This is a genomic window from Solibacillus palustris, from assembly GCF_022549215.1.
Taxonomy (GTDB): Bacteria; Bacillota; Bacilli; order Bacillales_A; family Planococcaceae; genus Solibacillus; species Solibacillus daqui.
In genome coordinates, this window is record NZ_JAKZFC010000001.1 from 980,413 (window position 1) to 1,095,755 (window position 115,343).

Consider the following 115,343-nt stretch of genomic DNA (forward strand, 5'->3'; position numbering starts at 1 on the left):
ATTACGCCTGAAACGCCAGATGGAGAAACAAGCTTTGTAGCGATACAGCAAACGCTTGAGCCGGATGGGGAAAATATGTACAAAATGAAGTTTTCGAATGTAGAAATGCGTAATATGTCGGGCTTAATGGTTCGCCATGATAAAACAATACCGATGTTATTTGTGGGGGGTATTATTTTCATGATTGGTGTAGCGATTGGTTCATATTGGAATCACCGTCGTATTTGGATAGAGCAGTTTGAAGATGGAACGATCCGTTTAGCTGCACATACAAATAAAAACTGGTTTGGCATCAAAAAGGATTTAGATGCGCTAACGAGCCATGCACATTTACCACAATATATTGACCAACATGAACTAGACAATATTGAAAAGGCTGAAACAGAAAAGGAAGGTAAAACCTCATGAGTTTAATCGATTTAAGCGGTAACTTGTTGTACGTTGCGTTCATTTGCTATTTAATCGGGACATTTGCATTTGCGGGTTCGATTAAAGAAAAAAATGATACTGCGGCAAGTCGTGCAGACAAGTATGGTAAATTTGCAATCGTCCTAACAATCATTGGTTTTGTAGCGCAATTAGGTTATTTCATTACACGTTGGATATATACAGGACATGCCCCTGTAAGTAATATGTTTGAGTTTACAACGGCATTTGGTATGTTTATTGTTCTGTCGTTTATTATAATTTACTTTATGTATAAAGTTTCTGTACTAGGGGTTGTTGCGCTTCCGATTGCTTTGTTAATCATTGGGTATGCGGCGATGTTCCCAAGTGAAGTAAGTCCACTTGTACCGTCACTACAAAGTCATTGGTTAACGATTCACGTAATTACGGCAGCATTTGGACAATCGATTTTCGCGATTAGTGCAGTTGCTGGGTTAGCATACTTACTAAAAAATGTAGACATGTCGAAAAAATCAAGAGAGAGCTTTTGGTTAGAAACGGTGATGTTCTGCTGTGTGCTTGTAGTAGGTTTTATCGTTGCGACGATTACATTTACAGCTATGGATTACAAAGCGGAATTTGAATACGTTGATACTTTAGATAATGTAAGTACAACAACCTATAATATGCCAGCATTATTTGGGATGAACGAATATAAAGAGCTGACAGAAAATAAAATGACACCCCTTGTAGAATTACCTGCATTAATTGATGCGCGTAAATTAACATCAGTAGTTTGGTCTGTTCTTTTTGGTACGATTTTATACGGATTAATTCGTTTAATCTTCCGTAAAAAAGTAGCAACCATGCTACAACCATTAGTGAGACGTGTGAATTCTACTTTATTAGACGAAATTGCCTATCGCGCGATTTTAATTGCTTTCCCGATATTTACACTTGGTGCACTGATTTTCGCAATGATTTGGGCACAAAAAGCTTGGGGGCGTTTCTGGGGTTGGGACCCAAAAGAAGTATGGGCGCTTATTACGTGGTTATTCTATGCAGCCTTCTTACACCTACGTCTTTCAAAGGGTTGGGAAGGAAAAAAGACAGCTTGGTTAACAGTAATTGGGTTCGTAATTATTATCTTTAACTTAGTTGTTGTAAACTTAGTAATTGCTGGTTTACACTCTTACGCATAAATTTAACAAAATATCGTATTTTTAGAAAAGTTCTTCCTTGTTTGGTTGAGCTTTTCTTTTCAATTGCTATTTGAACAGGTACAATAGAAAAGAGAAACAGAGTTTTGAAAGGGGTAACACCAGTGTCTGAAAATATATCTGTATTAATCGTTGATGATGAAGATCGTATTCGTCGCTTATTAAAAATGTATTTAGAGCGTGAAGGATATTTAGTAGAAGAGGCCGAAAATGGAGAACAAGCTCTTGAAATGGCTATGGAAAAAGATTATCACTGTATACTATTAGATATTATGATGCCTGAAAAAGATGGGCTAGAAGTATGCGCAGAGTTACGTGAAAAGAAAACGACGCCAATTATTTTACTTACAGCAAAAGGTGAAGAAGCAAACCGTGTACAAGGGTTCGAACTTGGAGCGGATGATTATATTGTAAAGCCATTTAGTCCCCGGGAGGTTGTACTGCGTTTGAAAGCAATTTTACGTCGCTCAGCAGTGTTCTCACCGGTAAATAATTCATCGTCATCAAAAGATTTAGTTGTGTTTCCACATTTAACAATCGACCATGATGCGCACCGTGTAACAGCTGACGGTACAGAAGTAAACTTAACACCAAAAGAGTATGAGTTGCTTTACTTCTTAGCAAAATCTCCTGACAAAGTATTTGACCGTGAGCAATTATTAAAAGAAGTATGGCATTATGACTTCTTTGGTGACTTACGTACGGTAGATACACATGTAAAACGTTTACGTGAAAAGTTAAATCGTGTTTCTGAAAATGCGGCGAAAATGATCGTAACGGTTTGGGGAGTTGGCTACAAGTTTGAGGTCGTAAATGATTAGAATAGCAACAAGTATCGTCGGGAAGCTATGGGGAACCATTTTGCTTCTCGTTTCGTTTGTCCTGTTCATTTTCACGTTATTTATGTTAGAGCTATTAGAGAAATATAATAATGAACAATCCGAAATGTCATTGCGTCAAACGGCGGCAGCGATTGTGAGCATTGTTGATCATGATGAATTAGACGATAAACAATTTGCCATTATTTCCGAATTATTAACCGAAACAACGAATGTACTGATTGCAAAAAATTCGGATGAAGTGCTTTATTCTGTACAAGAGGGCGTTAATAAAGAGGAAATTCAAGAAAAAATTATTTCAAGTAAGGTATTTGAAAAGGTATATGCTACCGACGAGCCGATTGTTAAAGAACTAACACTGCCATCGAACACCAAAGAAAATAAAAATAGCAATTACATTGTGCTTGGATTCCCATTAAAGAGCGAAGCGGAAACGCATGGCGCTGTCTTTATGTATAAAAATCCAGAGGCATTGCACCAAACGAGTAAGGAAACGACAAAAATTGTCTTTATCGCAGCAGCCATTGCTTTTGTATTAACTACGATTTTTGCCTTTTTCTTATCTTCTAAAATTACATTACCGCTTCGGAAAATGCGTGAACATGCCTTTGAATTAGCGAAAGGGCGTTTTGATTCGAAATTAGATACGAAGCAAAATGACGAAATTGGTCAGCTGGCTGTTGCATTTAACCAAATGGGACGCCAATTAAAGCACCATTTAGAAGTTATTAATCAGGAAAAAGAACAGTTGTCTAGCGTTTTAACGTCGATGTCAGATGCCGTTATTACGTTTAACCGTGATAAGACGATTTTAGTAAGTAATCCACCTGCTGAACGCATGCTACAAAAATGGTTTGTGACAAGAGGTTTAGATAGCTCGAAACCGATTCCTGTTGAGTTTTATCATATGCTAGATCATGTGTTAAGTTTTGAAGATCAACTTGAAGAAGAGCTAGAAATTGGCAAATCATATTACAGTATATCGATTTCCCCGCTCTACAGTGGCGAGTCAATTCGTGGCGCTGTTGCTGTCATTCGCGATAAAACAGAAGAAACGAAGCTTGAAAAGTTAAAATCAGACTTTATTGCCAATGTTTCACATGAATTACGCACGCCAATCGCAATGCTACAGGGCTACTCTGAAGCGATTTTAGACGGAGTTGTGGAATCTGAGGAAGAACGTAATGACATGATTCGTGTTATTCATGATGAATCTCAGCGTATGAGCCGCTTAGTAACGGATCTATTGGATTTAGCTCGCATGGAAGCGGGTCATATGACGCTCTATAAAGATGATGTACCGCTAGTATCAGTTATTGATCGAATGACACATAAATTCGATCAGCGTGCAAAAGAACATCAGGTGCAATTGAAGTTTGAAACGATGATTTCACAAGAAACGATTATTCCGATTGATGAAGACCGCATTGAACAAGTGTTAACAAATTTAATCGACAACGCGATTCGCCATACGTCACAAAATGGAATCGTTACTGTGTCAATTACAGAAGACAAAGGATATGCAAAAATAGAAGTAAGCGATACAGGGCAAGGGATTCCTCAAGACGATTTACCATACGTGTTTGAACGTTTCTACAAAGCCGATAAAGCCCGCACCCGTTCAAAAGGTGGGACAGGTCTTGGATTAGCAATTACAAAAAATATCGTAGAAGCACACAAAGGCAAAATCACCGTAACAAGTATAGAACAACAAGGCACTACATTTACATTCCATTTGCCGCTTAAATAAATAGGATTGTAGTCTAACAATTGCTACTCTTTAAATTCACCATTTACAACTGAATGGTGAATTTAATTTTTTATAGTACCAAATCTATAAAACTTAATAAAATTACGATAAACTTGATACAACATGTAACTTTTTTTGAATTGAGACGACAAATTATTGAAATGGAGGTGGGATGGGTGCAACAATCCATTTTCCATCGGTTATACGATATGTATCATCACGATGTTTTTAATTTTTTGTTTTATATTGTGAAAAACCGCACAGCTGCTGAAGATCTTTCTCATGAAGTTTATATAAGAGTATTGAATGCCTATGACCGCTTTGAAGGGAAAAGCAGCGAAAAAACCTGGCTATTTTCCATTGCGAAAAATGTTGCAATTGATTACTTCCGAAAAAAGCAGGTTCGGGATAAACATGCATTTACCGCATTTGATTGGGAGACAGAGCAGCTCGTATCACATAGCCCATCACCAGAACAGTTTGTAGAGTTAAGTGATCAGCTGAGGCAATTACTAGAAGCGCTAGAGCAATGTACAGGCGATCAAAAAATGGTCATTATTATGCGCTTTATGCAAGAATTGTCGATTCAGGAGACTGCCGAAATTTTAGGGTGGACTCAAGGGAAAGTAAAAACAACGCAGCACCGGGCATTAAAAAATTTACGTTTAATATTGGAGCAGCAAAATGGAAAGGGGGGCGATTCATTATGAACAAGGAGCAATGGGATGATGAGAATTTAGAAAACCTTTTCAAACAAGCGCCGAAAGTAAATGATCATCGAACGAAAGATGAAGTACTACAGCGTTTAATCGATGAAGGCGCATTTGATGAAAAACCGCCTCAATTACAAAAAGTAGCACAAAAAAGAATTCGCTGGACACCATTAATCGCCTCGATTGCGTCATTATTTATTTTAGTATTAATTGGTTCACAATTTATAGGGAACAACTCGATTTCGATGGAAAACAGTGCGCGTGATGAAGCAGAAATGAAATCAACTAGTGACGCTATGGAAGCAAAAATGGCTGACCAATCCGAGGAATCTTCATTGATGACGACGCGTGCTTTTGTAAATGCGACGACACAACAAACACTTGTATACGAATCGCAATTAGAAGGTGTTACATTATTTGAAATGGGCTTATCAGATGGTACAGAAAGTATTCCAGTAAGTTTTTTAATCCCAAATGAGATCGTTTTAAATAAAGTAGGCACAGATCATCCAACGAATTTGCAATTATATGAAACATTTGCATCGAAAATAGATGAAACAGCTTTAGGCTTTAGTGAGTATCACCCATTTATAGGAACATTTCGTGAACAAGAGGACGGAATAATTCATACATTACCAGATGGACATAATTATGATGCAAGTTCAGCAAACATTTCAAATTATACCGGAGCATTAATCAATACGTTTGGAGATGCTTATAAGGAAGTACAGTTTGAAAATGAACATGGTGAACCTTTATTATTCAATCATTTGGGTAATTTGACAGAGCTAATTCAATTACAAGGTGAACAAAGACAATACAATTATTTTGTCTATCAAAAACAAGATGGCTCATATTATTTAAGCCCAAATTTCCATACGAGCTTTTCAACAGTTGAAGAAGCATTAAACAATATGGGAGTTGAATCCAATGATCTATATCAATCAGCCATTTTACCTGATGTGGCATTTAATACAGAAGTAAAAGATAATATTGTAACGATTACATTCGATCAGCCGCTCGATTTAGAACAATTTGAGCCAACAGCAGCGATGCGTATGATAGAAGGAATGCTATTAACGGCAGCAAGTTTCGATAAACAAATTAAATTTGAACATATTGTTCAAGATAATTGGAGTGGTTTTGACTTCACAAAGCCTTTAGAGAAGCCAATAGCAGCGAATATCGTTTTATACAACTTTTAACTTGATTCAGCAGGGGTTCAATCCCCGGCTGAATTGTGGAACGAAGGCTAAAAGCGTCACGTCCTGTGCCAACGCCTTCGTAATCAACTTCGTGTTGACCTAATGCCCTTGACGGATGTCAAAGATTTTTTAGAGGAATTTTTCAAGCGTGCTTGAAAATAATCTGGATGTAATTCCGCCGGGTCGTAATGTATCTAATCAAATAACTTTACTCGGAATTGTAAGCAAAGGTCTTTACAATTCCGTTTTTTATTTTATAATAGTAATTGTAGTAAAGTTATTCGTACTTTACGAACAAATTTCATATTGATTCATCTTCGGGGCAGGGTGTAATTCCCGACCGGCGGTAATAAAAGTGTCAACTTCTGACCATTTAATTGGAGAACGTTGCGTCAAAGCTTTTTCAGCCCGCGAGCCACAATTTGTGTGCAGGATTTGGTGAGATTCCAAAGCCGACAGTATAGTCTGGATGGGAGAAGATGAAGGTACGGTCGTCATTTTATGAAAATGTCGCTTGTTCGTAGTGCCAATTTTTCCTTATGCAAATAGTGGGATACTTTTTGCATAGACGAAATCGGTCTCATACTACAACAATGCGAATAGACCCTTTATTTAAGTGTGCCTATTTCTCCCTTATGCTTGTTTGTGCATAAGGGTTTTTTCATGGAATGAAGAGAATCGTCCTTTCTTCTTGCGAGACTGAATCAGCAAAGAGGAGAGATTGCAAATGCAAAAAAGAAGTTTAAAATTACGCTCGTTCGTAACGATTGCGATGCTTAGTGGGGTATCATTCGTATTGATGTTATTAAATTTCCCGCTGCCATGGTTCCCGGTGTTTTTACAAATCGATTTCAGTGATGTGCCAGCATTAATTGCGGCTATTACAATGGGGCCGGTTGCCGGTATTATGGTCGAGCTTGTAAAAAACGTACTAGATTGGATTTATACAGGAGCGCCAGAGGGTATACCTGTAGGTCATATGGCGAACTTTGCGACAGGTGTATTATTCATTTTACCAGCGTACTTCATTTATAAAAAATTCCCTTCAGTAAAAGGGTTAATGTCAGGTCTAGTTGTTTCGACAGTAGTAATGTCACTAGGTATGGCGGTATTAAACTATGTAGCATTTTTACCACTTTACACGTATTTACTAGGCTTTGAATATAATATGTATGAAACTGTTGTCTTAGGGATTTTACCGTTTAACATTGTCAAAGGTGTGATGATGTTAGTTGTGGTAACGATGCTCTATCGTACAATGCGTGTGTGGATTGAAAATCAACGTAAACAATATTCACTTTAAATAATTTATGGCAAGCTATAGAGATGCAGTGTTTTGCTGTATTCTATAGCTTTTTGTATTTTTTATTACATAAAAGGGGGATAATATTATAGTATACGCGGTTAAGAATAACTATTCGCTATTGTATTCAACGTAATAGCCTGTTATCATAATGACTATTGTTTTAAAAATCAATATATTTCGTTTATTAGACAACGTAGAAAACATCATGGGAGCGAATGAAATGGAGAAAAAAATACCATTTTCAACATACGCAGTGATCGGAACGATGCTGTTCGGTATGTTTTTTGGGGCGGGTAATTTAATTTTCCCAATCCAAATGGGGCAGTTAGCTGGGACAAACTATTGGTTTGCGCTAACAGGCTTTTTAGTAACGGCGATAGGGTTACCGTTTTTAGGAATATTGGCGATTGGTTTATCGGGTAGTAGTGGGCTACGTGATTTAGGGAGTAAGGTTCATCCGATTTTTGGGCTAGTCTTTGCCTTGGCGTTATATTTAACAATTGGGCCGTTCTTTGCGATTCCGCGTACTGCAACTGTACCGTTTGTAGTAGGGTTTGAGCCGTTTATTGATCCGGCACAAACGAAAATTTGGCTAGCAGTATTTAGTTTTGTGTTCTTTGCTATTGTGTTTTATTTTTCGCTAAATCCGGCGAAAATTATGGACATTATCGGAAAATATTTAACGCCAGCATTTTTAATTTTCCTATTTATTTTAATTGGTATCAGTTTATTTTCACCTATGGGTAGTTTTGTTGAGCCTACGGGTAGCTATATAAACGAAGCGTTTATGACGGGCTTTAAAGAGGGTTACAATACTATGGATGCCCTTGCGTCACTGGCATTTGGGATTATTGTTATCAATGCGATTAAACGGACTGGTATTACAGATAAAAAAGAAATTGCAAAAGCAACGTGGAAGTCAGGAATTTTTGCGATGGCATTAATGATGCTTATTTATGGGCTAATTGCTTATATGGGTGCATCTAGTGTGACATTGATTGGTACGTTTGATAATGGCGGACAAATTTTCGCTGCAGTAGCGGATCATTATTTTGGTTCTTATGGGGCGATTTTATTAGCGGTTATTATTGTGCTAGCATGTTTAAAGACGAGCATCGGGCTAATTACATCTTGTAGTGAGTTTTTCCATGAGGTGTTCCCGAAAATTAGCTATAAAGTATTTGTAATTGTACTATGTGTGGTGTCATTTACAATTGCGAACTTTGGATTAACAAACATTATTACATATGCAATTCCGGTATTATTGTTCTTATATCCATTAGCGATTGTGTTGATTATTTTAGCGTTAGCAGGGCCATTATTTCACTATAAACAGCCGATATTTGCGGTTGCGATGTTATTTACCTTCTTTATTAGTATAATTGATGGTTATAATGCATTAGTGGTGAGTGTGCCTACATTTGAAGTTAGCTTTTTAACGAAATTAGCGAGTGTCTATGCGGATATGTTACCGCTATATTCAATTGGTTTAGGGTGGATTGTACCTGCTGTTATGGGCGCGGTTATCGGCTATATTATTTCACTTATAAAAAAATAAAATGAAGGGGCTGCGCGAAAAGTAAATACTTTTCGCGAAGTGCTTCGTTCGTGTATTAATTATCCGCTGCAGGCGGTGCTTCTGTGGTGGTCGAAATAAGATTTCCACCATCCTCGGCGCAAAGGGGTGTCCCAGAATCACTTCTCGGACACCCCTTTTCTGTATTAAAAAGCCACCCGAAATAATTCGGGTGGCTAAAATTGTTAATGTACGTCGCGTTTTTGGAAGTTACCACCTTTAACTTCAACAACTTCGTAAACCGTTACGAAAGCATTTGGGTCGATTTCACGGATAATTGTCTTCATTTTGCTTTCTTCCATACGGTTAATAACACATGTAATTTCTTTGAATTCTTGGTTTGAATACGCACCTTGTACGGTTGCAAAAGTTGCACTACGGCCTAAACGGTCACGAATTGTTTCGACCATATTGTTTGGCTCGCTTGTAATGATTTTGAAAGTTTTCGATCCACTTAATCCTTCTTCAACAATGTGGATGACTTTAGAAGCGATAAAGTAGGCGATTGCTGAAAGTAACGCCCCTGTAAATCCAAATACTGTAGAGACGATTATGAAAACGAAGAAGTTTAAAAATAGAATTAAATCACTTGTTCCAAATGGTAACTTACGAGAAAGTAATACGGCTAACATATCAAGCCCATCTAAAGCACCACCATTACGAAGTGCAAGACCCATTCCTAAGCCTAAAATGATACCCCCGACAACTGTAATAAGTAATGCATCGCCAGTGATGATTGTAGGCACGTGATGCATTAACATTGTACCCGCTGATAATGAAGCGATCCCGATGACAGAATTAATTGCAAAGCTTTTTCCGATTTGCTTATAGCCTAGGTAAATGAATGGAATGTTAAGTACAGCAATTAGTATCCCTAGTGATACGGGGGTTAGTTGTGATATTACGATACTAATTCCTGTAACTCCTCCATCGGATACATTATTTGGAATTAATACCGCCTCTAAACCGTAAGCGGCTATTAACCCTCCGATAATAATGAATAGCTTTTGTGCGATTGATTTTGTAATATTTTTCTTAGCCATAAATCTCCTCCTAATAAACTACTGCTAATAATTATACATGAATAGTGACTTGAATGCTTTTTGTCGCGCTGAATAATGTGAATTCTCGATTAAAAAATAGAAAACTTGTAAATTATTCTTAGTGATTAGATGCATTTTGAAATAAATGATTTGGATGATCTATGATTTTCTTATTTCGATTAAAGAACTGTACATTTTTAATATTATCTTATATGATATTCCTTCGATAAACTAAAAAGGAAATAATTTAAAGTGAAAAGAGGTGTCCAGAGTGACTGAAGAGAAAACGTTGCAAAATGCAACTTGGAAACGTGATATTACATTATTTTTAAGTAGCCAAACGATTTCGCTGTTTGGTTCTTCGCTTGTGCAATATGCGATGATGTGGTATATCACGCTGTCGACACAATCCGGTATGATGATGACGATTTATATTATTTGTGGTTTTATCCCGACATTTATACTTTCACCTGTAGCGGGAGTATGGGCGGACCGCTTTAATCGTAAAAAGTTGATTGTTTATGCGGATGGTATGATTGCGGTATCGACACTTATTTTAGCGATGTTATTTTTAATGGGATATCAATCGATCTGGTTATTATTCGTCATGGCAGCGATACGGGCGCTTGGCACAGGTATTCAAACACCTGCTGTAGGTGCGATTTTGCCGCAAATTGTACCGGAAGAACATTTGATGCGCATTAATGGTATCAACGGTTCGATTCAAGCGATTATCATGTTTGTTTCGCCGATGGTTAGTGCTGCGTTGTTATCTCTGACTACAATGGAAGTGATATTCTTTGTTGACGTAATTACGGCTGCAATTGCGATTATTGTGTTAGTAACATTATTGAAAATTCCTTTGCATAAAAAGGCGGCGAGTAATGAGCAAGTGGGTTACTTACAAGACTTTAAGTTAGGGATTGACTATATTCATAAGCATCCATTTTTAAAAAGCTTCTTCGTTTTTTTTGCGCTGCTATTTGTCATGATGGCCCCCGCAGCGTTTTTAACCCCGCTACAGGTGACACGAACGTTTGGCGACGATATTTGGCGTTTAACGGCTATTGAAATTGCCTTTTCGGTCGGAATGATGATTGGTGGAGCGGTTATTGCGACATGGGGAGGATTTAATAATCGTGTGTATACAATGATGTTTGCTGGAATTGTCATGAGTATATGTACGATTTTGTTGGGTGTGTTACCGATCTTTACGTTGTACTTAGTTGCAATGGGTATATTCGGTTTATCAATGCCGATTTTCAACACACCAACGATGACGATTATACAGGAAAAAGTTGATCCAGATTATTTAGGTCGTGTATTTGGTGTGTTTGGAATGATTTCAACGTCAATGATGCCGTTGGGAATGTTAGTATTTGGGCCATTAGCGGATGTTGTTTCTGTTGAGCAACTACTAATTTGGACAGGTGTGGCAATGTTCGTTGTTACGGTTTGTATTAAATTAAGCAAGGCGTTAATTGAAGCGGGGAAACCGTCGATTAAAACGGAATAAAAAATAGGGAAAGCCATTTACTACATGAATTTATGTAGTAAATGGCTTTTTTGTATAGAAACCTTACATAAAAAGACTGGATACTTCCGAAAAACATTCGAAAAGTTAGATGAAATCCATCTAAAAAACATATGTTAGTTTTTATGACATAGAATTGACAATGTATCTAACGTTGGTGTAAAGTTAGAAACAAGAAAGGGAGGCGAGCTGATGAGTCGGGAGTTTCGAAGAGCAATGCCGTTATTGCCAATAAGCATGGTTATGCAATTAACAGAATTAACGGCTAGACAAATTCGCTACTACGAAGAACACGAGCTAATCGTCCCTGCCAGATCAGAAGGGAACAGGAGGATGTTTTCCTTAGATGATATCGATGCGTTACTAGAAATTAGAGAATTACTAGAACAAGGCATTAATATGGCAGGCATTAAAAAGGTGTTTGCGATGCGAAATAATAATTATGTTAGAAGTACTGACACGGTACTAATGTCAGATGCAGAATTACGGTCCATATTACGTGAAGAAATGCAACAGGCGCAGGCGTCAAAAAAAACTTCGCTACGACAAGGTGACTTATCGCGTTTCTTTCAATATAAAAATGAGCAGTAACCATTAAAAAGGAGAGTGTTGAAGTATGACAAATCCAGTGGTAAATGGAACAAGAAAGTTAACTAAAGAGGATATCAAAAAAATCGTTGTGGACAAAAATGTTAAGTTTATTCGTCTTCAATTCACAGATATATTAGGTACAATCAAAAACGTTGAAATTCCAGTAAGCCAATTAGAAAAAGCATTAGATAATAAAATGATGTTTGATGGTTCATCAATTGAGGGCTTCGTACGTATCGAAGAATCTGACATGTACTTACGCCCAGACTTAGATACTTTCATGATTTTCCCGTGGACAGCTGAAAAAGGTAAAGTAGCACGCTTGATTTGTGATATCGCTCGTCCAGATGGTACACCATTTGAAGGAGACCCTCGTTCGAACTTAAAACGTATGTTAAAAGAAATGGAGGCCCTAGGTTTCACAGGCTTCAACTTAGGACCAGAGCCGGAATTCTTCTTATTCAAATTAGATGAAAAAGGGGAACCAACTTTAGAGTTAAATGATGACGGTGGATACTTCGATTTAGCGCCAACAGACTTAGGTGAAAACTGCCGTCGTGATATCGTATTAGAGCTTGAAGAAATGGGCTTTGAAATCGAGGCATCTCACCACGAGGTAGCTCCTGGTCAGCACGAAATTGATTTCAAATATGCAAACGCGATAGAAGCATGTGATAACATCCAAACATTTAAATTAGTTGTAAAAACAATTGCACGTAAACACGGACTACATGCGACATTCATGCCAAAACCATTATTCGGTGTAAACGGTTCAGGAATGCACTTCAACTTATCTTTATTCCAAGGTGACAAAAACGCATTCTGGGATGAAGGTGCGGATTTACAATTATCAAAAACAGCGAGACATTTCATGGCGGGCGTATTGAATCACGTACAAGGTTTCACTGCGGTAACAAACCCAACAGTAAATTCTTACAAGCGTTTAGTACCAGGATATGAAGCACCTTGCTACGTGGCATGGTCTGCGCAAAATCGTTCACCATTAATTCGTATTCCAGCTTCACGAGGATTATCAACTCGTATTGAATTACGTTCAGTTGACCCATCTGCAAACCCGTACTTAGCAATGGCTGTAATTTTAGCAGCGGGCTTAGATGGCGTGAAAAACGAAATCGAACCACCAGCACCAGTTGACCGCAACATCTACGTGATGAACGCAGAAGAACGTGCAATAAATGGGATTGATAGCTTACCAGGCTCTTTAGACGCAGCGTTAGCAACATTAGCAAAAGACCAAATAATCATTGATGCTTTAGGTGACCACATCTATGCAAACTTTAAGGAAGCGAAAGAAGTAGAATTCGATATGTTTCGCACAACCGTTACACAGTGGGAACGCGACCAATATATGAAGATGTACTAATAAAAAGCGTTGGAGCTACTGGCTCCAACGCTTTTTTTAACTTATTTCATTTCCGCATGTTTATGCGGAATATGAGTATACGTATTAATGGTAGTAGTAGCAGAGTAATGCCAGGGTCTCTGACAAAAATACAGATATGGTTGATATTAATTGATCTAATCGTTCAGTTGTATTAATCGAAAAAATTTAATTTCAGCCGTTTGAAAAGGTTCTCATCACATAATACATCCTCTAGTCAGTAGTCAAAGAAACGGAGATTGTTTTTTCGCTAGTGAATTGAAGCAAATTGTGTAATATCGTAAGGAGAAAACATCTAAGTCTTTTTAGCTTTTCTTTGTTTGTAAGCAATATAAGTGGTTTTTAAAGATGCGTAACTTCCAATAGCGGCATATCCATAAAACCAGCCCATAAATAAGCCAGCAAGTAAATTACCTCTATGGCTAATGAAAATAGAGATAAGTAAACCGATAATTAAAGCTATTGTCGGAATCCATACAGGCTTAATATGGAGTATCTTTTTTAACATTTGAGTAAGAATCATTACAACTGGGATAGCTATTACGGCATCCCAAAAATTTGTATGTATTGTTGGGAATAATTCCATAGTACACCTCATTACAAAGTACTTTTGTTATATTTTCAACTAATATCAATGCTTTTATACGTTTTAAATGAAATTCAGTCGTAACATAACCAAAATGTACCTTAAATAAAGTAAAATTCCTTTAAATACTTTTACTGTACAATGTGTCAAAATTTAATATTTCTTTAACACGAAAGCGAACGAAATCCTTCTGGAATAGCAAATGGATTTCGGTTTTTACATCAACTGTTAAAGGCGCATCACATATATTGATACAGAATCTTCACAACTGTTACACAATGGGAACGTGACCAAAATATGAAGATGACTTAATAAAAAATCGTTGGAGCGCCTGCTCCAACGATTTTTTTTAACTTATTTCATTGCTTTGACTCAATATGGTTACAAGCGTTTTAGAAAGTTCTTCAGGAGGATATGGTTTTGTAAAGTATTTATCTACTTTATACTTATCAACATATTCTCTAGTTTCATCTAATGCAGATGAAACAAGGATCGGGATATTTTTTGTTTCGTCTCGTTCTTTTAGTTGAGCGATTAAGTCCCAACCATTAATATCATCTCCAAGCATTAAGTCAATGATGATTGCGACAAGTGGTGTTTGAAGGGCTTCTTCAAAGGCTCTTTTAGGATTATCGTGGTAAATAACCGTGAATCCTTTACTTTTTAATTCTTCTGATAAAAGTAAGGCTAAACTTAAATCGTCTTCGATTATCATAACATTTAAACCGGTTTGAATATCAAAGTCATTTTCTTCAAAGCTAGTATTTAACGTGTTTTTTTGATTGAGCGGTAAGTTAAAGATTACGGTAGTACCATTACCTTCTTCTGATTCTAACCAAATGTCCCCGCCATGTTTTTTTATAATTTCTCTACTAATAGATAGTCCTAACCCGGTTCCACCAATTTTTCGTCTGGACGTATTGTCAATACGTTTAAATTTTTGGAACAGTTTTGGAATTTCGAGTTTAGGAATCCCTATTCCTTGATCTTTAATGCTAATTTGTAGCATATGATTGATATTTTCAAGCGTAATTGTTACATCTCCACCAGCAGGAGAGAATTTAATAGCATTACCTATCAAGTTAATAAATAATTGTACAAGTCTTTCTTGATCGCCAAGAATGTTGACGTATTTTGCCTTGTCAATTAAATGGACGTGATGCTTTTGCTCGTGACGGAAACGGTTAACGATGTCTATCGCCAATTCATCTACCGACAGTTGCTGCATCGTATATTGTTGCTTACCGGATTCCATTCTTTGTAAATCTAAGAAATCGTTAATTAAATTAGTTAGGCGAACGGCTTCTTTATGAATTGTTTCAATATATTTTTTTTGTCGCTCTGGTTTTACTTCTTTTGCTAATAAAAGCTCTGTAAACCCAAGAACACTAGATAATGGCGTACGCAACTCATGGCTGACAGTGCTTACTAACTCAGATTTCATTTGATCGATTTCGTATTCTTTTGTAATATCACGATGAACGAACATTGTGCCCATTTTTTCGTCATCTTTATAAACGCACGTTGCGTAGACCTCAATAAATAGCTGTGTGTTTTGAGAAATCGAATAACGGAAAGTTCGTGTATCAGTAAAATCCTCGACAATGGACTCAGTGAAAAACTGTGCTAATTCATCAGGCTGATCACAAATTTCTTGGAGATGCTTCAATGACACATGCTGGGAATCATTTTCATCGTTGTGCGAATCGATAATTGTAGACAGTGCCTTATTATTTAATACGACTTCACCTGCAACTGAAACGAGTTGAATCCCTTCGTTTACCGTATCAATAATATTTTGGTTAAGCTGTCTTGAACGTTCAACTTCTTCATACATATGGATACGTTCAAAAGCAATGGACACGCGATTCATTAAGCCATTTAATTCTACTAGTTCTTGCTTCGTAAATGGATAGCCTTCACGTGTTGCCATTAAGACAGCGACAAGTTGCCCCTCTGAATTAAAAATAGATGAGTAAAGGTCATAGCAACAATAGTGGCTTTGTGCGATTTCTTGAGCATTTACTGGAATTTCACGTGTGATGATAAAGGATTTTTCTTCTTGTAATCGGACTTGCTTATCGATATTAAAATTGCTAACAAGCTGTTCGGCTGTTTGCTCTGATAATCCTTTTGAAACATAAATATGGCTATCGATAAAATACAAAATACTTGTATCAAAGCTATAAATATCTGTTAAGTAGTTATGCAAGTTTTTTAATAACTGCTCTTTATCTAGCGTGAATGTTAGAACATGATTTAATTCGTTATATTTTTGCAATTGATCAAGTGAACGCTGTAATTGCTCTTGATTTCCTTGCAGTTCATCTTGCTGTGCGACTAGCTCTTCATTTTGAGTAGTGAGAACCTCTTCTTTTTCTTGAATCGAGAGGGTCATTTTATAAAAAGAATTTGCTAATATTCCGAGCTCGTCCTCTTTTTTTACAAGATCCCCAAGATCAATAAATCGCCCAGAAGCCAATTCATTTGTGGCATCTGTTAACTGTTCAATTGGCTGAATTAAATTGAAGAGTACTCTGCGCATAATAATAGCGACAAATAATACAATGAGTATGCCTAATAAAATCGAGATTAGTGTAAATTGCTGTGCTTTCTTTACTGCTGTTGAATACAGGTTGTTTAAATTTACTTTTGTGTTCTTATCATATGTATTCGTATAAGAAATAAATTGATTAATGAGATCATTAGCACCGTCATTTGATAATTTTCGTAATGATTCATAGTCATTGTCATCTACGTAGCTTAATGCATTCGGAAGGATAACGGCTTGATAATTTTCATTAAATTTTACTAATTCTCCATATAACTTTTTTTCCTCATCAGTTAAGTGAAGCATTGAAAATTGATTTAAATAGCTTTCAAACGCCGCGATATTTTCGTTCATTAATTCTAGTTCTTGGGGATTTTGAAACGCATAATACCCTCTAGCTCTAAAAATAATTCCGTTATATGATTTGGCTAAGCCATCGACAATTTGTGCTTTTTCACTAACTGATTCAATTTCTTCTTTTAATTGATCATTTGTTGATTTCACATAAAGAACAAAAATAATCATAATGACTGAAAAAATGATTACTAAAGTTACGAGCATTTTAATAAATTGATTGCGAATATTTTTTTCGAGCAATGGAAAAGAATTAGACATCTAATAATTCCTCCACTAAGCTCAACAATTCAATCGGGCTAAATGGTTTGGAAACGAAAAAGTTTGCCCCTTTTTCTAATGCAATTTGACGATCTGACTCTTGCGCTTTCGCAGTAAGCATTAAAATTGGGGTGTTTTCTTTCACCTGTGCTGGAATGCGTTCAATGACTTCAAGTCCTGTCAAGTTAGGCATCATATAATCTAAGATGACGAGATCGTAAGGTTGTTGATTGATTTTATTGAGCGCATCTAATCCGTCCTCGGCTTCGTCAATTTCAAATCCTAAATCTTCTAACGTATCACAAATAAGCATTCTTAAAATCTCTTCATCATCTGCTACTAGTATTTTCTTCATATCGTTACCTCTTTCTAATTTTTACATAAACATTCGGTTAATTAAATTTTGAATTCGATTTGAGACATCTGTAATATTAAAAGGCTTCACAATATAGTCGTTCGCTCCATTTTTTAATGCTTCAACGACGTGCTCATTACCTTTTCTTCCTGTTAACATAGAAACAATAACTTCGTTGGACGTGTGCTCCTCCCTAATTTTCTTCAGCACTTCAATGCCGTCCATATTCGGCATCAGTCCATCAAGTAATACAATGTATTTTGAATTCGGTTCATACCAATTTGAATTAAGGAAACTAAGTCCATTACTAAATTCCATCACTTCAATTTCATAGTTTTCGTTCATCGTCCAATTTTTAAAGTAGTTGGCGACCATGTTTCGAATAATGGATACATCATCAATGACAATAATTTTGATATTTACTTTCTTTGTTACAACGTCGGCTATATTATCAAATATTACCGAGCGATCTCTACCAGATTGCTTCGCTTCATACAGTGCTTGATCGGCCTTTTCTAACATTTTTTTAGGGTGGAGAAGACATGCATTGGCCTCAATTAACCCTGCTGAAAAAGTTACATTGAATTTAACTCCATTCGCCGTGAAATCTTTTTTCACCATTGCTTGACGAATTTTTTCGATTAGGGAATAGGCATCTTGTACGGAAGTTTGAGGCAAGAGCATTACAAACTCTTCGCCACCATAGCGACAGAAGATATCTTGTTCTCGCTTTAATTCCATCACCAATGCGGAGAAGCCTTTTAAAACTTCATCGCCGACTAAATGACCGTATGTATCATTCACTTTTTTAAAGTAATCTAAATCTAAAATTACAACTGAAAAAGGTGTTTGATTGCGATTGTATTGTTGAATTAAATATTCAAATTGTGATTCTAAAAATTTTCGATTATATACTTGTGTTAATTCATCAATGATGATTGAGTGCTCTAATTCTTTTTTAAATGCTAATCGGTTCGTAACATAAGATATTAAAATTTTTTCATCAATTGGCTTTGGAATGAAATCTAATGCCCCTAATTCATATGCTTTTACATGATTTGCCTTACAGTCATTTGCACTAATAATCGTTACAAACATTCTGTCTTTTTTAACCTTTTTCAGCGTTTGTAAAATAGAAAACCCATTGCCATCTGGTAGCATAATGTCTAAAAATACGATAGCAGGCTTTAGTTCGTAAATTAACTCCAAACCACGCTTTTCATTATAAGCGATAATAACGGTATAACCGTTTTTTTCTAAAACTCTTTTCATATACGAAATAAAAATAATATCGTCATCAATGACTAAAATTAATTCCTGATTTAACGTATGGTTTGGAATGGCGAGCTGTGTATCTTCATTCAATGGGTTGGCATTTGTTTGATAAAAATGAATGCCTTCAATGAGTGTGGAAAGAAAAGCCTTCCATTCGGTTTTAATCCACTTATTGTTACTTGTTTCATCTAGTAAATGTAATTTTTCATTCGCAATTTGCGAGAAATCATCTAACCCAATAGTGCCAGCGGTTCCTTTTAAATTGTGAAGAAAACTATAAATTTCTCTTTCGGTAATAAACTCTTGCTCAGACCAAGTTTTAAATTTTTCAAGCATTTGTTTGTAGATTAATTGCTGATATTTTAAAGTATCCATTTACTTTCTCTCCATTAACTATTTTCTATATTACATAGTATAACCTTATGAACAAGAAAACTAGATTAAATTAACCATATTACTGGCGAATTTTTGGAACTATTAAAAATTAGAACTCTCAAAAAAATTGACGAGGATAATACTACGTTACGGTAATTAGATTTTTATTTGATATTTGTAGCATAGCTATCTAACTAAAATTACTTTTGGTCTAATAAAAATGAAAATTCTGTGTTATTTTTAGATATAAGTGAAAAAAAACAAAAGGAAGCTAATAGTATGAAAAGAAGCTCGTGGAATTTTCGTTTTTTTAAATACAATATGATTTTGGCCGTTATTATTATTTTTGTCGTGCTAATTTCAGCTTATTATATGTTAGGTAAAATCGTTGAAAAGGAGATAGGTGAGCGCGCTGTAAATGTAGCAGAGGTTACTGCACTTCATCCTGTAGTGATTGAAGGGCTGAAAAAAGATACGACATCACCCGAAATTCAAGAAATTGCCAAACAGATTCAAAAAAGCGCAGAGGCCGAATATGTTGTAATTGGTGATGAAAACGAAATTCGCTATGCACACCCTGTAAAAGAGAGAATTGGTCAACGAATGGTAGGGGATGATAACGAAGAGGCATTAATTCATGGACAATCCTATATGTCGATTGCAGAAGGGACTTTAGGTGAAGCGCTTCGAGGGAAGGCACCTGTTTTCGATGAAAATCGCAATATCATTGGTGTCGTGTCAGTTGGATATTTATTTGAGGATATATTTTCAATGAATATTAATTATACGAAAAATTTATTGCTTGTTTTGGCAATAGCAATCGTATTATCGGTTCTCTTATCTAGTTATTTGGCAAATAAATTAAAAAAACAACTACTTAATTACGAGCCACAGGAAATCGTCAAAATTTTATCAGAACGAAATGTGATTTTAGAAACAATTCGTGAAGCGATTATCATGGTAGATCGTAACGGCATCATTACATTAAGTAACCAAGCCGCAAATGATATTTTAACTAGTAATAATTCGGTAATTGGTGAGAATATTAAGCAAGTACTACCAAATACGCAATTACTACGTGTAATGGAAACAGGTAAAGAGCAGCTAAATCGTGTGATGACCATTAATGGAACAAAAACGTTGGTTAACCGTATACCACTTGTAAATAATGGAGAGGTTTCGGGTGTAGTAGCAAGTTTTAGACCGTTTGAAGAGATTGATTTAGTCGCAAATGAATTATCACAAGTTAAGCAATTTATTGAATCGCTTCGAGCACAAACTCATGAATATAATAACTTTTTGTACACAATATCGGGTTTGATTCAATTAAATGAATATGAGGAAGCATTGTATTTGATTCATTCGGAGCGTCTAGGGAATCATGCATTAATTGCGTTTATCAATGAGCATATTAAAGATATGTTTATTAATGGTTTAATAATAGGATTTTATAATCGAGCGAAAGAGTTGAAGGTCACGCTTGTATTAGATGAAGATAGTAGTTGTGGAAAGCTTGGTCATCTTATGGAGAAGCATATGTTTATCTCGATATTGGGGAATTTAATGACAAATGCATTTGAGGCAGTAGAACATTTGGAGGAAGAAGAGCGAATCATCCGCATTTATATTTATGAAAGTGAAAAAGAGGTTATATGTGAGATAGAGGATTCAGGGGAAGGTATTCGAGAAGATCAAATGAAAGAAATATTTAAATTGAGGAGCTCCACAAAAGATAAAGATACGAGGGGCTATGGTTTACATATTGTACAGGATAATTTAAAAGCGCTAAACGGCACGATTGCAATCGAAAAAGGCGATTTAGGTGGCGCATTATTTATTGTTTCAATTCCAAAAGAGGGGTGATTGGTTTGAGCAAGCAGATCGAAGTGTTAATTATTGAAGATGATATACGAATCGCGCAAATTCATGAAAAATTTTTAAATCAAATCGAGGGATTTAAAACTATTGGGATGGCACATACAATTGAAGAAGCAAAAATGTGGATAGAAACATTAAAGCCAGATTTGATTTTGTTGGACATTTATTTCCCAGATGGTCTAGGAGTAAGCATTATCGATATGATTGCAGAGCGCAAGATGCAGACGGATATTATATTAATTACGGCTGCAGCAGAGATAGAGATTGTGAAAAAAGCCTATACTAGTGGTGTGACGGATTTTTTATTGAAGCCAATTACTTTGCAAAAATTTACGTATTGTCTAGAGAAATATAAAGAGAAGCATCAAATTTTATCGTCCAATCAACATTTTCAAGCAGAGCAAATCCAAAAACTATGGGATCATTATTCCGTTCCAAAGATTGAGCAAAATAAAAGCCCAAAAGGAATCGATATAATTACCAAAAATAAAATTATTGAATTTGTGATGACCATTGATGGAGGGATTACAGCGGAAAGCTTAGGTGCTGAAATAGGAATAAGTCGTACAACGGCGAGACGATATTTAGAGCACTTAATGGAAGAAAAGATTATTTTTGTCGAACATGTATATGGCTCGGTTGGTAGACCAGAGCGAAGATATTTTAGTACACGCAGCTGATTGATTCGGCTGCTTTTTTTCGTGAACATTATGAACAAAATGAATTTTATGGAATTAAAAGTTAATATTTCACTAATATATAAAATTATCAACTTATCCTTTTTAATAAAGATAGCGCTTACAAAAAGTGCAAAACATTTAGGGGGGATTTCTTTATGTCATTCAAAAAGAAATTAATAGCACTATTTTCTGCAACTACGCTGAGCATAGCATTAGCAGCTTGTAGTGATAGCAGTGATGGGGGAAGCAAATCAACAAGCGATTATCCGAAAAACAATATTACAATTGTTGCGCCATCTGGAGCTGGTGGGGGTTGGGATTTAACGGCTCGTGCAATCGGTAAAACAATGAATGAAACAGGTTTAATTGATAAATCGATTACAATCGAAAACCAACCTGGTGGTGGCGGTGCTGTATTTATGGCATCGTACGCAACGAAAGAAGCGAAAAACGATTATATGTTAATGGTGAAATCACCACCAATTTTAATAAACAATTTAAAAGCGGAAGGGAATAGTCCATATGGCTATAAGGATACAACACCGCTTGCACAATTAACAAAAGACTATGGAGCAATCGTTGTAAAAAATGATTCACCTTACCAATCAATTAAAGATTTACTCGATGCAATTAAAGCAGATCCATCAGCTTTAACTTTAGCAGGCGGCTCTGCTCCTGGCTCTATGGACCATTTAATAACAATTTTACCTGCGTATGAGTATGGAATTGATCCGAAAGCAGTTAAATACGTGTCTTATGACGGCGGTGGGGAAGCAATGGCGGCATTATTAGGTAGCAATGCAGACGCAATCGGTACAGATATCTCGACAGTAACTTCATATGTAAAGAGTGGAGATGTTCGTGTATTAGCCGTAACTTCACCTGAAAAAATAGCAATCGAAGGCTTAGAAGAGGTTCCAACATTATATGATGAAGGCATTGAAACAGAGTTCACAATTTGGCGTGGTATTTTTGGACCGAAAGATATGTCTGAAGGTGCAAAAGATTACTGGATCGAAAAATTAACAGCTTTAAATGATAAAGAAGAGTGGAAATCAGCGTTAGCACGTAATGGTTGGGAACAAGAATTCCGTGTAGGGGATGACTTTACAAAATTCTTAGAAGAACAAGAGGCATCAATTGTAGAAATTTTAACAGCTTTAGGTATGCAGAAGTAATGAAAGAATGCGAGCAATTTAAGCTGCTCGCATTTCCTTTTAGGGGGTAGGGGCATGAATTTAAAATTCGATCAAATTGCGAGTATTGTCTTTTTAGCAATCGGGATTTTGGTAGTAGTAGAATCCCAAAAAATTTCTAGTAGTGCGTATGGCTCTACAATCGGGCCAAGTACATTTCCAATGGGGTTAGGGATATTATTGATTGGTTTAAGTGTGTTGTTATTCATTGAAACGATTCAAAATAAGAAAACCTATAAAATTGTGGAGGAACATGAAGATTTTAAATCGCCTAATTATAAGCGTTTTGTCATCATTTTTTTATCGGCATTAGGTTATGTATTATTGTTGGACGTATTAGGCTATTTAATTACGACATTTGTATTTTTGGTTATCGGATTCCAAGCATTAGAGCGTGGAAAAATACTGACATCTATTATTATAGCGGCAGTGTTTTCGAGTGTTATTTACTTTGGATTCGTCAATGTATTAGGCGGTTCATTACCAGGATTACCATTCTAGAGAGGAGGGATACACGATGGATACATTAGGATATTTATTTGACGGTTTTGCAATTGCATTTCAATGGTACAACATTCTTTTTGCATTATTAGGCGTAATTATTGGAACAGCCGTTGGGGTTTTACCGGGAATTGGGCCAATGTCAGGGGTTGCATTATTAATACCGGTAACTGCTACTTTAACGTCTGGTCTTCCATTAGAAGTAGCTGCGACTAGCTCAATCATCTTACTAGCAGGTGTTTACTATGGGGCAATGTATGGTGGATCTACAACATCTATTTTATTGAATACGCCTGGTGAGTCATCTTCTGTTGTAACAACATTAGATGGTTATCAAATGGCCAAACAAGGACGTGCAGGATCGGCTCTATCGATTGCAGCAATTGGGTCCTTCGTGGCTGGGATTGTATCGTTAATTGGTTTAGTGTTATTAGCACGTCCTCTTTCAAAAGTAGCGATTAACTTTGGCCCAGCGGAGTATTTCTCATTAATGTTATTAGGTTTAGCGGCAGTGAGCGGTTTGGCAGGAAAATCAATTACGAAAGCATTAATTATGACGGTCATTGGCTTATTGTTGGGGACAATTGGGATCGATGTAGTATCGGGTATTGCTCGTTTCACGTATAACCAACCCGTCCTATTCAGTGGTATTGAATTTTTAACAATTGCAGTTGGTTTATTTGCACTTGGTGAAGTGTTTAAAACAATCTTTGAAAAAGACGTTGCAGACGAGCCAGTTGCCAAAATTAATCGGGTATTACCTACGAAGCAAGATTTAAAAGATAGTGCAGCGCCAATTGGTCGTGGTTCGTTATTAGGATTCTTCCTTGGTGTATTACCGGGTGCTGGAGCTACATTAGCATCATTCTTCGCTTATATTGCAGAAAAGAAGATTAGTAAAAATCCAGAATCATTCGGTAAAGGCAATATTGCGGGGGTTGCTTCACCTGAGTCAGCAAATAATGCAGCTTCAGGAGGCGCAATGATTCCATTATTAACGCTAGGTATCCCGGGTTCAGGAACAACGGCGATATTAATGGGTGCATTCATTATGTATAATATTCAACCAGGTCCTCTCCTATTTTCAGAGCATCCCGATGTAGCTTGGGGTTTAATAGCAAGTATGTTTATCGGGAACTTAATGTTGTTAATATTAAATATGCCAATGGTAAAAATCTTTGCGAAGATTATTGAAACACCGAAGAAATATCTATTGCCAATTATTATTGCCATTTCGATTTTTGGGGTATATGCCGTACAATATACAACATTTGATTTATTATTGTTATTAGCTTGTGGTGTACTAGGGTATTTCTTTGCGAAAAATGATTTTCCGGTGGCTCCATTAGTACTAGCACTTGTATTGGGTCCTATGCTTGAAAATAATATGCGTCGCGCTTTAACAATTTCGAATGGTGATTATAATATTTTCTTCTCGAAGCCAATATCGTTAGTGTTCTTAGTTGCTGCTATATTATGGATTATTATCCCAATTATTTTAAAGTTACGTGGTAAAAATGTTATTATAAATGAAGAAGCTTAAGGGAGGAGAAGTCGTCAATTGGCGGCTTTTTTTCGTATGGGCAGGACAATCTGAATAAAGAAAGGTTGGTAGAAAATGAAAATTGTTCAACAATATGTACTTGGTAGTGCAGATGTATTGCAAGTAGAGGAAGTAGCAATACCAACAATTGAGGAGCATGAAGTGTTAATTAAAGGTTACTTTACAAGTGTCAATTTTGCAGATATTAAGGCGCGGACAGGAGTTAAAGGTGAGCCAACATTTCCTTTTACAATCGGGCTTGATTTAGTTGGAGAAATTGTGGAAAGTAATAGCGTGAATTTTAAGGTTGGTCAAAAAGTAATGGCTTTTCCGAAAAATGGCTCATACCGAGAATATGCTGTTGCGTCAGAGCAACTCACATTTTTGCTACCAGATGAAATTGATATAAAACAAGTTGCTGCGATGCCAACTGTCATGATTTTAAGCTATATTTTACTGACGCAAATTGCACAAGTGAAGGAAAAGGATACGATTGTTGTACATAGTGCGAGTGGTGGTGTTGGTTCGAGTTTGATTCAGCTAGCATTAATAATAGGTGTAAAGCAAATTATTGGCACTGTAGGATCGGTTCAAAAGGCGAGCTTTGTAGAAGGTTTAGGCGCGGATGCAGTTTATACGTATGATGATTTTGTTGAAGGGGTGAATGCGATAACGAATGGTAAAGGTGCAGATGTCATTTTTGATTCGGTAGCAGGTGAAGTGACTGCAAAGAGCTTGCATTGTTTGGCAAATTACGGAACACTTGTACAATTTGGGAATAGTAGCGGTCAACCAGGAACGTTTTCAACCAATGATGTACATAATAGTTGCCGTAATGTAAAAGGATTTAGTTTGGGAACAACGAGAAAGGAAGATCCTTCACGATTAAAGCCTGTTGTAGAAAAAATTATTTCGTATATTGAAAAGGGTATGCTACAAGTTCCGATAGAACGTATTTATTCATTAAACGACATACAAGAAGCACATCAATTGATGGAAAGTCGTGCACATCAAGGGAAAATCCTAATTCAATTGAACGATGGTGCGTAAAATATTGCTGGGCTCACAATGGAAAACTATCCGATGTATTACGAGGTCTCATTGACAATTGACTAGCTAAGGTAGCCTCAAATAAAGAAACCTCGTAAACCAATTTGGACTAAAAAAATTATCTTTCTTCCAATGTTAAAAGAATTAATCTGTAAATAATGAATGTCCCAAGGTATGCTCCAGTAACCAAGAAAATGGGCTTTAAAAAGAGGGCATGTATTGTTGTCATAAATACAGTATCATCAACAATTACTTGATAAATGGATGTAGCTGCAATATTACCAAAAATTATTGTCGATAGAACGGCAGCTATATTGAAAAACATGTTGAATTTATTGCTTGACTGTTTCAGGAAAAGCATTAAAACAGGGGCAACTAAGCTTGCCATAACTAATAAGAATTTCAAAGTATCACTCCTTCTAATTTTCCCATTATGTCCTTGCTCATCTGTATATAAACAAAACAAATAACCGTAGCGAGTTCAGGTGCTACGGTTTCTTTTTGCTTAATGAAGTGACAATTATTTATTGCTTAAAGGTAGAATTATATGGAAAAATGCAAACTGAAAAAATATTAGAAGAAATTTAAGTATTGAATAATGGTGGTAATAGTACGCGGCCACCAATTTATTAATATGCTAATTTTGGGTGGGAATCTTCGTATGTTACTTTCTTTCTATAATTCTATTAAGAATATTTGTAAATTACGAATAATTAGATTATTCTAGTATAAGATACTAAATTTTCCAAAAAATGAATAGAAAGGGTGTTGTGTGTGCTTCGAGCGTTGAAGGTTGGGCTGTTGATTGAGCGCACCAATCGTAAAAACTTAGTGGCGATATTAGCTGTTATAGTTGTCATGTTGGGCATGATGTTTTTCATCAAGGCGCAAGAGGTTGGGCAGCAGCTTGATGAAAAGAAGAGCGATTTTTACAATGGACGTGCTGCGTTGTCAAAGTTTCAGGTGAAGGATGCTTCAGAAGATGGAGATGGCAGTGATCTCTTTAAAAATTTGACAAAACAAAATAGGTCGATTGCGCTGCAAATTGCGGCGCTGACGATGGATAACTATCCGATGTATTACGAGGCGTCAATGCACACAGCGGAGCTTCGTAAAGAGGCGTTTGCTATGGAGGACTATGATAAAGTTGCAAATTTATTGCCAACGAAGCTTGAGAATGAGCTCAACTATATATACTTTAAACATTTAGTAGACTCCGAAAAACAAGAAATTAGTGATTTATCGCAGTACATACCGTTTTTACTTTATTTCTTTAGTATTGCGGGCTTTGGCTGGTATATCTTTATTAGCTTTTATACGAGCTCAATTTTGCTGGATGATTTTGAACATACAAGCTTAATGAAGGGCTATCCTGTACGTTTTGACCAATACATCCTATCAAAATGTATTATAGCATTTGGTTATGTCTTAGCCTTTATTGCACTTATATTTATTAGTGCATTACCAACTTTAAGAAATGGCTTTGGAGATCTATCAGAGCCTGTACGTATTTTTTTAGGAGAACCAGCGATTGTTTCAAGTATCTCCTATATTGGACGTGCAGTTTTATACATGATTGTAATTTCGGTTTTTGTTATGCTCCTATCAATTATTTTGAACGTCTTATTAAAAAATATGTATTTAACGCTGTTTATCCACTTTATTTTATTCTTTTTACCAATTTTATTTCCAAGGCTTATTAGTATGCTCCCATTCAATCCTTTTAATTTTATGAGCTTTAATGATATTTTATCAGGTCTTCCGGTTGATTTAGAAAAGTCAACGCTGATTACAATGAATCAAGGATTACTTATTATGATCATTTGTATTGTTATCATGTTGTTCGTGATACAGCGCTTTTTCTCAACAGGAAAAATTAAACGGGCGTAAGGGGGACTAGCTATGTGGGGATATTTTAAATTTGAAATTAAGCAATTTTTTACAAACAAAAAAAATCTTGCGGTATTCGCTTTACTAACATTTGCGGCTATTTTTTATGCGTTTAAGCTAGCACCCGCTTATGATCCAATTGAAAAGGTAGACTATGATGAAATTGAGGCAAGGTATTTAACGCGTGAGGAATTTTTAGATTCGATGTTTGGCAAAAATTTATGGGAATATCATCAGTCTGTCGGATACGCTGTCGATATATTTAAATTCTTAAACCCATATGATAAGCAGCGTTTAGAAGCTCTGGATGAAGGTGATTTACGGAAATATGCAGTAGCAACAAGGGATTGGTACTTTTATACAAATATCAACACATATCGTAATGATTTATTAGCATACAATCCACGCTATTATACGGAAGACAGACGATTTGCTGAAGAAGAAGCCTATTTTGCCTATTTAGAACAATTTCAGCGCTATGATTCGTATAAAAGAGTGTGGTACGAGTTGACAATTGAAATTCTTGAACAACGAACAGCACTTCAAACATTAGAACGCTTATTGAAAGGTCCTTTACCATACATTATTTTAATTGCCACGCTACTACTTACAATCGATATCGTAACCAAAGATCGTCTTCACCCATCCATTTTAAAGGGCTTCCCAATTGCAGATTGGAAGCGGTTATTAGTGAAGGCACTTGTGGGGTTAATTGGTAGTGTACTTCTTTGGATACCGATTTTTGGTGGAATAATCATTATTGGCTTCCAATTTGGTTTTGGTAATTTCGACTTACCTACCCCCGTATATGGCTATGACATGATTGCACAAAATGAAGGTAAATTTGTGTATATGTCAATAGGCATGTTTTTGCTACGCTGCTTTTTATTATTAGCAGCATGGATGTTAGTTATCATTTCAGCAGTACTATTATTTAGTATTTTATTCCGTCAAGAAATGCTCAATATGGTAGTTGTACTATTACTAATTTTTGGTGAACGCTTTTATACAAGTCGATCTATCGGCTATTTCTGGGATGTCCAAAATTACCCTACATCGTATGTACAAGTAGGTAAAATCGTCTCAAAATATCAAAACTTCTATTTTACAACACCGAAATTACATGACATGCTCGGACTAAAATTACTTTTAATTACTGCAGCAATACTAATCGTGCTAACGTTAGTGGTTTCGCTATCAAAGCGCTTTAAGCTAATTAAATAGGAGGGTCAAACATGATCGATATTCAAAATATTACAGTGCAGTTCGGTGACCGGAAAGTACTAAATGATATTGAGATACAGTTCAATCAAGGCGAAATGATTGGCCTAGTTGCACCGAACGGAACCGGTAAATCGACATTAATGAACGTCATTATGAATTATTTAACACCAACAAGCGGCAAGGTAGGGTTTCGTGATGGGCTTGTGTATTCTAGTAAAACGAACGAAGTAAAAATCCATCAATTCGTGTCAATGATGCCGGACCAAAGTGATTTGTACAACCATTTATCAGGTCGTGACCATTTAAAAATGTTTGCAATGATGTGGGGCTCTGACAACAAACTTATTGATGAAACAATTGAAGTGTTAAACATGGGTCATTACGTCAACAAAAAAACAGGTACGTACTCACTTGGTATGCGCCAACGTTTATGCTTTGCGATGCAAATTGTCGCGAATACCGAAATTATGATGATGGACGAAGTAATGAACGGACTTGACCCAAATAATGTCGAAATCATTTCGCGTTTATTGATGAAGAAAAAAGCGGAGGGTAAGCTCATTATTATCGCGTCGCATTTACTCGATAACTTAGAAAAATATGCAGACCGTATTTTCTTATTTAATGAAGGAAAGCTTGTCGATGCGAACGAAATTATTGATGGATTTAGTCATGCCAAAATCAAAACGATTCGCGTGAAAAACTTAGACGAATATATTAAACGTGACTTACAGCAAAGCTACCCATCAATAGAGCAGCAAACATTAATGAATGATATGACGCTGCTACATTTACCACATTCAGAGGCGAGCTTACTTAGTGAGATGACGACGTTTTTAGTTGAAAAAGATGTTACGGACTTTAACTTTGGTAAAGTAACATTAAATGATTTATATGCAATTTATTATCATGAGGTAATATAAAAGGAACCTTCGTCAATATGGAATTGACGAAGGTTTTTGATTTGTACGCTACTTATTTCTATGAATACATTGTTTGGACAACTTAAAATAATACGGTTGACAATATACCTATAGGGGTATATGATGAGGCGAGTAAAAGATTTATCAAAGTTCACGGAAATGAAAAGGGGAATTTGAATGAAGAAAATTGTAATCGTTGGTGGCGTTGCAGGTGGTGCATCTGCAGCAGCACGAATTCGTCGTTTAGATGAAGAAGCACAAATTGTCATGTTTGAAAAAGGTCCCCATGTATCGTTTTCAAATTGTTCGTTACCGTTTTATTTAAGCGGTGTTGTAGCAGATTCGAAAAAATTAGTTATGATGAACCCAAACTCATTTGAAGCAAAATATAATATTGATGCACGTGTAAATAGTGAAGTTATTGCAATTAATCGTGACCAAAAATTAGTAACAGTAAAAAATGTAGTAACAGGTGAAAGCTATGAAGAAACGTATGATTTGTTAATTTTATCACCAGGGGCAAGTCCAATTGTACCAAAGCTTGAAGGTGTTGATTTACCGCATGTATTTACAGTCCGTAATGTTGTAGATATTGAAAAGCTACACAATGCGATTATTGAAAAGAATGCAAAAAGCATTGCTGTTATCGGTGGTGGCTTTATCGGTGTGGAAGTGGCTGAAAACTTACGCTTAGCTAGTCGTAATGTTAGTTTAGTCGAGTTTGCTCCTCAAATTTTAACATCATTTGATGAAGATATGGTCCAAATTTTACATAAAGAAATGATGGATCACGGTGTGGATTTAGTTGTTGGGGATGGTTTAGCGTCAATTAATGAGCAGGCCATTACGCTAAATTCAGGTAAAGTCATTGATGCGGATATCGTGGTCTTAGCGATCGGGGTACGTCCTGAAACAACATTAGCGGTTGAAGCAAATCTTGAAATCGGTGAAACAGGGGCAATCGCAGTTAACCAAAACTATCAAACGAGTGACCGTAATATTTATGCGGTAGGTGATGTGATTGAAGTATATCACCGCCTATTGAACAAAAAAACACGTTTAGCGCTTGCGGGACCGGCACAAAAGCAAGCACGTGCGATTGCAGACCATATTTACGGCATTCCGAACCAAAATCGTGGTGTGATTGGTTCATCAAGCATTCAAGTGTTTGATTTAGCAGCTGCATCAACAGGATTAAATGAGCGCACAGCGAAGCAATTAGGCATACCGACAGAAGCGGTGTATGTTATTGCACCGGATAAAGTAGGTTTAATGCCATCTAGTAATCCGCTACATTTCAAGTTAATTTACGAAGTGCCTACAGGACGTATTCTAGGTGCGCAAGCGATCGGTAAAGGGAATGCTGATAAGCGTGTTGATGTGATTGCGACACTCATTTCAATGGGCGGAACAATCGAAGACTTAAAAGATTTAGAGCTTTCGTATTCACCGATGTTCTCAACAGCAAAGGACGTATCAAATATGGCGGCCCTTGTAGCATCGAACATTATGGCAGGTCGCTTTAAGCAAGTACGAGTTGACGAAGTACGCGGGTTAGTAGAATCAGGTGCTGTCATTATTGATGTTCGTGAGCCAAATGAATTTGCAAACGGTGCATTAAAAGGTGCGGTCAATATCCCACTTGGTGAAATTCGTGCACGCATGAGCGAAATTCCAAAAGATGTACCGGTATACGTACATTGCCGTTCATCTCAACGTAGCTATAATGCAGTAATGGCACTTGAAAACAGTGGTTATGATAATGTTTATAACATTTCAGGTTCGTTTTTAGGGATTAGTTTATACGAATATTTCAACGATCAGCGTTTAGCACGTGAACCGATTGTAACAAGCTATAATTTTAAATAAATTACTCATAATGAGTATTTTTCAATTCAAAATTTGGAACCAAATACATTTATCTAATATAATCCGTTCTGCTACGCTACGGGGGACGCTTTCCTGAGGGCGTGGCTCCAAAGCGTTGACAAACGTTTTGCGACGAGTAACCGCAGGAGTAACTTTGTTTTTTTCCGCGCACGCGCATGTCTCACGAGTTGCCTAACACTGCACCTAATCCAATATTTGTTAGTGAATTTATTCGGTATTGGTAAATTTTATATGGTGGGGATAATAAGTTTTATTTCCACCATAACTTTTCAGTTGACATATACCTAGAGGGGTATTATTATAAGGTTAAGCAAAACGAAGAAAGAGGTGAGCTTATGCAATACGATGCAAAAGTAACAGCACGTATGAAACGAATTGAAGGTCAGCTTCGTGGCGTACTTCGCATGATGGAAGAAGAAAAAGATTGCAAAGAAGTCATCACACAGCTAAGCGCAATTCGTTCTGCAGTTGATCGAACAATCGGTGTTATTGTATCCGACAATTTAGTTGAATGTTTGTCTAAAGAAACTGAAAATGAATTGGACAAAAACGAATTAGTCAAACAAGCAGTAGAATTATTAGTAAAAAGTCGATAAGGCTTTTTATTTTTCAATATTAATATACCTATACGGGTAAGGAGATAATATGGGGAAGAAAAGAACAACAATCGTTTTATTTAGTGGAGATTACGACAAGGCAATGGCAGCTTATATTATTGCAAATGGCGCGGCTGCTTATGATCATGAGGTAACAATCTTCCATACGTTCTGGGGTATCAATGCATTACGTAAAGAAGAACCAGTAGAAGTGAAAAAAGGTTTCCTAGAAAAAATGTTTGCAAAAATGATGCCACGTGGTGCTGAAAATCTAGGATTATCAAAAATGCAAATGCTTGGTATAGGACCAAAGATGATCAAGCATGTAATGGAAAAACATAACGCGCTTACATTAACGCAGCTAATTGAAATGGCGCAAGAGCAAGACATTAAACTTGTAACTTGTACAATGACAATGGATTTATTAGGGCTTCAAAAAGAAGAATTGCTAGACGGCATTGAATATGCAGGGGTTGCCGCATATTTAGCAGATGCTGAAGAAGGTACGGTAAACTTATTTATTTAAGAGGTGCTAAATGGAAACAATCATTATCATTGCAGTTATTGTCGCATTTTTTGTGTGGCGTATGAAACCGGCTAAAGGAGTTCAAACAATTTCTACAGCGAAAGCAAAAGAAATTATCAATGACAAAGATAAAGTGTTTATAGATGTACGAACACCAGCAGAATATAAGGCACGCAACGTTAGACAATTTAAAAATATGCCACTCGGTACGGACTTTTCTAAATTACCGAAAGATAAAGAAATTGTAGTCATTTGTCAGAGTGGTATGCGCTCTATGCAAGCATGTAAGCAGTTAAAAAAATTAGGTTTTGAAAAAGTAACGAATGTCCGTGGCGGCATGAGTGCTTATTAAGGGGAGACTATAAAATGAAAACGATTTTACCACAAGAAGTACAGGGGAAATTACAAGCTGGCGAAGTATTAAATTTAATCGATGTTCGTGAAGTGGATGAAGTAACTGCGGGCCATATCCCTGGTATTACGCATATTCCACTTGGATTATTAGAATTCAAAATGAATGAGCTAGATAAAAAGAAATCATATATAATGGTTTGTCGTTCTGGTGGTCGCAGTGGGCAAGCAACAAACTTTTTAGCTTCACAAGGCTATGATGTAACGAATATGACTGGCGGCATGCTTGAGTGGGCTGGCGACGTAGAATAATATTTTTTTTTGAAATGAAATATACCCTTATAGGTATTATCGGAGGTTTACAATGATTCAATCACATATGCAGTTAGATGCAAAAGGTCTAGCATGTCCAATGCCAATCGTCAGAACGAAAAAGGCAATGGTAGAAGTACAAGAAGGTCAAGTATTAGAAGTACAAGCAACAGATAAAGGCTCAGTTGCCGATTTAGCCGCTTGGTGTAAAACGGTAGGCCATCAATATATCGGTCATCAAGAGCAGAACGGGGTATTTTTCCATTACTTACGTAAGTGCAACCCTGAAACAAGTGATCAAGTTGAAAAAACATTTGAGCAAACAATTTCAATTGAACAAGTAATTCAAGCAGAAGGCACTATTTTAGACGTACGTGAAGCAGCAGAATATGCATTTGGTCATATCCCTGGTGCAAAATCGATTCCAATGGGTGACTTGCAAGATTGTATAGCAGAACTAAATAAAGATGAAACTGTTTACCTCATTTGCCGTACAGGTACACGCTCAGATTTAGCTGCAAAACAATTAACAGAAGCAGGATTTACAAAAGTATATAATGTCTTACCAGGTATGACTGGCTATGAAGGCGAATTAGAGAAAGAGGTTAAATAACATGTCAAACAAAGTAGCGATTATCGCAGCAAACGGTGGTCTTTTCGACGCTTATAAAGTATTCAATATAGCAACAGCGGCAGCAGCATCAGAAAAAGAAGTAGAAATTTTCTTCACATTTGAAGGCTTAAACCTAATTCATAAAGAAGCTATGCATGCTTTAGCAATGCCAGCAGGAAAAGAGCATTTCGCAGAAGGTTTTAAAAACGCACAAGTTCCATCAATTCCACAATTAGTGGAAATGGCGCAAGAGTTAGGAGTAAAATTCATCGCTTGCCAAATGACAATGGATGTAATGGGCTTAACGAAAGAAAACTTCGTGGATGATATAGAAGTTGGTGGCGCTGTAACTTTCTTAGAGTTTGCTAAAGACGCAGCACCAACATTAACATTCTAATGAAATATGATAGGGAGGGCTCGCTCTCTCTATCAAAAAAATTTAAATGAAAATATACCTGTGGGGGTAATTTAGTTATGACAGTAACAACTTGGAAAGCGGCGGATGTTGCGCGCTATGTAATTGACAATAAAGATTTATTTATTTTAGACGTACGTAATGAAGACGCATTTGAAGACTGGAAAATTGATGGCCATAAATTTGAATACTTAAACATTCCATACTTTGAGTTATTAGATGGTGTGGAAGCAATTTTACCAAAAATCCCTACTGATAAAGATGTATTAGTTGTTTGTGCGAAGGAAGGTTCGTCAATTATGGTAGCAGAAATGCTATCAGATGCAGGGCGTAATGTTGGTTATTTAGCAGGCGGTATGAAATTATGGTCAACTTATTTAGAGCCTATTAAAGTAGGGGACTTAAACGGTGGTGGTGAATTATATCAATTCGTTCGTTTAGGTAAAGGCTGTCTTTCTTATATGGCAATTTCTGATGGTGAAGCGGCAATTATTGATGCAGTACGCTTTACAGAAGTATTCACGAAGTTCGCTGAAGAAAAAGGGGTAGAAATTAAGCACGTATTTGACACACACTTACACGCAGATCATATTTCTGGAGGTCGTCACATTGCAGCTGCTACTGATGCAACCTATTATTTACCACCAAAAGATGCAGAAGAAGTCGTGTTTGACTATACAGCTTTAGAAGACGGATTAACAGTGCAATTAGGTTCTTCTCAAATTGAAGTTGGCGCACTTTATTCACCAGGTCATACAATCGGTTCGACATCATTTGTAATCGATGAAAAATATTTATTAACAGGCGATATTTTATTCATCGATTCAATCGGACGTCCTGACTTAGCTGGTTTAGCTGAGGACTGGGTAGGCGATTTACGTGAGACATTATACAAACGTTACCGTGAATTAGCAGAAGATTTAGTTGTATTACCAGCACACTTCATGATTATTGAAGAATTGAATGAAGATGGAACAGTAGCGAAACGTTTAGGTGATTTATTCGCTGAAAACCATGGTCTAAACGTGGAAGATGAAGCAGTATTCCGCAAAATGGTTACTGATGGATTACCACCACAACCTAATGCTTACCAAGAAATTCGTCAAGTGAATATGGGTAAAATCACTCCAGAAGACGAAGAGCAAACAGAGATGGAGATTGGTCCAAATCGTTGCGCTGTGCGCTAACGATTTGGACCAATCAAGGGGAACAAAAGCTAAAAACGCCACGTCGTGTGGCAACGCTTTTGTGACATGCATCGTGCATGCCTCAAACCGTTGCACGGTACGCTAATTAGCCCAAGTAAAACAATTATGAAATGTTACACATACGCTTGCCTCACGCTCAAGAGGCAAGCAACCGTCTTGTACGGTAAAATCGAAAACCGCTTACAAATTATACGAAAAGAGGAACTCAACATGAATATTACAAAAACTTTAGACGCAAAAGGCTTTGCTTGCCCAATGCCAATCGTGCGTACAAAGAAAACAATTGACACAATTAACTCAGGTGAAGTACTGGAAGTATTAGTAACAGACAAAGGTGCTTTAAGTGATTTCCCAGCGTGGTCAAAAGCAAGTGGACACACAATTTTAGAAACAAAAGAAGAAGATGGCGTACATTTCTTCTACATTCAAAAAGCATAACAGTGTTATAGGCGAGTAGGGCATTGTTCTACTCGCTTTAACTTGATTCAGTGGGGTTCAAAGCACGACTGAATAGGGGAACTCAGGCTAAGAACGTCTCGTCGTGCGGCAACGCCTGAGTGACCAATAGCGTGTTGGCCTAAGCCCCGGCGGATGTCACAGATTTTTTAGGAGTTTTAAAGAGGAAGTCAGCCTAAAAACGTCACATCGTGTGACAACGGCTGACTGACCCACGTCCTGTGGCCCCGAACTTGAAAAAAATCTGGACACAATTACGCCGAGGCGTAATTGATTACTTAGAAAGAAGGAAAAAGCAATGCAAATCGATTTATCATTCACTTATATTGGCGTCATTTTTGCGCTTGGATTTGTTGGTTCATTTATCTCGGGTATGCTCGGGGTCGGGGGTTCCATTATTAAATACCCGATGCTGCTGTACATTCCACCATTATTCGGTTTAGCGGCATTTACTGCACACGAAGTATCTGGTATTAGTGCTGTGCAAGTATTTTTCGCGTCAATTGCGGGTGTTTGGGCTTATCGTAAAAGCGGCTTATTAAATAAAGATTTAATCATTTACATGGGAGCATTCATATTAATTGGTAGCTTTATCGGTAGTTATGGGTCAGGCTTTTTATCAGAAGATGCCGTTAATATCGTCTATGGTTTACTCGCAGTTATTGCAGCGGTTATGATGTTTATTCCACGTAAAACCGTAGAGGATGCAAGCGTAATTACCTTTAATAAAGCATTGGCGAGCTCATTAGCATTAATTGTTGGGATTGGATCAGGAATTGTCGGGGCAGCAGGTGGCTTTTTACTTGTACCGATTATGTTAACGGTATTAAAAATACCAACACGTGTGACAATCGCGACGAGTTTAGCGATTACATTTATTTCGTCAATTGGTGGTAGTGTTGGTAAGTTGATGACAGGTCAAGTAGAATACTGGCCAGCCTTTTTAATGATTATTGCAAGTATCATTGCTGCTCCACTCGGCGCAAAAGCTGGGCAAAAAATGAACATCAAAATTTTGCAAGCCTTACTTGCAATCCTAATTGGTGCAACGGCTATTAAAATATGGGTTGATATTTTGTTATAACAAATTGCGAAGGGAGTGTCCGAGAAGTATTTCTGGGACACTTCCTTTGCGCCGAGGATGGTGAGAATTTATTCTGACCACCGCAGAAGCACCGCCTCAAGCGGATTATTATTACACGAGGCTTGCACTGTCCAAAAAGTTGTGACTTTTTGGATAGCCTCAATGAAAAGAAGCGCTACTTCCCAATTTCGAAGTAGCGCTTCTATTATGTGTATATGTTTAATAATGTGTAGCTATGGTAGTGTTGGCTTGAATTTTTTTGTGGATTTGTTGTTCGATTTGAGCTTTTGATTGCTTTAATGTTAGCTCTAAAATATCAAATATGACCATTGAAATTTGCTGTAACATTTGTGCATCTTGTGAAGTGAGTTTCTTTTCTTGTTGTTGTAATTCTTGCTCTTTGCGAAGAATTGTATTCATGAGTTGTGCGATTTCTAAATGATTATTTTTACCCAAAATTTGAGAATGATTGCGTTGGCGATTTGATATGCGTTCGTCCCATTCGCTCGCTTCATTGGAAAAAATGTCGAGAATTTTACTTGCCTCATCGTAGCTAAGTAATTTTTCAAGCTGACTGTTATCGCTATCTACCGGGTGATATAGTGTGACACCCGGTTGCAATTTTGACTGTATAACATAGTACTGCATCGGTGTTCCAGTGAAATTTTGTTCTACAATGCTATCGATTTGGCAAATTCCGTGTGATTTATACAAAGTAAGATCACCAATTTTGTACATGTTTATAGCCCTCCTAAATGTTGTTAATTCTATTATAAGTGAAATAAAATTTTGCGTCAACTAAGTTGACTTTTAACTTGATTCAGAAAATACTTATTTACTATAAGCAATGCATCAGGTATGAAATCCTCCAATCAGCAGAGTTTATAAGCGGGCTGAATAGGGGAACAAAGGCTAAGGGCACCACGTCCTGTGGCAACGCCTTTGCAATCAACATCATGTTGACCTAATGCCCCCGGTGGATGTCACAGATTTTTTAGTGGAGTTAATTTAGGATTTTAGCCTAAGTTCATCGCATTCATGCGATAACGGCTAACTGACCTGCATCATGCTGGCCCAAAAAAATCTAGACGAGAGTTAGCTGGGGTGTAATTGATAATAGTATTTGAAAAAATAAAAAAGGTTTAGTATGATGCTTGAGAAGTTATTGAACGGACAGTTAGGAGTACAACACATGAATGATTTAATAGAATTATTATATCGACAACGTAAGCAGTTACGCCATGTAGCAGAGACGATGTGGAACAGCAAATATGAATTACATTTAACAAGCTCAGAATGGTCTGTATTAAAGAGTATTTCTGAAGGAAAAAGAACCGTCCCAGAGCTTGTTGTTCAGCTTGATATTACAAAGCAGGGTGTACACAAGTTTTTACAATCTTTGCAAGATAAAGAGCTAATTAAAACAGAGCTTGTAAAGGGGACAAAGCTACAAAAAGTCGCTTCATTAACAGACAAGGGTCAGGATGCAATGCAAAAAAGTTTGGCACTAGATTATGAAATTTCGGAAATGGTGCGCGCTTCAATCGGCCACGAGCAATACGAACAGCTTATTTCGATATTAGGAAAACCATTAATTTCTAATTAAAGTGACACATTTTTCCTATATAAAACGTATTACAATAAAAAAGGAGTGGGACACTATTAAAGAAAAAGAATTTATAACGCAAGAGCATGTTGCAACACGCAATAAATTTCGATCTTTAGGGCCGATTGTTTTAGGAGCAGGAATATTATGTGTGGTTATAGCAGGTATTGATTTTTTTACTTTAGATTTCTTTGAATCTCCTAAATATTTTTACCTATTTTTTATTGGCTTACCATTACTTGCAATCGGCTTTAATTTAACTAGTTTAGGATATGGTTCGAAATTGGCTGCCTATCAAAGTCGTGAAATGGCACCAGTCGCAAAGGATACATTTAATTATTTGGCGAATGAAACGACAGGGAGCATTGAGAAAATTGCACAGGCTGCACAGAAGGGGAAAAGTACCGTGGTGGAGGCGAAGCAATGCGGCAATTGTCAGGAATTGAATAAAATCGATGCAAAGTTTTGCAATGAATGTGGCAAGGCGTTGTAATGAAACAAGGAGTGCTCGATTTTCTTTCGATGCACTCCTTTTATGATCTAAAGAATTCCTTTATCAGAAAAAACTGCGTCAATACCCAGTTGTTCCATTTGTTGTGCAATTTTTTTGTTATTAACTGTGTAGGTACGGACAATAATACCTTGCTGAATCATCCGCTGAATAATCGAGCGGATGCCATAATAATACGGAATATGGATGGCCTGACAATCAAAATTTCGTACATATTCATCAAGTTTTGTAATGAGTGAAGCAAATAACAGTGCACAGTTGACGTTTGGCTGAATTTGCTGGAAACGGGCAATTGTATCGTGATTAAACGATGAAACAATAATTCTTTTATTTTGTTGGAATTTTTCAATGGTTTTAGCAACAAGTATTTCAATACCGGGATATTCAAACACATCGGACTTAATTTCGATATTGATTTGGTGTTTGGTATCTTTGAAAATATCAAGAACTTCTTCCAATGTACAAATTTTTTCGCCTGCAAATTTTGCTTCAAACCATGATCCAAAATCATAGGTTTTTAATTCGGCTAATGTTAGGTCTTTTACAAAACCAGTGCCATTTGATGTGCGGTCGATTGATTCGTCATGAATAACGACTAACTGCTGATCCTTCGTTAAATGCACGTCAAATTCTACCCCCCAGCAGGAAAGTTTAGCAGCTTGTTGAAAAGCAATTGCAGTGTTTTCAGGGAAGCTAGCACTAAGTCCACGATGGGCAAGAATTTTCATAATTGACCACCTTTAGCGTTCACATGCAATGCCATCATTGTCACGATCGCTTTTATCATTTTTTGTATATAATTCTGCTGAAACGAAAGGCTTATATTTCGTTTTTCCGCCAATATTTTTAACAGTAGCGCTTTTGGCAATACCACCAGAATAAATGGCATTAATTTCTTTGCAATTTTTGTATTCAACTATTTTTACTTTTGTCGATGCCTCTGCTTCAATTGTAGGAGTGGTAACACTTCCTATTATTGCAACACTCATAAAAATAGGGTAAATGTATTTTTTCAAATCAAAAACCTCCGCAAAATGTATTTTTCAACATTTTACCAAAAAAAGAAACGAATTCACAAGGAGGATGTGAATTCGCTAAAATAACTAACCCATAATATGATAGCCGCTATCGATATAAATCGTTTCGCCAGTAACGCCACGAGATAAATGGCTAAGCATGACAATGGTCATATCTGCTACTTCTTCTTTACTCGTATTACGTTTAAGTGGTGCATTTTCTTCAATTTTATGCAGTATATCATTGAAACTTGGCACACCTTTTGCAGCTAATGTTCGAATTGCACCAGCCGAAATCGCATTGACACGGATATTTTCAGCGCCTATATCAGCAGCTAAATAACGCATCGACGCTTCAAGTGCAGCCTTTGCAACACCCATGACATTGTAGCCTGGTAAGACACGCTCTGCTCCTAAATAAGACATTGTCACGATTGAACCGCCCTCTGTCATATAAGGCTTTGCAGCTTTTGCTACGGCAATCAATGAATACGCACTTGTATCTTGAGCAAATGCATATCCATCACGCGTTGTTTCAACGAAGCGATTGTGTAAGTCCTCGGCGTGCGCAAAAGCAACAGAGTGTACAATTCCATGAATCACACCAAACTGCTCACCAATTTGTGTAAAGGCATTTGCAATACTTGCATCATTGTTAACATCACATTCTACAATAGTAGCTTCTTGACCAGCTAAAATTTTTTCTATTTTACTCTTTGAGCGTTCTTTTCGATATGTGAAAATAACATTTGCTCCTACATCAAATAGTCGCTTTGCAATGCCCCAAGCGATACTACGCTCATTAGCAACACCCATAACGACAACATTTTTACCTTGTAATTGTAGTAAATCCATAAAGACACCCCTGTATAATAGTTATTATTAGTACCAACTACTAATAATAACTATAACATTGCATGCGTAACGTGTAAATCATTTTCTAGGACAAAATAAAAAACGATCTCTCAATTAAAAAAATCAAGAGATCGTTTGAGTTTTATTATTCAAATTTTAATGCGTCGCCGTCGAATGACTCGTCTGAAACTTTGATTGAATCTGTTGGGCAGCCTTCAAATGCATCTTGCATGTCTTCTAGTAGATCCTCTGGAACTTCAGCAGTACCCATGTTATCATCTAAAATAACGATTGCAATTCCTTCATCATCATAATCATAAATGTCAGGTGCAGCAGCGCCACAAGCGCCACAAGCGATACAAGTGTCTTTATCTACGATTGTATATTTTGGCATTGTTACCTCTCCTTTGTCCGTTCGCTTCCATAAAGCTCTTATTTATTCTAAATGTGTTCTTCTTACATTTCAACATAATACTACGAAAATGAGGGATTTGATTTGCTAATTCAACAAATTCTTTTAAAAATCTTACATACATTTCAACAAGAACGTACTGTTTCCGCTGCTTTTCATCTACTAAAGGGTAAACGCTCTGGGCAAACGATTCAAGATGTAGGTCTTTATAAATTGTATCCGTTTTTTGGCCTTTTACCAAAATTACCACGTCTAAAATTTGATCAGCAAATTGATTTACTATTTGCTAAAAATTATATTGATATAGATGAAAATGGCTATTACAAAATGTCTGAAATAGGGAAAGAGCTTGCGTCACAGCCGTTATCGATTACTTTTGATAGTTGGCACTATCGTGGCAATGAACATCTATTTTTCGGGCGGTTATCACTTGTTGTACAGAGTTTGTCACATCAAGAAAATAACCAGAAAGCATTTATCCCAATTGAGCGAAACGATCAAATTCAAGGCTGGGTGCGTCAATTTTTAATCGCAAATCGTTTTCAGCAACATTCACTACAATCTCAACTATATGAAGAAATGACAAGGTGTTTGACAAAATTATCAGTTGAAGAACGAGTGAAAGAAATACTCATCTTCCGATTAACGGGCTACAACGAACCCGGATTTACTTGGCAGCAGTTAGCATTTGGCTATCACATGCAGGAAATGGACGTGCAGCTCTATTATATTAGTGGTTTACACGCCTGGTTAAATGAAATCGAGAAGCAGTCATCCAATTATCCGTTATTATCACAAATTGCGATGGAAATTCGTGTGGAGGCATTGTTAACGTTGTCAGCAAATGAAACAGCCCAGCTCTTTAAAAAAGGGCATTCAATCGACGAAATCAGTCTTATTCGTCGTTTAAAATTAAATACTATTGAAGATCATATTGTTGAAATGGCAATGAATGAACCGAACTTTTCTATCGATGAATTCGTTACAATGGAAGACCAACAGCAAATTTTACAGACCGTTGAAAATTACGAAACAAAGCGTTTAAAAACATTAAAGGAAATTTTGCCGCATGTAAGTTATTTTCAATTGCGTTTAACATTGGCGAAAGGGGCGACAACGCAATGAATCTAGAAGCAACTTTACAGCAATTTTTTGGCTATGAAACCTTTCGACCAGGGCAACGAGAAATTATTGAAGCACTTGTAAACGGGCAAGATGTTGTAGCAATTTTACCGACGGGTATGGGGAAATCATTGTGCTATCAGCTTCCAGGATATTTGTTTTCAAAACCAGTGCTTATCATTTCACCGCTACTTTCCCTTATGCAAGATCAGGTTGACCAGTTAAAGCAGCGTGGGGAAAAGCGCGTCGTGGCACTGAATTCGTTTTTATCACCAGAGCAAAAGCGTTATGCATTGCATTTTTTACATGAATATCGCTTTATTTTTGTATCTCCGGAAATGTTGCTTCAGCCGCAAGTGAAAGCGCGTTTGGAGCAAGTGGAATTGTCTTTAATTGTTGCGGATGAGGCACACTGTATTTCACAGTGGGGGTTTGATTTTCGTCCTGATTATTTGCGAATTGGTGAAGTGTTACCGCAAATAAATCGGCCTCCAATTTTAGCATTATCCGCAACAGCAACCGATTCAGTTATTGAAGATATACAGCATTATTTAATGATGCATGACCCATTTCGTTATATGCATTCGGTCAATCGTGAAAATATTTATTTGGTGAAAAAAGCATTTTCTCATAAAGAAGAAAAAATCAATTGGATTATAGAGCATGTTACTAGCACATCCGGACCGGGTATTATTTATACGCAATCTCGAGCAAAAACAGAGGCACTCAGCTTGCATTTACTTGAAAGAAATATTGCCGCAGCAGCGTACCATGCTGGTAAGGATACGCAGGACCGTCAATTTATTCAGCAGCAATTTTTAACTGGTAAGCTAGAATGGATTGTAGCAACCAATGCGTTTGGTATGGGTGTTCATAAAGACAATGTCCGACAAATCATCCATGAAACAATGCCGTCCACATTATCAAACTATATGCAAGAAATCGGACGTGCTGGGCGAGATGGTCAAGACGCGGTAGCATTCTTACTACATGCGGAGGGTGATGAGCAATATGCAAAATTTATCGGAACTGAGGATTTACCAAAAGAAATACATATTGACCGATTTATGCAAGTAATTGCAAGTGGAGAGCAGCCAAATGTGTTATTGGCTCGCGGAGAATTAACTGAAGTCTCATTTCGTGTTTTAAATTACTGGCTACAGCAAGAGTCGCCAGAACAAGTTAAGAAGCGTATGCAAGAGATGCAATTTAAAAAGTATGCTGAAGTGAATCTTGTGTTAAAGCTAATTGAAAACACGGATTGCATGCGTGAGCAAGTTGTCAATTATTTTGGGCAGAAGCTATTTCAAAAGCAGCAAAACTGTTGTAGCAATTGTGGAATTAATGTTGCACCATTTTTGAAGCCTCGCGAAGAGCGACAGGAAACACAAATGACGACTTGGCAGCAGCGTTTACAGCAAATATTGGTTCGAAACTAGTAATTTTAGCACGAACCGTTTACTTTTTTGTAGATATTCGTCATAATATACGTAAATGTTTTAGTAGTTGGAGGGTTGAGAGACCATGACAAAAGAAGATTACCGTGAGAAGGTAGAGGAGCATCGTCAAGAGATCGACTTACATAATGAGTCTGGTGCTAAATTGTCACGTACTAGCCGTCATCAGAAAAAAGATAAGAAAAAACAATCGAATCCAATTATGACACTTTTAGTTGTTGTCTTAATTTTTATTCCATTGAGCATCTTAGGTTATGTATGGTTATTTTATGAGCCAAGTGCATCAGAAGCTGAAACTGTGGAAGAAAATAAAGATAATGTTGTCTTAGAAATTGTAAAACAGAACGAGGATTCAACAAAGGATACGGCTGATGACAAAGGTGACGAAGAAAAAGCTGATGATAATAAAGATAAATCAACAGATACTGACAAAAAAGCCGAGCAAGAAAAAGAGCGTTTAGCGGCTGAAGAAGCGAAAAAAGCGGAAGAGGCTCAAAAAATTGCAGCCCAAAAAGCAAAAGCGCTAGAAGTTAAGAAAAAAGCAGAAGATGCAGCAAAAGTACAGCAAAAAACGCATACCGTTCAATCTACGGATAATTTATACCGAATCGCCATAAAATATTATGGTGATGGAAGCCCGGCTAATATCGAAAAAATTAAATCGGCAAATAATTTAACAACGGATAGTATTTCAACAGGGCAAGTATTAGTAATAATTCCGTAAAGTGTTCATTATTTATAGCTGTATAGAGGAATAGCAAAAGACGAAACGTGACAAACGCTCGTCTTTTTCTTTTGATTGGAGGTTGATGATATATGGTTGTTATCACCATTATTGTGCTCGCTTTCACTGTAATCATGTTGCAGATGTGGAAACAGGCCAATGAAAATAATGTTCGAATACATGAAGTAACAGCTGTAGGTACTGGTGAGCCAGTGCAACTCTTTTTTATTTCAGACACGCATGCACGAAAAATCAATGACAAAATGATACAGAATATTAAAGGACAGGTAGATGCAGTAATTATAGGTGGCGATTTTGTTGACCGTCGCACAACGAAACAAACACTACTGGAAAATATTCAACTATTAAAAACACTTGGTCCCATTTATTTTGTATGGGGCAATAATGATATAGAATTTGATGCACAAAAACTACAGGCATTATTTTTACAACATGAAGTTACAGTCCTTGAGAACGAAGCGGTGAAAATAGGGAAAGATCAAAACTTTTCTATATGTGGGGTAACGTTTAGCCCGAATTTGGAACAAGTAAAAGAAGCATTGCGTTCTTGCGATTTAAACAAAACAGCGTTTATTGCACATAATCCTGAACTTTTTACAAGTGTACACAAGCATTACAAGCCACTGCTTAGCATTGGAGGACATTTACATGGCGGGCAAATTCGTATTTTTGGTTGGAGCATACAACCACATGGCTATTTTAAACAACAAGGACGCTATTTTGAGCTTGTTAGCAATGGTTATGGCACGTCATTATTTCCAATTCGATTAGGAGCGAAACCAGAGTGTCATGTGATTAAAATAATATTCGAGCAAAATAAAACGTTTACCGTAAATTAGCAGTATAATAAGATGTATGGAACAATTTTAAGGAGATGTTAGTATGCAAAAGGTAGATGCAATCATAGTAGGTGGGGGCCCTTGTGGTTTAGCTGCTGCGATTGAACTACAAAATATTGGTTTAACACCAATTGTGATAGAAAAAGGGAATGTCGTCAATGCGATTTACAATTACCCGACGCATCAAACGTTTTTTAGTACAAGTGAAAAGCTAGCTATAGGTGATGTGCCTTTTATTATTGAACAGCGTAAACCAAAACGAAACCAAGCCCTAGTGTATTATCGTGAAGTGGTAAAGTCGAAAAAAATTCGAGTAAATCGTTTTGAAATGGTGAATCATGTTGAAAAACAAGGGCAAACATTTACTGTAAGAACAGATAAAGAAACGTATGAAACGCCGTATGTAGTTATTGCAACCGGCTATTATGATCACCCGAATTATTTAAATATTGTAGGTGAAACTCTACCGAAAGTGCATCATTATTTCAAAGAGGCACATGAGTTTTTCGATTTAAACGTATTAGTTATTGGTGGTAAAAATTCTGCGATTGATGCAGCATTAGAGTTAAATAAGGCTGGTGCACATGTAACGGTGGTGTACCGCGGAGAAGAATATTCATCAAGCATTAAGCCATGGGTATTACCCGAATTTTTAGGTCTTGTGCGTGACGGAGAAATTTCGATGCAGTTTAACACAATTGTTAAAGAAATCCGTGAACACGAGGTTGTATTAGAAATTGAAGGCAATGAACAAATGATTGCAAACGATACGGTGTTTGCCATGACGGGTTATCATCCGGACCATAGCTTTATTCGTGCAATGGGAGTTGAAATCGACGATGAAACAGGACGCCCTACTTTTGATTTAGACACGATGGAAACAAATGTTGAAAATTTATATATTGCAGGCGTAATTGCAGCAGGAAATAATGCGAATGAAATATTTATTGAAAACGGTCGCTTCCATGGCGGCATGATTGCCCAAAAAATTGCACAGCAAATGAAATAAGAGGTGAATACTTTGAAGAAAAAAGTGGCATTAATTACGACAGGTGGAACGATTGCAAGTACTCGCAATGATAAAAACAAATTAGAGTCAGGCAAGCTGGATGGCAATGCGATTTTAGCGATGTGTCAGCTTGAAAATGAAATCGATATTGAACTTATCGATTTGTTTCAAATTCCATCAATGCATATGACTTTTGAAAATTTAAATCATTTAAATGAAACAATTCAAAAATTATTTCAAGATAAAACAGTGAGTGGTATTGTTATTACACATGGTACAGATAGCTTAGAAGAAACAGCTTATTTTTTGGAGTTAACGATTGATGATGAGCGCCCGATTATTGTGACAGGGTCTCAAAAGGCACCTGGCGATATTGGTACAGATGTTTATTCGAACTTGCGTAACTCATTATTAGTAGCCACTAGTGATGAAGCGAAGAATATCGGAACATGTGTTGTCTTTAATGAAAAAATTATTCATTCTAAATATGTGAAAAAGGTTCATTCTTCAAGCATTAATGGCTTTGGGGCGATTGGTTATGGAATGCTTGGTTTTATAGATAATGATGAAGTCATTATTTATCAAAAGCCTACGCATAAAGAGGCATATACGATTCAAGAAAATTATCCAAAAGTTGAAATCGTACTTGCGTATTTAGGGGCAAGCTCAATAATGTTAGATGCTTTATATAATGCAGAAGTAGAAGGGATTGTCCTTGTTGGGGCAGGGCGTGGACAAATTACTCCAGATATGACAAGTGCGATTGAAAAGCTATGTCAAAAGGGTACGAAAGTCGTGCTCACAACGTCGACAGAAGAAGGACGTGTATTCCCGACATATGACTACTATAGTAGTGCCAACAATTTAAAAGATAAGGGTGTTGTAATGGGCGGAGATTTCGATCCGAAAAAAGCTCGCTTAAAGTTATTATTGATGCTAGCAAACGGCAACTCAAACTTTGATTCATTTATGCATTAATGAAAAAACTCGGCATACAGTTCAACGTAGCCGAGTTTTTTTTACATAAATGAAGTGATAAAATATGACCACATTTTCCCTCGCTGAACTAAATAGTGTTATAATTATAATAGTTGATTTTTGAGGAAAGGAGCCGGCGACATGTTCATAATCTTATCTGCAGCGATTGCGCCGGGTCTGGCTCTGTTAAGTTTTTTTTATTTACGTAACCAAATGGATACCGAACCAAGACGAGCGCTCCTGCATGCTTTTATCTTTGGCGCGATAATTACATTTCCTGTGTTGTTCATACAATTTGTAATAAAAGAAGAGCAAACGTTTAGTAATCCGTTTTTTATTAATGTCATTTTTACGAGTATATTAGAGGAATTGGTGAAGTGGCTTGTTATTTTTGCGGTAATTTTACGCCATGTAGAATTTGATGATCCCTATGATGGTATTTTATTTGGGGCGGCTGTTTCACTTGGATTTGCTACGGTGGAAAATGTTATTTATTTATTGTCATTTGGTTTAGACCAAGCATTTATGCGGGCAATGCTTCCTGTTTCGAGCCATGCGTTATTTGGTGTGGTGATGGGTTATTATTATGGGAAGGGAAAATTTTCGAGCGATGAAATTCAAAAGAAATTTATTTTTCTCGCATTGTTTGCACCATTGGGCTTACATATCATGTATAATTCAATTTTAATGCTAGAGGGTAGTTTTATTTATGCAATGTTGCCGTTCATGTTATTTTTATGGTGGTTTGCATTACGTAAAGTAAAATTAGCGCACGAACATTTAATTGAACATTTGTCGAAAAAATTTTAACAATAATAATAGCTAAGAGGTTATGTGAAGGAAATTTCTCACATAGCCTCTTTTTTGTTGAATAGGAAATAATAAGAACTTCAGATAGCTCACTTCTAAATGCAATTTCGCTTTGCGGTTTTTGAGTATGTATAATCTAAGATTTTTTTTCCATCCTATGTAAAAAAGGAGTGGACGATGTGAAAAAGATTGCGTTATTAGGCATGCTTTTCGTTGTAGTGTTTGCACCAACGAGCTTGGCATTTACAAATCAAGAAATTCAGCGCGGCGCATTTGGAGATGATGTTATCGAATTGCAGGCGAGATTGCAATATATCGGATTTTACCATGGCGAGCTAGATGGCAAGTTTGGTTATGGTACGTACTGGGCGCTACGTAATTTCCAAGAGCAGTACGGATTGCCGATTGATGGAATTGCAGGACAGGCAACAAAGAAAAAACTTGCAAACAATTCTGATTATGATGAGGAATATGTGAAAAAGCAAATACGGTTAGGAAACCGTTTTACGTATTACGGTGGCATCCCTCTAGATCAGCAAGTAAAAGGTGGTGGCGGTGGTGGTGGTTCGAATTCTACGACATCGATGCAGCTACCTCCTGGATATACGGAGCAAGAATTGCAAATATTGGCGAATGCGGTATATGGTGAGGCGCGTGGTGAGCCATATGAGGGTCAAGTAGCTGTTGCAGCAGTTATATTAAATCGCTTAGAGTCACCTGAATTCCCAGATACGATTTCTGAAATTATTTTTCAGCCGTTAGCGTTTACAGCAGTAGCAGACGGGCAAATATGGCTAACACCAAATGAGCGTGCCAAACAAGCGGTATTAGATGCGATTAATGGCTGGGATCCGTCAGAAAACGCACTGTATTACTTCAATCCGAAAACAGCAACGAGTAAATGGATTTGGACAAGGCAACAAATAAAACAAATAGGCGAGCATATCTTTTGCGTGTAAATAGGAGAGAATATGAAAAATTTAACATACTTATTAGGATTGTTTGTCGTTATTTTAGCCTTTGTTGCAGTTGATTTTTACAATCAAAATAAACAGTTAGAGCGTGCAGTATATGCGGCGCAATCTCGTGATTTCTCGGCAGCTACTGAAAAATTATCACTGCTTCATACAGCTGTTGAGCAATCGCTACTGTTTCAAGACGAAAAAACATTAGCAACGGAACTCGATTCGATTTGGCGTCTGAGCAGTGATCTTCGAAAATCTGTAGCGAATCTCCCTTTGCAACCAGACGTTCAAAATGAATGGATGCGTTATTTAGGGAAAATAGGTGATAGTGCCAAGCAAGCGACGAGTAAAGGCACATACGAGGATTGGCAACAAAAAATGACGACAGTCGCATCGAATTTGCATGCATTTGCAGAGGAATGGAATATTGCGACCGTTGCTTTTTATAATAATGATGGAGATATGCAAAAATGGACGAACAATCAAACCCTAGCACTTAGTGACTCTCCATTCGTTAATGCTTCCAAGCAATTGAAATCATATAATGAAACAGATTTTCCTCTAACTGCAAGTGAGTCAGATTATGAAAAAAAGCGAGACTTACAGCATTTGAAGGAACAAAAAATTACAAAAGATCAAGCTGTTGAAACGTTTAAAAAATATTTCCCTAATATTGATGATGCGATTGTGACCATCTCGAAAAGTAAGGACGATGCCCCTTATCCGTTCTATCACATTCAATTTGTGCGTGGTTCACGGATTGGATATGCGGATATCACCGAGAAAGGCGGTCATTTACTATCTTTTTTAATGGAACGCCCTGTCTCAAAAGAACGGAAATCACATGAAGAAATATTAAATACTGCGCAAAACTTTATGCAGAATGTTGGCTACAGTGATGTCACATTAAGTGAGTCTCGTGAAAATCATGAAGCATGGCACTTTGTTTTTACACGTACGCTAGAAGATAATTCACTTGTTTATCCAGATAGCATTCAAGTAAAGGTTGCAAAAGATACGGGTGAAATATTTGGTGTGAACGCAATGGAGTATATTCAGGAAGAAAAGATCCCAACTCAAGGTGAGATTCCAATAAAATGGGATGCCTTCTTTGCAGATAATGTAGTAGTCGAAGAAACGAAGAAAATCTATACGACGAATGCAACACTTGATCTTCGAAAATGCTATGAAGTCATTGCACGTTCGAAAACTGATCAAAATGACACATATCGAATTGTTATAGACACCGAAACACATGATGTAATAAAAATTGAAAAAGTCCATTAAGAATATTGAAAAAACCATTTGTATTCTATGGCTAAAATCCTAATCCCATGAGATAATAGCATTTATTATGTTACAGACGGGGAGGGGCAAATGGAGCTGAAAATTGGAACTCAACTTACATTGGAACCAACATATACTGAACGTGTTGAAAAATTTCGTTGTCGCGTTGTAGAAACAAAAGATAACATCATTTTTATTGATTATCCAATTAATGTTGAAACAAAAAAGACGGCTTTCTTAATTGATGGCGCACAATTTCGAGTTTTATTTAATACAGAAACAAAAGAAAGTTATTCTTTTAATACAGAAGTCTTAGGGCGTAGAGCTGGTAATGTGCATATGATTATGCTTTCGTGCCCACCTAAGGAGGACTTTCTTAAAATTCAACGTCGTGAATATGTTCGTGTTGAAACACCAGTCGATGTTGCGATTGATTTTAAAGGGCGTAAATATCAATTTGTCGCCGAAGATATTAGTGCTGGTGGGATAGCGATTCATCTTAAAACACCAGTTGATTTCAATGAAGGCGACGAAGTTCAAGCATTAGTCGTATTGCCATTTACAAATGGTGATATTCGCTATGTCGAAACGGAGGCGGTCATTGTCCGAATTTTTGAACGTGATGGCTTTCAAATTGCTTCAATCCGCTTTACTGATACCGATGACGTGGATAAGCAGCATATTGTCCGATTCAGTTTTGAACGCCAAGTATTGATTCGTAAAAAAGAATTAAATGAGCTATAAAAAATCTGAAAACGCACTTTGAAGTTCTATTTTCAAAGTGCGTTTTTTCATGAAATAGAACGTAAAAATCGAATATCTATTTCCTATTATGTTACAATATCAACTGAAAGTAGGGATTAATTTATGGCAAAAAAAATTCAAATTGCAATTGATGGTCCAGCAGGGGCAGGGAAAAGCACAATTGCAAAAATTGTAGCAGAAGCACTTCAATTTACGTATATTGACACAGGGGCAATGTATCGAGCGGTAACGTATAAAGCATTGAACGAAAACATACAATTACATGACGCACAAGCAATCGAAACAATGCTAAATCATACAACAATCGCATTACAACCTTCAGAACAAGGGCAATTAGTGTTTGTAGATGGTGAAGACGTTTCGCAGGCAATTCGTTCAAATGATGTAACTTCAAATGTTTCTGAAGTTGCAGCACATGCGAATATTCGTGAAATATTAGTTGCTATGCAGCAAAAATTAGCAGCAAATGGCGGCGTTGTTATGGATGGCCGAGATATTGCAACACATGTGTTAAAAGATGCAGAGCTTAAAATTTTCATGTCAGCTACCGTTGAAGAACGTGCGCGTCGTCGTTTCCTAGACAATGAACGTCGTGGAATTGAGTCGACAATTGAATTGTTACAACAGGAAATAGCATTACGTGATAAGCTGGATAGTGAACGTGAGGCTTCTCCATTAATCCAAGCAGAAGATGCATTATTTTTAGACACAACGAATTTATCAATTGATGAAGCTGCACAAGAAATTTTAAAGTTAGCGCAAGCAAAAATGTAAGATTTTTTTAGGTCAATCCAACACAGGAACATGAAATTTCTGAAAATAAAGGGATATTTTTTGTTTTTGTAGAACTTTTCGAATAAAATAAAAAGTGGAATATGCGAAGGAGGGTTACATATGTCTGAGGAAATGAATTTAGGGTCAAACCAGCTGTTTCAAGAAGGAGATATTGTAAAAGGTGTTGCTGAGCAAGTAGATGAGAAGTCAGTAACGGTTTCAATTGAAGGAGCACCTTTCGACGGAATTATACCGATTAGCGAACTTTCAAGCTTACACATTGAAAAAGCTTCTGATTTAATCTCAGTTGGCGAACAACTGGATTTAATGATTACAAAAGTTGAAGAAGGAAATTTTGTGTTATCGAAGCGAAAAGTCGACGCGATTCAAGCGTGGGATCAGCTGGAAGTGAAATTTCAATCTGGTGAAGTTTTCGATGCAGAAGTAAAAGATGTTGTAAAAGGCGGGCTAGTTGTAGATTTAGGCGTGCGCGGCTTCGTTCCAGCTTCACTTGTTGAAGATTATTTTGTTGAAAACTTTGATGATTACAAAGGAAAAACATTAAGCTTTAAGATTACTGAATTAGATAAGGAAAAAGGTCGTTTAATTTTATCGCATCGTGCTGTAGTAGAACAACAAAAAGCTTCGAAAAAGCAGCAAGTGATAGATACTATTAAAGAAGGCGACGTTTTAGAAGGGACAGTTCAACGTCTAGCAAACTTCGGTGCATTCATCGATTTAGGTGGCGTAGATGGATTAGTCCATATTTCACAAGTGGCACATGAGCACGTAGATAATGTTTCCACTGTACTTTCTGAGGGGCAAGCGGTAAAAGTGAAGGTTCTTTCAGTTGATCCTGCAAACGAGCGTATTTCGCTGTCGATTAAAGATACGCTACCGGGACCATGGACAGAAATCGAACAAAAAGCTGCAAAAGGCTCGGTTATTTCAGGTACGGTAAAGCGCATAGTGACATTTGGAGCATTCGTTGAAGTATTTCCAGGTGTTGAAGGTCTTGTACACATTTCACAAATTGCGCATAAGCACATTAACACACCACATGAGGCATTAAAAGATGGCCAAGTGGTAGAAGTAAAGGTACTTGAAGTAAACGAAGCAGAAAAACGCTTAGCGTTAAGCATTAAAGCGCTACAAGAAGCACCTGAAAGTGAAGAAGACTTCGATTACGAGTTACCGGAAGAAAACACGGGCTTCTCATTTAGTGATGTTATTGGGGACCAATTAAAAGGCTTTAATAAAAAATAAAAGAGTCTAATAATGAAATAATCACACAACCTTTCTCGCATTAGAGGGAGGTTGTATTTTTTTATGGATGAGAAACTAGACTACAATTCAGTTATGCGGTACACCACAAATTGCTACGAGAAATATTACGCGGACAAGTGCCCATTTGTTTCAAAACCAAATGCATTTCGAATAGTGTGAAAAAATGATATAATAGATAAATTCGTGTATAATACAAGAAGATAGAGTTTGGAAGGATGAAGTACAGATGACAAAACCAGTAATCGCCATCGTAGGACGTCCGAACGTAGGAAAGTCGACAATTTTTAACCGAATCGTCGGCGAGCGTGTATCCATCGTGGAAGATATTCCAGGTGTAACACGTGACCGTATTTATAGTTCGGCTGATTGGCTAGCACATGAATTCAACATTATTGATACAGGCGGGATTGAAATTGGGGACGAGCCATTTTTAGAGCAAATTCGTCAACAAGCAGAGATCGCTATTGATGAAGCAGACGTAATTATTTTCATGACAAATGGTCGTGAAGGCGTAACGGCAGCGGATGAACAAGTAGCAAGAATTTTATATAAAACGAAAAAACCGGTTGTTTTAGCTATCAATAAAGTCGATAACCCAGATATGCGTCATATGATTTATGATTTCTATTCATTAGGTTTCGGTGAGCCTTGGCCAATTTCAGGTTCACACGGTTTAGGTTTAGGGGATTTATTAGACGAATGTGCGAAACATTTCCCTTACCAAGATGAAGAGCAATATGATGAAGATACGATTAAATTCTCATTAATCGGTCGTCCAAATGTTGGTAAATCTTCGTTAGTAAACGCATTCCTTGGTGAAGATCGAGTAATCGTAAGTGAAATTCAAGGAACAACGCGTGATGCAATTGACTCACCGTATTCATTTGATGGACAAGATTATGTGATCATTGATACAGCAGGTATGCGTAAAAAAGGTAAAGTATATGAGACGACTGAAAAATATTCAGTATTACGTGCATTACGTGCCATTGAACGCTCTGACGTTGTTTTAGTTGTTCTGAACGCTGATGAAGGTATTCAAGAACAGGACAAAAAAATCGCGGGTTATGCGCATGAAGCGGGTAAAGCGATTGTGATTGTTGTAAACAAATGGGATGCGATTGAAAAAGATGAAAAAACGATGAACCTGTTCACAGAACAAATTCGTGAGCATTTCTTATTCTTAGATTATGCACCAATCGTATTCGTATCAGCGAAAACAAAACAGCGTGTACGTAACATCTTACCAATCATTAAACGTGTAAGTGAAAACCACGCAATGCGTATTCAATCATCAATCTTAAATGAAGTAATCGAAGACTCTGTAGCACGTAACCCGGCGCCAACAGATAAAGGTCGTCGTTTACGTATTTACTACGCAACGCAAGTGGCAATTAAACCACCGACATTTGTTGTATTCGTAAATGAACCAGAAATGATGCACTTCTCATATGAGCGCTTCTTAGAAAACCGAATTCGTGAAACATTCGATTTCGAAGGAACACCAATTCGTTTAATTACACGTGCTCGTGATTAATAAATGGGACCTTCCAAAAAGTGTTTACCTTTCGGAAAGTGCCCATCACATGTATTAATAATCCGTTGGAGACGGTGCTTCTAGGGTGGTCAGAAAAGTTGATCGAATGCTAGAAACGTCACTTCGTGTGACAACGCATTCGTGACCAGCATCGTGCTGGCCTCCAACCTAGGAGCAAAGGGAATGTCCCGGAATTACTTCTCGGACATTCCCTTTTCTTTCATAATGAAATTTGACTTAAAGATAACTGAAAATAAAACTTTGAGTGAAATTGGGGGTTTTAAAATGGAAAATGTAGTAGTTTTAGGGGCAGGCTCTTGGGGAACTGCACTGGCAATTGTATTAGCTGAAAATGGCCATAATACGTTAATTTGGTCGCATCGTGAAGATCAGGCAAATGAAATTAATACGATGCATACAAACAAAAAATATTTGCCAAATACCGTATTGCCGGAATCATTAAGCGCAACAAGTGATTTACAGGTAGCGGCTCAACATGGCTCGACAATTGTAATGGCAGTACCTACTAAGGGGATTCGTGAAGTTTGTGGTAATATTTCGCAATATTTAGAGCAGCAAGCGCTATTTGTACATGTATCTAAAGGAATCGAACCAGATTCATTAATGCGTATTTCAGAATTAATGGAAGAAAGCTTAGCGGCACATGCGGTAAGTGATATCGTTGTTTTATCAGGACCATCACATGCCGAAGAGGTAGTATTACAGCATCCGACGACTGTAACAGCGGCATGCAAAAACTTAGCGGCTGCCGAAAAAGTGCAAGACTTATTTATGAGCCAATATTTCCGAGTATACACAAACGATGATGTTGTAGGTGTAGAAATAGGGGGCGCATTGAAAAACGTTATTGCGTTAGCTGCAGGGATGACAGATGGCTTGGACTTTGGTGACAACGCGAAAGCCGCATTAATTACACGTGGATTAGCGGAAATTACACGTCTTGGTGTCAAAATGGGTGGTAATCCGTTTACGTTTGCTGGACTTACAGGTATGGGAGACTTAATCGTTACTTGTACAAGTGTGCACTCACGTAACTGGCGTGCAGGAAATATGTTAGGTAAAGGTATGAAGCTTGACCAAGTGCTCGAAGAAATGGGTATGGTAGTTGAAGGCGTGCGTACTACTAAAGCAGCGCATCAATTAGCTATGAAATACGAGGTATCTATGCCGATTACCTCTGCACTTTACGATGTTTTATTTAAAGACATGGAACCAAAAGCATTAGTCGATTCATTAATGGTTCGTACGAAAAAAAGAGAAATCGACGAAATGAGCTAATTCATAATAGCTTGTAATGAACGTGAAAAATTTAATAATTTGTCACAAATCGGGAGGTAACATTAGGTGCTTCCTGTATTTTTTTGCCTAAAAAGGCTATAATTATTTGCGGGATAGAGTGAAAATTTGCTAGGTGGGTATTTTCCTTATCCAACCGAGCATTAGACTTCACCAATCGGGCTTTTAAGGACAGTGGAACGCTCGCTAAATTGTCCTGTTTTGAAGTGGACCTTAGTGAGGGATAAATGTGAAATTAACAGGAAGGCGGTTTTAATGTTGCAACATCTTATGCAAATGAGTCCATCGGTATATGTATTAGCATCAGCACGTGGTCCATTAGCAAGTATGCACGCACTTGATGTCATGTGGGTCTCGTTTTATTCAATCGGCTTATTGCTTGTTTCGTTATTAATAATTTCGGCCGTTCGTAAATGGGTACATAATGCTTTATTATCTTTTCTTTTGAAATTAGTCGCGTATGTTATGTTTTTTATCGGAACATTATTAATGGTGCTTGTCATATTAACATGGCCAAACTAATGAAAGAGGGATACATATGAAAAAGTTATCGAAATGTTTTGTTGTTTTATCATTTGTTGTAGTATTGCTAGCAGGTTGTGGCTCACCGGCAAATTTTGATCAGTCGAGTTTGCGTCCTGATATTGATATGCTTGCGGGTGTACAACGTGCAGTTGAAGAATATCAAAAGGATACGGGCGTGTTACCGATAAAAACGCGAGATGAAGATACAGATATTTTCATTAAATACTTAATTGATTTTGATAAGCTCGTGCCCAAATATATTGGTTCTCCTCCAGCGAATTCCTATGAAAAAGGCGGTATTTTTCAATATATGATTTGGGATGCGGAGAACAATCCGACCGTCAAATTAGTGGATTTACGTACACCAGAGCGCATGCGTGAGATTAATATTCGTTTCCATGCAGCCGAGTATCCGCAGTTTAAAGATAAGGTGCAAGAGCATGTATACACGATCAATTATGAGAACATTGGTTTTGAAGAAGAGAAAACGGTAAATAGTCCCTATTCAAACAACCAATTGCCATTTATCGTAACAGTAGAAGGGGATATTTATGTCGATTATTCCATCGATTTATATAATTATATGAAAGATAATAATCTAACTGCGAAGCCTGGTGATGACATTCGTGAGCTATTGGTAGATAATTTCCCAGTAGTGCCGGCATATTCATTACCATATACAGTGGATGAAAATAATGAGCCGATTATTGTCTATGATCCTCTCAAAAAATAATTTGTAAAATCTCGCACTGTACGTGCGGGATTTTTTTCATAGTATGGACGTTTAATTCATATGGTGTTAGTGAGCATTTTTGCAGTTTTTGATTTCGCTTAAAGAGGAGGCAGTGCAATTAGCGAACAAATTTTCCAACAGTTGGCACAACGGACAAACGGTGATTTGTATATTGGGGTAGTGGGACCTGTTCGAGTAGGGAAGTCGACATTTGTGAAAAAGGTAATGGAGAATGTTATATTACCGAATATTGATAATGCAGAAGACCGGATGCGCGCAATGGATGAATTACCTCAAAGTTCGCCGGGGCCGGTTATTATGACGTCTGAGCCGAAATTTGTTCCTGCACAGGGAACAACGGTTACATTTGGACAAAGTGCAATTCCAATGCGTGTGCGACTTGTAGATTGTGTAGGGTATGTTATTGACGGTGCGAAAGGTTATGAAGATGAGTCAGGTCCAAAATATGTCCAAACACCATGGCATAATGAAGCAATCGCGTTTCAAGAAGCGGCCAAAATTGGTACGGACAAAGTAATTAGAGATCATGCAAATATCGGTATTGTAATTACTGCAGACGGTACAGTAAATGGCATGAGTCGCGCGGCTGCTCAAAAAGCCGAAGAAGAAATTATCGGGCAGCTAACGGATATTGGCAAGCCGTTTGTCATTGTTTTAAATAGTAACACGCCAAATAGTATGGAAGCACAAACGATCCGCAATCAATTAGCGGAGAAGTATGAAGTACCGGTTATTGCGACATCTATTACAAATATGCAATTAGAGGATATTATGCATGTCCTTGAAGAAGCGCTATTTGAATTTCCAGTTAAAGAAATACAAGTAGAAAAGCCAGATTGGTTAGATGTGCTTGATAACGAACACGAAATTAATGAAACACTTTCTTTTGCAAGTGCTCAGCTGCAAGATGATTTTATGAAAATTCGTGATGTTGAAGAAGCAAGTGCGATTTTACAACAAATTGATTTTGTCGAAAGCTGTTCAGTGGAGTCAATTGATCCTGGGTTAGGTGTTGCGACTTTACGTGTAACGCTCTACAATGACATTTATAAGGACGTATGTAAGCAATGGCTTGAAAAACCAGTAGATTCAAAAAAGGATTGGCTGTTATTTATTAAAGAAGCTTCAGAAGCTAAAAGTGCGCAGCAGCGTTTCCGCAATGCGATTGAAGAAGCTAAGGGTAGTGGCTACGGTGTGACATTACCAATGATGGATGAATTTGATCCGAGTGAGCCAGAACTGATTTCTCAAAATAATTTTTATGGCGTGCGTATGAAAGCCGTTGCGCCGTCTTACCACATTATTCGAATCGACATGGAAGCTGAGTTTGCACCATTAATTGGTTCGGAATTTCATAGCCAGCATTTGCTGAAGGATTTACAGCATGCGTATTCATATGACCGAAATGCGCTTTGGCAAACGCAATTATTTGGAACGCCATTACATGAGGTGCTGACAGAAAGTATTCGCTATAAGATGAAAGGCGTACCAGAACATGCTAAAAATCGTATGCGTTTAATGCTTGAACGAATGATTAATGAAGGTGAACGCGGCTTGATTACGTTTATCATCTAACGTGTTTTAGCAAAATAATTATTGCCTCTGGCGGATGTTATAGATTTTTAGAGGAGTTTTTAAGAGGAGGTCAGCCTAAAAACATCACATCCTGTGATAAAGGCTGACTGATTCACGTACTGTGACCCTACGCTTAAAAATCTGAACGCAATTACGCCGAGGCGCAATGAATAAAAATAGGGTATAAAGAGAATAGTAATACATGTACAGGATAGCTCACTTTCTAGGTGATTTGTCCTGTAATTTATGTTTTTATGTAAAAAAAGTTAATTTATCAGTAAAACATGAATGAATTCAGTTGCGTAGCGGTTTTCAGTGTGTTACTCTTTTTACAGGATTTGATTCATGACCCTTTGAGAGGAGGTGAATGGTGTGAATAAAACAGAATTAGTAAACTCTGTTGCTGAAGCTGCAGGTCTTTCTAAAAAAGATGCTTCTAAAGCAGTTGAAGCTGTATTTGATACAATTCAAGATGCTCTTGCAAAGGGTGACAAAGTACAATTAATCGGTTTTGGTAACTTCGAAGTACGTGAACGTGCGGCTCGCAAAGGTCGTAACCCACAAACTGGTTTAGAAATCGAAATCGCTGCTTCAAAAGTACCTGCTTTCAAGCCAGGTAAAGCACTTAAAGACGCTGTAAAATAATTCAGCCTCTAGAGTTACATAGAGTAGTCCTCAGTTTACTTGAGGACTACTCTTTTTTCGTATGCAGCAGAAATAACCGAAAATAAATATAGAATTGTAGAAATATTTTGTACGTAAAGCATTTTTCTATAGTAACTATGATAAAAATAGAAGAACTGTTTTGAACTTAAGCGCCATATGTGCTACGATTCAAGGGTATGTTTAAAGTTAATAAATAAATAAACACGGAATAGAAATGTAAGTTTTCATATTCAATAATACATAAAACGTTTTGGTTTGTAGGAGGAACTTTTTTCATGACAAATGTCGATTTAAAGAAGATTGAAGAAGCAGTAAAAATGATTTTAGAAGCAGTTGGTGAAGATGTTGATCGTGAAGGGTTACTAGATACGCCAAAACGTGTTTCAAAGATGTATGCAGAAATGTTTAGTGGTTTGAACGAAGACCCGCGAGAATTTTTTAGCACTGTATTTCATGAAGACCATGAAGAATTTGTCTTAGTAAAAGATATCGCATTCCATTCAATGTGCGAGCATCATTTAGTTCCGTTTTACGGAAAGGCACATGTGGCGTATATTCCAAAAGACGGTAAAGTAGCAGGGTTAAGTAAGCTAGGTCGCTGTGTGGAGTCTGTTGCACGCCGCCCTCAATTACAAGAGCGTATCACTTCTACTGTAGCCGATACAATTATGGAAATGCTTGATCCAAAAGGTGTATATGTTGTTGTAGAAGCAGAGCATATGTGTATGACGATGCGTGGACTAAAAAAACCCGGTGCTAAAACAGTAACAGCTGTTGCACGTGGTTTGTATGAAACAGACGATGTAAAACGTAATGAAGTTATTACGTTCATTCAAATGAATTAATTAAATTAATATATGGTATGATAAGAAAAACACGTTTCGCACAAAATAGTGTAAAATGATGTCTAATCTTATGTGGAATCAATAAAAATTAATATTTTTTATCCACTAGAAAAAGAATTCGAGATGTGGGGAGAACGAAACAATGGCACAACCAGATTATATTATTATCGAAGCTGAAGAAGATGGCGTACATGTAATTGGTTTAACTCGTGGCACAGATACTAAGTTTCACCATTCTGAAAAATTAGACGCAGGTGAAGTGATGATTGCGCAATTTACAGAGCATACGTCAGCGATGAAAATTCGCGGTAAAGCAAAAATTCATTCAGTACATGGTGTCGTACAAAGTAAAAAATAATCAGATACGATTTAGTATTTGAAGCTTGAAAACAGTGAAATGGAGTAATTTCTATGAGTGCAACATCTATTACACAAGCCATCAACACGTTACAATCAAATATTTTACAGCATGTTCATCATAGAGCATTACTACAAAATGTTGGACAACCTACATTGCAACAAGAGCAACTATTTTTCATTCAATTTCCATTTCTAAACGAAACGCCAATGAATGATGAGCAAATGAAAAGTGCGGTTGCTGTAGGGGTTGTACATGCATCGCTATTAGAGCATGAAAATGTAAAAGAAACCGAGAGTACAAGCAAACAGCAGCAACTAACCGTCCTTTCGGGTGATTATTATAGTGGACGTTATTATCAAATATTAGCTCACACAGGTAATATCGCATTGATTCAAAAACTTTCGCAGGGTATCGTAGAGCGTTGTGAGCATCAAGTCCGTATTTACGAGCAGTCTCACACATTAGAAGATTGGATTGACAGCCTGACCGTGATTGAAAGTAAATTGATCGAGCAATTTTATGTAGTATACAACTTTACAACATATATTGAGCTCATGAAACAATCGTTAACAGTCATTCGATTACAAAAAGAGTTGAATACGTTGCAACAAGGGCAATCTGGCTTTTTGTATAAAGCATTTTTGCTAGATGGGCAAGCGTTTTCACGCGATGCTTTAATTGAGGCGTTACAACAGCAAATACAGCAGCGTAATGAGCAATTGCAAGAACTGCTAAACAATACAAAAATTGATGAAGAGCTTAAGCAGACAATCGCGCAACTGATTGCGATATAGTGATACAAGGAAGGTTTTGAAAAAATGGGAAAATCGAAAGAACAGCGAGTTCATGAAGTGTTTGAAAATATTTCAGACAGCTACGATAAAATGAACTCCGTAATTAGTTTCCAAATGCATATTGGCTGGCGTGATGATACGATGAAGCGTATGGACGTAAAAAAGGGTTCTAAATGCTTAGACATATGCTGTGGTACTGCTGACTGGACAATCGCCCTAGCAAAAGCAGTTGGCGAAGAAGGTACGGTAAAGGGACTAGATTTCAGTGAAAACATGTTAAAGGTCGGAAAAGAAAAAACGGCCAATATGAAAAACGTGGAGCTTATTCATGGTAATGCGATGGAATTACCATTTGAGGATAATACATTTGATTATGTAACAATCGGTTTTGGCTTACGAAATGTACCAGATTATTTGCAAGTATTACGCGAAATGAATCGTGTCGTAAAACCAGGTGGCATGGTTGTATGTTTAGAAACATCGCAATCTGAAATTCCAGGATATCGTCAGTTATTCCGTTTTTACTTTAAATACATTATGCCGATTTTCGGAAAGCTATTTGCCAAAAGCTATAAGGAGTATTCTTGGTTACAAGAATCAGCAAATGATTTTCCAGGTATGAAAAAGCTAGCGCAAATGTTTAAAGAAGCGGGCTTACAAAGTGTGACGTATAAACCATATAGCGGTGGGGCAGCTGCTATGCATATGGGCTTTAAAAAGAAATAATAGTGGGAGTAGGTTTTGACGCGTGGAAAAGATGAAACTAAAAATGCTATATGCGGATATTAAATCAGATATAGAAATCATCGAAAACGAATTAGAACAAGCGTTGAATTCATCTTCACACATATTGAATAATGCCTCTATTTATTTACTACAAGGCGGCGGAAAGCGTATTCGCCCTGTATTTGTGTTACTAAGTGCAAAGTTTGGCGACTATAATATTGAGCGAATGAAAAATATCGCCGTACCATTAGAATTGATTCATATGGGTTCATTAGTGCATGATGATGTCATTGATGATTCAGATATGCGTCGTGGACGTGAAACAGTGAAGTCTCAGTATAATAACCGTGTTGCGATGTATACAGGTAACTTTATTTTCGGTAAAGCATTGCAATACGTTACAGATATTGAAGATCCACGTGTGCATCGGATTTTAGCAGAAACGATGGTAGAGTTAGTAAATGGAGAGGTTATTCAAATCGAGGATAAGTTTCGTTTAGATCAACATTTGAAAGATTATTTCCGTCGCATTAAGCGTAAAACAGCGTTATTAATAGAATCAAGTTGCGAGCTAGGAGCAGTGGTTAGTGGAGCTGATGAAAAAACAATTCGTCACTTAAAACGCTACGGCTATTTTGTAGGCATGAGTTTCCAAATTGTTGACGATATTTTAGATTTCACTGCAACCGACAAGCAATTAGGGAAGCCTGCTGGAAGCGACTTGCTACAGGGAAATGTAACATTACCGATTCTATTAATGAAGGATGATCCAATGTTGGCTCCATACTTAGAAAAGGTAGCATCACATGGATTAACTGAACAGGAGCGGTTAGAAATGCTAGCACTTGTTCGTAAATCGACTGCTATAAAAGAGGCAACGAAAATTAGTAACCTTTACTTACAAAAAGCATTAAGAGAAGTAGAGGCATTACCAAATCATCCAATGAAGAAAAAACTACGTGATATCGCGCTTTATATGGGTAAAAGAAAATCGTAAAATATTTGAGCAAATTTCGGTATTACTCTAATATTTGTTGCAGTTTGAGTGCGGTTTTGGTAATATTTATCGGTAGGTGTAAAACCTTTTACTCAAATTTAAGGAGTGTTTAATAATGGCAATCGAAAAAACTTTTTTAATGGTTAAACCTGATGGCGTTGAACGTCAAGTAGTTGGAGATATCGTAGACCGCTTTGAACGTCGTGGTTTCGAATTACGTGGAGCAAAATTAATGGTAGCTTCTCGTGAATTAGCTGAAGCACACTATGCTGAGCATGCTGAACGTCCATTCTTCGGTGAATTAGTAGACTTCATCACTTCTGGACCAGTATTTGGTATGGTTTGGGAAGGCGAAAACGTAATCCAATTAGCTCGTATCATGATGGGTGCAACTAAACCTGAAGATTCAAACCCAGGTACAATCCGCGGTGACTACGCTGTAACTTTATCTCACAACGTAATCCACGGTTCTGACTCTTTAGCGTCTGCTGAACGCGAAATCGGTTTATGGTTCCCAGAAGGTTTAGCTGAATAATCTAACCTATTCAAAAGCTATCACTTTAAGTGGTGGCTTTTTTCTTATTTATTGCAACGAATAATCTCAAATAATGCTATAATATATCTGAATAATTGAACTAATTTTGATATATAACGTATCTAGTAGTAAAGGAGAGAATAGTACATGTTATGGGTAATGATTATGGTAATCGCGGTTGTTGGAATTTTAACAGATACATATACTAAAAATAAAAAAATAGAACTCAAGCGATTAGACAAGGAAATCCAATTAGAGAAACTACGTCTAGAAAATTTTGATAAAGAGACAGAGAAGATGAAGCTAGAATTAGATTATACAAAGCAGCAGTTGTTAGAAACGAAACAACCATATAATAGTTTAGAAAAGTAAAGCAATGGATAGGGGAGTGTATTACTACTTATGGAAGCTATTATTATTTTGTCTATAATTTTTGGTTCAGGTGCATTAATTGCTTTAACTGCTATTTTGACTGCGCATAAAAGATCTAGTTTAAAGCTACAAATCAAAATGCTGGAAACGGAAACGCAACTTGAGCAAATTCGTATGGAAGGCTATCAACTAGAAACAGAAAAAATGCGATTAGAGCTCGAACATTCGAAACAACTTCTACTCGAAACTCGTAAGGATTAAATCAATCACGCCTTGGCGAAATTGAGTCCAGATTTTTTTCAAGTGCGCTTAAAAAAATACCACAAAAAAGTCTGTGACATCCACCGGGGGATGAATCAAGTTAATATATGCAATCCCTATTTCAGAATTTGGGATAATCGGCTATAATAGGCTTACGATAGTATGAGGGGAAAGATGAAACAATGTCAGATTATGAACAATTTATAGATGGCATTAAGCGTAAAACGGGCATTGATTTAGCTCTTTATAAGGAAGCGCAAATGAAACGCCGATTAACTTCGCTTTATGAAAAGAAAGGCTTTAAAAACTTTGTTGAATTTTTAAATGCGTTAGAAAAAGATCGTGATTTAATGAATGAGTTTTTAGACCGTATGACAATTAACGTATCTGAGTTTTATCGTAATGGCAAGCGCTGGGAAGTGTTGCAGAATAAAATTTTCCCTATGCTCCTACAGACGAATAAGCGTCCTAAAATTTGGAGTGCTGCTTGTTCAACAGGTGAAGAGCCATATAGTTTAGCGATGGTGTTATCACATCATATACCATTATCTCAAGTAGGTATATTAGCAACAGATTTAGATGAGAATGTGATTCAAAAGGCTAAGCTGGGTCTTTATCCGGAGCGTTCATTAGCAGAGGTTCCAAAAGATGTACAAGCCAAGTACTTCGAAAAGGAAGGCCAATTTTATAAAGTAAAAGATGAAATTAAACGCACAGTTACATTTAAAAAACATAATTTATTAAAAGATAACTACGAATCGAATTTTGATTTAATCGTTTGTCGTAATGTCATGATATACTTTACAGAAGAAGCGAAAGATCAAATTTATGAAAACTTTAGTAAAGCGCTACGTCCTGGTGGGATTTTATTCGTAGGTTCTACGGAGCAAATTTTCAATCCAGCACGCTATGGCTTTGAAGTAGAAGACACATTCTTTTATCGAAAAAAATAACCGTTATTTTATTTTGTATGTCGTGAAAGCAGAACGTCAAATTGAATTTTGAGGCTCAAATTAATGCGCTTTTCGTACAATCACGAAAGGCGTATTTTTGTTTTAAGTCAATAATAATTCAATGATTTGCTTTTCCATGCATTATTTTTTAAGTTAAACGTTCAGAATATTCTAAAACAGTAAACGTATTTATGGAAAGGCTACTGCTATTTCAAATAAAATATGTTATAGTGAAAAATACATACTTTAGCGAGTTGAAGGGAGAAAGTGTTTTATGCGTTATTTAACAGCAGGTGAGTCACATGGACCACAATTAACGACAATTATTGAGGGGTTGCCCTCACTTTTACCAGTTACTGCAGAGAAGATTAATTATGATTTAAAACGTCGCCAAGGAGGACATGGCCGTGGACGACGGATGCAAATTGAAACAGATACAGTAGAAATCGTGTCAGGTGTACGCCACGGGAAAACGCTAGGTTCCCCAGTGGCAATAGTTGTAACAAATGATGATTGGAAACACTGGACAAAAATTATGGGAGCTGAGGAGCTTCCAGAAGACATCGATCCAAACGAAATCAAGCGTCAAATTTCACGCCCACGTCCAGGACATGCCGACTTAGTTGGTGGCATGAAGTATGGACACCGAGATTTACGTAATGTACTAGAGCGTTCAAGCGCGCGTGAAACAACGGTACGTGTAGCAGTTGGTTCGGTTGCCAAAACATTATTAAATGAGTTAGGTATCTCAATTGTTGCGCATGTAACAGAAATTGTTGGCATTAAAGCGGATCAGGCACTTTTAGAAGGCAAATCAGCAGATGAAATTCGTGCAATTGTAGAAGAAGATCCGTGCTATTGTGTGGACCAAGAGGCTTCAGCAAAAATGGTAGAAGCGATTGACGATGCAAAAAAAGCAGGCGACTCTATCGGTGGCGTTGTAGAAGTAATTGTAGAAGGTTTACCAGCTGGTATCGGTTCGTACGTCCATTACGACCGCAAATTAGATGCAAAGCTTGCCGCAGCCATGTTAAGCATTAACGCATTCAAAGGTGTGGAATTTGGAATTGGCTTTGAAATGGCACGAAAAAAAGGTTCGGAAGTTCATGATGAAATTTTATGGGATGAAGAAAATGGTTATACGCGTGCAACAAATCGCTTAGGTGGTTTAGAAGGTGGTATGACAACAGGTATGCCGATCATCGTGCGCGGCGTTATGAAACCAATCCCTACACTATATAAACCATTACAAAGTGTAGATATCGAAACAAAAGAACCGTTTAAAGCGAGTGTAGAGCGTTCAGATAGCTGTGCAGTTCCAGCAGCATCAATTGTGGCAGAGCATGTTATTGCCTGGGAAATCGCCAATGCCATTGTTGAACAGTTCCACAGTGATCAATTACCGAAATTAAAGGCGCAACTAGACGCAATGCGTGCGTACACGAAGGAGTATTAATATGAGAATTCCAGTTCGTGCTGCATCCCATTCTTATGCTGTTACGATTGGGAAAGGCATATTAAACGAAGCAGTCAAGTCTTTACATGATGTGTTCGCAAAGGCAGACAAAGTAATTGTATTAACAGACGAAAACGTATGGGCAGCGCAGCAAGATTATTTTGAAGCGAATTTCCCACATGCGTTTCAAGTGATGGTTATGCCAGCCGGCGAAACTTGCAAAACATTTGATAATTACAACGCCGTTCAAACGTTTTTATTAGAACAGAAATGTACACGTAAATCACTGGTTATTGCCTTTGGTGGAGGTGCAGTTGGTGATTTAGCTGGCTTTGTCGCTGCGACGTATATGCGCGGGATTCCGTTCATTCAAGTACCAACTACCATTTTAGCGCATGACTCTGCAGTTGGTGGTAAAACAGCTATCAATCACGTACTTGGGAAAAATATGATCGGCGCGTTTTATCAGCCAGTAGCCGTTGTTTATGATACGAACTTTTTGCTAACGTTAAGTGAAAAAGAAGTGCGTTCGGGTATGGCAGAAGTAATTAAGCATGCATTAATTTCTGATGCGCAATGGGTAGAGGAACTGCTTGAAGGGGAGTATGTAACAGAGCTTCCTGAAGAACTAATGGCAAATTATTTAGCACATGGCGTGCAGGTAAAAGCAAATATCGTTGAGCAAGATGAAACCGAACAATCTGTGCGTAAGTTTTTAAATTTAGGCCATACATACGGGCATGCGATTGAAGCAGCTGCTGGTTATGGCCGCGTAGCACATGGTGAAGCGGTGATGATAGGTTTAGTATATTGCTTATTATTAAGTGAGCGATACGGCAAAATCAATCATGCGTTTACGAAGCGTTTCTTACATTTTGCTGAGGAAAATGGCTATCCATTTGCAGCGGTACATGACTTTACATTTGAGCAGCTAACAGAATACTTAATGAAAGACAAAAAAGCAGATTACGGACAATTACAGTTTGTGTTATTAGAAACAATTGGCAAGCCATTTGTACAAAAAGTAGAACTTATGGAATGCAAAGAAATAGATGAGCAATTTAGACAGTTACTAGTGGAGGTGCAAGCATGATTCGAGGAGTACGCGGTGCGATTACAATTCCAGAAGACAAAGCGGAATATGTTTGGGACGAAACAGTAAGACTTGTCAAAGAGGTCGCTCAAAGAAATAATATCGCACCTGAAGATATTGCATCGGTAACGATTTCAACTACCCCAGATATTCATTCAGCTTTCCCTGCAAAGTCAGTACGTACGATGGAAGGCTGGCAGTATGTACCGATTATGTGCATGCACGAAATGGATGTACCAGGTGCGCTTCCATTATGTATTCGTGTATTATTACATGTAAATACTGAAACAGCGCAAAAAGACATCCTTCATGTATATTTAGAAGATGCTGTGAAACTACGACCAGATTTAGTGAAATAGGTTAGTTAGAGGAGACGTTGACAATGAAGTGGAAACAACAATTATTCGATATGAAGGCTTATAAACCAGGCAAGCCGATTGACGAAGTAAAAAAAGAATTTGGATTAGACGAAGTGGTAAAATTAGCATCAAATGAAAATCCATTTGGTAGTTCACCAAGAGTAAAAGCATTTTTACAAAGTGATAAATCGAACCATGCCATTTATCCAGATGGCTATGCGCAAAATTTACGTACAGATTTAGCAAACTTTTATGGGGTTGCTGAAAATGAATTAATTTTAGGGAATGGTTCGGATGATTTAATCGCCATTATTACACGTGCGCTACTTTACCCAGGAGTCAATACAGTCATGGCGGATCTTTCATTCTCTCAATACTGGCATAATGCGGAAATTGAAGGGGCAGAAGTGCGTAAAATACCAATGAAAGAAGGTGTGCACGATTTAGATGCGATGCTTGAAGCAATCGATGATCAAACGTCGGTCGTATGGGTATGTAATCCGAATAACCCAACAGGAACTCTTGTTTCTGATGAAGCATTAAGTGCCTTTTTAGCAAAAGTGCCAAGCGATGTATTTGTTGTATTAGATGAGGCGTACATTGAATATGTGAACGATCCGTCTTATAAAGATACCCTTCATTATTTCCGTGACTATAACAACCTAATATTATTACGTACGTTCTCAAAAGCATATGGCCTTGCCTCATTCCGTGTTGGTTATGGTATTGCACAAGCAGAAGTAATTGCAAAGCTTGATCCAGTCCGCGCGCCGTTTAACAATACAATTTTAAGTCAAAAGGTCGCACAAATTGCATTAGCAGACCAAGATTTTATCGCAAGTTGCCGTGAGCAAAATGAAAAAGGGAAAAAACAATATGAGGCATTTTGTGAAAAGCATGGCTTAAAGTACTTCCCATCTCAAACGAACTTCGTAATGTTTGAAATTAAGGCAGATAGTGAAGTAGTGTTCAAAGAGTTGATGAAGCGCGGCTTTATTATTCGTAGTGGGGCGGCACTTGGTCTGGATGGCTATATCCGTGTCACAATCGGTACAGATGCGCAAAATGCGAAGTTTTTACAACAGCTTGAAGAAGTATTAACGGAACAAGGAGTTTTCGCATGATTCGTAATGTTTTCGTAATCGGACTTGGGCTAATTGGAGGATCTGTTGCATTAGCTCTACAAAAAGCGCCGAATACGAAAGTGTTTGGCTACGACTACCATGAACAGACAAGACAATTAGCTAGCACATTACAGGTGGTACATGAAGTTGTAGAAGACCCAGCTGAATTTGCCAAAGAGGCCGATGTAATTATTTTTGGAACACCAGTGAATAGTACACTTGATTTTATGGAACAGTTAAAAACATGGAAATTAAAAAAGAGTGTAATTATTACTGACACAGGTAGTACGAAGGCGCAAATTATGGAGAAGGCGCTTGAATTGCGTGAAATGGGCATTACGTTTATTGGTGGACATCCAATGGCCGGCTCACACAAAAGCGGGATTAGCGCAGCAAAGCCCTATTTACTTGAAAATGCCTATTATATGTTAACGCCAAATGAAGGCGAAGAAATCGAAAAGCTTGCAGCACTCGATAGCTTGCTGAAATTTACATTAGGGAAAATGGTCGTTGTTGATGCAAAAGCGCATGATCATATGACTGCAGTTGTCAGCCATTTCCCGCATATTATTGCGGCATCACTTGTGCATCAGTTAAATTTTGAAAAGAAGGCATATCCGATGACATCTTCCCTTGCGGCAGGTGGTTTCCGTGATATTACAAGGATTGCTTCTTCAAACCCAGCGCTATGGCGTGATATTACGTTACAAAACCGTAAAGAGCTTGTTGGTCAATTGGATACGTGGTTGAACGAAATGGGCCGTGTCCGTGATATTTTAGATGTAGGTGACGCAAAAGCGGTTGAAGCATACTTTAGCGAAGCACGAGATGTGCGTGATAAATTACCGGTTGCTAATGGTGCATTGTATATGCCTTATGATTTATATGTGGATATCCCTGACTATCCAGGTGTTATTTCAGAGGTGACGGGCTATTTAGCAGAAGATAATATTAGCATTACGAATATTCGCATTGTAGAAACACGCGTTGACATATTCGGGATTTTAGTCATTAGTTTCCAAACAAATGATGACCGAGAACGTGCAGCAAAGTGTATTGAACAAAAAGCAAATTTTGAAACGTATATTTCATAATAACAACATCTCGCTTTTCCGAAAGGCGAGATGTATTTTTCTAGGGGGGATTAGCTATGAGTTCAAAAATTTTACAATATAATCAGCCATCATTAGTTGGTGACATTACCGTTCCTGGTGATAAATCCGTTTCACATCGTTCTGTTATGTTTGGCTCCATTGCAAAAGGTAAAACGACAGTTAGTGGCTTTTTATTAGGGGAAGATTGCTTAAGCACGATCGATTGCTTTAAACAGCTTGGCGTTATGATTGAAGTAGATGGTACGAATGTGACGATTGATAGTCCAGGAATTGATGACTGGGAAGAGCCAAAGGAAGTTCTATACACAGGGAATTCAGGTACGACAACGCGCTTAATGCTTGGGATTTTATCTGGTGCAAAGCTACATACAGTTATGACGGGAGACGCTTCAATTGGAAAGCGTCCGATGCGTCGCGTTGCGGATCCTTTACGATTAATGGGCGCACAAATTGCAGGTCGTGAAAATGGTCAATTTACACCGCTTGCCATTCAAGGAGGGAAACTCCAAGCGATAGATTATAAGATGCCAGTAGCGAGTGCTCAAGTGAAGTCAGCGATTTTACTTGCTGGGCTTCGAGCGAAAGGTACAACGATCGTTCGAGAAAGTGAAGTATCACGTGATCACACAGAGCGTATGCTACGTCAATTTGGGGCAACAATTGATGTAACTGATGGGGTAGTCACTTTCAAAGGTGGTCAAACACTTACAGGTACGCATGTCAATGTACCAGGCGATATTTCATCTGCCGCATTTTTCTTAGTAGCAGGTGCAATCACTAGAGGTAGCCGTATTGTACTTAAAAATGTTGGCGTTAACGAAACACGTGACGGCATTATTGAGGTACTGCAAAATATGGGCGCAAAAATGGATATATCTATGAATGATGAAAATGCTGCTGAACCAACAGCGACAATTACAATCGAAACATCGGAATTAATTGGTACAACAATTGAGGGGACCATTATTCCACGCCTAATCGACGAAATTCCGATTATCGCATTGCTTGCAACTCAGGCAAAAGGAAAAACAGTCATTAAAGATGCAGAAGAACTAAAAGTAAAAGAAACAAACCGAATTGATGCAGTTGTGAATGAGCTGAAAAAGTTGGGTGCTAATATCGAAGCAACAGATGACGGTATGATTATCGAAGGACCTACACCATTATCTGAGGGATCACTAAAAACATATGGTGACCACCGTATTGGCATGATGGGTGCAGTCGCTGCGTTAATCGCGCAGGGTAATGTAGAGTTAGACGATGCGGATTGTATCGCAGTAAGCTACCCATCTTTTTTTGAACATGTTGAAAAATTAATTTAAGTAAAATGCGTCCGTGCAAAATAGCATGGGCGCATTTTTATTTACGAATTATTCTTGTAATTTCTGAATATTCTAACAATGTAGTAGAATTTCTGACTATTAAGAGTTAATATGAAATAAAGTTTCAGAAAAGGGTGTCGTTATGAAAGATGCGTTAACAAGAATTCGAATGGTTTATAACCATTTTAAGCCGGCGCAAAAGCAAGTTGCTGAATTCATTTTGGGAAATCCACAACTTGTGATGAATAGCTCGATTAAACAAGTGTCACTTGCAAGTAATTGTAGTGAAGCGACGATCGTTCGTTTTTGTAAGGAAATCGAGTTTGAAGGATTTAAAGATTTGAAAATGGGGATTTTAACATCTCTAAATCTTCAAAAAGAGACATTGCAACAAGGGATTCATAAGCAATTATTAAAAGATACAAATATTGAAGATTCTGTTGCAATCATTTCGCATAATAATCAACAAGCGATATTAGATATGTTGAAGCTAATGGATTATGAAAAATTAGAAAGTGCGATTGACCTATTATATAGTGCACGTTCGATTTATATTGCGGGTGTTGGGGCTTCTGCGCTTGTAGCACAAGATTTTTTACTGAAATGTCAACGTATTAATAAGCAGTGTGAGGCGCTTCTGGACATGCATCAAATGCTTGTGAAATCGGTCCATTTAACAGAAGGGGATGTCATTTTTTTAATAACGTATTCAGGCGAAACACCAGAAATAATAGAATTTGCTAAATTAGCAAAAGAAAAGAATGTACCTATTATTGCTTTAACAACATTTAAATTTAATACTGTTCAATCGTTGGCCACTATTAATCTATACGTTTCTGCAAGTGAAACAAATGAGCGGATAGGGGCGACGTCATCACGAATTTCTCAACTCAATATGATTGATATTTTGTTTACATGTATTGCACGCAAAGATTACGAAAGGTCGGTACAAATGTTTAAGGAAACAAAAGCAATTATTCAAAGAGAGGTGAAATGATTGGTTCGTGAAATCGTTCAACAAGGAATATCACAACAGCTTTATAGTGGGGCAGTATATAGTGTCTGGCAAAATGGTATAGAGCAACACTCTGGAGCTGTTGGCGTATCAGACCGAGAATCGAAAGAGGAAATGACAGTTGAGCATTTGTTTGATCTTGCTAGTGTAACAAAATTATTTACGACAACATTAATACTTCGGCATATTTCGTACAACCGGTTGAAGTTAGAAGATACGTTAGCGACATTTCAAATAGGACCTCAAGAAATATCGGATATCAGCATACGACAATTATTGATGCATCGTTCAGGTTTAGTAGCTTGGTATCCATTTTATGAGGATAAAATGCATGGTTTGAATTTTGAAGAAGTTTTACAAAGACTTCAAATTCTTCGTCCTCATAGTACGCATGAAGTGGTTTATAGCGACTTGAATTTCATGTTATTACGGACAGTTTGTGAACGAATCGATTCACGCAGTTTTGAGCAACAAATGTACGATATTTTGTCTGAATTAGGCGATGAAGACGCATTTTTGGGTCAAGCAACATCTACTCAGCTAATTGTAGCGACAGAATATGGCAATCAAATTGAACAGAAAATGTGTGCAGAAAGGGGGTTGTCTAATCAACATTGGCGTGCGCAAAAAAAGGCGATAAAGGGGGAAGTCAATGATGGCAATTGTCATTACTTCTTTAATGGAATATCGGGTCATGCGGGGTTATTCGGTTCCAAAGATACATTATTAAAACTAGGGCAGCTTTATCTTAAAGGAGGTGATTCACTCATAGATGCTGAGCTCGTCAAACATGTTTTTTGGGATGAAGAGGGTGGAAGAACGCTAGGATTTAGTAAGGAAGGAATATTCCGAAACGGGATAGGACATACAGGTTTTACAGGAACGATGTTATACATTGAACCAACAAGCAATTTAATTATTGTACTATTAACTAATCGATTACATGTTGATACACCTAGAGACATTAGTGAAATTCGTAAAAAATTGATTGATTCGATTCATTAACGGAGGGGTTTCTATGAAAAAGTATTTGATATTCATTGTTAGTATGTTAGTCGCTATCTTATTAGTCGCTTGTTCAAATGACGATTCTAGTACTTCAACAGATTCACCAAATACAAACTCAACTGAAGATAAAACAAATGATACAGCTTCAGACAATTCAGCAACAGCGAGTGAAATCAAAATTGCAAATGATCAGGAACCAGCAGGCTTAGATCCACATAAAGTTCCTGCTGCGTCTTCATCACGAATTTATTCTCAAATTTATGAAGGCTTATTATCTTTCGATGAAAAGATGAATATCGTAGGTAGTTTAGCAACGGAATGGAATCAAGAAAACGAGACAACATATGTCTTTACTTTAAAGCAAGGCGTGCAATTCCATAACGGACGTGAAATGAAAGCAGAAGATGTGAAATTTAGTTTCGAGCGTATTTTAGATGAAAATACGGCTTCACATATTCGTTCTTATTTTGCAGATGTCGCTTCAATTGAAGTAGTAGGTGATTATGAAGTGAAATTCACATTAAGTAAACCTAATGCGACATTTTTATCGAATTTAACACATGCAAGCGCGGTTGTTGTTCCAAAAGAAACGGTTGAGGCAAATGGTGATTTACAACAAAATGCTGATGGTACAGGACCGTTTAAATTAGAGCAATGGGTTCCAGATAACAACGTAACTTTAGTTAGAAACGAAGCGTACCATGTTGATGGTGAACCAAAGGCAGCAAAAATTGCTTTCTATACAATGACGGAAGAATCCGCTCGCTTATCGGCTATTCGTACAGGGGAGATTGATTTTACTACGATATCTGCCAAATCTACAAAGCTGCTTGAAGGGAATGGAGATATCAATATCATTCCTTACCAATCTCTTGAATATAGTTATGTTGGATTTAACAATGCAAAAGCACCACTAGACAATGAAAAAGTGCGCCAAGCATTAAGTTTAGCAACTGATCGTCAATCGGTACTAAATGTTGTTTGGAATGGTGAAGGCTTAATTACTGGTCCAATCGCACCTTCAATGGGCGACTGGTCAATTGATGTAGAGGCACAAGATTTATACAAATTAAATATTGAAAAAGCGAAAGCATTATTAGCAGAAGCAGGTTTAGCCGATGGCTTCGACATTACAATTACGACAGCATCAACGTATCCTGATATGGTCGATACGGCACAGCTTTTACAGCAACAATGGAAAGAAATTGGCGTGAACGCAACGATTAAGCAAATTGAATGGGGCGAGTATGTAGATACATGGAGCAATAAAACTGCGGATATTTTAATTGGACGTAATACTTCAGGTATTGACCCAGACCGTGCGTTAAATTATTTCTTCAGTTCAACAGGCTCTGCGAACGTTTGGAATTTTTCGAACAAAGCATATGACGATCTTGTTGCAAAAGGCTTAGGTACAACAGATGAGGTAGAACGTCAAAAAGTGTACGTAGAAGCACAGGAAATGCTCATCAATTTATCGCCAAATTTATTTTTAGTATCTCCGAAAAACTATGTAGCGGTTCGTAAAGACATTTCTGGCTACACACCATACCCGCACAATGCATCAGATTATAATCATGTCGAGAAGAAATAATAGAAATTCAATAGAGTGATAGGGATTCCTAACACTCTATCTTTTTAAAATGTCTAGGCATTGGCGCCAGCTCCTCGCATCATTTCGGTACCGCCGTCGAAAGTGGTGAATCGTTTACTTTCTAGTCGGGTCCTCCAATGCCTGCAGGAGCTTAAAGGGCGCGAATGTGCTTTTCTAAAAAGGGGATGAAATCGAACAATGACAAGCTATATTATTCGACGATTGTTAATGCTTGTTCCTGTGCTCTTTGGCGTCTCGATTTTTATCTTTTTGATGATGCGTGTTGTACCAGGGGATGTCGCCCAAACGATTTTAGGTACAGACGCAACGCCACAAGCACTAGAAGCTTTACGTAACCAATTTGGATTAAATGAATCGTATTTCAAACAGTATGTCAATTGGGTAGGCGGTGTATTGACCGGGGATTTTGGCGAATCAATGCGCAATGGTCGTGAAGTGTTGCCCGAAATAGTAAATCGCTTTAAGTTAACGTTTGAATTAACAATTTTGGCGGCGATTATTTCTTGGATAATTTCCATTCCATTAGGCGTTTTAGCTGCTGTCAAACGAAATAGTGCAACAGATCTTACAATTCGTACAATTTCATTATTCGGCGTATCGATACCAAATTTTGCATTTGCGACTGTATTGTTGTTAATTTTAGCACTGTATTTTAACTACAGTCCACCAATTGGATATGTCAGCTTTTTTGCAGACCCATTGAAAAATTTAGAGATAATGTTTTTGCCTTCTTTAGTGCTTGGAATGACGATGGCCGCAGCAGTCATGAGGATGACACGCTCCTCGGTATTAGAAGTATTACGGCAAGATTTTGTAAGAACAGTTCGTGCAAAAGGAGCAAAAGAGCGAATTACAATTTTTAATCATGCATTACGTAATGCACTTATTCCAATTTTAACGATTATCGGAATGCAAATTGGTACGCTTTTAGGTGGTGCTGTAATTATTGAACAAATTTTCTCATTGCCAGGTTTAGGGCAATATGTGTTAACGGGAATTACACAGCGTGATTTAACAGTAGTACAAGGAAGTGTTCTGTTTATTTCATTCGTTTTTGTCATGATTAATTTGATTGTAGATATTTTATATGCTTATTTAGACCCACGGATTAATTATAAATAAGACTTGGGGTGAAAGAAATGAAAGAATTTGCAAGTCAACTAGTAAAAGATAAAGTAGGATTAATTGGGGCAATGGGTATTTTATTAATCGTCATTGTAAGTTTGTTTGCCTCAGTTATTGCACCATTCTCACCCGAAAAGATGTTTACTGATTCGATTTTACAATCACCAAATGCGACGTATTATTTTGGTACAGATGAGTTCGGACGAGATATTTTTTCTCGCATAATTTATGGTGCGCAAGTGTCTGTGAAAGTTAGTGTGATTGCAGTAGGTATCGGTGCATCATTAGGATTAATATTTGGCTTAATAAGTGGTTATTTCCAAGGGAAAATAGATAGCGTCATTATGCGTGTAATGGATGTACTGTTTGCATTTCCTGATATTTTACTTGCGTTAGCAATCGTTGCGGTATTAGGCGCAAATATTACTAATACAATGATTGCCATAGGGATTGTTTTTACACCTGTTTTCACCAGGACGGTACGGGCGGCCACGATATCTGTAAAAGAAAATGAATACATTCTAAGTGCGGTAGCGATTGGTGTGCGACCATTGCAAATTATTATCCGACATGTCTTACCAAATATTATCGCGCCATTTATTGTACAAGTAACACTTGCTTTATCTGGCGCTATTTTAACAGAGGCAGCACTTAGCTTTTTAGGGCTTGGAGTTCAACCACCGAACCCTTCTTGGGGGAGTATGTTAAACGAGAGCCGTACTTATATGGAATTTGCTCCATGGACGATTATTTTTCCTGCAGTTGCAATTGTCATCACGATTTTTTGTTTCAATTTATTAGGGGATAGCTTACGTGATATTTTAGATCCTAAAATGAAATAGGAGGAATAGCATGGCAGATAAATTATTAACAGAAGCGCAAAATCCTTCAACTGAGTGGATAGATCAACAATCAATTCCGACCATTTTACAATGGATGAATAATGAAGATGCAACAGTAGCAAGTGCTGTGAAAAATGAGCTACCTCATATTAGCAAAGCAATTGAACAGATTGTGGAACGGCTACAAAATGGGGGACGGTTATTTTATATTGGTGCAGGAACGAGTGGGCGATTAGGCATATTAGATGCTTCAGAATGTCCACCAACATTTAATGTTTCGAAATCACTCGTACAAGGGATAATTGCAGGTGGGGCTTATGCCTTAACGAATGCAGTTGAAAATGTTGAAGATAATCGAACACAAGCGGTTAAAGATATTCAACATTATGATCTTACAGAAAAAGACGTGTTAGTTGGCATTGCTGCAAGTGGCAAGACCCCCTATGTAATTGCTGCCCTCCAATATGCACAGCAGCAAGGCATTTATACAATTTCTCTAAGCTGTAACAAAAATAGTGAAATTTCACAATTTGCTAATACATGTATTGAAGTTGAAACAGGACCAGAAGTAATTGCAGGCTCTACAAGATTAAAAGCCGGAACTGCACAAAAAATGGTGCTTAATATGTTAACAACCGCTACGATGATCAAATTAAATAAAGTGTATAGCAATATTATGATTGATGTTCAAGCGACTAATGAAAAGCTACGTCGCCGAGCACTTTTTACTTTGAAGCGTTTTACACAAGTTGACGAAGTAACGGGCAGAGCATTATTAGAACAGACAAACTATAATATTCGAATTGCAATCGTTATGTACGACGCTAAAGCTAGTGTGGAGCAAGCGACAGAGGCATTGAAGCAGCAACAGGGGAAAATTGAGGAAGCGATACAGTTGTTAAGGGGAGGTACTGAATAATGTATGCAATTGGTGTGATGTCAGGAACTTCATTAGATGGGTTAGACATTGTGTGTATTGATTTACATGCATATGAGCAACAACAGTCCATTCAATTAATAGCAAGCAAAACGGTAGATTATGATGTGACGTTTAAAAATCAGCTATCTGAACAATGTCATAATAACTCAGCTACTTTAGCCAATATTACAATGATGAACGCTTATCTAGGGAAGTTTATAGGTGAACAGGTCGTCCAATTTCTACATGAAAATCAAATCTCACCTCTAAAAGTTGCGTTTATTAGTTCACACGGGCAAACAATATTCCATGAGCCCCTTGGTGGTGAGTTAGAATATGAAATACCTTCAACCTTGCAAATAGGCGATATCTCTTATATTTCTGAAGTGACGCGATTACCAATTGTTGGAGATTTTAGGACGGGTGATATGGCAGCTGGTGGACAAGGAGCTCCGTTACTGTCCTATTTTGACGCCAATTTTTTGCATGCAGCTGATGTTGGGAGAGCAGTTCAAAATATCGGTGGTATTGGCAATGTCACGTATGTTCCAAGTGATAAGCAGCAGGCAGTCATCTCTTTTGATACAGGTCCAGGTAATGTCCTTATTGATAGTGCAATACAAAAATTAACGGATGGTCAGAAAAAATTTGATCATAATGGAGAAATGGCAAGTGAGGGTAACATTAATTACGAAGCCATTCAAGAATGGATGAATCATAGCTATTACTCGATGCCTTTACCAAAAACGACAGGACGAGAATTATATACAGTCAGTTATGTAAATGATCTTATCGAGCAATTAAATGGCGCGAGTCTAGAAGACATGTTGGCAACGTTAACCGCCTATACGGTGGAAACCATTAAGCATAGCTATGAAAAATACTTGCCACTGAACCAAATTGATGAAATTTATATTAATGGTGGTGGGAGCTTGAATGCCTTTATGATGATGTTGTTAGCCCAAGCATTTCCAACGAAAAAAGTATTGCCTTTAGAAGTATTAGGCGTGCCTGCAGTTTGGAAGGAAGCTATCGCCTTTGCACTGTTTGGTTATCAGACAATGCTTGGGCTACCGAATCAGTTACCTTCTGCGACAGGCGCAACTCGAGAAATCGTGATGGGAAAAGTGGCGTATTGTGATGGGAATCCATATGTACGTTTTGAACAATTAAGGGGGGAGTTGTAGTGGGCATTTTGCTAGCAATCGAAAACCTTTCAATTGCAGTAGGCAAAAAATCCACTGGCGAACCGCTTGTGAAAAATGTGTCATTGCAATTAGAAGAAGGAAAAACATACGGAATTGTAGGGGAATCTGGTAGTGGCAAAAGCTTAACCTCTTTGTCGATATTAAATTTATTAGCAGATAAATTAACCATTACAGAAGGTCAAATTCAATTTGCAGATAAGGGCAATCTATTGTCTCTAAAAAAGAATCAGCTTCAAAAAATACGTGGAAAAGAAATCTCGATGATATTCCAAGAGCCTATGACCGCTCTTGATCCAATGTATACCATACACTATCAATTGTTTGAGGTATTAAAATTTCATAAAAAACTCTCTAAGCAGCAAATGTATGAGCAAGTGATCAATATGCTAAATGCTGTTGGAATATCGAGACCAGAAAAAGTGTTAAAAAATTACCCACATGAACTATCTGGAGGCATGAGACAACGAATTATGATTGCTATGGCATTGCTATGTAATCCGAAGTTGTTAATCGCCGATGAACCAACAACTGCGCTTGATGTAACGATTCAAGCCCAAATATTAGAGCTGATGAAAAAATTAAAGCAGCAATATCAGTCCACAATTTTATTAATAACACATGATTTAGGGGTAATTGCCGAAAGCTGTGATGACGTTGCAGTTATGTATGCAGGACAAATTGTTGAAATTGGAAGTGTCGAGGAAATTTTCGATCAACCAAAGCATCCGTATACACAGGGGCTATTAAAGGCAGTAAACAGTATTGGCAACGAAGCGCAAGAATTATATGCAATCCCAGGGAATGTCCCAACGCAAGATGAGTTTAATGAAGGGTGTCGATTTGCGTCGAGATGTCCGCTTGTTATCGAAAGCTGTCACAATAATGTTCCGCATCTTACGCGAATCACACAAAGTCATACAGTGCGATGTTGGGCAGTGGAACAGGAGGGCGTATCCTATGAGACGTGAAGCCATCTTAGAACTGAAAAACTTAAAGCAATACTTCCCCATCAACGGCGGCATTTTTAAGCGGGTAGTGGGTCATGTCCGCGCGGTTGACGATATTTCCATTGCAATTAATGAGCAAGAAACGCTAGCATTAGTAGGGGAAAGTGGCTGCGGTAAATCCACAACAGGCAAAATGATTTTACGACTCATCCAACCTACTGACGGGGATATTTTATATAATGGACAAAATATAGCAGCGTTATCAAACGAACAGTTTAGGGCATTGCGTAAAGATATTCAAATCATCTTCCAAGATCCATACAGTTCACTAAATCCCCGAATGACTGTACGACAATTATTGTTAGAGCCGATTTTAACGCATAAATTGATGCCTAAACAACAAGCAGAACAAGAAATTATAGAAATAATAAAACATGTTGGATTAACAGAAAAAAGTTTTTCTAAATACCCACATGAATTTTCAGGTGGACAAAGACAGCGCATAAGTATCGCACGTGCATTAGTATTAAAGCCAAAATTTTTAGTGTTAGATGAACCTGTTTCTGCGTTAGATGTGTCAATCCAAGCACAAATTTTAAATTTATTGAAAAAGTTGCAACAACAATACCAACTAACATACTTATTTATTTCACATGATTTAAATGTTGTACGTCATGTCAGTGATCGAATTGCTGTGATGTATTTAGGTCATATTGTAGAAATTGCACCTGCACAAGAGCTATTTGAAAATCCAAAGCACCCATATAGTCAGGCCCTCATATCGGCAATTCCTAAAAAGCATCCGAATGATTTTGTAGAACGGATTATTTTAAAAGGGGAAATCCCAGACCCTTCGAATCCACCCGAGGGCTGTCCATTTCATACACGCTGTTTATATGCAAAAGAACAATGTAAATCAGGCACCATTCCTAATTTTCAAATTTCAGAACTGCATGATGTAAAGTGCGTTTTATATGAAAATGCATAAATAAATACCTGAAAAATCTAACACTTTCTCTAAGGGGTTAGATTTTTTGGTTCATAGAAAAATAATAATGAAAAAGGCGGTTTTTCTTGAGATACACGACTTAGTCATGTAGCATATTATTGAGACAAAAGAAAAAGGTGAACGATGTATGGAACAATTATTACAGGCAATTCAAGAGGGCGATATCCAGTTAGTTAATCAACTACTAGAATCATTTTTAGTAGATGCAGAACCGGCTGCACAGTACGAAATCGCAGAAGCCTTATTACACTTTGGTTTTTTAAGTGAGGCAGATCGAGTGTTTGAACATTTACAATTTTTATTTCCAGAGGAAGCGCAAATTTCCATTGATCGTGCAGGAGTTTTAATCGAATTAGGCGAAGAAGATGAGGCACTAGATTTATTGATGGCTGTATCAGATGATGTGCCAGAATATCCGCAGGCATTATTAGTATTAGCGGATTATTATCAAATGCAGGGGCTATTTGAAGTAGCAGAACAACGAATTAATGAAGCATTGCAATTATTACCGAACGAACCATTGTTACAATTTGCTAAAGCCGAACTCTTATTTGAAACAGGCCGTTTTTCTGAAGCCGCTCGTATTTATGAAGAATTATATGAAATGGATAAAAAGTTTGCAGGTACGATTTTAGCGCAACGCTTAGCAGAAGTATATCGTGCAGGTGCAGCATATGAGTCAGCACTTGATTTTTATATGGAAGCGCTAGAAGAGGAAGTAACCGCTGATTTATTATTTGGTTCTGGATATGCAGCCTTCCAAATAGAAAAATTTGACTTAGCAATTAAACAGCTAGAAGATTTAAAGGAATTAGACCCTGATTATTTTTCAGCCTATTTATTATTGGCAGAAAGTTATTCGATGCAAGAAGATAATAAACGTGCTTTAAAAGTCATTCAAGAAGGCTTGAAGCGCGATGAATATGATAAGTCGTTGTATTTATTCGCCGGTAAGATGGCATTGAAAAACAGTATGCCAACAGAAGCTATTGGCTATTTAACAGAGGCAATCGCATTAGATCCAGAATATATGGAAGCTATTATGGTGCTTATGTCTGTGTATAGTCAGCAAGAAAGTTACGAAGAAATTATTTCACTATATGAACAGCTTCAGCAATATGACTTTGAATGGGTGTCAATATATCCATTTGTTGCAAATGCATTCAATGAAGAAGAACTGTTCGATAAAGCATACGAAATTTATAAAGTGGCATATAATGAGTTTAACGAGGATGTTGAATTTTTAGAAAAATATTGCCTATTCTTAGTAGAAGATGGAAAACGTGAGGAAGCGAAACAAATTGCGGAGCGTTTAGTACAGCTCCAGCCTTCTGAGCAGCAATGGATTGACCTATTAGAGCGCTTTGAGTAAAGGGAGGATCACATGTTGGCTTATTCCGTACCACTCAATGAAAAAAGAGTTTTCATTCGATGGTTTTTGAAAAATTATCAATTAAAACGACGTGAAGGTGTATGGATTTTAAATTATTTATTAAGTAATGAAGCGTTACTTGAGCATGTGCATTTTGTGGATGAAGCGCATTATTGTCCACGTGCCATTGTGATGTCCACCGTCGACACAACGAGCATACCATTCCGTTTTTATAAAGATAATATTATGACTTCAGATGCTGAAAAGGCATTCCATGATTTACGCATTAATACGACTGATGAAATATATTTTCAATTAAATTTTCCAAGCATCCCGCCAAATCCACTTTATTTGGCGGTGCTTGAAGAAAATCCATTTGCACCGGATATTTTTATTCATGAAAAAGACCGTGTAGCAGCCCAACAATTATTGGAAAATAGTGTTTTAGAATTTCAAGAACATATGTTGTTAAAACAAATCGACGAAGCACTTGATACAGGTGATAAGGAGCGTTTCTTCGAATTGTCCAATTTATTGCAAGCTTTGAAACATTCAAAGTAATATTTTATTTGAAATCGTCGAAAAAAATACCTTTATTAGAAATTATAGTTTAGAAGTGTTATTAGGAGGAAAAATAATAATGATTTATAAAGTAAGTGATGTCGAACAATTTCAATCTCAAAAACAATTTATCGATACAGCAATCGTCCCATTAGTACAATTAGATTTTTCCGAAGTTGGAATGAAGCAGACAAGTTCTGCTTCTGAATACTTAATGACTTTGACAACATTTATTGAACAACAATTGCATGGACGCTTAATGTTATTACCACCTTTTTCGTATACAAAATTAACAAAATCTTCAGAATCAGCAATGTCTATTGAAAATGAATTAATAGAAGCAGGATTTAAATCGGTTATTTTTGTGACATGTGACCACGAATGGACGGCATTAAAAGAACGAATAAATGTACTATGGTTACCGGCAATCCCTTTAGAATCAATGGATAAGACTGTAAAGCAGCGCATTTTAGAAGATCAATTAAAACAAGTGCTGCCGGTATTAACTTCCGTTTGGGCACAGTAGACGTCACTACTTTCATTAAATGTTCACAATCTACACAAATGGAAATGAATGCTATATTGACCAACTTATTTACTTGATATATCATATATATGTCCTAGTTATTTACTATTTTTGAAAGTATGTCCGTTGGACTGACCTTTTAGTAAGAGGGGGGAAAAGGATGAGTAATAATCGAGTTACAAGACGTCAATTTTTAACATATTCACTTACTGGGGTAGGTGGATTCATGGCTGCTGGTATGTTAATGCCGATGGTTCGCTTTGCGGTTGACCCAATTCTTCAAACGAAAGAAGAAGGGGAATTTGTATTAACGAGCCAAAAAGTTGCGGAAATTACAGACGCTCCTGTTAAAGTTGACTTCTCGTATGAGCAAACGGATGGTTGGTATAAATCAGAGGTTTCGGATTCAGCTTGGGTTTACAAAGAAGGCGACCAAATCATTGCATTATCACCTGTATGTAAGCACTTAGGTTGTACGGTAAACTGGGCTAGTAATTCAGATCACCCGGACCAGTTCTTCTGTGCATGTCACGCAGGACGTTATGAAAAAACTGGTGTAAACGTAAAAGGAACACCACCACTTGGACCACTTGATCAATATGAAGTAGATGAAAAAGATGGTTTCATAATGCTTGGGAAAAAAATCGCAAACACACACAGTTAATTAAGTTAGGGGGTACGACACAGTGCTAAATAAAATTTATGATTGGGTCGATGAACGTTTAGATATTACTCCTATTTGGCGTGATATTGCCGACCATGAAGTGCCAGAGCACGTTAACCCTGCCCATCACTTTTCAGCATTCGTATACTGTTTTGGTGGATTAACATTCTTCATTACAGTTATCCAAATTCTATCAGGTATGTTTTTAACAATGTATTATGTACCAGACGTAGAAAATGCTTGGAAATCAGTTTACTATTTACAAAACGAAGTAGCGTTCGGTGAAATTGTTCGTGGTATGCACCACTGGGGAGCTTCACTTGTAATCGTGATGATGTTCTTACATACACTTCGTGTATTCTTCACGGGATCATACAAAAAACCTCGTGAATTAAACTGGTTAGTTGGTGTAGGTATCTTTGCAGTAATGTTAGGTTTAGGCTTCACAGGATATTTATTACCTTGGGACATGAAAGCGCTATTCGCGACTAAAGTAGGTATCGAAATTGCAGCCTCAGTTCCGTTTTTAGGTGAAACAATTAAGGTTTTACTTGCTGGAGATTCAACAATTCTTGGTGCGCAAACATTAACTCGTTTCTTTGCGATTCATGTATTCTTCTTACCAGCAGTATTATTCGCTTTATTGGCTGTTCACTTTATTATGATCCGCCGACAAGGTATTTCAGGTCCTCTATGATCTGAAGCGATTCGTATGATTTACTAAAGGAGGGGACAATATGCATCGCGGAAAAGGTATGAAGTTCGTAGGCGATTCACGTGTAAAAGCAAATGATCGTATGCCGAACGTGCCAAAAGATTATTCCGAATATCCAGGGAAAACAGAAGCTTTCTGGCCTGACTTCTTATTAAAAGAATGGATGGTTGGTGCGGTTTTCTTAATTGGTTATTTATTATTAACTGTCGCTCACCCTTCACCACTTGAAGGCCCGGCAGATCCAACAAACTCATCTTATATTCCGTTACCAGACTGGTACTTCTTATCAATGTACCAATTATTAAAATACTCATATGCTTCTGGTCCTTATAACGTAATCGGAGCTATGATTATCCCTGGTATCGCATTTGGTGCATTAGCATTAGCGCCATTCTTAGATACAACACCAGATCGTCGTCCATCAAAACGTCCATTACCAACAGCATTTATGTTATTAGCTGTAGCTGCACTTATTTATACGACTTGGGAATCTGTACAAGCTACTAACTGGGAAGCTGTTGAAGCTCAAGGTGTAATTACGGACAAGCATTTAGGTTTATTACCTGATGTTGAGGTTGATGAAACGTCAGAAGGTTATGAAATTTTCCAATCACAGGCATCATGTATTGGATGTCACGGTGGCGATTTAGCCGGTGTATCTGGTCCGATGTTATTAGGCAATGAATTAACTGCTGAAGAAGTAGCTGATGTAATTGCAAATGGCCGTGGTGGTATGCCAACTGGTACATTTACAGGTACTGACGAAGAGTTACAAGTTTTAGCTGAGTTCATCGCAGGATTAAAAGAACAATAAATATTCAAAAGGGGGGCCAAGTTTTTGGCTCTCTTTTTTTTTGGCTAGGAAAGTATTAATTTTCTAATGGGATCCACTGTCAAAAAACATCATTTCATGCGATTTGTGTTTTTCTAAAGTAGAAAGCATCCAAAAGGTAGTTTATAGACAATACATTTGAATATAAAAATGTAAAATGATGTGAATACTTGCACAACCTTTCTTTCGGTATATAATAAAAGACGTACATATTATTTTAAAGTTGCACAAAATATATAAAGAGAAATTGTAGGTTGAAGGAGAAAATATGAAAGCATATGCTATGCAAGCTTGGTATTTAATGAACCACCGCGTATTTTTAACGTTGTTGCTTATCGTAAATTTGTTTGGGACAATTTATGGATATTATTGGTATCGAGGTCAGCTTGCGGTGACAGAGCCAATATATTATATTTTTGTGCCTGATTCACCAACAGCAAGTTTGTTTTTTTGCTTAGCAGTGATTGGTTGGTTGTTCGGCAAAAATTATAAATTAATGGAAGTATTAGCGCTCATTACATTGGTGAAATATGGGTTATGGGCAGTTGCTATGAACTTATTAACCTTTGCTGAAACCGGCTATTTAGGATCAGCGGGCTGGATGTTAGTTATTTCGCATTTTTTAATGGCGGTGCAAGCAGTGCTTTATTTACCGAATTATCGCTTCACGAAGTGGCACGTAATGGTTGCGGCGATTTGGACATTACATAATGATGTAATTGACTATTTATTTGGGCAAATGCCGTTTTATCGTGTAATTAATGATTATCCAAGTCAGGTTGGATACTTTACATTTTGGCTTTCGATTGCATGTATCCTACTTGCATTTGTAGAAAGTTACAAGCGCGAATATTTGCATCGACAATAGAAACCCTTTAAAATTAAAGGAGATTGTAAGAGATAGAAGGGAAGTTCAAAAATGGGAATGTATATTGTATACTTTATCATCATTATGCTGTTACCTTTATATGCGCAAATGAAAGTGAAAGGCACATATAAAAAGTTCGCTCAAGTTCCAGCTGAAAAAGGAATGACAGGTGCACAAGTAGCACGTTACATTTTGGATCAACATGGCTTAACAGATGTTCGAGTTGTACCGACTCAAGGGTACTTAGCAGACCACTACAACCCAGCAACGAAAACAGTAGCCTTATCAGAAGATAACTACTACAATTCGTCAATTGCTGGAACGGCAGTAGCTGCGCACGAAGTTGGACATGCGATTCAGCATGCAGAGGCGTATTCGTTTTTAACATTACGCGCTAAATTAGTGCCAGTTGCAAATATATCATCGAACATGTCTTGGGTTTTTGTGATGATTGGTCTTCTTGCATCGTCTTCAGGCTTATTATTATTAGGGATTGTTTTACTTCTTGCAGGTGTAGTCTTCCAAGTTGTAACATTACCAGTAGAGTTTGATGCGTCAAAGCGTGCAATGAATGAAGTAGTTGCATTAGGGATTATTAATAACAACGAAGAGCGCTCTGCACGTAAAGTGTTAAATGCAGCAGCAATGACGTACGTAGCTGCAGCAGCAGTTGCCATTATGGAGTTATTACGTTTAATTTTAATCTACACAGGTATGAATAACGAAGATTAAATATAAGGGAGTTAGGCGAAAAAACGCCTAACTTCTTTTTTGTTGGATAGGGAGTATTGTTTTTCAATGAAATCGACAACTATAAAGACATCATTTGGAGTGAAGTATGTAATCAAAAGTAATGTGTCTAAAATGCTAGTTGCCAATTGTTATAAAAAAATTGATATTTTTAGTTGACCGTAAATTGAATGAACATGCATGATTTAAGTCTGTTCAAATGAAAAAACTGCGTGAAATGAGCAGTTTCACGCAGTTTTAAGCGATTGCTATTTACTTATAGTATCTAATTAAGAGCGATTAGTTTATTTAAGCAAAAACGGCTTTAATTTGATCGATAGCCCAGTCTAAATCTTCATTTGAAATAATAAGTGGTGGCGCAAAGCGGATTACTGTATCATGCGTCTCTTTACATAGTAATTGACGGTCCGCTAACTTTTCGCAGTAAGGGCGTGCAGCTTCTGTTAGCTCTACACCGATAAATAATCCTCGACCACGTACTTCTTTAATAACAGGATTGTCAATTTTCTTTAATTCATTTTGGAAGTATTCACCTAACTCTAAAGAGCGCTTCGTTAATTGCTCTTCTTCAATAACTTCAAGCGCGGCAATAGATACAGCACATGCAAGTGGGTTACCACCAAAAGTAGAGCCGTGTGAGCCTGGGTTAAATACACCTAAAATATCTTTATTAGCAATAACAGCTGAGATTGGGAATACACCACCACCTAAAGCTTTCCCTAAAATTAAAATATCTGGTGTAATATCTTCCCATTCATAAGCGAATAATTTACCTGTACGTGAAAGACCTGTTTGAATTTCGTCTGCAATGAAAAGGACATTATTTTCTTTACAAAGTTCAGCCGCAGCTTTAATGAATCCCGCTGGTGGTAAGTTAATGCCTGCTTCCCCTTGAATTGGCTCGATAATAAACGCTGCTGTATTTGGTGTAATGGCAGCCTTTAATGCGTCAATATCACCGTATGGAATTAGCTCAAAGCCTGGTAGCATTGGACCAAAACCACGCTTGTATTCTGCTTCAGATGATAATGAAACAGCACCCATTGTACGACCGTGGAAATTGCCGTTACAGCCAATGATGTCAGCTTGGTCAGCAGGAATGCCCTTTACCTCATAGCCCCAGCGACGTGCAGTTTTAATGGCAGTTTCTACCGCCTCAGCACCAGTGTTCATCGGTAATACCATATCTTTGCCAGTTAGTTTACAAAGCTTTTCATACCAAACCCCAAGTTTATCGCTATGGAATGCACGTGATGTTAATGTTACTAAATCTGCTTGATCCTTTAATGCTTGAATAATTTTTGGATGACGGTGACCTTGGTTTAATGCAGAATACGCTGATAGCATATCTAAATAACGATTTCCCTCTGGGTCTGTTACCCAAGCTCCTTCCGCCTTTTCAATTACGATTGGAAGTGGATGATAGTTATTCGCACCGAATTTTTGTGTTTTTTCGATTAATTGTGTTGTTTTTGTCATGTTGAACTCCTCCTTTAAAATGTTTCTGAAATTGATTTTGCTTGCACATGTAATAATAAATAATCTGGTGATCCGGCTTTTGAATCTGTGCCAGACATATTGAAGCCGCCGAATGGTTGATAGCCCACAATTGCCGCTGTACAGCCACGGTTAATATAAAGGTTGCCGACATGGAATTCACGTTTAGCTCGCTCGATATTGGCTGCATTTTGTGAAATAACGGCCCCAGTTAAGCCGTAATCTGTGTTATTTGCAATTTGTAATAGATGATCGAAATCTTTTGCTTTAGAGAAAGCAAGCACTGGTCCGAAAATTTCCTCTTTCATTAAACGAGCATTTTCATCAATGTCTGCAAAAATAGTTGGCTCTACAAAATAGCCTGTTGAATCATCAACCTGGCCACCTGTCATGAGACGACCCTCTGTTTTTCCGATTTCGATATAGCGTTTAATTTTTTCAAACGATTGTTCACTAATAACAGGACCCATAAACGTAGTTTCTTCAGTTGGATTGCCAACAATAAGTTGCTCTGTTAGCTCAACAACACGTTCTAACACAGCATCATAAACAGCTTCATGTACAACCGCACGTGAGCAAGCGGAGCATTTTTGGCCAGAATAGGCAAATGCCGATTTTGTGATGGACTGTGCAGCTAGTTCAATATCTGCTTCTTTGTCTACGATAATTGTATCTTTCCCGCCCATCTCTGCAATTACACGTTTTAACCAAATTTGACCTTCATGTACTTTTGCAGCGCGTTCATAAATGCGACAACCAACAGCGCGTGAACCTGTGAATGAAATGAAGCGTGTTTTTGGATGATCGACTAAATAGTCCCCAATTTCAGCACCGCTACCTGGTAAGTAGTTAACGATTCCATCCGGAAGGCCAGCTTCTTTTAACACTTCCATAAATTTCGCTGCAATGACAGGTGCTGTTTCAGCAGGTTTTAAGACAACCGTATTTCCTGTCACAACTGCCGCTACAACTGTTCCCGCCATAATTGCCAGTGAAAAGTTAAATGGTGGAATAACAATGCCTACACCAAGTGGTAAGTAGGTAAATTCATTATGCTCCCAGGAATTATGGTTGAGTGGACGACCTTGAGAAAGCTCTAGTATTTGACGACCATAGTATTCTAAAAAATCGATACATTCAGCTGTCTCACCATCTGCCTCCGCCCATGTTTTTCCTACTTCCTTTACTAACCAAGCATTGAATTCGTGCTTTCGACGACGTACAATCGCAGCTGCGCGGAATAAAATACCTGCACGTAAGCTAGCAGATGTGTTTTTCCATGTTTCGAAATGTGTTAATGATGATTGAATGGCTTGCTCTGCGATTTCTTTTGTTGCGTAATGGACTCTTCCGATAATTTCAGCTTTATTGGCAGGGTTAATAGAATGAACGATGTGTGCACTTTCGAAAAACTTGCCATCAATAATGATTGGGTATTTTTTGCCAAGCTCACTTTCAACTTTTTTAATTGAAGAAATAATTTCCGCTGTTGCAGTGGGATCCGTTTTAAAAGTTGTTAGTGGCTCGTGTTTGTATGGTACAGGCATTTATTTATCACTCCTTAATTTATGTAGTAAAAAAATTAAGCCTAGGGAAAATACAGATGGTATGGACTGCACGGGATGGCATAAGTTTTTCAAAATAAATGCTTCACTTTTTAATAAGCAAGAACGATGCCAAATAAAAACAGCGTGAAAAACACAGTTTAGCGTACTATTGCAAAATTATTTGGCGCAAAAAAATTGAAAGTTTCGAAATTGTGCTAAAATTTTGTGATAAGATGTGGAGGGGGTGAGTGATATGTCAGAAAATAATTTACAAAAGATGAATTTAATTTATCAGGGAATTATCGAACAGCTAGATGTTGGAATTCATGCTGTAGATGAAGCTGGAAAAACATTAATTTATAATCGGAAAATGTGTGAAATGGAGTCAATGAAGAAGGAAGATGTTCTCGGGAAAAAAATCCAAGATGTCTTTAAATTTCAGGAAAATCAAGAAAGCACATTGCTCCATTCGTTGCAAAATAAAAAAGAAATTTTAAATGTCAAGCAAACCTATTTTAATAATCGTGGTATCGAGATTACAACGGTTAATAAAACATTACCGATACAAGAGAATCGTCAAATGGTAGCAGCAGTTGAGATTGCAACGGACGTGACTAAGATGGAAAAGCTAATGCGTGCTAATAAACGAACGAATGATGCAAACCTTTCATTTACTCAAATTATAGGGCAGAGTGGGCCATTAATAGAAGTAATTGAGCTAGCCAAACGCGCAACTCGTACGAATTCAAATGTACTCATAGTTGGTGAGACAGGTACAGGGAAAGAGTTATTTGCACAAAGTATTCATCATGAAAGTGACCGCGCAACAAAACCCTTTGTCTCGCAAAACTGTGCCGCACTACCGGATAGCTTAATTGAAAGCATTCTTTTTGGAACGGTACGCGGTGCTTTTACAGGTGCTCTCGATAGTCCAGGGTTATTTGAGCAGGCGCAAGGGGGGACCTTATTACTTGATGAGCTGAATTCGTTAAATATTACGCTACAGGCTAAATTACTTCGTGTGATTCAAGAAAAAAAGGTACGAAGACTAGGAGCTACAAAAGAAATAGATGTTGATGTTCGTATCATTGCCACGATGAACGAGGATCCAGTAGATGCTATTGCTTCAGGAAAATTACGTAAAGATTTATATTTTCGCCTTGCCGTTATTACGGTAATGGTACCAGCATTACGTGAACGAATAGATGATTTACCTGTTTTACTGGACTATTTCATCAGTCAATATAATCAATTATTTTCGATGAATGTGGATGGGGTGTCCGATGAGGTATTTGCATTATTTGCTGCTCATAACTGGCCAGGAAATATACGAGAGCTTGAGCATGCAATTGAAGCGGCTATGAATTTAATGCATCATGAGCGTGAAATTATGTATGAGCATTTACCTTACCATTACCGAAAGGGCGATAAAGGTCAACATAAATTGCGCCCATTGAAAAAAAACTATAGTGGTCAATTACTCGATCAGCTAGCCCAATTTGAGCAACAAGTGATTGAGGATACACTAAGGCAAAATGATAATCACATAACAAATTCGGCACAGCAGCTTGGATTAAGTCGTCAAAGCTTGCAATATCGTATGAAGCGCTTACAAATTCGTGGAGGAGAATAGTATGGAGTATTCGATGCATCAGCAGCAAGCTTTGCAATTGAAGTTAGCGATTACACCTTCACTTCGACAATCACTTGATATATTATCGTACACAGTATCCGATTTGATTACGCATATTCAACAGCAAGCAGAAGCAAATCCACTGATGGACGTGTCGACTGCTCGTTTAGAATCGTATAGTGTGGAAATGGCGAAAATGCATAATGATTCAAATAGTTCACAATCAGATTTGTATGAGAAGGCTACAACGCTACAAACAATGGAGCGTTTTTTATTAGAGCAAGTTGCAGGGGTCAAAACATGTACAGCTACTGAACGAGAGCTATTAATATTCTTTATCCGCAATTTAAACGATTCAGGATATTTAATGTGTGATGTAGAAGATACAGCGGTGCAATTTGCGCTTACTTTAGAAGAAGTACTAGACGTTTTGAAAATTCTACAAAGTTTTGAACCAGCTGGAATAGGTGCGAGGTCATTGGCGGAATGTTTGGTGTTACAGCTGCGTGAAGAAAAGCAAGTACCAGCCTTTACGGAACAAATTATTTTACAGCATTTAGATGAGCTAGCTGCACGTAATTTTACAGAGCTAGCGACTATTTTCTCCTGTAGAGAAACCGAAATCGAACAGGTTTTACAGTTTATTCAAACGTTAAATCCGCGTCCAGTTTTTGAGGTTCAAACAGAGCAGCCACAATATATTTTTCCTGACATCATATTAGAAATTGTAGATGGTGTAGGTGTGCTACAAGTAAATGACAATTTTTTGCCGGAAATTTCAATTAGTTCAGCGTATGATGAGCTAATGAAAGAAAATGAAGAAGTAGCTCAGTTTATGAAAGGGAAAATTTCTGAAATCTTTCTCTTAAAAAAGGGAATTGAACAAAGGCATCTTACTTTGTATAAAGTGACTCAAGAAATTATGAGTGCGCAACCGCATTTTCTACGAGAAGGGAAAAAGGGATTGCAGCCACTCCGTTTGAAAGAAATTGCTGAAAAAACAGGTTTTCATGAATCAACCATTAGTCGAACGATTAATAAAAAATACATCCAAACGCCTTATGGCATGTTTTTATTAAAGCAATTTTTCATTCGTGGATTGTTAAATGAGCAAGGAATTAATCAAGATATTCAATTCATTCAATTGCAAATAAAAAAGATAATTGATGAGGAGGATAAAGTCAATCCGTATTCCGATCAGCGAATAGTTCAACTTTTAGCTGGTGAAGGGATTTTTATTGCGAGAAGAACGGTTGCAAAATATCGTGAGCATTTATGTATTCCTCCCTCTTCCAAAAGACGTATTTCCGATATGAAAGAATGAAGCAGCTTGATTTCAACGATTCAAGAATTTGGGCAGCTATCAGATTACGATAATGTCTAGTTGTGAGCTGTTACTTTTGCTTGGGTAGTTCCTGCTGTTTTAGGGATGATTCTCGGCTCTTTATGTATCGAAAGAAATCAAAAGAGGCACAAGTACCAGAATCGATAATGGAATAATGCAAAAGCTGTTTTTAATAATCATCAACAATGATTATGGGATTTTATTAAAAAGTCGATTCATACTAAAATAGTAGTATGAATCGACTTTTTCAGTGCTCTCTTTTAATGTATCGGTTGTTTTTTGTCATCTAATGTGAAGCCTTCACCTGAAACATCTCGTACATCCATAATCGTTACAAAAGCGTGAGGGTCAATACCGTAAATAATATTTTTTAAACGTACAAGCTCATTTCGTGCAACGACACAATATAATACATCTCGGTGCTCTTTTGTAAAGTGACCATGACCATCGAATATTGTTACTCCTCGTTCCATATTATTAGAAATTAAATCGGCAATTTCATTTGATTTTGGAGAAATGATGAATGTACCTTTTGCTGAATTGGCTCCTTCTTGAACGAAATCAATTACGCGCCCCCCTACATAAACAGCAACTAATGTATACATCATCGAGCGGGCATCCAAAAATGTTGCCCATGATAAAATAATAACGACAAAATCAAAGCCAAACATCGTTTTACCAATGCTCCAACCTAAATATTTATTTGCTAGGCGGGCGACGATATCAACTCCACCTGTTGTCCCACCGAAGCGGAATACAATCCCTAAACCAACCCCAACGAATACACCTGCAAATAAGGAAACGAGGAATAAATCCTCTTGTAGGTTCATTTTGAATTCATACATGTGGAATATTTTTAAGAAAACAGAAACACCAAATGTGCCGATAAGCGTGTAAATGAACGTTTTCTTTCCAAGTAAGCGCCAGCCAATAATAAACATCGGTATATTTAATAGCAAATTCAGTAATGCTGGGTCCCAATTTAGTGTAAAATATAGAATAAGTGTAATGCCACTAAAACCGCCCTCACCAAGTTGGTTTTGCATATTAAAATGCACAAAACCAAAGCTAAAGATGGCAGTTCCAATGAGGATACCGATGATGTTTTTAATTTTGATGCCCTGCATTGTCATCCTCCTAAGATACGATTAAAATTTTGTTTAGAAAGCTGAAAAAGTTACATCGTTTGTCCCGCAAATTGGGCAGGAAGTAATGAAAATGTGTGAAATGAAACAAGACAATGTAACAAGTAAGTGATTACCCGAAAAAAACGATTGTATGAAGATTCACCTTATTATGTTAGATTTTTGTACTTTTGACAACAACCATTGCATAATAAGGAAGGGTATTTATTTTGAGTGGATAGGATAGTATTAATTTTTCATTGAAATCCAAATTAGAAAAAACAGCATTTCGCATAGGATATGTCTTTTTTAATTATTCATCATATTATTAATAATCATGTATAGGAAAAAGGAGTTTTAGTAATGTCAATTAAAGTAGCAATTGCTGGTGCACGCGGAAAAATGGGAACCGAGGCCGTACATACTGTAATGAAGCATGAGGCAATGGAGTTAGTAGCGGTGCTAGATTATAAAGAAATAGGAACAACATTAGCTGAATTGGAGCAATTTCCGACAACTTATGAAGTTCCAGTTTATACGGATTTTGCACGATTAGTTGCTGAAACGAAGCCGGATGTTTTCGTAGATTTAACAAACCCACATTTTGTGTATGAACGTACGAAGGAAGCATTATTACATAATATCCGACCAGTAGTTGGAACGACAGGCTTTACAAACGAACAATTACAAGAGTTGCAAGATTTAGCGAAAGATAAGAAAATTGGCTGTATCATTGCACCGAACTTCGCAATTGGTGCGATATTAATGATGAAATTTGCAAAAGAGGCTTCTAAATACTTCCCAGATGTTGAAATTATCGAAATGCATCATGATCAAAAGTTAGATGCACCGTCAGGAACAGGCATTAAAACAGCGCAAATGATTAGTGAAGTGCGCAATGCAAAACAACAAGGTCATCCAGATGAACAAGAAACACATACTGGTGCGCGTGGTGCTGAATACGAAGGGATGCGCATTCATTCAGTGCGTCTGCCCGGTTTAGTAGCGCATCAACAAGTATTATTTGGAGGAACAGGTGAATTATTAACGATTCGTCATGACTCATATAATCGTGGTAGCTTTATGGGGGGCATCGCGTTTTGTGTAGAAGAAGTGATGAAACGTGAATCGCTAATTTACGGGCTAGAGAATATTATTTAGAAACGAGATGACGTATATGAAGATTGCATTAATTGCACATGATCGTAAAAAAGATAATTTAATTCAATTTGCAATTGCTTACCAAGCGATTTTAGCAGAGCATGACTTATATGCAACAGGTACCACAGGAACAATGATTGAAGCTGAAACAGGTTTACCAATTACGAAATTTCGCTCTGGCCCTCTTGGCGGAGATCAACAAATTGGTGCAATGATTGCTAATAATGATATGGATATGGTATTTTTCTTCCGCGATCCATTAACGGCACAACCTCATGAGCCGGACGTTATGGCATTAGTACGATTATGTGACCTGTATCATATTCCTTTAGCGACAAATATGGGGACAGCTGAAATCCTATTAAAAGGATTAAAAGAAGGCTTTGTCGATTGGCGCACTTTAGGAGAACGTAGACAATAAAGAATCAATGACGCTTACTTTATTACATTCAGATTTATTTTGAAGTATAAGAAATTATAAATTTTTTCAAATTAGCGCATTTCTTATGAAAACTCGAAGTTCCTAATAAAATTTGCAACAAATACCAGAGGCGTTACTTCTAACATGAGAAGGATACGTACTTTTGAAGGGTTGGTGAGACGAATGAAAAAATTAAAAATTGGTATTACATGTTACCCAACTGTAGGGGGCTCTGGTGTAATTGCAACAGAGCTAGGGAAAATGTTAGCAGAGCGTGGTCATGAAATTCATTTCATCACATCGAGCGTACCATTTCGATTAAACAAAATTTATCCAAACGTCTTTTTCCACGAAGTTGAAGTGAATAATTATTCGGTATTTCAATATCCACCATACGATATTGCACTTGCAAGTAAGATGGCGGACGTGATTAAAGAAGAACATTTAGATATTTTACATGTGCATTATGCGATTCCACATGCAGTGTGTGCGGTTTTAGCACGTGATATGAGCGGACGAGACTTCGGTATTGTTACAACGCTTCATGGTACAGATATTTCAGTCCTTGGCGAAGATTCAACATTAGCACAGGCCATTAAATACGGTATTGATCGTTCTGATGCTGTAACGGCTGTTTCAGAAGCTTTAAAACAACAAACCTATGATTTAATTGACACAAATGCTCCTATTGACACAATTTATAACTTTGTTGATGAACAAGTCTTTAAACCAGGAAATCCAGGGAATTTAAAGCAGCAGTTTGGCATAGAGGACGATGAAAAAGTCATTATCCACGTTTCAAACTTCCGCAAAATTAAAAATTTACCTGATATCATCGAATCGTTTATGAAAATTCGAGCTCGAATGCCAGCGAAACTATTACTTGTAGGCGATGGTCCTGAAAAACATCGTGTCATGGAACAAGTAAAAGCTTCGGCATATAAAAAAGATGTACTGTTTTTAGGGAAACAAGAAAATATTACAGAGCTTTATACGATTAGTGATTTAAAGTTACTCTTATCTGAAAAAGAATCTTTTGGACTTGTACTACTAGAAGCAATGGCTTGCGGTGTGCCAGGAATTGGCACGGCAATTGGTGGTATACCTGAAGTTATTGAGCATGGTGTCAATGGTTACATTGTAGAGCTAGGGGATACTCAGGCAGTAGCGGATTATGCAGTGCAACTGTTACAAGATGAACAACAGCATTCTGCATTCCGTCAAGCTGCACTTCATGCTGTATCCGAACATTTCCATCAGCACAAAATTATTAAGCAATACGAAGATCTATATGAAAGAGTGGTCGCAAAGAAAAATGATTCCGAAACAATGGCAAATCGCAATTGACGTAATTAATCAGATTGAACACGCCGGTTTTGAAGCATTTATCGTTGGTGGCGCGGTACGAGATTATTATTTGACAAAAGAAAATAATGACATTGATATTGCAACAAGCGCGTTACCACAAGAAATACAGGCAATTTTTCCACATACAATTGATGTTGGGATCGAACATGGGACAGTGCTTGTATTACATCAAAACGAGCCAATTGAAGTGACGACGTATCGTACAGAATCAACTTACACCGACCATCGTAGACCAGATGCAGTGCATTTTGTCCGAAATTTAGCCGAGGATTTGAAGCGTCGGGATTTTACGATGAATGCAATGGCGCTTAGTCAATCAGGTGATTTTATTGATCTTTTCGATGGTCGCAAGCATATTGACGAGCAGTTAATTTGCGCAGTTGGGAATGCTGAGGAACGCTTTAAGGAAGATGCGTTACGCATGCTTCGAGCCGTTCGTTTTGCAGCGCAATTAAATTTTAAGATTGACGATCAGACATTTGCAGCGATTCAAAAACAGGCAGCATCGATTGAGTTAATCGCGATGGAGCGTATTCAAGTCGAATTATCAAAAATCTTTACATCACAATTTCCAGCGCAAGGGATCCATTATATGCAAGAATCTAATCTTGCTAAGCATTTAAATGGTGAATTTGACTCTAGGGCTTGGCAATATTTTCAGTCAGAGAATCGCCAGGTCGGCTGGGCGTATTTTTGTTTAGTGAATAACGAATTAGCGCTATTAACACAATTCCGATGCTCGAATAAGGATAAACAGTTTGCTAAGCAGGTACTTGAAGCATATGATTGTCTTTTAAAAGGCATCGAAAAAATTGAGTTATTGTACTTTGATGTAGAAATTTTGCACACAGCGTATCAGTTTACACAGTGGCAACAGCAAACCATTAATGTTTCGTGGGAGCAGTTACAACAACAAAAATTAACATTGCCAATTCAGTCTGCGAAAGAGCTAGCAATTACTGGGCAAGATGTAATGGCTTGGTCGCATAAAAAACGCGGTCCATGGATTAAGGAAATGTTAGACACTTCATTACGAGCCGTAGTAAATGGTGACGTAGTAAACGACAAACAAAAGTTAAAGGAATGGTTTCATGCAACTAACGTTGAAGGATGAAATTTTGCAACGATTTTTACAGGCAAACGGTGAGCCGATATCGGGTCAGCAGCTGGCTGATGAATTTCAAGTATCACGGACTGCCATTTGGAAGCATATGCAAAGTTTGCAGCAGGAAGGCTACACATTTGAAACAATAAAAAAGCGTGGCTATCAGTTAGTGGCAGTGCCGGATAAAGTGGATTTCGGTCAGTTAAAGCAACTTTTAACGACGGAGCGCTATGGTCAACAGGTGCATTATTTTGATAGCGTCGAATCTACGCAGTTTGTTGCACATGACCTAGTTCGTCAAGGCGCGCCAGACGGGACACTTGTCATTGCAGAGCATCAATCTGCTGGACGTGGTCGAATGATGCGTGAATGGGAGTCGTCTCAGGGAAAGGGTATCTGGATGACGATTATTATTCGACCAGAAATCGCACCGCATCAAGCACCGCAATTTACGCTTGTAACTGCCGTTGCAATTGTCAATGCCATGAAAGCGATGTTTAAAAACTTCACGCCACAAATTAAATGGCCCAATGATATTTTAGTAAATGGTAAAAAAACGACAGGTATTTTAACGGAGATGATTGCTGAAGAAAATCGTATACAAGCACTATTAATCGGAATTGGGATTAACGTAAATCAGCAGCTTGAGGATTTTCCGGTAGAATTGCACCACATCGCGACTTCTTTAGCTATTGAAGGAAAAGAATCAATAGATCGTGTACATTTAGTTGCCCAGGTGCTCAATTATTTAGAGCAATTTAGTGATCAGTATGTGAAGAATGGCTTCACGTTAATCAAAAAGCTATGGGAAGAATCATCTTGTACAATTGGAAGCCAAGTGCGCGCGACAACTTTACGTGAAGTTGTAGAAGGTGAAGCAATCGCCATTACCGATTCAGGTGTACTTGAGATACGTCAGGCTAATGGTGTCGTAAAGGGTGTTTATTCAGCTGATATTGAACTAATTTAACTTGCTTAAGTAGATTCTTTTTGTACTATAAGTAAAGCGATAGGTACAGTAGTTCTCCACTGTTATAAGGGGAGAATGCCAATGTATGACTTTAATTCACGGGGATTCAAACCCCGGCTGATTCAATTTATTGCCTCAAGCGGATGTCACAGATTTTTTTCGGGCCAGCTCGAAAAAAATCTGGACAAAAGTTAGCTGAGGTGTAATTTATTCCTCTGTACGTTTTCTTCTAAAATTGATATAGTGGTTCTAGGACAGTATCTAGTTAGCTAGAACTGTACCTAGCAAAGTGATTATTATACTACTATAAAAAATCTGCCTTGATCCATAGTGACAGGGACGGAAGAAAACACGCGTTAAATAACTCGTTTAGTAGGCAACTACTATTCTAAAAAAATCATTTTGTTGCAATTGCTGCAACATTTGTTTTTTGACGCATGAAAAAAACCTAATTGTTTAATTTACGCAATAGGGCTCTTCTGTCTAATTTTAGATGGGAGAGCTTTTTTGTTTTCTTCCTCAAAATGAAGGAGGACAAAATGAAAACGACAGCTCAGTTTTTAATGATGAAGCAGCAGCGAGAAAAAATCGTCATGGTGACGGCTTATGATTATCCAGGAGCAAGATTTTCTGAAGATGCTGGAGTGGATATGATTTTAGTGGGCGATTCTTTGGGGATGGTTGTCCTTGGTTATGAATCGACGATGCGCGTGACGGTGGATGACATGATTCATCATAGTAAAGCAGTTCGTCGCGGCGCACCACAGACGTTTATCGTTGTGGATATGCCATTTGGGTCGTATCACGGAGATGTAAATGACACATTGAAAACGGCGGTGCGTATGATGCAAGAAACTAATGCCAACGCAGTAAAAGTGGAAGGTGCAGGCGATATTGTACCAGTTATTAAAAAATTAACGGATGCAGGTATTCCAGTAGTTGCGCATTTAGGATTATTGCCACAATCAGCAGGAGTGCTAGGTGGTTATAAAGTACAGGGGAAAACAGCTGAACAAGCAGAACAGTTAATTCAAGACGCCTTAGAAGTTGAGCAAGCAGGGGCATGTGCGATTGTGTTAGAATGCATTCCCCATCAATTAACTGCGGTAGTATCAGAAAAATTAACGATCCCGACAATTGGTATTGGAGCAGGAGCAGAAGCAGACGGACAAGTGCTTGTATTCCATGATTTATTGCATTTTGGCAAACATCATATGCCAAAATTTGTACACAGCTTTGCTCAGGTTGGCGATGAAATTGAGCGCGGTATTAAAGGCTATACGGATGCAGTGAAGGCTGGTACATTCCCAACATTAGCACATAGCTTTACAATGAAAGAAGAAGAGTTAAATGAGCTGTATGGAGGCGTAAAATAATGAACGTAGTTACAACAATTGCACAATTACGAGAAATTGTTCTCCATGCAAAAAAACAACAGCAAACTATCGGGTTAGTCCCGACAATGGGCTATTTACATGAGGGCCATTTAACATTAGCAACGAATGCTAGACAAGAAAATGACTTAGTGGTTATGAGCATTTTTGTCAATCCAACTCAATTTGGTCCGAATGAAGATTTTGAGTCTTATCCACGTGATTTAGCGCGTGATAAGAAGTTAGCAGAATCAGTTGGTGTTGATGTTATTTTCGCGCCTTCAGTTGAAGAAATGTACCCTCAAGATGGTGGCATACGAGTTCGAGCAGGTCGTCAAGCTAAATTACTATGTGGTGCAAGTCGTCCAGGACATTTTGATGGTGTGCTTCAAGTCGTAGCTAAACTATTTAATTTAGTTCAGCCGGATCGAGCATATTTTGGTCAAAAGGATGCGCAGCAAGTGGCGATTATTCAAACAATGGTACGTGATTATAATTTTCCAATTGAATTGAGAATTGTACCCATTGTACGAGAAGAAGATGGCTTAGCAAAATCAAGTCGTAATGTCTATTTAACGCCGATAGACCGCTCGCAAGCACCTGCTATTCAACAGGCACTACAGCTTGCAAAACGTGAATTGCAAGAAACAGAAGATGTTGAAAAGGCGCTCGCATTAGCAACGAAGCTAATTGAGTATAATACGGACGGTAAAATTGATTATTTATCAATTTTAGCTTATCCAGATTTAACAGAAGTGACTGCGGAAACGGATCAAATCCTGTTAGCCGTTGCTGTGTATATTGGAAAAACACGTTTAATAGATAATGAAATCTTTTCGTTAAAAGGGGCAATGGCACATGTTTAGAATGATGATGAATAGTAAAATTCACCGCGCACAAGTGACGCAGGCAGATTTAAATTATGTTGGCTCAATTACAATCGACCAAGATATTTTAGATGCGGTAGGGATGTTAGCAAATGAAAAGGTGCATATTGTGAATAATAATAATGGTGCACGTTTTGAAACGTATATTATTGCAGGTGAGCGTGGATCTGGTGTGATTTGTGTAAACGGTGCAGCAGCACGCCTTGTGCAAAAGGGTGATGTTGTCATTATTATTTCGTACGTTTATGTAGACAACAAAGAAGTAGATAACCATAAGCCAACTGTTGCGATTATGGGCGAAAACAACACAATTAAAGAAATGATTAGTTACGAGCCAGAAGCAACAGTAATGTAATCTGTAGGCGGTGCTTCTGCGGTGGTCAGAATAAGGAACGAATGCAAAAAGCGTCACGTCCTGTGACAACGCATTCATGACCAACATCGTGTTGGCCTCCATCCTCGGCGCAAAGGGAATGTCCCAGAATTACTTCTTGGACATTCCCTTTTTTGTTACAAAAAAAGGTTTTGTTGTTTCATTTTGTAATAAATATATTATACACCTGTAATATCTTTGAAATATTTAATGTGTAAACTAATGGTAGTTTATAAATACCAAATATTTTAAATGTAACAGGAGGAAATGGCTATAATGTTTAAGCATAAATTAATTTTAAGCCTGTCTCTATTCTTGTTCAGTTCAATTTTATATGTAAATACCACTAATGCAGCCACATATACAGTAAAAGCCGGAGAAAATATTGAAGAAATTGCAAAGCGTTACGATACTACTGTTCAAGAGCTATTAGACTTAAATCGAATACAAAGTGCAAACGACATCGTAGAGCACTTAGTATTAAGATTACCTGAGGAAAAACCAAAAGAAACGCCAAAAGAGCAGCCGAAAAAGTCAGTAGAAGAGATAGAAACAATAGACGGTTATGAGGTTGTTAAAACATTAACAGTGGAAGCAAGTGCCTTTACGGCAAGTTGTAATGGCTGTTCTGGAAAAACAGCATATGGTATTGATTTACACAAAAACCCTGATATTAAACTAATTGCGGTTGACCCAGATATGATTCCACTTGGCACAAAAGTTTGGGTGAAGGGATACGGAATTGCAATAGCTGGAGATACAGGTGGTTCGATTAAAGGCGGGAAAATTGATGTCTTTATGAAAACAAAGAAAGAAGCGTATAGTTGGGGACGTAAAAAAGTAGAAATCAAAATTTTAAAATAATCAAAAGCGCAAAAACCATTCAGATTTCGGGTTTTTGCGTTTTTTCTTTTATTTATAAATAATGTAAGTGATAATAAAATAGATATGCATGTATGAAAGGAAGCGTTTTATGGAAATTATTTTAGCAGTGGGTGCATTTTTAGGTGCGATAACTGTAGCAATCGGTGCGTTTGGCGCGCATGCGTTAAAAGGCAAATTTGCGGAGGAACGCTATGAGCAAACATTTGAAACAGGTGTACGTTATCAGATGTACCATAGCCTAGCAATCCTAAGTGTTGGATTAGTGATGCGTGTAGTAGGGGAATTACAAATTTTAGAAGTAGCAGCCTATTTAATGTTGGCTGGTATTGTACTGTTTTCGGGTAGTTTATATGTACTTTCAGTTACTGGAATACGAAAGCTCGGTGCCATTACGCCAATTGGTGGTGTCTGCTTTATTGCTGGATGGATTTGTGTTGCTGTAGGTGTTCTGTAGCTAATGTTGTTCCAAATAGTCTAGTTTTCATAAAAGGCATTTTTCAATACAATATTTGGAACAAAGTGTATTTATCTAATATAATCCGTTCTGCTACGCTGCGGGGGACGCTTTCCTGAGGGCGTGGCTACAACTAACTTGTATGTGCCTCTTACGGTGGCACATACAAGTGGATTTTCCGCGCACGCTTAATCCTCTAGGAGTCGCCCAAAAAAATGTGCTCCTGTCGCTACGCTTTCGTCGCAAAGCAAGGCTCAAATCATACGGCATTTGAGCCTTACTTCACTTCGCAGCACTCTACTAAAAAGTTAAAGTTCGTTTATACTACAAAGGTTTTTATGAAGTATGCTGTTTAAAGCTTTGTTATTAAAATAAAGTCTAAGCTTTGACACAATGAAAGTAGCTAATTTTATTGTTGTAGCTAACTTTTAATCAAAGATAAAATATTGTATACATCGTACTATTTTATTCATCACCGCCGCCTCGCGCTAGCGGCAGCATTGGACTCTTTTAACTATTAAAAAGAAGAAAAATTTAATTTGGCGGGCTTTGCATGCGGCATTAAAGACAGTAGTAAAGGGAAATTCTAAAACATTTTTAGAATTTCTCTTTGCGCCGAGGAGAGTTAAATCGAGATTTTACTCCCCGCAGAAGCAGTCATGCGACTGTCGCTTCGCTTTCGTCGCAGAAGCTAAAACCAACCTAGACAGCGGCTGGTTTTAGCTTTGCCGTAGCCCGCCAAAAATAAGTGACACTGCACTTAATCCATTTTTTAGTTAGTTTATACATATGTAAAGATTCACATGAAATCTACTTTACACATGTAAAAAATTCAAGTTCGGTTGCATTCCAAATATTGTGATGTTAATGTGAAAAATGAGGTGGAAAAAATGGAAAACTTTGATTTAGCTGTAATTGGTGCTGGTCCAGGAGGCTATGTAGCAGCAATTCATGCAGCAAAAAGTGGTTTGAGGGTCGCGTTAGTAGAACGCGATAAAGTAGGGGGTGCTTGCTATAACGTAGGGTGCATCCCATCTAAAATTATGCTAGAACATAGTAAATTAGTGCAAGAAATTCGACGTGGTACAGATTGGGGCGTTACGGTACCGACAATTAATATTGATTTTTCAAAGTTAATGAAGCGAAAAGATAAAGTGGTCGAAGAGTTGTTAACGAATATTGAAACATTTATTGAAAACGCACAAATTACAATGTATCGAGGGGAAGCAGCGGTCACAGCCGAGCGTAAAGTCATTGTAGGGAATGAATCGTTTTCAGCCGACAAAGTGATTTTAGCCACAGGTAGTACACCGTTTGTACCGCCATTTAAAGGGATTGAAACAGCAGATTACCATACTACAGATACGTTCTTTAGTATTCAAGAGCTACCAAAGCAATTAACGATCATCGGTGGTGGGGTCATTGCAATTGAGATGGCCTTTGCTTTAGCACCAATGGGAACAAAGGTGACAGTATTAAACCATAGTCAAGATATTTTACAAACAGAAGAGCCAGATGCACGCCCAATTATTAAAGAGAAAATGAAACAATTAGGCATTGAACTCATTACAGAATTCACATTTGAGGAGATTCATGCAGACTATATTCAAACGTCGATTGGTAATTACCCGTTTGAAAATTTATTGTTCGCAACAGGCAGACGTCCCAATATACAAATTGCTGACGCGCTTGAAATGGATATGGATGGTCGTTTGATTAAGGTGAATAATCATTATGAAACAAGTATCCCAGGCATTTTTGCGATTGGTGATTTAGTCGGTGGTTTCCAACTTGCTCACTCTGCTAGTGCAGAAGGTATACATGCGGTAGATTTCATTTTAGGGAAGCATCCAAAGGTGATCAATCAGCAAGAAATTCCACGCTGTGTGTATACGCATCCAGAAATCGCTACATTCGGAATGCTTGAACACGAAGCACCGTCTGATTCAATCGTAACAAAAATGTATTTACCAACAAACCCGAAAGCGTTACTTGAGGGCAATACACAAGGCTTTATGAAGTTTGTGGCAAGTCCAGAAGGGGATATTTACGGTGCATGTGTTGTTGGTGATGGTGCAACGGAAATGATTAACTCCATGCTAGCGGCTAAAGTATTAGGGGGATCAGTCAAAGATTTGGCACGTTTAATATTCCCACATCCAACTGTAAGTGAACATGTTGGAGATGCAGCACGTTCGGTATTTGGCAAAGCGATTCACGCTTAATAAATAGTTAGAGCATGTTCATAATATTTGAACATGCTTTTCTTTATAGCCAATTAGTTATTCGCTATAATGATGATACAAAAGACTATATGAGGTGCACCGATGGAACAAGAAATAATAGAAATTATTGAAAAAGAAGTGGAGCAAGCACTTTTTACTTGTATCGATTTAAAGATTGAAGAAAATTATATTGCCATGGGTCAAGAGTTTGCCAAAATACTAGCACAGTTACAAAAACATGATTTCATAAGCCCAACGTTAAAGGTAATTGTAGAACCAGAAAGTTGCTTAACGGAGACTCGTATTTTACTAGAAAGTTTGCAAGAAGCACAGCGTCGTCATACTTCGCGCGGTAAGCTATTAACACATCGCCAAATTTTAAATGTTTGGTTACGTAAGAATGTGCATTATCAACGTGAGATTTTGCCTGGTTCCTTTTAATAAATTTTCAGAAAATGATAGAAAATTATTGCATTTTAGATTCTATTTCGTTAAAATAAGTATATTCGAATACGAGAGCAAGGCATGGTGGAGACAGTCAAACTGGCTACAGCTATGCCTTTTTTGTGTATAAAGAAAGGAGACACCAAATGTTTATTTTTCAAATTGTTATTGTTTTATTAGCGACAAAAATAGCCGGACATTTTTCAGTTCGACTTGGTCAACCATCTGTACTAGGGAAAATCTTAATCGGGATTATTATAGGTCCGGCAATGCTAGGTTGGATTGCTGATAGCGAAGTAATACAAACGTTTAGTCAGATTGGTGTTATTCTACTGATGTTTTTAGCCGGTTTAGAAACAGATTTAGAGGATTTAAATGCGAATATGAAAGGCGCAGTATTTGTTGCAGTAGGTGGTGTTATTTTACCGATTGCACTGAGCTATCCATTGGCATTGTCATTTGGACTAACACAAGGTCAAGCTATTTTCATTGGTTTAACTCTTGCAGCAACGTCAGTTAGTATTTCTGTTCAAACTTTAAATGAAATTGGCTGGTTAAAAAGTAGAGAGGGTTCAGTATTACTTGGTGCGGCGGTACTTGATGATATTATCGTCGTTGTACTGATTGCAATTGCGATGAGTTTCTTAGTAGGGGATGATGTATCGATTCCAACATTAATCGGTGGGAAAGTATTCTTCTTTGTCTTATTATTCGTTGTGTCAAAGTACGTAATTCCTCCATTCTTGAAGGCATTTAGCCGTTTAAAAGTAACAGAGTCTTTACTAAGTGGTGCGCTCATAGCATGTTTTGCACTTGCGTACATTGGTGAACATTATTTCGGTATTGCAGCAATTATTGGTGCGTTCTTTATGGGGATTGCTATTGGTCGTACGGAGTTTAAAGAAACAATTGAACATAAGGTAGAACCGATTGCGAGTAGTATGTTCGTACCGTTCTTCTTTGTTAGTATTGGATTATCTGTAACGTTTGATGGCATTACGGAAAATATTTGGTTCTTAGTTGTGTTTTCAATTGTAGCGATTTTATCTAAACTAATTGGTTCGGGTTTAGGTGCAAAACTAGCAGGTTTCAGCTGGAAATCATCAACTGGAATCGGTGCGGGGATGATTTCACGTGGTGAGGTTGCATTAATTTTAGCCGGTATGGGTCTATCAAGTGGGTTATTACCTGCAGAAGACTATACACCAATGGTTATCGTTATTATTGTTACAACACTTGTGACACCGCCAATGTTAAAAGGAATTTTCGGAACACGGGAGCACTACCATTCTTAAAATTTGGACTTGCTAATTGCGTACAAATCGATTATTCTATTAAACAGGTGCCAAAACCTCGGTGAAGATTTAGTCTTCACACACAAAAGCTCCACCTAAACAGCACGGACTTGCTGGGAGACTTTTGTTTGTGCAGGGAGATGAGCCCCTGCACACCTTACATATGATAACTAACCTAGTGCTTGCGTTATTGCAGTACTAGGTTTTTTTGCTGTTTAGGAAACTATAAATTATCGAATTGTGGATAACTTTCACAAAAAATCATCTGCCGTCTAGGCTAAAGCGCCAGCCCTTCGGCCATTTCGATCCCTCCTGCAAAAGTGGTGGAGCGTTTACTTTTGCGTCGGGTCCTCCAATGTCTGTCGGGGCTGAACAGGCGCTTTACCGCTTTTGTTTTATTTACATGACCTTACCTAACTTATTGTGTTAAAATGCCGTTATATTACTTGAACTGTGAGTTGAATGATTATGAATGAAAGTCAAAAATATGCCATTGTCGATATCGAAACAACTGGTCATTCCCCAGCAAATGGTGACCGTATGATTCAAATTGCGATTGTCATTATGCAACATTGGCAAGTAGTGAAAACTTATACGAAATTTATTCATCCAGGGAAGCCGATACCGTTGTTTATTCAGGATTTGACGAATATTACTGACGAAGATGTCAAAGATGCACTGCCGTTTGAAGCATATGCCGACACGATTTATGAACTGTTACAGGATACCGTATTTGTCGCACATAATACCGATTTTGATTTGGCGTTTTTACAGGCAGAGTTTACACGTGCGGGCCAACCGAAATGGCACGGGAAAAAAATGGATACGGTCGAACTGGCAAAAATATTATTCCCGATGTCATTAAGCTATAAATTAGGGGATTTGGCGAGCGATTTGAACATTCCACTTGAAAGTGCGCACCGTGCTGATGAAGATGCGCTTGCTACGGCGTTTTTACTGAAGCGCTGCTGGGAAGAGTTGCTAACATTACCTTTAGTAACATTAGAACAGCTACACAAGCGTTCATTCCGTTTGCGATCCAATTTAGCGCAGTTATTTTTTGATGCACTTGTCATGAAGCGTTCAAAAGTTTCAGATGACCGTGAGCATGTTTTTTTCAATAAAATTGCAATTCGTAAAATGGCACCAACACCAAAAGGCTATGAACAACTACAACCGTATCCCCAAACAGTAGAAGAAAAATTGGCATTATTGCAAAAGGCGATTCCGAATTTTGAACTGCGCCCACAGCAATTTGTCATGATGGACCGTATTTATGAAAAGCTAATGGCTAAACAAGAACATGTTATTGAAGCATCAACAGGTATCGGTAAAACGATGGGCTATTTAATACCGTCTATTTTTTATGCGAAACAAACAAATCAAAAAGTTGGAATTAGTACGTATACATCACACTTACTTGACCAACTTTTGCAAAATGAAATCCCTGTTATTGAACAGATACTTGGTCAACCAATAAAAGTTGCGCTACTAAAGGGCATGAATCACTATGTGGATGTAGAAAAGTTTGAAAAGCAATTAAAATCCCTAGACGATTCTTATGATGAAACGTTTACATTACTACAAACTTTAATTTGGCTAGCCAAAACCAAAACAGGGGATTTAAACGAATTAAATGTCTCAGGCGGTGGGCAATTATTGCTCGAAAAAATTCGCAAAACGGCATTACCAAAAACGACAATGCCACTGTATGATTTTTATTCGCGTGCGATACAATCAAGTAAACAAGCGGACATTATTATAACAAACCATGCGATGTTACTAAGTGATTTAGTGCGTCATGACCAAATTTTTAATGAATTCGGGGGCTGGATTATCGATGAAGCGCATCAATTTATACAGGCTGCGATTAATCAAGACGAAAAAATCTTTTCATATATGAATTGGAAATACTTATTTGGTCAAATTGGTACGTACGAAGATGAAGCATTGTACTTTAAACTAAGCAAAATGGCATATAAAAAGCATGTTTCAAATCAGCAAACATTGCAACAATTAGAAAAACGTTTTCTACAACTGGTACAAAGCTTTGATGAAGCAATTACCATATTATTCAATACCGTGAAAAAGCATCCGAAAAATGCACTTAAGCAGCAAAAAATCTCGCTGTTTTTAAACGAATTAGAACTACCGCAAGCACCATTTGAAAAAGTGGCATCACTTATTCAGCAATGGTTGGACGGTGCAAAATCACTTCATTTGCAGTTTATGACGGATGTAAATGAGCTTGCGCCAGAGCATCAATATTTACTAGAGCAATGGCAATATTGGATGGATGAATTAACGATTAAATTGTCCGAGTGGGATGATGTCTTTTTACGTCAAGAAGACAATTATTCATGCTGGATTGAACTTGATAAACGTAGCTTACCCGGCAGTATTCAGCTTTATAAAAAGCCAGTGGATGTAACGAATATTATCCATAAGCTATTTGCGCCAATTCGGGAGCAAAGCGCGGTCATTTGGACATCAGGAACATTAACAGTGCCGAATAATGAACGCTTCATAGCGAACCAATTGGGCATTGACGCGTCTATACAAATTGAAAAATTACATGCTGATCCAAGCTACTATGACGGGGCACATGTCTATATTGTTGACGATATGCCCGATATTCAGACAGTGTCACAATCAGATTTTATCGAAGAAGTGGCACATGCGATTACAAATGCGGTGCGAATGACAGAAGGGCGTTCGTTTGTATTATTTACTTCACAAGAGATGCTACGTCAAACAGTGGATTTAATTCATGAAAGCGAATTGCTAAGTGACTATATGCTGTTTGCGCAAGGAGTTACTGCAGGTAGTCGTATGCGCTTGTTAAAATCATTCCAGAAGTTCAATCATTCGGTGTTATTTGGTACGAATAGTTTCTGGGAAGGAGTGGATGTACCGGGAGACGGGTTAGCAACGGTCATTGTTGTGCGTCTGCCATTTTCTGCACCAGAAGAGCCATCATTTAAAGCGCGCGCTGAGCATTTACAAAAACAAGGCATAAATGCATTTACAGAACTGGCATTGCCAGAAGCAGTTCTTCGCTTTAAACAAGGTTTTGGTCGATTAATTCGTTCAAGTCATGACAGGGGGGCGTTTATCGTTTTAGATCGCCGAATAGAAACGAAATCATACGGACAAGAGTTTATCGAGGCATTACCGCCAATATCAATACAAAAACTGCCTCTTCACAGTATGGTACAACAGCTTGGAAATTGGTATAATGAAAAACGATGAGGAAGGAAAGCAGGTCGACAAATATGAAACGAAACTATCCATTCAGTACAGCGAATGTCACTGTACTACAAAATCAATTGAAATGTAAGGTGCAGCCATGAAAAACTGGATCATCTTTTCAGTTGTCTTTATTTTATCTTTGTCACTTGTTATCTCGGTCTTCGTATTTTGGAAGGCAGACGAGCCGTTTTCTGACATAGAGCAAAAAGCTGAGCAGTTTGCAATAGATACGAAGGCACTTGCTGTTGTTGAAGATTCATACGTATACAACGGAAATAAGCCTTATGTAACCGTAATTGGTGTAGACGAATATGGTAAAGAGAAGGCGATCTTCGTCCCGATGAGTTTAGATGAAAATTCAATGCAAGAGGTTTTTTTGGCAGAGGGAATTACAGAGGATGAGGCGTTAGAGCGCTTCCGTAATGAAACTGCTGTAAAAGAAATACTTCATACAAAATTAGGCTTTGAGCAACCTGGCCCAGTGTGGGAAATTACCTACATTTCTAAGTCTGGAAGCTTAAACTATGTCTATTTATTGCATGAAAATGGACAATGGTGGAAACGCATATTGAATTTGTAGAGGAGAAATGACAATGAAACAACTGTTAGCAAAGCGTGTTAAAACATTAACACCATCTTCAACTTTAGCAATTACTGCGAAGGCGAAAGAACTAAAAGAGCAGGGGATTGATGTAATCGGGCTAGGAGCAGGGGAACCTGACTTCAACACGCCAGAAAACATTTTAAATGCAGCAAAAGCGTCAATGGATGCAGGTCTAACAAAGTATACGCCAGCTGGTGGTTTACCTGTATTAAAGAAAGCAATCATTGACAAATTACAGCGCGATAATGGGCTTACATATCAAGCGAATGAAATTTTAGTTGGTGTTGGTGCAAAGCATGTATTGTATACATTGTTCCAAGTGATCTTAGATGAGGGCGATGAAGTAATCATCCCAATTCCATATTGGGTTTCATATCCAGAGCAAGTGAAGTTAGCAGGAGGTGTGCCAGTATACGTAGAAGGTACAGCAGATCAAGGCTACAAAATTACACCTTCTCAATTACGTGATGCGATTACAAATAAGACGAAAGCTGTTATTATTAACTCGCCTTCAAATCCTTCTGGCATGATTTATTCAAAAGAAGAATTAGCAGAGCTTGCAAAAGTTGCAGAAGAAAAAGATATTTTAATCGTTTCAGATGAAATTTATGAAAAGCTTGTTTACAATGGAGTAGAGCATTTTTCAATTGCACAGCTTTCTGATGCAATTAAAGCGCGTACAATCGTTGTAAACGGTGTTGCAAAATCACACTCAATGACAGGCTGGCGTATCGGTTACGCTGCTGGCGATAAAGATATTATTAATGCAATGACGGACTTAGCATCACATTCTACTTCAAATGCAACAACTACTGCGCAATATGCAACTGTAGAAGCATACAACGGTTCTCAAGAAACAGTTGAAATGATGCGTCAAGCGTTTGAATCTCGTTTAGAGGCGATTTTCCCGAAATTAGCGGCGATTCCTGGTTTCAAAGTATTAAAGCCACAAGGTGCATTCTACTTACTACCAGACGTATCAGAAGCAGCAGCAAAAACAGGTTATGCATCTGTGGATGATTTTGCAAATGCATTATTAACAGAAGCCAACGTAGCAGTAATCCCAGGTTCAGGCTTTGGTGCACCTGCAACAATGCGCTTATCGTATGCAACATCTTTAGAATTATTAGAAGAAGCAGTCAATCGAATCGAAACTTTTGTGAAAACAAAATGGCAAGATAAATAGAGCTGCAACTTAGTTTTGGAGGACTTTATGAAAAAAATTATGATCAAAGATATGCCTGCGCATATTGGCGAAACAGTAAAAATCGGTGCTTGGTTAGCAAACAAACGCGCTAGTGGTAAATTAGCATTCTTACAATTACGTGATGGCTCAGGCTTCGCACAAGGCGTTGTTGTAAAAGAAGAAGTAGGCGAAGAGTTATTTGCAGTAGCAAAAGGTATGACGCAAGAAACTTCAATGTACATCGTTGGCGAAGTAAAAGCAGATGAGCGTTCTACTTTCGGTGCAGAGTTAAATGTAACAGGTATCGAAGTGATTCACGCAGCAGTGGATTTCCCAATCACACCAAAAGAGCACGGTACTGAGTTCTTAATGGACAACCGTCACTTATGGTTACGTTCTCGTAAACAACACGCAGTAATGAAAGTGCGTAACGAAATTATTCGTGCAACTTATGAGTTCTTCAACGAAAACGGATTTACAAAAATGGATCCACCAATCCTAACTGGTTCAGCTCCAGAAGGTACTTCAGAGCTATTTGCTACGAAATACTTTGATGAGGATGCTTACCTTTCACAATCTGGTCAGCTATACATGGAAGCTGCGGCAATGGCACTAGGGAAAGTATTCTCTTTTGGTCCGACATTCCGTGCGGAAAAATCGAAAACGCGTCGTCACTTAATCGAATTTTGGATGATCGAGCCTGAAATGGCATTCGTAGAGTTTGAAGAAAACTTAGAAGTACAAGAACAGTATGTATCTCATATCGTACAATCGGTTCTTAAAAATTGTAAAATGGATTTAGAGCGTCTTGGTCGTGATACATCAAAATTAGAAAACATTCAAGCACCATTCCCACGTATTTCTTATGATGATGCAATCAAGTTCTTACACGAACAAGGCTTTGATGATATTCAGTGGGGCGATGATTTCGGTGCGCCACACGAAACAGCGATTGCCAATGCTTACGACAAGCCGGTATTTATTACGTGCTACCCAGTAGGTATTAAGCCATTCTACATGCAACCACATCCAGAGCGCGATGACGTTGTATTATGTGCGGACTTAATTGCACCAGAAGGCTACGGAGAAATTATCGGTGGTTCTGAGCGTATTCACGATTATGAATTATTAAAATCTCGCTTAGAAGAGCACAACTTATCAATGGACGCATACGCTTGGTATTTAGAGCTTCGTAAACAAGGATCAGTACCGCACTCAGGCTTCGGTCTTGGTTTAGAGCGTACAGTAGCGTGGATTTCAGGAACTGAGCACATCCGTGAAACAATTCCATTCCCACGTTTATTAAACCGTCTGTACCCATAATATAAAAACTACATTTTTCACAGAGCGTCCGGTCAATTAACCGGGCGCTTTGTTATTACAATAGTGACAAAGGGGATTCTAACTATGGACAATCAATTTAATCGAATCCGC

The 115,343-nt window shown here is 37.6% G+C and carries 116 protein-coding genes and 1 riboswitch (2 of these 117 only partly in view); of the genes, 102 read left to right on the top strand and 14 right to left on the bottom strand.

Annotated features, from left to right (window positions below; translation table 11 throughout):
* From LZ480_RS04610 to brnQ, 8 genes are all read left to right on the top strand, one after another.
* A protein-coding gene (locus LZ480_RS04610; RefSeq protein ID WP_241368201.1) for a cytochrome c biogenesis protein ResB crosses the window boundary here: on the top strand, window positions 1-408 show its end. The gene continues 1,251 nt to the left of window position 1, outside the view; only the last 408 of its 1,659 coding nucleotides appear in the window; its start codon lies beyond the left edge, outside the window; it ends in the stop codon at window positions 406-408.
* Window positions 405-1,589 carry a cytochrome c biogenesis protein CcsA gene (gene ccsA / locus LZ480_RS04615; RefSeq protein WP_241368202.1) on the top strand — a complete coding sequence of 395 codons (1,185 nt, stop codon included), beginning with the start codon at window positions 405-407 and terminating at the stop codon, window positions 1,587-1,589. Before LZ480_RS04610 ends, ccsA begins: the two co-directional genes overlap by 4 nt.
* A gap of 122 nt (window positions 1,590-1,711) precedes the next feature.
* Window positions 1,712-2,428, top strand: a complete 717-nt coding sequence (locus LZ480_RS04620) for a response regulator transcription factor (RefSeq protein ID WP_274309650.1) — start codon at window positions 1,712-1,714, stop codon at window positions 2,426-2,428.
* Window positions 2,421-4,196, top strand: a complete 1,776-nt coding sequence (locus LZ480_RS04625) for an ATP-binding protein (RefSeq protein ID WP_241368203.1) — start codon at window positions 2,421-2,423, stop codon at window positions 4,194-4,196. The genes LZ480_RS04620 and LZ480_RS04625 overlap by 8 nt, the downstream gene beginning before the upstream one ends.
* Before the next feature lie 176 nt (window positions 4,197-4,372).
* Entirely contained in the window at window positions 4,373-4,906 is a 534-nt protein-coding gene (gene sigX, locus LZ480_RS04630) for an RNA polymerase sigma factor SigX (RefSeq protein ID WP_241368204.1), read from the top strand.
* On the top strand, window positions 4,903-6,114 hold the full coding sequence (locus LZ480_RS04635) for a hypothetical protein (RefSeq protein WP_241368205.1): 1,212 nt from the start codon (window positions 4,903-4,905) through the stop codon (window positions 6,112-6,114). Before sigX ends, LZ480_RS04635 begins: the two co-directional genes overlap by 4 nt.
* A gap of 309 nt (window positions 6,115-6,423) precedes the next feature.
* Window positions 6,424-6,599, top strand: a riboswitch (FMN riboswitch).
* 242 nt (window positions 6,600-6,841) lie between these two features.
* Window positions 6,842-7,417 (top strand): ECF transporter S component, encoded by a 576-nt coding sequence (locus tag LZ480_RS04640; protein WP_241368206.1) that lies wholly within the window; start codon window positions 6,842-6,844, stop codon window positions 7,415-7,417.
* A gap of 223 nt (window positions 7,418-7,640) precedes the next feature.
* Window positions 7,641-8,978 carry a branched-chain amino acid transport system II carrier protein gene (brnQ, locus tag LZ480_RS04645; protein ID WP_241368207.1) on the top strand — a complete coding sequence of 446 codons (1,338 nt, stop codon included), beginning with the start codon at window positions 7,641-7,643 and terminating at the stop codon, window positions 8,976-8,978.
* Between the two features lie 203 nt (window positions 8,979-9,181).
* Here the strand turns inward: brnQ and LZ480_RS04650 are convergent, their stop codons facing one another.
* Window positions 9,182-10,039, bottom strand: coding sequence for a YitT family protein (locus tag LZ480_RS04650; protein WP_241368208.1), 858 nt, complete (start codon window positions 10,037-10,039; stop codon window positions 9,182-9,184).
* A 271-nt stretch (window positions 10,040-10,310) separates the two neighbouring features.
* On the opposite strand from LZ480_RS04650, the gene LZ480_RS04655 reads away from it, so the two are divergent.
* The 3 genes from LZ480_RS04655 to glnA all read left to right on the top strand — a co-directional run bounded on the left by LZ480_RS04655 (window position 10,311) and on the right by glnA (window position 13,548).
* Window positions 10,311-11,555 carry an MFS transporter gene (locus LZ480_RS04655; RefSeq protein WP_241368209.1) on the top strand — a complete coding sequence of 415 codons (1,245 nt, stop codon included), beginning with the start codon at window positions 10,311-10,313 and terminating at the stop codon, window positions 11,553-11,555.
* 210 nt (window positions 11,556-11,765) lie between these two features.
* Window positions 11,766-12,164, top strand: coding sequence for a MerR family transcriptional regulator (locus tag LZ480_RS04660; RefSeq protein ID WP_241368210.1), 399 nt, complete (start codon window positions 11,766-11,768; stop codon window positions 12,162-12,164).
* A 25-nt stretch (window positions 12,165-12,189) separates the two neighbouring features.
* Window positions 12,190-13,548 carry a type I glutamate--ammonia ligase gene (gene glnA, locus LZ480_RS04665; RefSeq protein WP_241368211.1) on the top strand — a complete coding sequence of 453 codons (1,359 nt, stop codon included), beginning with the start codon at window positions 12,190-12,192 and terminating at the stop codon, window positions 13,546-13,548.
* A gap of 313 nt (window positions 13,549-13,861) precedes the next feature.
* Here the strand turns inward: glnA and LZ480_RS04670 are convergent, their stop codons facing one another.
* The 4 genes from LZ480_RS04670 to LZ480_RS04685 all read right to left on the bottom strand — a co-directional run bounded on the left by LZ480_RS04670 (window position 13,862) and on the right by LZ480_RS04685 (window position 19,323).
* Complete coding sequence (locus LZ480_RS04670; protein ID WP_241368212.1) at window positions 13,862-14,152, bottom strand: hypothetical protein; 291 nt, start codon at window positions 14,150-14,152, stop codon at window positions 13,862-13,864.
* Between the two features lie 349 nt (window positions 14,153-14,501).
* On the bottom strand, window positions 14,502-17,318 hold the full coding sequence (locus LZ480_RS04675) for an ATP-binding protein (protein ID WP_241368213.1): 2,817 nt from the start codon (window positions 17,316-17,318) through the stop codon (window positions 14,502-14,504).
* Window positions 17,311-17,673, bottom strand: a complete 363-nt coding sequence (locus LZ480_RS04680) for a response regulator transcription factor (protein ID WP_241368214.1) — start codon at window positions 17,671-17,673, stop codon at window positions 17,311-17,313. The genes LZ480_RS04675 and LZ480_RS04680 overlap by 8 nt, the downstream gene beginning before the upstream one ends.
* Before the next feature lie 21 nt (window positions 17,674-17,694).
* Window positions 17,695-19,323, bottom strand: a complete 1,629-nt coding sequence (locus LZ480_RS04685) for a GGDEF domain-containing response regulator (protein WP_241368215.1) — start codon at window positions 19,321-19,323, stop codon at window positions 17,695-17,697.
* Between the two features lie 279 nt (window positions 19,324-19,602).
* Between LZ480_RS04685 and LZ480_RS04690 the strand changes: the two genes are divergently transcribed.
* From LZ480_RS04690 to LZ480_RS04715, 6 genes are all read left to right on the top strand, one after another.
* Complete coding sequence (locus LZ480_RS04690; RefSeq protein WP_241368216.1) at window positions 19,603-21,186, top strand: ATP-binding protein; 1,584 nt, start codon at window positions 19,603-19,605, stop codon at window positions 21,184-21,186.
* The gene (locus tag LZ480_RS04695; protein WP_241368217.1) at window positions 21,183-21,881 is read left to right on the top strand and encodes a response regulator; all 699 of its coding nucleotides are present in this window, start codon (window positions 21,183-21,185) and stop codon (window positions 21,879-21,881) included. The genes LZ480_RS04690 and LZ480_RS04695 overlap by 4 nt, the downstream gene beginning before the upstream one ends.
* 155 nt (window positions 21,882-22,036) lie before the next feature.
* Window positions 22,037-23,059 carry a Bug family tripartite tricarboxylate transporter substrate binding protein gene (locus LZ480_RS04700; protein ID WP_241368218.1) on the top strand — a complete coding sequence of 341 codons (1,023 nt, stop codon included), beginning with the start codon at window positions 22,037-22,039 and terminating at the stop codon, window positions 23,057-23,059.
* Window positions 23,060-23,113: 54 nt separating this feature from the next.
* On the top strand, window positions 23,114-23,578 hold the full coding sequence (locus LZ480_RS04705; RefSeq protein ID WP_241368219.1) for a tripartite tricarboxylate transporter TctB family protein: 465 nt from the start codon (window positions 23,114-23,116) through the stop codon (window positions 23,576-23,578).
* Between the two features lie 16 nt (window positions 23,579-23,594).
* Complete coding sequence (locus LZ480_RS04710; protein WP_241368220.1) at window positions 23,595-25,121, top strand: tripartite tricarboxylate transporter permease; 1,527 nt, start codon at window positions 23,595-23,597, stop codon at window positions 25,119-25,121.
* A gap of 75 nt (window positions 25,122-25,196) precedes the next feature.
* The gene (locus LZ480_RS04715; protein WP_241368221.1) at window positions 25,197-26,171 is read left to right on the top strand and encodes a quinone oxidoreductase family protein; all 975 of its coding nucleotides are present in this window, start codon (window positions 25,197-25,199) and stop codon (window positions 26,169-26,171) included.
* Between the two features lie 118 nt (window positions 26,172-26,289).
* Here the strand turns inward: LZ480_RS04715 and LZ480_RS04720 are convergent, their stop codons facing one another.
* Window positions 26,290-26,577 (bottom strand): transposase, encoded by a 288-nt coding sequence (locus tag LZ480_RS04720; RefSeq protein ID WP_241368222.1) that lies wholly within the window; start codon window positions 26,575-26,577, stop codon window positions 26,290-26,292.
* Between the two features lie 368 nt (window positions 26,578-26,945).
* Between LZ480_RS04720 and LZ480_RS04725 the strand changes: the two genes are divergently transcribed.
* From LZ480_RS04725 to LZ480_RS04785, 13 genes are all read left to right on the top strand, one after another.
* Window positions 26,946-28,061 (top strand): ABC transporter, encoded by a 1,116-nt coding sequence (locus tag LZ480_RS04725; protein ID WP_241368223.1) that lies wholly within the window; start codon window positions 26,946-26,948, stop codon window positions 28,059-28,061.
* A gap of 12 nt (window positions 28,062-28,073) precedes the next feature.
* Window positions 28,074-29,285 carry an ABC transporter permease gene (locus LZ480_RS04730; protein ID WP_241368224.1) on the top strand — a complete coding sequence of 404 codons (1,212 nt, stop codon included), beginning with the start codon at window positions 28,074-28,076 and terminating at the stop codon, window positions 29,283-29,285.
* 11 nt (window positions 29,286-29,296) lie between these two features.
* The gene (locus LZ480_RS04735) at window positions 29,297-30,208 is read left to right on the top strand and encodes an ABC transporter ATP-binding protein (RefSeq protein WP_241368225.1); all 912 of its coding nucleotides are present in this window, start codon (window positions 29,297-29,299) and stop codon (window positions 30,206-30,208) included.
* Between the two features lie 177 nt (window positions 30,209-30,385).
* Complete coding sequence (locus tag LZ480_RS04740) at window positions 30,386-32,077, top strand: FAD-dependent oxidoreductase (RefSeq protein WP_241368226.1); 1,692 nt, start codon at window positions 30,386-30,388, stop codon at window positions 32,075-32,077.
* A gap of 356 nt (window positions 32,078-32,433) precedes the next feature.
* A complete protein-coding gene (locus LZ480_RS04745) occupies window positions 32,434-32,694 on the top strand; it encodes a metal-sensitive transcriptional regulator (protein WP_241368227.1) in 261 nt (86 codons plus the stop codon).
* A gap of 49 nt (window positions 32,695-32,743) precedes the next feature.
* Complete coding sequence (locus tag LZ480_RS04750; protein WP_241368228.1) at window positions 32,744-33,220, top strand: DsrE/DsrF/DrsH-like family protein; 477 nt, start codon at window positions 32,744-32,746, stop codon at window positions 33,218-33,220.
* A gap of 10 nt (window positions 33,221-33,230) precedes the next feature.
* Window positions 33,231-33,572 carry a rhodanese-like domain-containing protein gene (locus LZ480_RS04755; protein ID WP_241368229.1) on the top strand — a complete coding sequence of 114 codons (342 nt, stop codon included), beginning with the start codon at window positions 33,231-33,233 and terminating at the stop codon, window positions 33,570-33,572.
* Window positions 33,573-33,586: 14 nt separating this feature from the next.
* The gene (locus tag LZ480_RS04760; RefSeq protein WP_241368230.1) at window positions 33,587-33,883 is read left to right on the top strand and encodes a rhodanese-like domain-containing protein; all 297 of its coding nucleotides are present in this window, start codon (window positions 33,587-33,589) and stop codon (window positions 33,881-33,883) included.
* A 52-nt stretch (window positions 33,884-33,935) separates the two neighbouring features.
* Window positions 33,936-34,496, top strand: coding sequence for a sulfurtransferase TusA family protein (locus LZ480_RS04765; RefSeq protein WP_241368231.1), 561 nt, complete (start codon window positions 33,936-33,938; stop codon window positions 34,494-34,496).
* 1 nt (window position 34,497) lies between these two features.
* Window positions 34,498-34,893, top strand: coding sequence for a DsrE/DsrF/DrsH-like family protein (locus tag LZ480_RS04770; RefSeq protein ID WP_241368232.1), 396 nt, complete (start codon window positions 34,498-34,500; stop codon window positions 34,891-34,893).
* A gap of 77 nt (window positions 34,894-34,970) precedes the next feature.
* Window positions 34,971-36,098 (top strand): MBL fold metallo-hydrolase, encoded by a 1,128-nt coding sequence (locus tag LZ480_RS04775; protein ID WP_241368233.1) that lies wholly within the window; start codon window positions 34,971-34,973, stop codon window positions 36,096-36,098.
* A gap of 231 nt (window positions 36,099-36,329) precedes the next feature.
* Window positions 36,330-36,557, top strand: a complete 228-nt coding sequence (locus LZ480_RS04780) for a sulfurtransferase TusA family protein (protein ID WP_241368234.1) — start codon at window positions 36,330-36,332, stop codon at window positions 36,555-36,557.
* A gap of 316 nt (window positions 36,558-36,873) precedes the next feature.
* The gene (locus LZ480_RS04785; RefSeq protein ID WP_241368235.1) at window positions 36,874-37,659 is read left to right on the top strand and encodes a sulfite exporter TauE/SafE family protein; all 786 of its coding nucleotides are present in this window, start codon (window positions 36,874-36,876) and stop codon (window positions 37,657-37,659) included.
* 219 nt (window positions 37,660-37,878) lie between these two features.
* Here the strand turns inward: LZ480_RS04785 and LZ480_RS04790 are convergent, their stop codons facing one another.
* Window positions 37,879-38,397, bottom strand: coding sequence for a CarD family transcriptional regulator (locus LZ480_RS04790; RefSeq protein ID WP_241368236.1), 519 nt, complete (start codon window positions 38,395-38,397; stop codon window positions 37,879-37,881).
* Between the two features lie 454 nt (window positions 38,398-38,851).
* On the opposite strand from LZ480_RS04790, the gene LZ480_RS04795 reads away from it, so the two are divergent.
* Together LZ480_RS04795 and LZ480_RS04800 are read left to right on the top strand one after the other, a co-directional pair.
* Complete coding sequence (locus LZ480_RS04795) at window positions 38,852-39,265, top strand: MarR family winged helix-turn-helix transcriptional regulator (protein ID WP_241368237.1); 414 nt, start codon at window positions 38,852-38,854, stop codon at window positions 39,263-39,265.
* A gap of 151 nt (window positions 39,266-39,416) precedes the next feature.
* Window positions 39,417-39,758, top strand: coding sequence for a zinc ribbon domain-containing protein (locus LZ480_RS04800; protein WP_241368238.1), 342 nt, complete (start codon window positions 39,417-39,419; stop codon window positions 39,756-39,758).
* Window positions 39,759-39,805: 47 nt separating this feature from the next.
* Here the strand turns inward: LZ480_RS04800 and LZ480_RS04805 are convergent, their stop codons facing one another.
* The 4 genes from LZ480_RS04805 to LZ480_RS04820 all read right to left on the bottom strand — a co-directional run bounded on the left by LZ480_RS04805 (window position 39,806) and on the right by LZ480_RS04820 (window position 42,041).
* Window positions 39,806-40,504, bottom strand: a complete 699-nt coding sequence (locus LZ480_RS04805; RefSeq protein WP_241368239.1) for a glycerophosphodiester phosphodiesterase — start codon at window positions 40,502-40,504, stop codon at window positions 39,806-39,808.
* Window positions 40,505-40,516: 12 nt separating this feature from the next.
* Entirely contained in the window at window positions 40,517-40,765 is a 249-nt protein-coding gene (locus LZ480_RS04810; RefSeq protein WP_241368661.1) for an excalibur calcium-binding domain-containing protein, read from the bottom strand.
* Window positions 40,766-40,879: 114 nt separating this feature from the next.
* Window positions 40,880-41,647: an enoyl-ACP reductase FabI gene (locus LZ480_RS04815; RefSeq protein ID WP_241368240.1), complete on the bottom strand. Its 768-nt coding sequence runs from the start codon at window positions 41,645-41,647 to the stop codon at window positions 40,880-40,882.
* Window positions 41,648-41,792: 145 nt separating this feature from the next.
* Window positions 41,793-42,041: a ferredoxin gene (locus LZ480_RS04820; RefSeq protein ID WP_241368241.1), complete on the bottom strand. Its 249-nt coding sequence runs from the start codon at window positions 42,039-42,041 to the stop codon at window positions 41,793-41,795.
* A gap of 102 nt (window positions 42,042-42,143) precedes the next feature.
* Between LZ480_RS04820 and LZ480_RS04825 the strand changes: the two genes are divergently transcribed.
* The 50 genes from LZ480_RS04825 to LZ480_RS05070 all read left to right on the top strand — a co-directional run bounded on the left by LZ480_RS04825 (window position 42,144) and on the right by LZ480_RS05070 (window position 88,742).
* Window positions 42,144-43,184: a helix-turn-helix domain-containing protein gene (locus LZ480_RS04825; RefSeq protein WP_241368242.1), complete on the top strand. Its 1,041-nt coding sequence runs from the start codon at window positions 42,144-42,146 to the stop codon at window positions 43,182-43,184.
* The gene (locus LZ480_RS04830; protein WP_241368243.1) at window positions 43,181-44,620 is read left to right on the top strand and encodes a RecQ family ATP-dependent DNA helicase; all 1,440 of its coding nucleotides are present in this window, start codon (window positions 43,181-43,183) and stop codon (window positions 44,618-44,620) included. Before LZ480_RS04825 ends, LZ480_RS04830 begins: the two co-directional genes overlap by 4 nt.
* 85 nt (window positions 44,621-44,705) lie before the next feature.
* Window positions 44,706-45,362 (top strand): LysM peptidoglycan-binding domain-containing protein, encoded by a 657-nt coding sequence (locus LZ480_RS04835; protein WP_241368244.1) that lies wholly within the window; start codon window positions 44,706-44,708, stop codon window positions 45,360-45,362.
* 92 nt (window positions 45,363-45,454) lie between these two features.
* The gene (locus tag LZ480_RS04840; RefSeq protein ID WP_241368245.1) at window positions 45,455-46,222 is read left to right on the top strand and encodes a metallophosphoesterase; all 768 of its coding nucleotides are present in this window, start codon (window positions 45,455-45,457) and stop codon (window positions 46,220-46,222) included.
* Between the two features lie 43 nt (window positions 46,223-46,265).
* The gene (locus tag LZ480_RS04845; RefSeq protein WP_241368246.1) at window positions 46,266-47,231 is read left to right on the top strand and encodes a YpdA family putative bacillithiol disulfide reductase; all 966 of its coding nucleotides are present in this window, start codon (window positions 46,266-46,268) and stop codon (window positions 47,229-47,231) included.
* Window positions 47,232-47,243: 12 nt separating this feature from the next.
* A complete protein-coding gene (locus tag LZ480_RS04850; RefSeq protein ID WP_241368247.1) occupies window positions 47,244-48,209 on the top strand; it encodes an asparaginase in 966 nt (321 codons plus the stop codon).
* 141 nt (window positions 48,210-48,350) lie between these two features.
* On the top strand, window positions 48,351-49,019 hold the full coding sequence (gene prsW / locus LZ480_RS04855; protein ID WP_241368248.1) for a glutamic-type intramembrane protease PrsW: 669 nt from the start codon (window positions 48,351-48,353) through the stop codon (window positions 49,017-49,019).
* A gap of 203 nt (window positions 49,020-49,222) precedes the next feature.
* Window positions 49,223-49,978, top strand: a complete 756-nt coding sequence (sleB, locus tag LZ480_RS04860; protein WP_241368662.1) for a spore cortex-lytic enzyme — start codon at window positions 49,223-49,225, stop codon at window positions 49,976-49,978.
* Between the two features lie 12 nt (window positions 49,979-49,990).
* Window positions 49,991-51,271, top strand: a complete 1,281-nt coding sequence (locus LZ480_RS04865) for a PepSY1/2 domain-containing protein (protein ID WP_241368249.1) — start codon at window positions 49,991-49,993, stop codon at window positions 51,269-51,271.
* Between the two features lie 90 nt (window positions 51,272-51,361).
* Window positions 51,362-52,015 carry a flagellar brake protein gene (locus tag LZ480_RS04870; protein ID WP_241368250.1) on the top strand — a complete coding sequence of 218 codons (654 nt, stop codon included), beginning with the start codon at window positions 51,362-51,364 and terminating at the stop codon, window positions 52,013-52,015.
* Window positions 52,016-52,138: 123 nt separating this feature from the next.
* Window positions 52,139-52,810 (top strand): (d)CMP kinase, encoded by a 672-nt coding sequence (gene cmk / locus LZ480_RS04875; protein WP_241368251.1) that lies wholly within the window; start codon window positions 52,139-52,141, stop codon window positions 52,808-52,810.
* 120 nt (window positions 52,811-52,930) lie between these two features.
* Window positions 52,931-54,076 (top strand): 30S ribosomal protein S1, encoded by a 1,146-nt coding sequence (rpsA, locus tag LZ480_RS04880; protein ID WP_241368252.1) that lies wholly within the window; start codon window positions 52,931-52,933, stop codon window positions 54,074-54,076.
* A gap of 247 nt (window positions 54,077-54,323) precedes the next feature.
* Window positions 54,324-55,634: a ribosome biogenesis GTPase Der gene (der, locus tag LZ480_RS04885; RefSeq protein ID WP_241368253.1), complete on the top strand. Its 1,311-nt coding sequence runs from the start codon at window positions 54,324-54,326 to the stop codon at window positions 55,632-55,634.
* A 285-nt stretch (window positions 55,635-55,919) separates the two neighbouring features.
* Window positions 55,920-56,933, top strand: coding sequence for an NAD(P)H-dependent glycerol-3-phosphate dehydrogenase (locus LZ480_RS04890; protein ID WP_241368254.1), 1,014 nt, complete (start codon window positions 55,920-55,922; stop codon window positions 56,931-56,933).
* Window positions 56,934-57,206: 273 nt separating this feature from the next.
* Window positions 57,207-57,473 (top strand): DUF2768 domain-containing protein, encoded by a 267-nt coding sequence (locus tag LZ480_RS04895; RefSeq protein ID WP_241368255.1) that lies wholly within the window; start codon window positions 57,207-57,209, stop codon window positions 57,471-57,473.
* A gap of 16 nt (window positions 57,474-57,489) precedes the next feature.
* On the top strand, window positions 57,490-58,209 hold the full coding sequence (locus tag LZ480_RS04900; protein ID WP_241368256.1) for a hypothetical protein: 720 nt from the start codon (window positions 57,490-57,492) through the stop codon (window positions 58,207-58,209).
* Between the two features lie 129 nt (window positions 58,210-58,338).
* The gene (gene spoIVA, locus LZ480_RS04905; protein WP_332844019.1) at window positions 58,339-59,805 is read left to right on the top strand and encodes a stage IV sporulation protein A; all 1,467 of its coding nucleotides are present in this window, start codon (window positions 58,339-58,341) and stop codon (window positions 59,803-59,805) included.
* A gap of 372 nt (window positions 59,806-60,177) precedes the next feature.
* Window positions 60,178-60,450, top strand: a complete 273-nt coding sequence (locus tag LZ480_RS04910; protein WP_241368257.1) for an HU family DNA-binding protein — start codon at window positions 60,178-60,180, stop codon at window positions 60,448-60,450.
* A gap of 296 nt (window positions 60,451-60,746) precedes the next feature.
* Window positions 60,747-61,316, top strand: a complete 570-nt coding sequence (gene folE / locus LZ480_RS04915) for a GTP cyclohydrolase I FolE (protein WP_241368258.1) — start codon at window positions 60,747-60,749, stop codon at window positions 61,314-61,316.
* Between the two features lie 142 nt (window positions 61,317-61,458).
* Window positions 61,459-61,674, top strand: a complete 216-nt coding sequence (gene mtrB / locus LZ480_RS04920; protein WP_241368259.1) for a trp RNA-binding attenuation protein MtrB — start codon at window positions 61,459-61,461, stop codon at window positions 61,672-61,674.
* A 53-nt stretch (window positions 61,675-61,727) separates the two neighbouring features.
* Window positions 61,728-62,471 carry a heptaprenyl diphosphate synthase component 1 gene (locus tag LZ480_RS04925; protein WP_241368260.1) on the top strand — a complete coding sequence of 248 codons (744 nt, stop codon included), beginning with the start codon at window positions 61,728-61,730 and terminating at the stop codon, window positions 62,469-62,471.
* 24 nt (window positions 62,472-62,495) lie between these two features.
* A complete protein-coding gene (locus LZ480_RS04930) occupies window positions 62,496-63,197 on the top strand; it encodes a demethylmenaquinone methyltransferase (protein ID WP_241368261.1) in 702 nt (233 codons plus the stop codon).
* Between the two features lie 22 nt (window positions 63,198-63,219).
* Window positions 63,220-64,194, top strand: coding sequence for a heptaprenyl diphosphate synthase component II (gene hepT / locus LZ480_RS04935; RefSeq protein WP_241368262.1), 975 nt, complete (start codon window positions 63,220-63,222; stop codon window positions 64,192-64,194).
* Window positions 64,195-64,309: 115 nt separating this feature from the next.
* Entirely contained in the window at window positions 64,310-64,729 is a 420-nt protein-coding gene (gene ndk, locus LZ480_RS04940; RefSeq protein ID WP_241368263.1) for a nucleoside-diphosphate kinase, read from the top strand.
* Window positions 64,730-64,876: 147 nt separating this feature from the next.
* Complete coding sequence (locus LZ480_RS04945) at window positions 64,877-65,101, top strand: hypothetical protein (protein WP_241368264.1); 225 nt, start codon at window positions 64,877-64,879, stop codon at window positions 65,099-65,101.
* Between the two features lie 30 nt (window positions 65,102-65,131).
* A complete protein-coding gene (locus tag LZ480_RS04950; RefSeq protein ID WP_241368265.1) occupies window positions 65,132-65,362 on the top strand; it encodes a hypothetical protein in 231 nt (76 codons plus the stop codon).
* 182 nt (window positions 65,363-65,544) lie between these two features.
* On the top strand, window positions 65,545-66,315 hold the full coding sequence (locus tag LZ480_RS04955) for a CheR family methyltransferase (protein ID WP_241368266.1): 771 nt from the start codon (window positions 65,545-65,547) through the stop codon (window positions 66,313-66,315).
* A gap of 274 nt (window positions 66,316-66,589) precedes the next feature.
* Entirely contained in the window at window positions 66,590-67,771 is a 1,182-nt protein-coding gene (aroC, locus tag LZ480_RS04960; RefSeq protein WP_241368267.1) for a chorismate synthase, read from the top strand.
* Window position 67,772: 1 nt separating this feature from the next.
* Window positions 67,773-68,864 carry a 3-dehydroquinate synthase gene (gene aroB / locus LZ480_RS04965; protein WP_241368268.1) on the top strand — a complete coding sequence of 364 codons (1,092 nt, stop codon included), beginning with the start codon at window positions 67,773-67,775 and terminating at the stop codon, window positions 68,862-68,864.
* Complete coding sequence (gene aroH, locus LZ480_RS04970; RefSeq protein WP_241368269.1) at window positions 68,861-69,223, top strand: chorismate mutase; 363 nt, start codon at window positions 68,861-68,863, stop codon at window positions 69,221-69,223. Before aroB ends, aroH begins: the two co-directional genes overlap by 4 nt.
* Before the next feature lie 23 nt (window positions 69,224-69,246).
* The gene (hisC, locus tag LZ480_RS04975) at window positions 69,247-70,347 is read left to right on the top strand and encodes a histidinol-phosphate transaminase (RefSeq protein ID WP_241368270.1); all 1,101 of its coding nucleotides are present in this window, start codon (window positions 69,247-69,249) and stop codon (window positions 70,345-70,347) included.
* The gene (locus LZ480_RS04980) at window positions 70,344-71,441 is read left to right on the top strand and encodes a prephenate dehydrogenase (protein ID WP_241368271.1); all 1,098 of its coding nucleotides are present in this window, start codon (window positions 70,344-70,346) and stop codon (window positions 71,439-71,441) included. Before hisC ends, LZ480_RS04980 begins: the two co-directional genes overlap by 4 nt.
* Before the next feature lie 56 nt (window positions 71,442-71,497).
* Window positions 71,498-72,784, top strand: a complete 1,287-nt coding sequence (gene aroA, locus LZ480_RS04985) for a 3-phosphoshikimate 1-carboxyvinyltransferase (protein WP_241368272.1) — start codon at window positions 71,498-71,500, stop codon at window positions 72,782-72,784.
* Between the two features lie 142 nt (window positions 72,785-72,926).
* Window positions 72,927-73,781 carry a MurR/RpiR family transcriptional regulator gene (locus LZ480_RS04990; RefSeq protein ID WP_241368273.1) on the top strand — a complete coding sequence of 285 codons (855 nt, stop codon included), beginning with the start codon at window positions 72,927-72,929 and terminating at the stop codon, window positions 73,779-73,781.
* Entirely contained in the window at window positions 73,782-74,804 is a 1,023-nt protein-coding gene (locus LZ480_RS04995) for a serine hydrolase domain-containing protein (RefSeq protein WP_241368274.1), read from the top strand.
* 13 nt (window positions 74,805-74,817) lie between these two features.
* A complete protein-coding gene (locus LZ480_RS05000) occupies window positions 74,818-76,401 on the top strand; it encodes an ABC transporter substrate-binding protein (protein WP_241368275.1) in 1,584 nt (527 codons plus the stop codon).
* A 198-nt stretch (window positions 76,402-76,599) separates the two neighbouring features.
* A complete protein-coding gene (locus LZ480_RS05005) occupies window positions 76,600-77,544 on the top strand; it encodes an ABC transporter permease (RefSeq protein WP_241368276.1) in 945 nt (314 codons plus the stop codon).
* A 17-nt stretch (window positions 77,545-77,561) separates the two neighbouring features.
* Window positions 77,562-78,389 carry an ABC transporter permease gene (locus tag LZ480_RS05010; RefSeq protein WP_241368277.1) on the top strand — a complete coding sequence of 276 codons (828 nt, stop codon included), beginning with the start codon at window positions 77,562-77,564 and terminating at the stop codon, window positions 78,387-78,389.
* 10 nt (window positions 78,390-78,399) lie between these two features.
* A complete protein-coding gene (gene murQ / locus LZ480_RS05015; RefSeq protein WP_241368278.1) occupies window positions 78,400-79,308 on the top strand; it encodes an N-acetylmuramic acid 6-phosphate etherase in 909 nt (302 codons plus the stop codon).
* Window positions 79,308-80,495, top strand: coding sequence for an anhydro-N-acetylmuramic acid kinase (locus LZ480_RS05020; protein WP_241368279.1), 1,188 nt, complete (start codon window positions 79,308-79,310; stop codon window positions 80,493-80,495). Before murQ ends, LZ480_RS05020 begins: the two co-directional genes overlap by 1 nt.
* Window positions 80,495-81,484 carry an ABC transporter ATP-binding protein gene (locus LZ480_RS05025; protein WP_241368280.1) on the top strand — a complete coding sequence of 330 codons (990 nt, stop codon included), beginning with the start codon at window positions 80,495-80,497 and terminating at the stop codon, window positions 81,482-81,484. The genes LZ480_RS05020 and LZ480_RS05025 overlap by 1 nt, the downstream gene beginning before the upstream one ends.
* Window positions 81,474-82,451 (top strand): ABC transporter ATP-binding protein, encoded by a 978-nt coding sequence (locus tag LZ480_RS05030; RefSeq protein WP_241368281.1) that lies wholly within the window; start codon window positions 81,474-81,476, stop codon window positions 82,449-82,451. The genes LZ480_RS05025 and LZ480_RS05030 overlap by 11 nt, the downstream gene beginning before the upstream one ends.
* 148 nt (window positions 82,452-82,599) lie before the next feature.
* Complete coding sequence (locus LZ480_RS05035) at window positions 82,600-83,844, top strand: tetratricopeptide repeat protein (protein ID WP_241368282.1); 1,245 nt, start codon at window positions 82,600-82,602, stop codon at window positions 83,842-83,844.
* A gap of 15 nt (window positions 83,845-83,859) precedes the next feature.
* The gene (locus tag LZ480_RS05040; protein ID WP_241368283.1) at window positions 83,860-84,405 is read left to right on the top strand and encodes a ReoY family proteolytic degradation factor; all 546 of its coding nucleotides are present in this window, start codon (window positions 83,860-83,862) and stop codon (window positions 84,403-84,405) included.
* Window positions 84,406-84,484: 79 nt separating this feature from the next.
* Entirely contained in the window at window positions 84,485-84,931 is a 447-nt protein-coding gene (locus LZ480_RS05045; RefSeq protein WP_241368284.1) for a YpiF family protein, read from the top strand.
* 160 nt (window positions 84,932-85,091) lie between these two features.
* The gene (locus LZ480_RS05050) at window positions 85,092-85,595 is read left to right on the top strand and encodes a QcrA and Rieske domain-containing protein (RefSeq protein ID WP_241368285.1); all 504 of its coding nucleotides are present in this window, start codon (window positions 85,092-85,094) and stop codon (window positions 85,593-85,595) included.
* 22 nt (window positions 85,596-85,617) lie between these two features.
* Complete coding sequence (gene qcrB / locus LZ480_RS05055) at window positions 85,618-86,292, top strand: menaquinol-cytochrome c reductase cytochrome b subunit (protein ID WP_241368286.1); 675 nt, start codon at window positions 85,618-85,620, stop codon at window positions 86,290-86,292.
* A 40-nt stretch (window positions 86,293-86,332) separates the two neighbouring features.
* Window positions 86,333-87,124, top strand: coding sequence for a menaquinol-cytochrome c reductase cytochrome b/c subunit (locus LZ480_RS05060; protein ID WP_241368287.1), 792 nt, complete (start codon window positions 86,333-86,335; stop codon window positions 87,122-87,124).
* A 286-nt stretch (window positions 87,125-87,410) separates the two neighbouring features.
* Window positions 87,411-88,010 (top strand): lipoprotein heptaprenylglyceryl N-acetyltransferase LhaT, encoded by a 600-nt coding sequence (lhaT, locus tag LZ480_RS05065; RefSeq protein WP_241368288.1) that lies wholly within the window; start codon window positions 87,411-87,413, stop codon window positions 88,008-88,010.
* 51 nt (window positions 88,011-88,061) lie between these two features.
* A complete protein-coding gene (locus LZ480_RS05070) occupies window positions 88,062-88,742 on the top strand; it encodes a zinc metallopeptidase (RefSeq protein ID WP_241368289.1) in 681 nt (226 codons plus the stop codon).
* Window positions 88,743-89,048: 306 nt separating this feature from the next.
* Here the strand turns inward: LZ480_RS05070 and LZ480_RS05075 are convergent, their stop codons facing one another.
* Both LZ480_RS05075 and pruA read right to left on the bottom strand, forming a co-directional pair.
* Window positions 89,049-90,239 carry an ornithine--oxo-acid transaminase gene (locus LZ480_RS05075; protein ID WP_241368290.1) on the bottom strand — a complete coding sequence of 397 codons (1,191 nt, stop codon included), beginning with the start codon at window positions 90,237-90,239 and terminating at the stop codon, window positions 89,049-89,051.
* Window positions 90,240-90,253: 14 nt separating this feature from the next.
* Window positions 90,254-91,804, bottom strand: coding sequence for an L-glutamate gamma-semialdehyde dehydrogenase (pruA, locus tag LZ480_RS05080; protein ID WP_241368291.1), 1,551 nt, complete (start codon window positions 91,802-91,804; stop codon window positions 90,254-90,256).
* Between the two features lie 253 nt (window positions 91,805-92,057).
* Between pruA and LZ480_RS05085 the strand changes: the two genes are divergently transcribed.
* On the top strand, window positions 92,058-93,437 hold the full coding sequence (locus tag LZ480_RS05085; RefSeq protein ID WP_241368292.1) for a sigma-54 interaction domain-containing protein: 1,380 nt from the start codon (window positions 92,058-92,060) through the stop codon (window positions 93,435-93,437).
* Window position 93,438: 1 nt separating this feature from the next.
* Entirely contained in the window at window positions 93,439-94,761 is a 1,323-nt protein-coding gene (rpoN, locus tag LZ480_RS05090) for an RNA polymerase factor sigma-54 (protein WP_241368293.1), read from the top strand.
* A 281-nt stretch (window positions 94,762-95,042) separates the two neighbouring features.
* Here rpoN and LZ480_RS05095 read toward each other — a convergent pair whose 3' ends face one another.
* Entirely contained in the window at window positions 95,043-95,909 is an 867-nt protein-coding gene (locus tag LZ480_RS05095; protein WP_241368294.1) for a YitT family protein, read from the bottom strand.
* 360 nt (window positions 95,910-96,269) lie between these two features.
* Here LZ480_RS05095 and dapB point away from each other — a divergent pair, with 360 nt between their 5' ends.
* The 18 genes from dapB to LZ480_RS05185 all read left to right on the top strand — a co-directional run.
* The gene (gene dapB, locus LZ480_RS05100; RefSeq protein WP_241368295.1) at window positions 96,270-97,067 is read left to right on the top strand and encodes a 4-hydroxy-tetrahydrodipicolinate reductase; all 798 of its coding nucleotides are present in this window, start codon (window positions 96,270-96,272) and stop codon (window positions 97,065-97,067) included.
* Between the two features lie 16 nt (window positions 97,068-97,083).
* Window positions 97,084-97,488, top strand: coding sequence for a methylglyoxal synthase (gene mgsA, locus LZ480_RS05105; RefSeq protein WP_241368296.1), 405 nt, complete (start codon window positions 97,084-97,086; stop codon window positions 97,486-97,488).
* 183 nt (window positions 97,489-97,671) lie between these two features.
* Window positions 97,672-98,835 (top strand): N-acetyl-alpha-D-glucosaminyl L-malate synthase BshA, encoded by a 1,164-nt coding sequence (gene bshA, locus LZ480_RS05110; protein ID WP_241368297.1) that lies wholly within the window; start codon window positions 97,672-97,674, stop codon window positions 98,833-98,835.
* Window positions 98,804-99,970, top strand: a complete 1,167-nt coding sequence (locus LZ480_RS05115) for a CCA tRNA nucleotidyltransferase (protein ID WP_241368298.1) — start codon at window positions 98,804-98,806, stop codon at window positions 99,968-99,970. The genes bshA and LZ480_RS05115 overlap by 32 nt, the downstream gene beginning before the upstream one ends.
* Window positions 99,948-100,931, top strand: a complete 984-nt coding sequence (locus LZ480_RS05120; protein WP_241368299.1) for a biotin--[acetyl-CoA-carboxylase] ligase — start codon at window positions 99,948-99,950, stop codon at window positions 100,929-100,931. The genes LZ480_RS05115 and LZ480_RS05120 overlap by 23 nt, the downstream gene beginning before the upstream one ends.
* A gap of 539 nt (window positions 100,932-101,470) precedes the next feature.
* Entirely contained in the window at window positions 101,471-102,307 is an 837-nt protein-coding gene (gene panB, locus LZ480_RS05125) for a 3-methyl-2-oxobutanoate hydroxymethyltransferase (RefSeq protein ID WP_241368300.1), read from the top strand.
* Window positions 102,307-103,170 carry a pantoate--beta-alanine ligase gene (panC, locus tag LZ480_RS05130; protein ID WP_241368301.1) on the top strand — a complete coding sequence of 288 codons (864 nt, stop codon included), beginning with the start codon at window positions 102,307-102,309 and terminating at the stop codon, window positions 103,168-103,170. Before panB ends, panC begins: the two co-directional genes overlap by 1 nt.
* Window positions 103,163-103,546 (top strand): aspartate 1-decarboxylase, encoded by a 384-nt coding sequence (gene panD / locus LZ480_RS05135; RefSeq protein WP_241368302.1) that lies wholly within the window; start codon window positions 103,163-103,165, stop codon window positions 103,544-103,546. Before panC ends, panD begins: the two co-directional genes overlap by 8 nt.
* Window positions 103,547-103,840: 294 nt before the next feature.
* Window positions 103,841-104,428 carry a 3D domain-containing protein gene (locus LZ480_RS05140; protein ID WP_241368303.1) on the top strand — a complete coding sequence of 196 codons (588 nt, stop codon included), beginning with the start codon at window positions 103,841-103,843 and terminating at the stop codon, window positions 104,426-104,428.
* 109 nt (window positions 104,429-104,537) lie between these two features.
* Window positions 104,538-104,903 (top strand): DUF423 domain-containing protein, encoded by a 366-nt coding sequence (locus tag LZ480_RS05145; protein ID WP_241368304.1) that lies wholly within the window; start codon window positions 104,538-104,540, stop codon window positions 104,901-104,903.
* 890 nt (window positions 104,904-105,793) lie between these two features.
* Window positions 105,794-107,128, top strand: coding sequence for a dihydrolipoyl dehydrogenase (gene lpdA / locus LZ480_RS05150; protein WP_241368305.1), 1,335 nt, complete (start codon window positions 105,794-105,796; stop codon window positions 107,126-107,128).
* A gap of 102 nt (window positions 107,129-107,230) precedes the next feature.
* Window positions 107,231-107,569, top strand: coding sequence for a transketolase (locus LZ480_RS05155; protein ID WP_241368306.1), 339 nt, complete (start codon window positions 107,231-107,233; stop codon window positions 107,567-107,569).
* A gap of 149 nt (window positions 107,570-107,718) precedes the next feature.
* On the top strand, window positions 107,719-108,867 hold the full coding sequence (locus LZ480_RS05160) for a cation:proton antiporter (RefSeq protein ID WP_241368307.1): 1,149 nt from the start codon (window positions 107,719-107,721) through the stop codon (window positions 108,865-108,867).
* Window positions 108,868-109,335: 468 nt separating this feature from the next.
* Window positions 109,336-112,119 (top strand): ATP-dependent DNA helicase DinG, encoded by a 2,784-nt coding sequence (gene dinG / locus LZ480_RS05165; protein WP_241368308.1) that lies wholly within the window; start codon window positions 109,336-109,338, stop codon window positions 112,117-112,119.
* A gap of 97 nt (window positions 112,120-112,216) precedes the next feature.
* The gene (locus tag LZ480_RS05170) at window positions 112,217-112,699 is read left to right on the top strand and encodes a cell wall elongation regulator TseB-like domain-containing protein (RefSeq protein WP_241368309.1); all 483 of its coding nucleotides are present in this window, start codon (window positions 112,217-112,219) and stop codon (window positions 112,697-112,699) included.
* A 13-nt stretch (window positions 112,700-112,712) separates the two neighbouring features.
* A complete protein-coding gene (locus LZ480_RS05175) occupies window positions 112,713-113,909 on the top strand; it encodes a pyridoxal phosphate-dependent aminotransferase (protein WP_241368310.1) in 1,197 nt (398 codons plus the stop codon).
* 27 nt (window positions 113,910-113,936) lie between these two features.
* The gene (gene asnS, locus LZ480_RS05180) at window positions 113,937-115,232 is read left to right on the top strand and encodes an asparagine--tRNA ligase (protein WP_241368311.1); all 1,296 of its coding nucleotides are present in this window, start codon (window positions 113,937-113,939) and stop codon (window positions 115,230-115,232) included.
* Between the two features lie 84 nt (window positions 115,233-115,316).
* Window positions 115,317-115,343, top strand: the 5' portion of a protein-coding gene (locus LZ480_RS05185; protein ID WP_241368312.1) for a DnaD domain-containing protein. 702 nt of this gene lie beyond the right edge of the window; 27 of the gene's 729 nt are visible here — the first part of the coding sequence; its start codon is at window positions 115,317-115,319; the stop codon falls past the right edge of the window.

Excerpts from the sequence above, each read along its gene's own strand:
- ccsA (WP_241368202.1), top strand. The coding sequence starts at position 405 with ATGAGTTTAATCGATTTAAGCGGTAACTTGTTGTACGTTGCGTTCATT.
- LZ480_RS04625 (WP_241368203.1), top strand. The coding sequence starts at position 2,421 with ATGATTAGAATAGCAACAAGTATCGTCGGGAAGCTATGGGGAACCATT.
- LZ480_RS04635 (WP_241368205.1), top strand. The coding sequence starts at position 4,903 with ATGAACAAGGAGCAATGGGATGATGAGAATTTAGAAAACCTTTTCAAA.
- LZ480_RS04640 (WP_241368206.1), top strand. The coding sequence starts at position 6,842 with ATGCAAAAAAGAAGTTTAAAATTACGCTCGTTCGTAACGATTGCGATG.
- brnQ (WP_241368207.1), top strand. The coding sequence starts at position 7,641 with ATGGAGAAAAAAATACCATTTTCAACATACGCAGTGATCGGAACGATG.
- LZ480_RS04650 (WP_241368208.1), bottom strand. The coding sequence starts at position 10,039 with ATGGCTAAGAAAAATATTACAAAATCAATCGCACAAAAGCTATTCATT.
- LZ480_RS04660 (WP_241368210.1), top strand. The coding sequence starts at position 11,766 with ATGAGTCGGGAGTTTCGAAGAGCAATGCCGTTATTGCCAATAAGCATG.
- glnA (WP_241368211.1), top strand. The coding sequence starts at position 12,190 with ATGACAAATCCAGTGGTAAATGGAACAAGAAAGTTAACTAAAGAGGAT.
- LZ480_RS04670 (WP_241368212.1), bottom strand. The coding sequence starts at position 14,152 with ATGGAATTATTCCCAACAATACATACAAATTTTTGGGATGCCGTAATA.
- LZ480_RS04675 (WP_241368213.1), bottom strand. The coding sequence starts at position 17,318 with ATGTCTAATTCTTTTCCATTGCTCGAAAAAAATATTCGCAATCAATTT.
- LZ480_RS04680 (WP_241368214.1), bottom strand. The coding sequence starts at position 17,673 with ATGAAGAAAATACTAGTAGCAGATGATGAAGAGATTTTAAGAATGCTT.
- LZ480_RS04685 (WP_241368215.1), bottom strand. The coding sequence starts at position 19,323 with ATGGATACTTTAAAATATCAGCAATTAATCTACAAACAAATGCTTGAA.
- LZ480_RS04690 (WP_241368216.1), top strand. The coding sequence starts at position 19,603 with ATGAAAAGAAGCTCGTGGAATTTTCGTTTTTTTAAATACAATATGATT.
- LZ480_RS04700 (WP_241368218.1), top strand. The coding sequence starts at position 22,037 with ATGTCATTCAAAAAGAAATTAATAGCACTATTTTCTGCAACTACGCTG.
- LZ480_RS04705 (WP_241368219.1), top strand. The coding sequence starts at position 23,114 with ATGAATTTAAAATTCGATCAAATTGCGAGTATTGTCTTTTTAGCAATC.
- LZ480_RS04710 (WP_241368220.1), top strand. The coding sequence starts at position 23,595 with ATGGATACATTAGGATATTTATTTGACGGTTTTGCAATTGCATTTCAA.
- LZ480_RS04715 (WP_241368221.1), top strand. The coding sequence starts at position 25,197 with ATGAAAATTGTTCAACAATATGTACTTGGTAGTGCAGATGTATTGCAA.
- LZ480_RS04730 (WP_241368224.1), top strand. The coding sequence starts at position 28,074 with ATGTGGGGATATTTTAAATTTGAAATTAAGCAATTTTTTACAAACAAA.
- LZ480_RS04735 (WP_241368225.1), top strand. The coding sequence starts at position 29,297 with ATGATCGATATTCAAAATATTACAGTGCAGTTCGGTGACCGGAAAGTA.
- LZ480_RS04740 (WP_241368226.1), top strand. The coding sequence starts at position 30,386 with ATGAAGAAAATTGTAATCGTTGGTGGCGTTGCAGGTGGTGCATCTGCA.
- LZ480_RS04745 (WP_241368227.1), top strand. The coding sequence starts at position 32,434 with ATGCAATACGATGCAAAAGTAACAGCACGTATGAAACGAATTGAAGGT.
- LZ480_RS04750 (WP_241368228.1), top strand. The coding sequence starts at position 32,744 with ATGGGGAAGAAAAGAACAACAATCGTTTTATTTAGTGGAGATTACGAC.
- LZ480_RS04755 (WP_241368229.1), top strand. The coding sequence starts at position 33,231 with ATGGAAACAATCATTATCATTGCAGTTATTGTCGCATTTTTTGTGTGG.
- LZ480_RS04760 (WP_241368230.1), top strand. The coding sequence starts at position 33,587 with ATGAAAACGATTTTACCACAAGAAGTACAGGGGAAATTACAAGCTGGC.
- LZ480_RS04765 (WP_241368231.1), top strand. The coding sequence starts at position 33,936 with ATGATTCAATCACATATGCAGTTAGATGCAAAAGGTCTAGCATGTCCA.
- LZ480_RS04770 (WP_241368232.1), top strand. The coding sequence starts at position 34,498 with ATGTCAAACAAAGTAGCGATTATCGCAGCAAACGGTGGTCTTTTCGAC.
- LZ480_RS04775 (WP_241368233.1), top strand. The coding sequence starts at position 34,971 with ATGACAGTAACAACTTGGAAAGCGGCGGATGTTGCGCGCTATGTAATT.
- LZ480_RS04780 (WP_241368234.1), top strand. The coding sequence starts at position 36,330 with ATGAATATTACAAAAACTTTAGACGCAAAAGGCTTTGCTTGCCCAATG.
- LZ480_RS04785 (WP_241368235.1), top strand. The coding sequence starts at position 36,874 with ATGCAAATCGATTTATCATTCACTTATATTGGCGTCATTTTTGCGCTT.
- LZ480_RS04790 (WP_241368236.1), bottom strand. The coding sequence starts at position 38,397 with ATGTACAAAATTGGTGATCTTACTTTGTATAAATCACACGGAATTTGC.
- LZ480_RS04795 (WP_241368237.1), top strand. The coding sequence starts at position 38,852 with ATGAATGATTTAATAGAATTATTATATCGACAACGTAAGCAGTTACGC.
- LZ480_RS04805 (WP_241368239.1), bottom strand. The coding sequence starts at position 40,504 with ATGAAAATTCTTGCCCATCGTGGACTTAGTGCTAGCTTCCCTGAAAAC.
- LZ480_RS04810 (WP_241368661.1), bottom strand. The coding sequence starts at position 40,765 with ATGAGTGTTGCAATAATAGGAAGTGTTACCACTCCTACAATTGAAGCA.
- LZ480_RS04815 (WP_241368240.1), bottom strand. The coding sequence starts at position 41,647 with ATGGATTTACTACAATTACAAGGTAAAAATGTTGTCGTTATGGGTGTT.
- LZ480_RS04820 (WP_241368241.1), bottom strand. The coding sequence starts at position 42,041 with ATGCCAAAATATACAATCGTAGATAAAGACACTTGTATCGCTTGTGGC.
- LZ480_RS04830 (WP_241368243.1), top strand. The coding sequence starts at position 43,181 with ATGAATCTAGAAGCAACTTTACAGCAATTTTTTGGCTATGAAACCTTT.
- LZ480_RS04835 (WP_241368244.1), top strand. The coding sequence starts at position 44,706 with ATGACAAAAGAAGATTACCGTGAGAAGGTAGAGGAGCATCGTCAAGAG.
- LZ480_RS04840 (WP_241368245.1), top strand. The coding sequence starts at position 45,455 with ATGGTTGTTATCACCATTATTGTGCTCGCTTTCACTGTAATCATGTTG.
- LZ480_RS04845 (WP_241368246.1), top strand. The coding sequence starts at position 46,266 with ATGCAAAAGGTAGATGCAATCATAGTAGGTGGGGGCCCTTGTGGTTTA.
- prsW (WP_241368248.1), top strand. The coding sequence starts at position 48,351 with ATGTTCATAATCTTATCTGCAGCGATTGCGCCGGGTCTGGCTCTGTTA.
- sleB (WP_241368662.1), top strand. The coding sequence starts at position 49,223 with ATGCTTTTCGTTGTAGTGTTTGCACCAACGAGCTTGGCATTTACAAAT.
- LZ480_RS04865 (WP_241368249.1), top strand. The coding sequence starts at position 49,991 with ATGAAAAATTTAACATACTTATTAGGATTGTTTGTCGTTATTTTAGCC.
- LZ480_RS04870 (WP_241368250.1), top strand. The coding sequence starts at position 51,362 with ATGGAGCTGAAAATTGGAACTCAACTTACATTGGAACCAACATATACT.
- cmk (WP_241368251.1), top strand. The coding sequence starts at position 52,139 with ATGGCAAAAAAAATTCAAATTGCAATTGATGGTCCAGCAGGGGCAGGG.
- rpsA (WP_241368252.1), top strand. The coding sequence starts at position 52,931 with ATGTCTGAGGAAATGAATTTAGGGTCAAACCAGCTGTTTCAAGAAGGA.
- der (WP_241368253.1), top strand. The coding sequence starts at position 54,324 with ATGACAAAACCAGTAATCGCCATCGTAGGACGTCCGAACGTAGGAAAG.
- LZ480_RS04890 (WP_241368254.1), top strand. The coding sequence starts at position 55,920 with ATGGAAAATGTAGTAGTTTTAGGGGCAGGCTCTTGGGGAACTGCACTG.
- LZ480_RS04895 (WP_241368255.1), top strand. The coding sequence starts at position 57,207 with ATGTTGCAACATCTTATGCAAATGAGTCCATCGGTATATGTATTAGCA.
- LZ480_RS04900 (WP_241368256.1), top strand. The coding sequence starts at position 57,490 with ATGAAAAAGTTATCGAAATGTTTTGTTGTTTTATCATTTGTTGTAGTA.
- folE (WP_241368258.1), top strand. The coding sequence starts at position 60,747 with ATGACAAATGTCGATTTAAAGAAGATTGAAGAAGCAGTAAAAATGATT.
- mtrB (WP_241368259.1), top strand. The coding sequence starts at position 61,459 with ATGGCACAACCAGATTATATTATTATCGAAGCTGAAGAAGATGGCGTA.
- LZ480_RS04925 (WP_241368260.1), top strand. The coding sequence starts at position 61,728 with ATGAGTGCAACATCTATTACACAAGCCATCAACACGTTACAATCAAAT.
- LZ480_RS04930 (WP_241368261.1), top strand. The coding sequence starts at position 62,496 with ATGGGAAAATCGAAAGAACAGCGAGTTCATGAAGTGTTTGAAAATATT.
- ndk (WP_241368263.1), top strand. The coding sequence starts at position 64,310 with ATGGCAATCGAAAAAACTTTTTTAATGGTTAAACCTGATGGCGTTGAA.
- LZ480_RS04945 (WP_241368264.1), top strand. The coding sequence starts at position 64,877 with ATGTTATGGGTAATGATTATGGTAATCGCGGTTGTTGGAATTTTAACA.
- LZ480_RS04950 (WP_241368265.1), top strand. The coding sequence starts at position 65,132 with ATGGAAGCTATTATTATTTTGTCTATAATTTTTGGTTCAGGTGCATTA.
- LZ480_RS04955 (WP_241368266.1), top strand. The coding sequence starts at position 65,545 with ATGTCAGATTATGAACAATTTATAGATGGCATTAAGCGTAAAACGGGC.
- aroC (WP_241368267.1), top strand. The coding sequence starts at position 66,590 with ATGCGTTATTTAACAGCAGGTGAGTCACATGGACCACAATTAACGACA.
- aroB (WP_241368268.1), top strand. The coding sequence starts at position 67,773 with ATGAGAATTCCAGTTCGTGCTGCATCCCATTCTTATGCTGTTACGATT.
- aroH (WP_241368269.1), top strand. The coding sequence starts at position 68,861 with ATGATTCGAGGAGTACGCGGTGCGATTACAATTCCAGAAGACAAAGCG.
- hisC (WP_241368270.1), top strand. The coding sequence starts at position 69,247 with ATGAAGTGGAAACAACAATTATTCGATATGAAGGCTTATAAACCAGGC.
- LZ480_RS04980 (WP_241368271.1), top strand. The coding sequence starts at position 70,344 with ATGATTCGTAATGTTTTCGTAATCGGACTTGGGCTAATTGGAGGATCT.
- aroA (WP_241368272.1), top strand. The coding sequence starts at position 71,498 with ATGAGTTCAAAAATTTTACAATATAATCAGCCATCATTAGTTGGTGAC.
- LZ480_RS04990 (WP_241368273.1), top strand. The coding sequence starts at position 72,927 with ATGAAAGATGCGTTAACAAGAATTCGAATGGTTTATAACCATTTTAAG.
- LZ480_RS05000 (WP_241368275.1), top strand. The coding sequence starts at position 74,818 with ATGAAAAAGTATTTGATATTCATTGTTAGTATGTTAGTCGCTATCTTA.
- LZ480_RS05005 (WP_241368276.1), top strand. The coding sequence starts at position 76,600 with ATGACAAGCTATATTATTCGACGATTGTTAATGCTTGTTCCTGTGCTC.
- LZ480_RS05010 (WP_241368277.1), top strand. The coding sequence starts at position 77,562 with ATGAAAGAATTTGCAAGTCAACTAGTAAAAGATAAAGTAGGATTAATT.
- murQ (WP_241368278.1), top strand. The coding sequence starts at position 78,400 with ATGGCAGATAAATTATTAACAGAAGCGCAAAATCCTTCAACTGAGTGG.
- LZ480_RS05020 (WP_241368279.1), top strand. The coding sequence starts at position 79,308 with ATGTATGCAATTGGTGTGATGTCAGGAACTTCATTAGATGGGTTAGAC.
- LZ480_RS05030 (WP_241368281.1), top strand. The coding sequence starts at position 81,474 with ATGAGACGTGAAGCCATCTTAGAACTGAAAAACTTAAAGCAATACTTC.
- LZ480_RS05035 (WP_241368282.1), top strand. The coding sequence starts at position 82,600 with ATGGAACAATTATTACAGGCAATTCAAGAGGGCGATATCCAGTTAGTT.
- LZ480_RS05045 (WP_241368284.1), top strand. The coding sequence starts at position 84,485 with ATGATTTATAAAGTAAGTGATGTCGAACAATTTCAATCTCAAAAACAA.
- LZ480_RS05050 (WP_241368285.1), top strand. The coding sequence starts at position 85,092 with ATGAGTAATAATCGAGTTACAAGACGTCAATTTTTAACATATTCACTT.
- LZ480_RS05060 (WP_241368287.1), top strand. The coding sequence starts at position 86,333 with ATGCATCGCGGAAAAGGTATGAAGTTCGTAGGCGATTCACGTGTAAAA.
- lhaT (WP_241368288.1), top strand. The coding sequence starts at position 87,411 with ATGAAAGCATATGCTATGCAAGCTTGGTATTTAATGAACCACCGCGTA.
- LZ480_RS05070 (WP_241368289.1), top strand. The coding sequence starts at position 88,062 with ATGGGAATGTATATTGTATACTTTATCATCATTATGCTGTTACCTTTA.
- LZ480_RS05075 (WP_241368290.1), bottom strand. The coding sequence starts at position 90,239 with ATGACAAAAACAACACAATTAATCGAAAAAACACAAAAATTCGGTGCG.
- pruA (WP_241368291.1), bottom strand. The coding sequence starts at position 91,804 with ATGCCTGTACCATACAAACACGAGCCACTAACAACTTTTAAAACGGAT.
- LZ480_RS05085 (WP_241368292.1), top strand. The coding sequence starts at position 92,058 with ATGTCAGAAAATAATTTACAAAAGATGAATTTAATTTATCAGGGAATT.
- rpoN (WP_241368293.1), top strand. The coding sequence starts at position 93,439 with ATGGAGTATTCGATGCATCAGCAGCAAGCTTTGCAATTGAAGTTAGCG.
- LZ480_RS05095 (WP_241368294.1), bottom strand. The coding sequence starts at position 95,909 with ATGCAGGGCATCAAAATTAAAAACATCATCGGTATCCTCATTGGAACT.
- dapB (WP_241368295.1), top strand. The coding sequence starts at position 96,270 with ATGTCAATTAAAGTAGCAATTGCTGGTGCACGCGGAAAAATGGGAACC.
- mgsA (WP_241368296.1), top strand. The coding sequence starts at position 97,084 with ATGAAGATTGCATTAATTGCACATGATCGTAAAAAAGATAATTTAATT.
- bshA (WP_241368297.1), top strand. The coding sequence starts at position 97,672 with ATGAAAAAATTAAAAATTGGTATTACATGTTACCCAACTGTAGGGGGC.
- LZ480_RS05115 (WP_241368298.1), top strand. The coding sequence starts at position 98,804 with ATGATTCCGAAACAATGGCAAATCGCAATTGACGTAATTAATCAGATT.
- LZ480_RS05120 (WP_241368299.1), top strand. The coding sequence starts at position 99,948 with ATGCAACTAACGTTGAAGGATGAAATTTTGCAACGATTTTTACAGGCA.
- panB (WP_241368300.1), top strand. The coding sequence starts at position 101,471 with ATGAAAACGACAGCTCAGTTTTTAATGATGAAGCAGCAGCGAGAAAAA.
- panC (WP_241368301.1), top strand. The coding sequence starts at position 102,307 with ATGAACGTAGTTACAACAATTGCACAATTACGAGAAATTGTTCTCCAT.
- panD (WP_241368302.1), top strand. The coding sequence starts at position 103,163 with ATGTTTAGAATGATGATGAATAGTAAAATTCACCGCGCACAAGTGACG.
- LZ480_RS05140 (WP_241368303.1), top strand. The coding sequence starts at position 103,841 with ATGTTTAAGCATAAATTAATTTTAAGCCTGTCTCTATTCTTGTTCAGT.
- LZ480_RS05145 (WP_241368304.1), top strand. The coding sequence starts at position 104,538 with ATGGAAATTATTTTAGCAGTGGGTGCATTTTTAGGTGCGATAACTGTA.
- lpdA (WP_241368305.1), top strand. The coding sequence starts at position 105,794 with ATGGAAAACTTTGATTTAGCTGTAATTGGTGCTGGTCCAGGAGGCTAT.
- LZ480_RS05155 (WP_241368306.1), top strand. The coding sequence starts at position 107,231 with ATGGAACAAGAAATAATAGAAATTATTGAAAAAGAAGTGGAGCAAGCA.
- LZ480_RS05160 (WP_241368307.1), top strand. The coding sequence starts at position 107,719 with ATGTTTATTTTTCAAATTGTTATTGTTTTATTAGCGACAAAAATAGCC.
- dinG (WP_241368308.1), top strand. The coding sequence starts at position 109,336 with ATGAATGAAAGTCAAAAATATGCCATTGTCGATATCGAAACAACTGGT.
- LZ480_RS05170 (WP_241368309.1), top strand. The coding sequence starts at position 112,217 with ATGAAAAACTGGATCATCTTTTCAGTTGTCTTTATTTTATCTTTGTCA.
- LZ480_RS05175 (WP_241368310.1), top strand. The coding sequence starts at position 112,713 with ATGAAACAACTGTTAGCAAAGCGTGTTAAAACATTAACACCATCTTCA.
- asnS (WP_241368311.1), top strand. The coding sequence starts at position 113,937 with ATGAAAAAAATTATGATCAAAGATATGCCTGCGCATATTGGCGAAACA.